Below are 115343 nucleotides of genomic sequence, written 5' to 3'. Positions count from 1 at the left end.
ATCCGCGTGAGGCGCTGGCTTATTATCGTGGTCAAGGCGTACAAACGATGGTAGCGGAGAAAAAGCATATGGGTAGCCGGGCAATTTTGCTATTATTCAAAAACGAACAGGCTGCTGTCGAATATGTAGGATACCCGACATTAGGCACGATCTACAGCCGCAGCGGCCGCCCTTTCTTTGGACCAGGCCTTGCGAAGCAGGTCTTGGAAAAGCTGAATGCCGATCTACAGACTGCCGGGTATTTTGAGCGGAATCAGACGGATTTCGTGTTGCTGGATGCAGAAATAGTACCGTGGAATCTCAAGGCTCGGGAACTGATTGCCGCACAGTATGCGCATGTGGGTGAAGCAGCTCTGCTGGATCGCAGTAAGCTGGTAGACAAGCTGAAGCAAGCGAAGGGTGCAGGCCGGGAGGTTGGAGACTGGCTGGAGGAAATGGAACGGAAATATGGCAATGCCGTAACGTTCCAAGAAGCTTTTCAAAAATATTGCTGGGATGTAGACGGGCTGGATGAAATTCGTATTGCACCGTTTCATACACTGGCCCACAGCGGCCGGACGTTTTTTGACCAATCTCATCTTTGGCATATGGAGCACAACCGGGAGCTAGCAGGACTGTCCTCGCTGTTTATGGAGACAGAGTATCGGGTCATCACGGACGAAGCAAGCGAGGAAGAGGTTATCCGCTGGTGGAACGAGATGACAGAGGATGGTCATGAGGGCATTGTGATCAAGCCAGAACGCTTTTTGATGAAAAATCGGGACAAGATGATTCAGCCTGCAATCAAGGTGAGAGGCCGGAAGTATTTGCATATCATTTACGGTATGGATTATCTTGCCCCTGAGAATTTAAAGCGTCTGAAGCAGCGCCGAACGAACAAAAAGGAGCGTCATGCCCTGATGGAAGGAGCGCTTGGTATGGAGGGCGTAGAACGTTTTGTCCGCAAGGATACGGTGGATCGTATTCATGAATGCGTCCTTGCCGCGCTATCTCTGGAATCGGAGCCGATTGATCCGAGATTGTAGTTTGCGAAGGAGGGATTGAGATGGATAGGAGTACACCGTTAATTGATATTGGTGTGAACTTGATGCACCGTTCGTTTCATGGAGATCGGGAACAGGTGGTAGAGAGAGCAGCGGCTGCAGGAATTACACCGTTAATTATTACCGGAACCAGTGTCCGGAGCAGTCGGGAGGCTGCTCAGTATGCGGCTCGTTATCCGGGTAAACTGTACACGACGGCTGGCGTGCATCCCCATGATGCCAAAAGTTGCAGCACAGATACGATTCAGCAGCTCCGCCAACTTGTGGCTCAGCCGCAGGTCGTATCCATAGGGGAATGCGGGTTGGACTATAACCGTGATTTTTCTCCGCGTGATGTACAGCGCCGATGGTTCGGAGAGCAGATTCAACTGGCGGGGGAGTTGCATATGCCTTTATTCCTGCATGAACGAGATGCGCATGAGGACTTTGTTGCTATGTTGCGAGAGCATCAGGGGCTTGTTGATAAAGCGGTGGTGCATTGTTTTACCGGCACTGCACAGGAATTGCATTCGTATGTGGAGATGGGACTTTATATCGGTATTACGGGCTGGATCTGTGATGAACGGCGCGGCAAGCATCTGCGGGAGCTGGTCAGGGATATTCCATTGGACCGGTTGATGATTGAAACGGACGCTCCATTTTTGACCCCGCGTAATTTGCCTGTGAAGCCCAAAGAAGGGCGTAATGAGCCGGTGTATCTCGCTCACATCGCCGCTACGATTGCCGAGTGCACAGGCCGCAGCATGATGGAGATCGAAATTGCGACGACGGAAACGGCCAAACGTTTCTTCGGATTATAGGATTGTCAAAGCCATGGATGTGGTATATATTATAGTGAATTAAAAAGCATTGTCGGGAGCTTGAGATAGTCAGGCTGAGAGGGTGGCCCTTGCCGCCGACCGTGAAATCTGATCTGGGTAATGCCAGCGTAGAGAAACCTAGAACACCTTACAAGAAACAGGAATACCGCCGATTAGCGGCGGCTAGTCGATGGATACGTTTCATATCCTATATCAAGTTAATGAGCTACAGTCTGTAAAAAGTTGCAGACGGACAAGCGTGTCTTGTTCTGTACCTGACTTTGGCTTGGTTTTAGTGCAGTAGACTGCTGTGCTATATGAGATATGTCGACAACTGATAATGTATGGTGATCATTTTATGACTGCGCATAAAGCTTGCCTGGAGATTCAGCTCCGGACAGGCTTTTTTTTATGGCCAAATGGCCTATTTTAAAGAAAAAGGGGAGCGTATCAACAATGAATACGAATGTAAGAGCGTCCAAAGGGCTGAAGCTGACTGATATTTTGGTCACGATTGTAATCTCCGTGGTGTTTGGGCTGGTCTACAAAATATGGGGACCTGCCTATGATTTGATGAAACCATTCGGTCTGCACGCCGAACAACTAATGTATGGCATGTGGTTTATGGCTGGCACGTTCGCTTATCTCATCATTCGCAAACCGGGTGTTGCGATTTTGGCAGAGGTGGCCGCGGCAACCGTCAGTGCTTTTTTGGGAAGTGAATGGGGCATGTCCACCTTGTACTACGGTTTGCTGCAAGGCTTGGGAGCGGAGCTGTTCTTTGCGATTTTTCTGTATCGGAACGCCAACCTGTGGGTTGCTTCACTAGCTGCGGCAGGAGCGGCTGTCACTTCTCTGATTTTAGACTTCAGCTATGGGTATATTGATCAGCTATCGACCTGGAACTATGTTTTGTATATTGGATTTCGGATGATTGGCAGTATTATGATTGCTGGAATATTCGCTTTCTATCTGGCTAAGGCATTGGAAGTAACCGGCGTTACACGCAGTTTGAGACCGGCAACGGAACAAGATTATAAGGGGCTGGATTGATGAGTCCGACCAACGAAGATGTGGTGGCTTCGATCACCCGTCTTCGGTTGAAATTCCCCGGTGAACAAGGGCTGCTTTTTCACAATATGTCCTTATCTGTTCGCAAAGGGGAAAAGCTGCTGCTACTGGGGCCGAGCGGATGCGGCAAATCAACGCTGCTTCAGGTGCTGAGCGGTCTGATTCCACGCACGATAGAAGTGCCTATGAAATGCGATGCTGCCGTGATCCCGAGTCTCTCTGGTATTGTATTTCAAGATCCCGACACACAGTTTTGTATGTCATATGCAGACGAGGAACTGGCTTTTGTATTGGAAAATAAGCAGGTTCCAAGGGAGCAGATGCCATCCCGTATTCGCGAGCTGCTAATGCAGGTTGGTCTTCCAACGGATGATATACATCTGCCCATTGCCAGCATGTCACAAGGAATGAAACAGCGGCTGGCGATTGCATCGGTGCTGGCTATGGAGCCGGAAGTGCTTTTTCTGGATGAGCCGACAGCCTTGTTGGACGAGGAAGGTACTACACAGGTGTGGGATACCATTCGCAACATTTCGGCAGACCAGACGCTGGTGATTGTAGAGCATAAAATTAATGAAATTGTCCAGGATGTGGATCGGATTGTGGTGCTTTCTGCTCAAGGGGAGATTATTGCGGACGGAAGGGCGGAAGAAGTATTTCATATACACCGGCAGGCATTATCCGAGTATGGCGTATGGTATCCGGGAGTATGGGATGAATCGTCTTCACCACGTTGGAATGATTCTATGACGCAGCAGAATGATGCGTTGCTTGCGGATAATCCGTCCACTTCAGCATGTACAACAAATTTGCTGGAGTTGGAACATTTTAGCGGACTTCGGGGAGGGAGCTCAGTCATTTATGTGGAGCAAGCGCAGGTGAAGCCTGGCGACTGGATTGGTGTGGTCGGTGAAAACGGGGCTGGCAAAAGCTCGCTTCTGCTCTCTATGATGCGCTTACTTCACACGCAGGGGCGTTATCGCGTGTACGGAGCTGAGGCAGGCAATACGGAGCAACTGGCTGAGCGCATTGGGTTCGCGTTTCAAAATCCAGAGCTGCAATTTGTAGCGAACACCGTGCGAAGTGAACTGGAGTATTCGTTACCCAAGAGTTTGTTTACCGCTAAACAGTGCAGAGAACGAGTGGATCGAATGCTTATGCAGTTCGGATTGGAGCGACTGGATGAACGCCATCCGTATCAGCTCTCGCTGGGCCAAAAAAGGCGGCTGAGTATTGCTACGGCAATGATCCGGGAGCCGGAAGTGCTGCTGCTGGACGAACCGACCTTTGGGCAGGATGCGCGTAATACCTTTGTCATGCTGGATATGTTGGAACAGCTAAGAGCGGCAGGCACGGCCATTGTGATGGTTACGCATGACCCGGAAATTGTCCGTCGATATTGTACTGATATATGGCGGATTCAGAAAGGGGAACTACAGTATGAGTCTGTCCTTTCCTCATCATGAAACATGGCTGCATCGTGTGAATCCGGGCCTAAAGCTCGTAATGTTTTCTCTGCTGTTTGTGATCGTTATAGTCATCCATGATCCGAACGTTATGTTTAATGTTACATGTGCTATGCTGCTGTTGCTTGTCTGGTCAGGCCATCCATGGAAGCGGCTGCTGCTGTACGGATCTCCCTTTATATTGGTGTTTATTTCAACCTCAACAGGCATGATGATGTTTGGCAAAGGAGTGACGACCTGGTGGACATGGGGCCTGATCCATATTACGCAGGAAAGCTTTTTCCGAGGGATGCATCTGGGTTTTCGTGCACTGAGTATGGCCGCAGCAGGGTTGCTGTTTGGTTTAACGACTCGTCCGGTGAGCCTTTTTTATTCACTGATGCAGCAATGGAAGCTCCCTCCCAAGTATGCGTACAGCTTTTTGGCAGCTATGCGATTGATGCCGATGATGCTGGAGGAATTTCAGGCTTTGAGACATGCCCACCGTATTCGAGGTTTGCACCAGCATGTGTCCAAATGGAATATGTATGCCACGCTGCGCAGGTACGCAATTCCGCTGCTCGCTCAAAGTATCCGGCGTGCGCAGCGCATTGCTATAGCCATGGAAGCCAAGGGCTTTGCTAATGAAACCAAGCGTACGTATTATTATGCGATCGGCTATTCGGCTGTAGATATTATATTTATTTTTTATTTTGTGGTGTTGCTGATGCTGGCTTGGGGACTTGGTATCTGCTTTCCTTATGTGGGGGTATGGGATGTACGTTAATTGTTGTCAAAAGGCTTTGCCCGATTTCTGCTCTGTGGTATATTAATGCAATGGGAATTGACGGCTCGTACAGACCCGCCTGGGCTGGCGGGCTTATTACATTTTCCCGCAGTAATGGATCATCAGGAGGCCAAGTTTCATGATTACGCTGCATCAGGTAAACAAGCATTATACCACCTCAAGCGGCCCATTTCATGCGGTTCAATCCGTGTCTCTTCAAGTGGAGGAAGGGGAAATTCACGGTATCATAGGTGCCAGCGGTGCCGGCAAGTCTACGTTGCTCCGGCTGATGAATGTATTGGAAAGGCCGGATGAGGGAAACGTGGTTGTGAACGGGGAAGATCTGACTCGCATGCCGGAAAAACGTCTCCGTGAAGCGCGGCGATCCATAGGGATGATTTTTCAGCATTATCATCTTGTTCATAATCGGACGGTAAGTGGAAATGTAGCAATGCCGTTGGAGCTGGCAGGTGTCGCGAAAAAAGAGAGAGCGGAACGCGTGCGCGAATGCCTGCAATTCGTTGGTTTAGCGGATAAGGCAGAACAGTATCCGGCACAGCTGAGCGGAGGCCAAAAGCAACGTGTGGCGATTGCCAGAGCACTGGCGAATCGTCCTGCGGTGCTGCTTTGTGATGAGCCGACCTCAGCCCTTGACCCGCAGACGACCGCTGATATTCTGGGCGTGTTAAGGGAGATCAACCGTGAACTGGGAGTTACCATTGTAATCGTCACACACGATATGGACGTGGTACGCAATATTTGTACCCGTGTATCCGAAATGCGGGACGGGCATTTACTTTCAACGAAACATGTAGCTGACCCTATGGTAGGTTCAACCTTGGAAGCAGGTGAAGCTGATGAATGACATGTTGAACATCATTGCACAGTATCAGTCAGAGATATGGAAAGCCATCGGGGAGACGTTTATCATGGTGGGGATTTCTATCGCAGCAGCTGTACTGTTAGGGCTTCCGGCAGGAACGATTTTATATTTGTGTGGTAAAGGGCAAAAATATGAAAATCGACTGCTCTTCACCATACTGAACAGTCTGGTCAATGTCATCCGCTCGTTTCCGTTTTTGCTGCTCGTGGTGTTTATGATTCCATTTACACGTTTGGTGGTAGGCACGGCGCTGGGCACGATGGCAGCTACGGTTCCCTTGTCAGTGGTAGCCATCGCCTATTATTCGAGGCTGGTGGAACAATCGTTGCTTGAGGTGCCCAAGGGTGTGATTGAAGCCGCTACGTCTATGGGAGCATCCACCCTCCAGCTTATTTTAAAATTTCTATACGTGGAAGCCCGTTCCGGACTTGTACTGGGTTTGACCACGTCCACTATTAGCTTCATCTCCTACTCCACGGTGATGGGCATAGTGGGCGGCGGCGGGGTAGGCGATTTTGCCATTCGCTATGGTTACCAGCGGTTTGAAACAGGCTTGATGGCGTTCACCATCGTCGTTATGATTATTTTCGTACAAACGATCCAGTTCACCGGAAGCACCATATCCCGCCGGATCGACAAGCGGTAAGAGGTTTATGAATCTCTTTATTAACACTTGCACAACTCACTATGGGAAATAAAAATAACTTTACAGTACCTCAAAAGCGGAGAGAAGGATTTGAATCTGGAGAAGCGTTAGCGTTCGCCTTTGAAATGGGATTCTAACCTATCATCACTTTAAATGAGAGAATCCCATTTCAACAGCGATCGGAAGAACAATCTGCACGCGAAGCGGCTCGACCTCCCACTGTAACTCATTTTTTATCTTCCCAATCACAACTAATTTGGAGGTTCATCATCGAATGAGTCGGAAAAACAACATGAAAACGAACTTGAAATTACTTACACTATTTGCAGTGGTTATGCTGCTGGTTGCCGGATGCGGTGGTCAGAAGCAGGCTACACAAGAAACAACAACTAAAGAAGCAACATCCCAAAAAGAAGTGACCTTGAAAGTAGCCACGCTGATCCCACCGATGACAGATGTGCTGGATATCGTGAAGCCACTGCTTAAACAGGACGGAGTCAATCTGGAAATTGTTGTGCTGTCAGACAATATCCAACCGAACAACGCATTGGCAAGCCGTGAAGTGGATGCTAACTTCTTTCAGCATGCTCCGTTTATGCAACAATATAATGAAAGCAACAAATCTGATTTGGTAGCGGTAAAACCGATTTACAACGCCATTTATGGCGCGTACTCCAAAAAATACAAGAACATTAAAGACCTGCCCGAAGGTGCGACGATTGCCATTGCCAATGATCCGGCCAATACCGGACGTTCTTTGGTAATGATGGAGCAAAACGGTCTAATCAAGCTTAAAGAAGGTGTAGGCTATAATGCTACACAGGCTGATATTATTGAGAATAAGAAAAAGTTTGTGTTTAAAGAAGTGGATTTGTTGATGCTGGCGCGGTCGCTGGATGATGTGGACATGGCTGCCATGTATCCCGCATATGCCAAGCCGCTCGGTCTGACACCGAAGAAGGACGCGCTGATTACCGAAAAAGATGATACGCACTTTGCCATTAATTTGGTAGCGCGTAAGGATAATGCAGATTCCGATGCCATTCAAAAGCTGGCAAAACGAATGACCGGACCGGAAGTACGCAAATTTTTTGAGGACAATTACAAGGATAGCGTTGTTCCAGCATTTTAAATAAATAAGTATTGAAACATTATTTTTGATGATATTTGACCTGTATAATGGAGTGCAGTCTGTGAAGAGCAGATGGTCTCCCTTGTGCAGGTCTTTTTCTTTTTCATCCTTAATATGGGTAAAGTTCATCGAAATCAGGGTACAAAGTCTTATTTTTTAAGATTTTAGTGTATTACAGCACTGTGAATTTTGGTCATAAAGGGTGATAGAGTAATGATAAGGAACCTATTAAAATAAATATACGAACAAACATTCGTTTCATGTTTTGTTAACGATGTTTGTAGGAGGGTCGAGAAATTCAGCTGACAACGGTTCAAAAGCGTCAATAAAAAGGAAGGGAAACAATATGAAGCTGTTTGTAACTGTAAAAAGTTTGGGAAAGCGTAAACCCGCACTCGCACAACAGGAAATAGAGCTGAGCCCTACTCCAGAAACATTGCGAGATTTGATTACAGCAACCGTTGCCCTGAATGTTCAAAAGCTACGGGAAAAGCAGGAGAGTGTCGCGCTGATTCCGTTCCTCACGGGAGAGGAAATTCAGGCACAAGGCGAGACAGGCAAAGTTGGATTCGGTTCCATATATAATGATGGTGTTCCTAATATTGAGGCTGCCGTGAACACGGCGATGCAGGCCTTTGAGGATGGTTTATACAGGGTTTTTGTATGTGATGAGGAAGCGATTGAACTGGACGCTCCTTTGTCACTTCATGCAGGGGATGAGATTGTATTTATACGCTTCACAATGTTGGCTGGAGGCCTATGGTAGAGGAGGAGACGAAATATGCATCAGGAGAACAATGAGCAAGAATATTTCGCCACACTGAAAGAGCGCACGACGCAACTGGGTGGACAACAGCAGGAGTTGGCTCAGTATGTTGTGGAACTGGGTAAGCTTCATTACATACAAGAGGTTGAGGAGCCATTTATCAAATGTCAGCAAATACTGAAAGAACGGGCGGCAGAAAGCGGAGAACCGCTGTTCAAGCCACTGGCAGAAGTGTTGCGTTCTCTAATTGGACAAACAGCTGGCGATGTGTTTGCACATCTAACCGAGCATGTGACCGAATATCCTTACAGCACTGGGTATGAGCGCAGACCGTTTCGCACTTCGGAAATTACCGCTCATACTTCCCGGGTTTATAAAAAAATGGTGCAGTTGATCCGAATGGACTGTATCGGATTCTCTATAATGGATTATTTAACGAAAAAGGATTACGAACCAGGCAGGGATTACCGGATTCAGGAAACGATTGGGGATTGGATTGCTTACGAGCTAGACAACGGCAATTCACAGGTGCTAGAGGCGCTAAAAGCTATTATTTATGGGGATAATCAGGCGGCGCTACTTACGCGCAATATGATTAAAGGCATGCTGCTAAGCCATCAAGATGAGAATTATCACATGATTGGCGAGCTGCTGGCAGCGGCCAGGCTTCAAGAGGGATTGCGCCAAAGCATTGTGGAGCAAATGGATGAAGGAACTCCTCAGGCTCTCATTTATCTGTTAAAGGTGATCATCGACCAAGGCTTCATTCGATACAGTTCGGTAGTGCGGGCGCTTGCAGTGTGGACGGGCATGGGCCTGGAATCTGCCAATCAGCGGGTCGTTCGCCAGCTGATTGAGCAGGCATATGAAGCATTGACTCGCAGTGAACTGCGCCAGGAATGGCTGATCAGCTCAAATGCTAACGAACTATATATGAGTTTGTGGGCTACGGCAGTACATGAGGAACGTGATTTATATGGACAGGTTCGCCAACTTATGGAGCAGGGAGCAGCATACCAGAAGATTGTAGCACAGTATGTACTGTCTAATACTAAAAACAAGGATCTGCGCCTCGGAATTGCGAGAGAATATCTGGATGAGACGGACCCGGAGCTTCGCTATTGGATACTGACGAACTATACAACTGATTATTTTTATGAATGGGTAGAAGGCGGGACGGTCGCGGATCGAATCGTTAAAGTGGCGCGCACTCCTTTGCTGGAGAGCAAAGAGGAGCGTCGTAAGGATTTTGAACGACTTCATAATCTATTTGTACATATGAAAAAGGGTGAGTCTACCGAGCCTTCCAAGGTGCTGGATTATGTAAACCTGTATCACCGCTCGGATGCACCTATTCAAAAAATGCTGTATCTCGCTGGTTATGATATGGATGCTTCCTGGATTGGGGAAATTATAGCCTTAAAGGATCAGATTAGCCCTAATCTGCGCGGCGAGATATTGAACCATTTTGTGCAGAACCCTGAGGATGCGGTACAGCGTGATTTTATTTTTTCCAGCTTGTCTGACAAAAGTATGAGTATCCGTGAGTTCGCTGTGGCCAAGGCGCGCAAGCTGACGCTGTCGGAACCAGAAATGCAGCAAATGGAAGCTTTATTAAAGCTCAAGACAGGCTCGTTGCGACAAAGTGTCATTGGTGTGTTGCTTTCACAATCGGAAGATCCGCTCGCTGGCTCATTGGAACGCTTGCTTCGTGCGAAGGCGGAACTGCAACGATTGGGTGGACTGGAAATATTGACAAAGATATATGCAGACCCGGATCGTGCCCAGCAGTATGAAAATGTGCGGGCTTTAGCGGATATCATTCAGCAACCCACTGCCAAAGAGGAGCAACTGCTGTCCAAGCTGGGACAGGAGGATGCTTATACAGGGACAAACGGCTTTGGCTTGTACGATCCGAATGTCAAGGAAGCTTGGTTGGAAGAGAAGGTTGATCTGGGTGATTTCCGAATGGCCGATGTTTTTGCTAGTCCATTGGAGAAGCTCAAGCAGTTCTTGAGTGGACTGGATGAGCTTGTTCATCATCATCGTGATGTGGAATATACTGCGGAGTATTATTCAGGCTACAAAGATACATTGCTTATTGGGACGAATCTTCGCCCTCTACGACTGGTTCAGGTCGATGAAGAAGTAGATTCCAGGCTGTCTTTATATCCTCTTTATGAGGAATGGGAACGTTATTTGCAGGAGAGCGGCATAGAAGCGCGTGATCTGCTGGAGCTTGTTTTTTATGATCGATTGGAGCCAATGGACCGAACGTTGGATCGCTACTATCGATATTTCTCATTTAACTTTGGCTATTCAGAACAAAGCAAGCAAAAGCTGCTAGAAGGATGGCGTAAAGACTTCGCCGAACAAATGTATCCTTTAGAGCGGATTAACGAGGTTCAAAAGTGGATGGCAGAGCTGACCTATTCCGATCAGGTAAGCACATTAATTAATGCTTATTTTATGGACACAGCCGGTTCCGAAACATTTGACGTAATCGACCTTGCCTTCAATTCACTAATGCAAAGTATGCCTAAGGATAGACCTGTAGAGGATATGGGAATGTTTCATTTATTGTCCGGCCCGTGGTTGGCATTGGAGAAAGGGCGAGTCCATGATAATGAGTCCTTTAAACGTTTTTTCCATACCCTTGTGAACTACGCAGAATGGCCAGGCATGGAAAATCGTTTTTATTCTCCGCTGGATCTGGAGGATCACTTCAAAGCCTATGAAAAAGGACTGATCAGTGTAGGTGAAGTGTATCGGGAGCTGCTGGCCGGTAGTGAAAGCAGAAGGCATATGAGCACCTTAACCAATGCTCGTAATACATGGATTTCCAGCAAGCCAGAGTTTTTGGAGATACGTCGTACGGTTATTGATCGACTGCTGGAGGTTGAATTGGTTCGAGGCGATTTGCCTACCGAAGCCACGTCAAAGGTGATGGGTCTGAGCCGGATTGAAGGCATGAATTATTTTATCCGTATTCTGGAGGGGCTCGACAAGGAAACGTTCGTGCGTGGTTATGTGTATGGCTACGGTGATCGTATTACCAAAAAAGAATCGTTCAGCCACTTGCTCAAGGCATGTTATCCAAGTGATGGCGAGGATGCTGCATTACTCAAGGAGAAGCTGAAGAAAACTAAAATTACAGATAAACGTTTGTTGGAGGCGGCAATGTATGCCCCACAATGGATTGAGATTGTAGCAGGCTATCTCGGGTGGGAAGGACTTCGCAGTGCAGCATGGTACTTCCATGCGCATATCAATGAAGGCTTTTCGGCTGAGAAGGAAACGATTGTAGCTCATTATTCGCCGATAGCTCCGCAGGATTTTAATGATGGTGCCTTTGATATTCACTGGTTTCATGAGGCCTATGAGACGCTGGGCGAGGAACGATTTGATCTGCTGTACGACTGTGCCAAGTATATTTCGGCTGGAGCCAATCATCGTCGATCCCAATTGTTTGCGGATGCGACGTTGGGTAAGCTGAAACGAAGTGAAATGGAAAAATCAGTGGAAGACAAGCGAAACAAAGACCATTTGTTGACCTACAGTTTGATTCCACTTGCCGAGCCGCCTGAACCAGATGTCCGCGAACGTTATGATTTTATCCAGAAGTTTCTGGAACAAAGCAAGAAATTCGGGGCACAGCGGAAGGCTAGTGAGGCACTGGTTTCACGGATTGCGCTCGGGAATTTGGCACGTAATGCAGGTTATGATGACGTAACCCGTCTCGTCTGGGACATGGAAGCTCGCAAGCTGGATGATCTCCGCTCTTATTTTGAGCCCCATGCCTTAGATGAGGCTACAACGATACAACTGGTCATTGATGATGAAGGAACGGCAGATATTGAAATTGTCAGCAAAGGGAAGACGCTTAAATCCATTCCGGCTCGTTTCAAGAAGGATGAGTATGTTACGGCGTTGAAAGAGCTTAAAGGAGATCTGGTAGACCAATATCGCAGAGCTCGCAAAGAATTGGAACGCTCTATGGAGTCTGGTACGACCTTTATGGTGAAGGAATTAAGAGGATTGTTAGGCAATCCTGTGCTTGCTCCGCTGGTGAGAACACTGGTTTTCAAAGCTGGTGATCACCTCGGTTATTTTAATGAGGATACGTTGGTGTTGACTGCTCCTTCTGCTGAACAGCATACTATTGGAGAAGAGGATAAGTTGGTTATTGCACATCCACTTCATTTGTACGAAAGTGGTCGTTGGAGCGAATTCCAGAAGGACTTATTCGACCGCCAGATACGCCAGCCATTTAAGCAGGTTTTCCGTGAGCTGTATCTGCTGAATGCTGATGAACGTGCCAACGCGACAGTTTCCCGTCGGTATGCGGGACATCAGGTACAGCCGAATAAAACGGTATCCTTACTAAAAAGTCGACAATGGACAGTCAGCTATGAAGACGGACTCCAGAAGGTGTACTATGCCGAGAATCTGATTGCGAACCTGTATGCCATGGCCGATTGGTTCTCACCAGCGGATACTGAGGCTCCTACACTGGAGACCGTGCAGTTCTTTGATCGGACAACATATAAGAGCGTGCCTTTGGAGGAGGTTCCACCTGTTCTGTTCTCTGAAGTTATGCGGGACGTGGATCTGGTTGTCAGTGTTGCTCATGTAGGCGGCGTTGATCCAGAGGCTAGTCTGACAACCGTTGAAATGCGTAAGGTCATTGTACAGGAATCCCTTCGTCTGCTGAAAATTAGCAATGTACGCTTAGATGGGAATTACGCACGTATAGATGGGAATCTTGGCGAGTATGCGGTGCACCTCGGAAGCGGTGGGGTCTACAAGCAAGCCAAGGGAGCACTGCACATTATTCCGGTGCATTCGCAGCATCGTGGTCGCATCTTCCTGCCGTTTCTGGATGAGGATCCCAGAACAGCCGAGATTCTATCCAAAATAGCGTTGCTGGCTGATGATCAGAAAATCAAGGACCCACAAATTCTTGAACAGCTTCAAGCGTAGGATAGAAATTGTAATATAGAGAAATTCATAATTAACTCAACGTTCGCATCTAGACAAGGTTTCAAATCATCGACTGTGCAAGTGGAAGCTAAGTTTAGCTGCGGAGGTTGAGTTATTTAATATCAGGTATGAATCGAGCTCGAATAAGGAGATATGCGTAAAAGTTGTTCCTGGTTTTGAAGGGAAGCTTACGACATCACAATTGACGATAATAGGAGAATACAGCGATGATAAATAGTATCCTTTTACAAGAGTACACAACTGAGTATCAATCGCAAGTAGTCGATTTAATTCTACATATTCAACAGAACGAATATAATATCGCCATCACTAAAGAAGATCAGCCTGATCTGCTTGATATTGAAAACTTTTATCAGCATGGTAACGGCAACTTCTGGGTGGCTCTTCACGAAGGAATCTTAGTAGGGACGGTTGCCTTACTAGATATCGGAAACCATAAGACGGCGCTCAGAAAGATGTTTGTCAAACAAAACTATAGAGGCAAAGCCTTTAATGTTTCAAATCAATTACTTCAGCATGCCATAGGATGGGCCAAGGAACGGTCTGTTGAGGGAATCTATCTTGGAACAACACCGCAATTCATAGCAGCTCATCGTTTTTATGAGAAGAATAGATTTGTTAGTATAGCTCTTGATGAATTGCCAATGGGCTTTCCAGTTATGAAAGTAGATAAAAAGTTTTACAAATACACCATTCAATAAATGGCCTGAACCAAGACGATCCTAAAGGAAATTCCTGCTCAAAACTGACTTCGTGCTCGCCTCGCTGCCTTCCTGCCGAGCTGCAATACAAACTGCCACCGAGCAGGAATTTCTTTTGTTTAGGACAGGTGTTTGCTAGAATGAAGAAGACCGTGTAAGCCAATGTTAACTATACAACTGGGAGGGATACAAGTATGAGCAAAAAGATTAAATGGGGAATTGTCGGTACGGGATGGATCTCAGATCAGTTTGTTGCCGATCTGCAACATGTTACGAATGGAGAAGGATATGCCGTTGGATCACGCAATATTGAAAGCGCTACCGAATTTGCAGCCAAGCATCAAATGGCACAGGCTTACGGTAGCTATGAGGAATTAGTGCAAGATTCCGAGGTCGATGCTATTTACATAGGGACTCCTCATCCTTTTCATAAAGAAAATGTTCTAGCAGCTCTACGAGCGGGCAAAGCCGTCTTGTGTGAGAAGCCCTTCACCGTCAACAGCAAAGAGTTGGAGGAACTAATCCGTTACGCCCGTGAACATAAGCTATTCCTGATGGAAGCCATGTGGACGCGTTTTTTGCCTCCGATACGCCAAGTGCAGGAGTGGCTACATGCGGGACGTATTGGTGAAGTGAAGTTGGTGAAGGCGGAATTCGGTTTTCGCATAGATTGGAACCCAGAGGGAAGATTATTGAATCCCGAGCTGGGCGGAGGGGCATTATTAGATGCGGGAATTTACCCCGTTTCTTTTGCTTCGATGGTGTTTGGCCCTGAACCAGAGTATGTATGGAGTACTGCTTATATCGGGGAAACGGGCGTTGATGAGACATTTTCAATCATGTTGGATTATGGAAAAGGACGTACAGCTATGCTTAATGGGGCAGTTCGTCTCGGACTGACGAATGAAGCTTATATCCATGGAACCAAGGGCTATATTCACATTCCGTCGTTCCTGAATGGTACATCGGCTACTTTAGTTGTGGACGGTGAAGAGGCGCAAAACTTTCAGGATGATCGTTCCTCTACAGGCTATGCTTTTGAGGCAGAAGAAGTTGGGCGCTGCTTGAACGAAGGTTTGCTCGAAAGCTCTACTATTTCTTTGGATGAATCATTAGGAATTATGAAATTGATGGATCAGATTCGTTCACAGTGGGGACTTCGGTATCCGTTTGAATAATCACATTGAATCCACAGTGCTTCCAGGGACCGTTCAGGTTCCTGGATTTTTTTGTTATATGAACTTTTTTATACATAAGTATTCCCAACTTCCTAAAATAGAGGCTTTGGTCGCACGCTAAAAAAGACCATAGAAGCATGTCAAAGTGTGGGACATATGAATCATTTTTTATGATTATAAATAGTTAAAAATACGTCATTAAAAAGTTACAAAAGTGTAATCTTATGATCGGTTAACTGAATTGTTAGCGTTCTCTTTTTATGAGAAAGAATGAAGGTCCTAGTGTTCTTCTTCCAAAAACTTTCAATGAAATTTCCGAAAATGTGCGGTAGGGTGGTAAACGTGTCACTTGAGCCATTGCGGCTTTTGCTGATTTGCTTGCTTACCCCGTGGCTCTGGATTTTTGTTGGAGCTCGCAGGGTCGAGAGCCTTTGCAAGCCTGTGGGCGTTGAATAAGCATTCACCTCATGACCAAACATCAAGGAGGAATTACAAACGTGAAAGTAAAATCAACATGGGTGTTCCGTATGGTGATGATGACAGTCATTGCGGCTGTTGTGATCGGACCTGTGCATATTGCAGGAGCGGCAGGAAGCCGGACAGATCGGCCTTGGATGAACACGTCCCTGTCGGCTGAGAAACGGACAGCATTGCTGTTACAAGAAATGACGTTGGAAGAAAAAATAGATCTGGTGACTGGTAAGGTCAACAATTATTATGGATTTTATAATAATTCGATGGAACGGTTGGGTATTCCAGCGTTAAAGATGGCAGATGGACCTGCGGGTGTGCGGATCGCCAATCCGGATGTGCAGGACAAGCAATCAACTGCGTTGCCGGCCCCTATTGCACTGGCTGCAACGTGGGATACTCAGGCTGCCAAACAGTATGGAGATTTGCTTGGAGACGAGGCTTTTAATACAACTCATAATGTGGTGCTTGGACCGGGGATGGATATTGCCCGTATTCCATGGGGATCGAGAAACTTTGAATCTATGGGCGAGGACCCGCTACTGCAATCGCAAATGGTGACCGCTTATGTCAAAGGTGTACAAAGCCATCCTGTTTTGGCGACTGCGAAACATTACCTTATGAATAATCAGGAGACGGAGCGTTTCACGACAAATGTCAAAGTCAGTGACCGTGCGCTGCATGAAATTTACATACGCCCGTTTGAGGAGGCTATTGCCAAGGCAGATTTGGGCGGAGCTATGTGCTCCTTTAACAAGGTCAACGGCGAATCGGCATGTGAGAACAAGACCATCCTGACAGACCTTTTGAAAAAGGAAATACAATTCAAGGGCTTCGTGATGAGTGATTATGGCGCGAATCTGAGTACAGTCGAATCGGCAAATAGCGGCTTGGACCTGGAAACACCGGGAACACCTTATGGTAAATGGGGAGATCAGCTGCTGGATGCGGTCAAGACTGGTAAAGTAAGTGAACAAACGATTGATGATAAGGCTAAGCGTATTCTTGTGCAGATGTTCAGTAAAGGTTTGTTTGATCACCCGGCTCAAAATAATCAAATTGATGCCCGGGACCATGGTAAAACAGCCCGTCAATTGGCTGAGGAAAGTATGGTGCTGCTTCAAAATAAAAACAACGTATTACCGTTGTCTCAAGATAAACTCAAATCCATTGCTGTTATTGGTCCAGATGCAGATAACGGCACCGTGGCAGGCGGAGGCAGTTCGTTGGTGAATCCGACGTACACGGTGAGTCCGCTGGAGGGCATTCGTAATCGTGTAGGCAAAGGAGTTACCGTCCAGTATGCACCGGGCACGGATCCTATTTCTGCGGGAGACATTATGCCAGGTCCATCAGCTGTTCCGTCTTCGTTGCTGACCACATCCGATCAGAAAGAGAATATCAGTGTTGGATATGCGACTTATGGCGATGCTGAGCAGGGACTGCGAGGCGAATACTGGAAGAATAACAAGATGGAAGGCAATCCGATTCTTGTGCGCAATGATGATCAAGTCAATATGAATCTTGGCTTTTATAATTATCAGGGTTTCAATGCGAAGTCTCCTAAAGTTCCCAATACACCCACGACCCTGAATGGTTTGATATCTGCACGCTGGACAGGGGCTATTGCAGCTCCCAAGGATGGTGACTATGCATTGTCATTAACCAGTTTGGGATCAAGCAAGCTGTATCTTGATGATAAGCTATTTGTAGACAACCAAGGTACGAAGCTGGGAACAACGAAGAAAAACATTTCGTTCAAAGCGGGGGAAAAACATAAGATTCGTATTGAATATCGTGCCGATTATCCAACAAATGGTCGCGATTCTGGCGGTATGGTTCGTCTGGGCTGGGAGCCTCCAGCAGATACGACAGACAAGCTGATTGACAATGCTGTAAAGCTGGCCAAAAAATCGGATGTTGCGATTGTGGTCACGCGTACGTATGAGAGTGAAGGCTATGTGGAGCGTTCCGATATGGAGCTGCCAAACAATCAGGATCGGCTGATCCGTGCGGTTGCCGCTGCCAATCCGAAAACCATTGTGGTACAAATGAGCGGCAGAGCTGTGCAAATGGACACCTGGCAGGACAAAGTTCCTGCGATCGTACAGGCATGGTTTGCTGGTCAAGAGCAAGGGCATGCCATAGCGCGCGTCTTGTTTGGGGATGTAAATCCTTCTGGCAAGCTACCGGTAACCTTCCCGGTTAACGAGCAGTCTACACCTGTATCCTCACCGGAGAAATTTCCGGGTGTCAATGGAGTGGGTGACTATTCAGATGGTATTTTTGTAGGCTACCGTGGATATGAAAAATCGGGTATCCAACCTGCGTTCTCCTTTGGACACGGTTTATCCTACACGACTTTCGGATACAGTGATTTGAAGGTAAAACAGCATGCGAGTGGAAAAAAATCCGTTCGTACAAGTTCAGTCGAGGTTTCGCTTAAATTGAAAAACACTGGGAAAAAGGCTGGAGCTGAGGTTGTACAGGTATACAGCAGTAAGCTTCCGACCAATGTAGAGACCCCATCCCGTCAACTGGCAGGTTGGGCCAAGGTGGAATTAAAGCCGGGCCAAGAGAAGAAAGTCCGCATTGAGCTTGACCCGAAAGCTCTCTCTTATTGGGATGAAAAATCCAAAGCATGGGTTATGCCATCTGGTGAAGTTCCGATTTATGTAGGCAGCTCCTCTCAGGATACAAGACTGACAGGAAGTGTTACGATTCCGGCAACCTCTACAGAAAAGGCAAAAAAGTAATCCCGTTATATTCCTTTTAAAGTGGTTAAATTTCAAGAGAGCACGGGCACTAGCACCGGCTCTCTTTTTGCTATAAGTAGGTAACCATTCTAATAGAACATAATAGGTATGCAAAGGGACAACCGAGTGAAAGCTGTAATAGAGGAACGATGGGGACAATCTGATTATATGAGAGAGGAGGACATTAGATGAAGAAACTCCGCAAACAACGACGTTCTGACTTCTTGCTGCTTATAGTTGCAGCTATCATCTTGATTGGTGCTATTCTGGTCAGTCTGGCTATGCAGAATGGTATGAACACGGCAGGCGAAAAGAATGTCAGTATGTGGCTAACCACACCGGACCCCGCGAATCGTCTAACACAGCAAGCCCCAATTCCATGGAGAATAGACGACAGTAACGAAGCTGCAGCGAGTGCGGATACACTGACGGTTGAGATTAGACCCAATATTCGTTACCAGACGATGGAAGGGTTTGGTGCAGCCGTGTCCGGTTCGTCCGCATATCTGATGAATCATGGCATGTCTGCCAATCAGCGTGACCAGTTGCTCAATGATTTGTTTACAGCTGGCGGCATTCAATTAAGCTATATTCGCCATACCATAGGAGCATCAGATTATTCAGTGGATGAACAGGGACAACCTAGCAGCTATACTTACGATGATGTGGCAACGGGCAAGGACTATGAGCTAAATCATTTTTCCATTGCCAAGGATCGGGATGTGATCGATGTGCTGAAGCAAATTCTGAGAAGAAACCAGGATTTACGGATTATGGGGACTCCATGGACGGCCCCGCCCTGGATGAAATATGGTGAGCAGATATATAACGGCTGGTATTTGGACTATACCGATCCGCGTGTCTATCAGGCGTATGCTGACTATTTTGTTCGTTATATACAAGCCTTTGCGAATGAGGGAGTCCCAATTCAGGCGATTTCCATTCAAAATGAACCGGGATTCACCACGTCCAAGTATCCCAGCATGAGTATGGGAGCAGTGGAGCAGGCGAAATTTATCAAGCAATACTTAGGCCCTGCTTTAAGTCGAAACGATTTGTCTACCCACATTATTGCCTTTGACCATAACTGGGATACAGGGAGTGAATATGCCAAGACCGTGCTGGGAGACGAACAGGCTCGAAGCTATACGCACGGAACAGCCTTTCATTGCTACCAAGGAGAGCCGACAGCGATGACAGACGTGCACGATGCTTTTCCGGATAAGCCTGTTTATATGACAGAATGCAGCGGAGGAGCATGGAGCCCGGGCTTTGGAGATGATTTAAGCTGGGATATGTCCAAGCTGATTATTGGTGCACCTCGAAACTGGTCGCAAAACGTCCTCTTTTGGAGTATTGCACTTGATCCATCCGGCGGTCCGGCCAATGGTGGATGTACCAACTGCAGAGGTGTAGTGACCATCGACCCGTTAAGCGGTGCCGTTACAAAAAATGTAGAATACTATGCGATTGGACATGCCAGCAAATTTGTTCGTCCAGGTGCGGTACGTATTGATTCTACCCATTATAGTGGAAGTATCGAAACAGTCGCTTATCGTAACCCCGACGGTACGCTGGTCCTGATTGCCGCCAATACGGGAGAGAATACCAAGACATTTAAGGTTCGGCAGGGAAATCAAGTTTTCAAATCAACCCTTCCATCCAAGTCAGCAGCTACCTATCAATGGGAGCCTACAACTTCCTGATATGGTCTCTACATCAATGTTTATAAAAATTTTAGAGTGCTTAGCCCTAACTGGCTAAGTGCTCTTTTTTTTTCTACCAAGTTCCAATTGTGAATAAATAAAATTTTAATATTGTTCAGAATCGGTTCAGAAGCGGATGATAAGATCTTTTCACTAACAAAAGAATGAACCGTGTACGAGGAAAAACTGGTGATCAAGAACCAATAAAAAATGGCAGAAGGCGCTAATTGTGACGTTGCTGGCAGGTATGGCATGAAGACCACAGCTTTGTTCATGTGGAAAAGAAAGGGGACACGTCAGTAATTGTGAGTAAAGCGAATACAGTATCTTTTACCGATCAATCCAATATGTCATCCCAAGCGTTGCAGGTGGTACAGGAGGCTGTGAAGCAAGGGCTGATCACCGGTTATCCAGATGGCTCATTTCAGCCAGATCAACCACTGACGGGTAAGGAAATGGCCGCTTTGCTGGCTAATGCACTTAAGCTTGCCGTAACGGCGAAAGCAGTAACTTTTAATGACACACAGGGGAGTTGGGCCCTTCCTTATATAGAGGCCGTGCGTGCGGCAGGTCTAATGACTGAGGACCCAATGGGAGCTTTCCACCCGGGTGCTCCGGTGAGTCATGAGGAATGTGGCAGTTCTATAACGAATCCAACACCCACACCTAACCATGTGCCTGTTACAGCCACAGTTCCTCCCGATCAATATGGCATTGTAGGTTCTGGAGATACACTAGTAGATTTAAAAAATGTATTTTTTGGTGCTGATCAGGATGAGCTATCGTATCATGCGATCACTTCAGATGTAAACGTAGTAAAAGCAGAAGTAGCAAGTCAACAGCTTACGTTAAAGCCCAAATCAGCAGGAAGCACACAAGTGTTTGTGACAGCAAAGGATGGAAAAGGTGGTAGAGCGAGCGTGTTTTTCACCTATACGGTCACTGGCTCTACTTATAGCTCAACTTTGATCTAATTAGATGTTACAAAGCTGGACGTTCACGTTGTATTTACTGGTACCGCCTGGCAGAGCGACTATATTTCAGGTTCATTAGGAACCACAGGAGGCATTTTTTTGTACTTTTCACAATATGTCGATGGTGGAGACGGTCGCATCGTGCTGCAATTGTTTTACAACCGAGAATGTGACTTCTCTCATAAAATAGAAGGATATGAGCTGGAGGTTCACCAATTCATGAAAAATACGAACCGCATGAACGTGTCCAGCATAGCGCTATATCCGGTTAACCCATTAATACCGTATCTGATCATAAACAGCATCTTTTACGATTTTATGGATGTGACAAATGTTTCCTATTTTAATCAAGAGGGTCATTTTTATGACCCAAGCGAATTTAATACGGTCGCATATGTACTAAAATATCATGGAACTGTGGTAGATGTGCTTGGAGAGCCTCATTCGCAGGATCAATTGTTTCCTCAAGGTGGGACATTTGTTCGTAAACAAGGTATAACATGCGGATCGCCCGTTTTTAATCAGCAGAATGAGTGGATTGCATACCCGAAAGGTACTTATCAATATGTGGGAAGGCATACACCTTAATTGTGTATATTGGGGGGAGGCAAAAAAACTTCGAACAGAAAAACTGAAGGTTTTCACTGCATTTATCTTACAATATTTGGTAAACCCACTTTTGCGAAATTAGTTTATAAGGATTGCTTGGTAAAAAATTAGAGATTTCCATACAGATTTGGTTGGATGCTTCTAATGGAGAAAGATGTGTAGTTATGCATGAGTTATGCTTGGCAGTAGCTTGCTTTTCAACGTTTCCCATCAATCTACCGGGTCATATTCTCCGGCTAACACAAGAATGGAAGAATTGTAACAAAAGATTAAGACTTCAATGAGCCAGAATTATAGTATCCTGGAATGAAAGTTCAACACTCCAAGGAGTAGTTTTCCTTCGCGGTCTCTACTCCTTTTGGCATTAAGCTAAAGGGAAACGTTTGTTTAATCAAACAGCGGTAGTCTAGGACTTTATTTCTCGTCCAAGGCTGCTGCTGTCTTTTTTTTGGGGACAATCGGATACTTATTTTATCGAGTTTGCCGATTTTGAAAATTGAAAAGACGCTTGGAACTGTATATCTAGTCTAATATTTTACTTACTTATGCTTATGCCAGGTATTTTTTTATGATGTAGTTTTCCTATATTTGTAACCAAATCGGTTTTGCCTCTGTTAACTTCCCTCGTGTCCTCAATGCAATTGAAGTAGCGATCCGTTATCAATTTTGATTGATTTGTCTTCTGTTATTAGTACAAGCATTTTTCATCCTCTTAGCATGTAATAGAGCATGAGGGGAGGTGAATCCAATTGGCTAATACACGTCGTCCAGTAAAAAAGAAAATAACGCAATATAACTCTCCAGAACACAGATGTCACAGAAGATGTCGCAGAGCTTGCTGGTATGGTGACCACTGGGATCTTTGCGAGGAATGCAGAGTAGACCATAACGGAAACAACAACAGCTCGCGCAAAAATAGTGGTAAAAGCAGCGTTGTGAAGAAAGTGAAAAAAATCAAGAAAACTTGCAAATGTGGAAAACGATAAGTAATCAAAAACATCTGTTAGCGCTTAAAAGCCTTCTCTGTTGATACAAGAGGGGGCTTTTAAGGTTATAAAACCACAATAAAAAACATATCGGGGGATATATCATGGGATGGTTAGCAGAGGGCGTAAAGAAGAAAACAATGACCATTCGAGAGTCTACGACATTATGGAGGCATGCAATACATATGAAAAATGTATCTATATCACTAAAGCGATGAAAATAGTAAACACCTGGATTAAAAACTGTGGTACTAAGATTAAAAATTCCATTTTTATTTCCTCCTTATTAAGACCCTAAACGATGTATAACTGTTTTCTTAAATTTCTAAAGATCAAAAAAATAATGGGAAGAGGGAATTTTGAATGAAGAAAAATGGTTTACGGTACTTGCTACACTTACAATGGTGGCTGCATTAGGTACTTCTGTATCCGCTGCACCTGTTGTTCCGTCGGCTGATACTTCAGTTTCGGTTTCTGCTTCTGAAGCTTTAACAAAAGATCAAGCTACATCCGAAGCTGCTGTCGATCAATCCGAGCAAGAGGCTCAAAAAGTTGTCACAAAATACTTAACTGCTATGCACGAAAAGAATTTTTCGGATGCAATAATAGAACTGATTTTGACAAAATTGAAGTTGTTGGTGCCCAAAAAGAGTCCAATTCGAGTGTAGCAGTTACAGTCAAAGAGGATGGGGAAAAACAAAATTTGAAAGTAATCAAAGATGGTGAAGAGTGGAAGTTAGTTCTTGGTGATGGCAATCCTGCAACCGTTAAAGCACTGAATCCATCTGAAATTTCTACAAATGCGGCTGTAGACTATTATAGACTTAGTGGGGTTCAATATGGAACTGTACTAATTGGGGGCGACGCATTTTCTGTTGGTTCATCCCATTCGGCGACAATCAAAGGATGGCAAGACACAGGTATTAGTGACGTAAAAGCTGTTAATAGATATGAGATTGTGCAAGATGTATGGAATGGATGGAAAGAATGGAGTGTTCCACAGAAGGTATCTGGAAACAGTTCTGAAAAAGATTCTAGTACCTGGTACAGTAGATCTTTTGATGGTATCCCGGCAGGTAGTGGATATCATATCAGAATTTTGAATTGTTTTCATTCAAAAAAACGAACGCTACATTTGAAGCTGCAATGCTGATTGGTTGAGAAGTAGGGGGTTTCTGGAGAAATTCAGGAGAGCCCTTTTTAATACATGGTTGAAACTAAAGGCTGGTTTTAACCAGCCGGGGTATCTGTAGCAAGTAGACTGACTGATCGACAAGTAAGGGAGCGACTCCCTCTGTTTCATATTTAATAAATAAAAATTTGACATCAATCAAATCATATTTCCCTCGGTTGTCCTCCAAAAAGTCTTGAAGATATCCCATCTCCCACTAACCATTAATAATGCTACTTTTGAGAGCTTCTTTTTCACTAGGAACCATACCTAACAGGAGAGAGGCAATACCTGCTGCCAAGCTAGGTGCAGTGTATCCTTTTGTAAATGCGATCATTAATGATCTCCTTGTACTTAAAGTTTTTAGATGATTATAATGAAAATATAGTTTATATTTAGACTTTTTGAAGTTGTTGAGTCCAAATATATCCAAACACTTCAATTACAAAGGAGAGAATTCATTTCATGAGTATACATTTAGAGTTGGATTCCTTGTCGGTTGAAAGGCTAGCAATGGTCCTTTCAGGACGGCCAGGCATGTTCAAGTTGTTTTATGATACAGAGGATTGTGGATGCAACGGCGTACTTGTCATCTTGGTGATCGATGCACCAAACGCAACCGATACAGCAGTTCAGTCCAATTCTTATTCTTTTTGGGTAGATCGGCAGCAGGAGCAGCAGTTCGACAGCAAAATGCGGCTTGAGGCAGATCCAAGTTACCCGTCGTTCAAGCTAAGTAGCGATGCTGGTATATTGAGCAGCAATGTTAGAATCCAAGATCGGCGTGTAAACTCGTCCAAGGCGTGATATGCGGACGTAATAAAAATATTAAGCACCAAAAAGCAATGCTGAATTAACACCAGCTTCCCAAAAACGAACCTTATTAAGCCCCTAGGGCAGAGGTTCGTTTTTACAATAATCTTTATGATAATTTCAGAAGGACGATGAGATGATGAAAAACTTGCTCGTTTCTGGCTATCGTGCCCATGAGCTGAATATTTTCAGTCAAAAGCACGAAGGCATTCCATACATTAAAAAGGCGATTGCAGGCAGACTGATTCCCCTGATCGAAGAAGGGCTGGAATGGGTGATTACCCCTGGTCAATACGGGGTGGACTTGTGGGCTTGCGAGGTCGTCATTGCATTAAAGGAGCAATATCCTCACTTAAAATGCTCTATTATGATGGCTTATCAAAATATGGAGGAAAAATGGAAAGAGGATAAAAAGGAATATTTCCAGCAGATTTGTGCCGAAGTTGACTATGTGGGAGTGGTTAGCCGCCAGTCGTATCAGGGAATATGGCAACTCAAGGCACGGGATGAACTCCTTTTCCGCAAAACAGACGGTTTATTGCTTGTGTACGATGAGGATGCCGGAGAGGGCAGCCCACGTTTTATGAAGGAACTGGCATTGAAAAAGCAACAGGCAGAAGGCTATCAATATATCAGTATTAGCTCAGAGGATATCCAAAGCATAGCTGACGAAGAACGATTATTCATGGACCTCTGATTTTTAAAGCATTAGCCCGGATTTTTGAACAAAAAGGACGGAATCGTCCCTTTACATTTATGTAAGCGCTATCATAAGATTTAAACAACCATAACTTATCAGTCATATAAAATAAATTTATTGAAAATACAAACCATGAAAGGAGCTAATGATCAGATGAACAAAAGATTTCGGCATACTGTGTTGCTCTGTCTCGGTGTCATGTTGTGTGGAGTGGTCACTCCAATGGATAGCCCAATCTCAGCTGCGTCTACGAGGCAAATGGAGAAGCTGAACAGGGGAACTGTCGCAGTGAAGGTACCAGAGGGTATACTGGTGAGCTGGCGTTTATTGGGTACGGAAGCGGATTCGGTTGGCTTCAATCTGTACAGAGGGTCAAGCAAGGTGAATGATGCGCCGATTACATCGAGAACCAACTTTCTGGACAAGGCAGGTACGACATCATCTTCGTATACCGTTCGTGCCGTGGTCAATGGAGCAGAGCAGGCCGCTTCTCCAGCGGTAAAGGTATGGAACAACAACTATCTGGACGTTCCCATCCAGCAGCCTGCAGGAGGCACAACCCCGGATCATGTGAACTACACGTACAATGCCAATGATGCCAGTGTGGGGGATCTCGATGGGGATGGCGAGTATGAGATTGTGTTGAAATGGGACCCTTCCAATTCTAAGGATAATTCGCAATCCGGTTATACGGGAAATGTATTTTTGGACGGATATGAGCTGGATGGAACACGCAAATGGCGAATTGATCTGGGACGGAATATTCGGGCTGGTGCACACTATACGCAATTTCTCGTCTATGATTTTGATGGAGATGGTAAAGCAGAGGTTGTATGCAAGACAGCAGACGGCACGGTAGATGGTACAGGAGTAAAGATTGGCGACGCTTCGGCTGATCATCGCAACACGAGTGGATATATTTTGAAAGGTCCCGAGTTTCTAACTGTGTTCTCAGGTGATACAGGCAAGGCTCTTAGCACGATTGACTATGTACCTCCGCGCGGAACGGTGTCCAGCTGGGGAGATAACTATGGTAACCGTGTGGATCGTTTTCTCGCCGGGGTTGCTTATCTGGATGGCGTAAGACCCAGCATAGTGATGGCACGTGGTTACTACACGCGCACCGTTCTAGTCGCATATGATTGGCGGAACGGCAATCTAAGCCGCCGCTGGACCTTTGACAGCAATAGCTCCACCAATGCCGGGACGGCTGGACAGGGGAATCACAGTTTGAGCGTGGCAGATGTGGATGGAGATGATAAGGATGAGATCGTGTATGGCTCGCTGGTTGTAGACGATAACGGGGCGAAGCTGGCTAACACGGGGATGGGGCACGGCGATGCACTTCATGTAGGCGATTTGGACCCGGATCGTTCAGGTTATGAAGTGTTCAAGGTGAACGAGGACAAAAATGCCACTTACGGAGCCGCCATGTATGATCCGCGTAATGGCAACATTTTATGGGGCGTAAAAACAGGCAAGGATACCGGACGAGGCATGTCGGCAGACATTGATCCGCGTACCAAAGGAAACGAGCATTGGGCACCGGGCATTGGGTTACGTTCAGCCAAGGGAGAGCTCATTACCAACACGATGCCGTCCTCCATTAACTTCGGAATTTGGTGGGATGGGGATCTCCTCCGTGAACTGCTGGATCATACCTCCTCAAGCGCTGGTAAAATCGACAAGTGGAACTATACGAACTCGACGACTTCCAACTTGCTTACGGCCACAGGGACGAGTTCCAATAACGGGACCAAAGGAACGCCGTCGCTGCAGGCTGATCTGTTCGGTGACTGGCGGGAGGAAGTCATTTGGCGCAAAAGTGATAATTCGGCGCTTCGTATCTATACAACAACTTATGAGTCAGAACACCGATTTTACACGCTTATGCATGATCCGGTGTACCGCCTGAGTGTGGCCTGGCAGAACGTAGCCTATAATCAGCCACCGCACACCGGATTTTATTTGGGAGAAGGGATGTCCAAGCCCCAGCAGCCGAACATATACACTCCTTGATGTGCAGCAGCTCGATAGTGGGGTGAGTGCAGGTTAAATGAATAGTATCAGATAGGGCTCCAGGCTAATCGGGGCTCTTTTTGTTATGGGCATAGAAGAGTACGTATGATTTCCATAATAATGGGAACATTAGTTCTTATCGAGGTAATTTATGTATGGAAAAGGAGGCGGAATCTGTGAGTTCTTTAACGACAGAAAGCATGATCGAGCTCGTAACTAATGTCGGATTCCCTGCAGCATTAAGCCTGATTCTGTTAAAATACATTCTCGTCACCCTTAACCGTAGATTGGAGCAGCTGGACCAATCTATGAAGCAAATGTCACGATCCCTGGAAGAGATCGAGGAAAAGCAGGAGAAGCGGTCAGAACCTACGCTCCCGGTAAATACGGACAAACTTCGCGCAGAATGAACAAAAAAAGGCAAATAGAAACAATTTAGCAACCCAATCGAGAAACAAAATTCTTATAATAGAGACGTGTGCAGTTTATGCAGACATATGATTATGGAGGTGTACAGAAGTATGAAAATAAATACGAAACTATCCGCACTATGTGTTGCGGCCACACTTTTGAGCGCGGCACAGGTTGCCGCTGCTGCGCCCGCTGTGTCCGCTCCAGCGAACGCAGCGCAACCAAGCGTCGCCGTTCCGTCAGCTACCGTACCGGCCCAGGTGCCAGCACCAGCAGCATCTGCGTCTGTTACGACGCCGGCTCCTGCGCAAGCGCCGTCAGTTCCAGCAACAACAGCCCCAGCCGCAGGTTCCGTCCAAACGGCTAAACCAGCAGCTCCGTCTGCACCAGCACCGCGCCCATCTACGTCGGTAGCGCCAGCGGCTGTCCCGTCCGTACCATCGACTGCCAAGCCGTCCAAGCCGCAGCAGCCGTCCACTTCGGCGCCAGCTGCAGCTACGGCTACCAGCGTGAAACCAACCCAGCTGGACAAGCTGAACCACGAGAGTGCGATTCCGCTTGTGCTGGAGGCACATTCTCGTTATCAGTATGCCATCAGCGGTGGCAACTCGGTGGGTGAAGCGTTCCAGTTGAACGGTAAAAGCTACCGCTATTTGTCCGAGGACATCGGTACGAAGACCAAATTGATCAACTATCTAACGCAGGCATATACCAAACAGGCCAGCGAGCAATTTGTCAGTAAATTTTTTGTTGAGGTCAATGGTAGACTCGCTCAATTGAACGCAGACGGAGGCAATCTGCTAGAGTTCAGCCGAGCTACGGCGAAAATGGTAACTATGACTCCGGTGAAGCGCAGCTACCTGCTGACCGTGCCTTATCCGGCAGAAGCCAAACAGCCAAACGAGAAAATCACCGTGAATTTTGAAAAGGTCGGCAGCTACTGGAAGGTTAGCTCCGCGCCGCATGTTATTTTCTAAATTAAGTTTGTGCAACGTTCTTAATAAATAGGGTATAGTGATGTTAAGGCTTGTTTCGTAAGCCCCAATTCAACGCAGGGGAGAGCTGTGCAATGATGACACCCATCAAGGTAAAAAACGTTAAGGATATTGAGAAGATCAATCAAATCGTATCCAATTATACGTATGACATCTGGATTCATGGCAAAAGCGGCATGGCAGATGCCAAATCCATTTTAGGCATGTATGTGCTCAAGCTGGATGAGCCGCTAACTCTGGTTGTACCTGACAACGTCAATCCCAAAAAGCTGTTCAAGGAGTTGGAGGAATTTATTCATTTTCCTGCTCAAGCAGAATAAACAGCAAAGAAGCACCTGCAGACACTGCATACGCTATTTTCAAAATGAATGCAAAGAAGCCATGGAACTCAGGTTCCACGGCTTCTTTTTTAATGTTCCTCCTCGTCCAAAAACGGGAGATTCACCGAATAGTACATAACCCCCATAAGCAGCACGCCACCCACCAGATTCCCAAGCGTAACCGGAACGAGATTATGGATGACGCCAGCGACAGAGACCGTACCCGGATGGTCCAGCACGAGCGCAATGGCGAAAGTACACATGTTAGCTACACTATGCTCATATCCCGAAATGAAAAAGCAGAATACAAACAGCATCATAGCGAACATCTTTGCGCCATTTTCCTTCATAAACATCGGCACAAAAAAGGCGAGGCAGACCAGCCAATTACACAAAATAGCGCGGAAGAATAGCTGCATTGCAGGCGCTTCCATTTTATGCTCAACTACGTTCAGCAGAAAGCTGTTCACGCTGGAGGAGTCAAACAGCCCTGTCAGGTATATAAGGAGTGCGAATACCCCCGCACCTAACAAGTTACCTCCATAGCTGGCAGTCCACAATCGAAGCACCTGACCCCAGCGCAGCTTTTTACGGAGCGCAGCATAGGTGTAATAGAAGGTGTTGCCAGTAAACAAATCACCGCCGCCGTACGCGATCAGAATGATGGCTGCCCCAAAGGTGAGCGCCGCCATGGGATAAGTGAATGGAGAATGCTCCATGTAAAAAAAGTTACCCGTCTTGAAGGCGACAATAACGCCGAATCCGATAAACATACTCGCCAGCATGGAACGCGCCAAATACCGGAGCAGGCTTTGCTTGTAAATTTTGTACTTCTTCAGGGCTAGCTGTTCGACATTGCGTAAGCCTTCCGTTTCCATACCAACGACAACCTCCTATTTTCTCATATCTAAGTCATTAAACCGACTTGATTTTTCCCGAAACATGCTCAGCGTGTCAAACAATTCTGTTAGCTTAACAAACCAAGCTTTTGCAGTCCGTATAAAATACCGTCTTCATCTGCGCGTTTTGTGACCATTTTAGCAGCGGCTTTGGCTTCATCACAACCGTTCCCCATCGCGACACTGTTATGTATAGTTGTCAGCATCTCCACATCGTTTAATCCATCGCCAAAAGCGTATTGATTCTCATCGGCAATGCCCAGTCTGGATGTAATTTCGCGGATTCCCTTTGCTTTAGAGCCAGCGTGAGGAACAACGTCCACTGAACTTGGATGCCAGCGTACAAAGTCAAATGCTTTGAATACCGCTTCATAGTAAGGCTCTTCTTCGGCTGTACACATCAACAGCGTCTGATAAATATCTCTCCCTTGGAAATAGAGCGGATCGTACCCAACCGAAATCTTGGCCTTAAGCGTTTGGACCGATTTCTCCACAAGCTCATCGTTAGGAATATTAGCCTTCATGTCCATATGATCCATATATACGAGAGCATGATTATGTGTGAGTGCCAGATCAGTCATCGCTTGCAAGGCTTCTCGATTCAGCGGATTGGTAGCGACGACTTCCCCACGAAGCACGACATATTGCCCGTTAAAGCTAACGTAGGAATCAATTTCTAACTGCTCGCGGATATCCTTGAACATAAAAGGCGCACGTCCTGTTGCGATGGCTACCTCATGTCCTTGCTCTTTCAAAGCAAAGACTGCTTTTTCTGCCGTTAACGGCATCTTCTTTTCATCGTCCAGTAATGTACCGTCGATATCAAAAAAAATAATTTTTTTGTCTGACATGTCCTTACACCTGACTTTCAATAATATATTGTCGAAATAAACTCATATGGATTCATTATATCAAAGGAACTGCTTCTGGATACACAAATACGTATAAATCCTCATGAATGTCCGACCTCTATAGCTTACAATATGAAATAAGGATTACTGTAAACTTTAATGTCTATCTCCTATTTTCGAAGATGGGATGTGATCACCATGACAAAAATCCAAGTCACACCGGAGCAGCTGGATAACGTGGCCTCCCAATTTGCCAATGCCCACGGCATACTGTATAACCAACTGAACGGTCTGGATAGCACAATGAACCGCCTTCACAGCCAGTGGGATGGTATGGAGAGAAATCGTTTTTATAATGACTATCGTACAGCTAAATATACGCTTTCTTCTATATTAAATAAGGTTCAATCCATTGAAATTGAGCTGAAAAGCATTGCATTGAAGTTTAGAAATGCGGATGCTGGGAGCACACGTGGCTTCTGGTCAGCCTTGGCAGCAGCGATGAACGCTAGTGCAGCGCTGGCGGGCAGCGGAGAGGCTGGAAATCATGCTGAAGATATCGTGAATTCACCCAAAAATATAGACGAGTGGGAGCAGGCAGACGCGGATAAATATCATCAATATGAGGAACTATTGAAAAACGCGGAGACCATCGGCGACAAGCAAGTCATGCAGAAAATCCACGACCAGATGAATGTCCTGCGGCTGCAATACGAGGACTCGGTTACTCGCACAGATTACAATACAGGAGAGACTTCCAAGATCACATCCGATTCGCTTGTTGCCGTCACTGAACTGACAGGTAAAGACGGAAGCAAAACAGATATATCTATAGATAAAAAAGGAAATATTATAAGTTATGAGCAAAATACGGACAAATACGATTACTGGGTCCAAAAGCATACTCAATCAGCCGGAGAACACGCTCTAGGTAAAACGGCCCAGACTGTTACCGGATATGGAATGGGTCTTATTTTGTCGCGCGGGACTGGCGTCAGTGGAGCAGGTTCGGGCGCAGCCTCCGGCTGGGGGGAACACGTTGTCGGCGTTGGTGGCGGTATGATCAGTGACAAGGTGCTGTTCTCTGTTCCCGTCGAGGGAGAAACCCGTACCATGATCTACCGGACAAATAAAGAAACTGGGCATGTCGAGAACATGATCATCGTCACCAAAGGTGAGAATGAAATGAAGTATCGCTATTGGGAGGATTATAACTAGGTCTTGAGCAGTGAGAGATCATAACGTGAATACGAGTATCTATAAAATCTACAGACTTTTTCAAGACTAAGCGAGCGGCAGTGGAAGACTGCGAAACTCATCAGTTGGTAAAATCTGTAGATTTTTTTCGTGCGCATATTTCTAATCTAAAATTCTATTAGAGTTATTTAATTGTTACATAGTATTTATGATTTAAGCAGCAATTTCATGGAGTAAAGGACATCTGACTCATGTAGTGTCTTTAATTTATGTTTTCAAACATAGAGCAATCTGAGCTTAAGAGCAAGGTTCAAAAAAGAGTATAATATCATAATTTGGATAAATACAATAATATAATAAGTGTGTATATTTGTTTATCTTTTAAAAATATTTAACAATTGCATAATTTAATTTTATTTATTTTTATGTAGTGAAAATAATGAAAAAAGCTATTCTTTCAAGAAAACGACTTTATCTAATGATAATCAACAAATTTCTACATTTTGCGACCTTTTATTTACAAAAATGTAACATTCGAAGGTTGACTTATTCATTGACTTTGTTGAAATAAATCGTTATTTTAATTCGTAAAAGGAGTAAAACATGGGTTGGAATAACGATTGATAAATTATTAATACAAGCTTATTAAATGCTAGTGCACGGTGATTACATATGATTTAATTTGTTTTTAAAATGATTCTTTTTTTCATTAATTATGTCGATCATAAATTTCTGCTTTAATACTATAAAGGTTATAACTTGCAACAGAAGTTAAATTTGAAAAGTACACATATTCAGGAAGCTCACTGGAGAAGAGGTTTTCAGATGAATAAAGTATCTTTTATTTTTCCTGGGCAGGGTTCGCAATATGTAGGAATGAGTAAAGAACTATGGGATAATTTTACTGTGGTAAAGCGTTTATTCGATGAAGCGGATGATATCTTAGGTGTAAAACTCTCAAAACTTTGCTTTGAAGGAGATTCCCAAGAGCTTCTTCAGACCATGAATGCCCAACCAGCCTTACTTACTGCCAGTCTTGCTGCATACTATGCTAGCAGAGAAATACTGGAACTGGAACCTCAACTGTTGGCCGGTCATAGTTTAGGAGAATACTCAGCATTGGTGTGCAGCGGTTTTTTCTCCCTTCAAGATGGTCTTCAAATCGTGAGAAAACGAGGAATGTTCATGCAGCAGGCTACAGCCAACGGGGTAGGGACTATGGTTGCTGTTGCGAATGTTTCTGCTTCTATTCTGGAGAGCTTATGTCAAGAGATATCTACGGATCGTGATGTTATATCTATTGCCTGTCACAATTCAAACAATCAGTACGTGCTATCGGGACATACAGAACCTATGGCTCGAATAGTGGAGAAAATCAAACGTCTAGAACATAGTAAGGTTAACTATTTAACAGTAAGCGGGCCTTTTCACAGTATTCTGATGAAGCCTGCAGCAGATAAGCTTGCCGCAGAACTAAAAAAAATCCCGCTACGCAAGGGAAGGTGGCCGGTTGTTTCCAATGTAACAGCCTTACCACATGATGAATTCTCAATTTATGACTTGTTGTACAAGCAAATGATAAGCCCTGTACGTTGGACAGATACGATGGATTATTTATACCAGAACGGTATTACTGTTGCGCTAGAATTAGGTCCGAGAAAAGTACTTGGACAGCTAATGAAAGAAAGATATCCTAGTATCTCTACTTTTTCTATTAATACCAGTTCTTCTTTAACAGAAGCGGACAAGTGGCTAAGTAAGCAGCAAACTACACGCAAATTTACACTTGAGCGTCTGGAGGAAGGCTTTGCAGCAGCGCTTATTGCACGAAATCGAAACGGGGATTACAAACAACATATGGAGGGAGTTGTTTACCCTAGTCAGCAGATCCGAAATAGGATCAATCAACTTCAAAATCATAAAAATGACACCGTTTATAATGCGGTTAATACAGAGGTGTTAGAGCTCATTCGTACTATTCTCACTACCAAGCAAGTGCCCGAGCAAGAACAACAGACGATTCTTAATATGATCTAAATAAGATTCATCAATGATGTTGGAAATTGTAAATTTATTAACTGGAAGCTAATAAATCTTACGATATACGGGGGGAATAGCATGTATACAAAAAGGTTCAAAACCCTGGTTGATGTTATTACAGAACGGGGAAAGAGTGACCATAAATTTATAACCTTTATTGAGTCGGATCACAACGAAACAACACTTACTTATAAAGATTTATATTGGGAAGCTCTAGCGTTTCTGGAGAATCTTCAGAATGCAGGAGTGAAGCAGGGACAGGAAATCGTATTTCAAATAGAAAATAATCGTCATTTTGTGAAAGCGTTTTGGGCTTGCATTCTTGGTGGTATGATCCCGGTACCTGTCAGCATCGGTAACAATGATGAGCATAGAATGAAGCTTTTTAAAATCTGGGATGTTCTTAACGATCCTTTTTTACTCATCGAGCCCAAAATATTAAAAGACCTTGAGAAATATACCTTGAAAACCAATCAGAATAACCTATTCGAAAATATCCGCCATCGTCATCAATTACTTCTTCAAGACCATGAACAACCTAAGCAATCCTTTGCAAAGATACACACCCCTCAATTGGAGGATATAGCATTTATTCAGTTTTCCTCCGGTTCCACAGGTGATCCTAAGGGAGTCATCCTTACACATCATAATCTCATTCATAACACAAGTGGAATTATAAATAGGACGGTCGTCACAGAGCAAGATTCGTTCTTGCAGTGGATGCCTCTAACCCATGATATGGGTTTAATTTACAATCATATTACCCCATTAGTTGCTGGAGTGAATCAGTACATTATGCCGACTTCGCTGTTCATTCGTCAGCCAGTACTTTGGATAAAAAAAGCTAGTGAACATCAAGTAAGCATTATATCTTCGCCAAACTTCGGATATAAGTATTTCATGCAATTTTTCAAACCCGAAAAAGCAATGAACTGGAATCTGTCCAAGATCCGTACCATCATCAATGGTGCTGAACCTATCTCTACTGAATTATGTGACGCATTTCTTGAGACATTAGCTCCTTTTGGATTAAAAAGAACGAGTATGCGAGCATCATATGGTTTAGCAGAAGCATCGGTTGGAGTTGCTATCCCGCCAATTGATGCTGACTATATAACCGTTTATGTTGATCGTAAGCACTTAAACATTGGAGAGTCTGTCTTGGAGGTAGACAAGACTTTTCATAATGCTCTGCCATTTGTTGTAGTCGGTCAGTCGTTAGATTATTGTGAAATCAGAATATGCAATGACGAGGATGAGGAAGTCGCAGATCGCGTTATTGGGCATATACAAATCAAAGGTGAAAATGTTACAAAGGGATACTATAACAACGAGAATTCGACATCCAAACTTTTGACGCTAGACGGATGGGTGAGAACTGGCGATCTGGGGTTCTTCCGTGAAGGTCAATTAGTCGTCACAGGGAGAGCAAAGGATATCATATTTGTAAATGGACAGAATGTTTACCCTCATGACATCGAGCGTATCGCTGAGGAAGTAGAAGGAGTCGAACTTAATCGTGTGGCGGCGTGTGGAGTTCGTGTTAATGAGATGGAATCAGAGGAAATTGTGGTATTTGTCGTATCCAAAAAGACGATAGAAAAATTTTCTCCAATTGCAACTCAATTAAAAAAACATTTGTATCGTCATGGAGGATGGGCGGTTCACGATATTATACCTATTAAGCAAATGCCCAAAACGACCAGTGGGAAGTTGCAGAGGTATAAGCTTGCGGCTCAGTATGAAGCGGGACATTATCAGGAGACTTCATTAGTTTTAAAAGGGATTATGGAGCAAGAAAACAAAAATCAAAAATTGCCTACACTTTCGTTTGAGATCGAAAAAGTACTTCACGATATTTGCTGCGAGGTATTACTTAGGGAAGAGGTTGATACGAGAGACAGCTATTTTGATTTAGGAGCCAATTCCCTACAACTGGTTCAGATTACAGACAAAATTGAAAATCAGCTGGGGATTAAGCTTGCAGTTACCGATTTGTTTGATCATCCCTCAATAGCTCACTTGGCAGAATTTTTAGCGAGCCCTACTGATTCTGAACAACAGCATATTCCTACGGATGATACGGATCACAATCATAGCAAGGACGTGGCTATTATTGGGCTCTCTTTGGACTTACCTGGTTCTTCATCTGTGTCACAGTATTGGGATCATATTGTCCAAGGCGATGACTGTATCGGGAACTTAAGCTCTCAACGTAAGCAAGACGCCATCGATTATTTATCAGTTGTGGATCAAAGGAAGGGAGCAGAAGAGTTTATAGAAGGCGGCTTCTTAGAAGAAATTGATAAATTTGATTATGCGTTCTTCAAGCTGAGTCCTGTGGAAGCTAGCTATATGGACCCTAATCAGAGATTGTTCCTTCAGACCGCATGGCATGCACTTGAAGATGGGGGTTATGCAGGAGATCGGATTCATGGACAAAAGGTAGGAGTTTACGTCGGCTTCTCAAAAGTGGGCTACGATTATGAGCGGATGCTCTCTAAAGGAGAACCGGACAAATTTCATCAGTATATTGTTGGAAATTTACCGTCAGTACTAGCAAGTCGAATTTCTTACTTTCTTAATTTAAAAGGTCCAGCAGTAACAGTGGATACGGCGTGCTCCTCTTCACTTGTCGCGATTCATATGGCTTGTAAGGCGTTAGCGACGGGGGATTGCAAGATGGCGATTGCCGGAGGAATCCGAACGATGCTATTACCAGTGAAGCTGGGACTAGATATGGAATCGCCAAATTACAGAGCTCGTACCTTTGATGCAGAAGCGGATGGGACAGGTGTAGGAGAAGGGGTTGCAGCGGTTCTGTTGAAGCCTCTCGATCAAGCTTTGCAAGACGGAGACCGTATTTATGCAGTGATTAAAGGAAGTGCGGTGAATCAGGATGGTACAACGGTAGGAATTACTGCGCCTAGTCCTTCCGCACAGGCAGAAGTGGTGGAGGCGGCTTGGAATGATGCGGCTATTCACCCGGAAACTCTGTCATTTATCGAAGCTCATGGAACGGGAACTAAACTGGGGGACCCTATTGAGATCGCGGGATTGACACAAGCTTTTGAAAAATATACGGACAAAAAACAATTTTGTGCAATCGGTTCCGTCAAACCCAATATTGGTCACTTATTTGAAGCAGCAGGAGTATCCAGTCTTATTAAAGCAGTTCTGATGCTGCAAACGAGGAAGAATCCTCCGTTGGTTCATTTTAAGAAACCTAGCGCCCGTATTAATTTTGAATTGTCGCCGTTTTATTTGACGACAGAAGTAGCAGATTTAAGTTCAAATGATGCCCCACTTCGCTGCGGAGTAAGTTCTTTTGGTTTCAGTGGAACCAATGCTCATGTTGTTATGGAGGAGTTTATAGAAACGCGAACACATGAGGAATCTGTAAACACGCCGGATGGTGTTCATCTTTTTACGGTTTCTGCAAAAAATGAGCGAAGCCTGCATCATTTGGTTGAGGAATATGTGGACTATTTACGCCTAAATCCAGCGGTTTCCTTGGAGCAGATGTGCTATACCACACATATCGGCAGAGCTCATATGGAACATAAATTAGCAGTTATCACTTCCAGCCTAGAAGATTTATTACACAAGTTGGAGCGATGGACTTCCGGGAACCAACAAGAGAATGTACCTGATATGTATATAGGTTCTCAGAAACAGAGCGTTGATCATAAACGGGAAAAAGATGATACGGTAGGTCGATTGATTACAGCTATTAGAGCAAGTGCACATACAGATATTCACGCTCTACGCCAATTGGGTGAACTGTATGTCAAAGGTATGGCTATTCCGTGGAAAGCGCTTTATACGGATGAGATCAAAATAATCCAGTCGCTGCCTTTGTACCCTTTTGAACGAAATCGTTGCTGGTTTACTCCAAAAGTAGTGCAGATAAGTAACGTAGGCAGGGAGGAGAGACGTATGGAGTCCGCGTATCCAAAAGAGCTGCAAGCTACAGATCAGATCGACTACACAGCGAATATTTCCAAAGTATTAAAAGATGTAATCAGTAAAGTTTCTGGTTTTACGGTGGAACAACTGGATGAGCAGATGCATTTTCTAGAAATGGGCTTGGATTCAATTATGCTAGTTCAAGTTCAAAAAGAAATTAGAGAACAATTTAATGTGGATGTTCCCATGAACCACTTTTTTGAAAGTGTCACAAACCTGGATCGTCTAACAACGTTTATTTCAGATTTGACATATACCACCCAATCAGTTGCGGCTACGGATGCTCTAAATACGGTCGATGATCGTACAGAAGTCAATCCGGAAAATACGGTTGCTGCAAAGTTTTCGTCCGAGTTGGGTGGCCTGGAAAAGTTACTCTCTCAACAAATTGAATTACTGAACAACCAACAGCTGGGACTTACTCAAGTGTTGACCAAACAACTGGAGATGCTTAGTAGCGGTCAAGGAGGAACTATTCAGGCAGCACCGTTAACCACAAACAAAGACACAGTCAGTGTTCAACCTACATCTCTGCATGTTGTGGCAACTGACGTGCCCATCACTTCTACAATTAAAGTGAATCCAACTACTGAATCCAAACCCTTTGTACCCTATCAACCTCTACTGATCGGTGAGGAAAGTGGATACAGTACGCGGCAAAATGATTTCTTACAGCGTTTTATTAAACGATATACTCAACGAACCCTTGGGTCCAAGAAATACACACAGGAAAGTCGACTGGTTCATGCTAATAATCGTCATGTGTCTGGGTTTCGATCCTATTGGAAAGAAATTGTATATCCTATCATTTCAGAGAGCGCTTCGGGTTCAAGGATATGGGATGTGGATGGGAACGAGTACATTGATCTAACTATGGGCTTCGGGGTTCATTTATTGGGTCATAATCCAGCTTGGCTAACCGATACTTTACGGAGCAATGTGCACGACCGTACGCCTTCGATCGGCCCTATGTCGAATACAGCAGGTGAGGTTGCTGCCTTGATTAGCGAGCTGACAGGTGTGGAGCGGGTTGCCTTTTACAATTCGGGGTCAGAAGCTGTTATGGTCGCTTTACGTTTGGCTAGAGCAGCTACAGGACGCTCCAAAATAGTACTATTTGCTGGTTCTTATCATGGAACATTCGATGGTGTACTTGCCGTGTCTGATCCGAACTCAAGCGGGGGAGAGGCTTTGCCCATGGCACCGGGAATCCCTTCGAGCATGATGGAGGATGTAATTGTACTCCCTTATAATCACCCGGATTCTATAAAAGCTATCAAACATTATGCACATGAACTTGCCGCCGTATTGGTGGAGCCTGTACAGAGTCGAAGACCGGATTTGCAACCAAAGGAGTTCTTGGAGCAAATTCGCGAAATAACAGCACATTCGGGAACGGCACTTATTTTTGATGAAGTAATCACAGGATTTAGAATTCATCCAGGAGGTGCTCAAGCCTGGTTTGGAATTAAAGCTGATTTAGTTACTTACGGAAAAGTGGCGGGCGGAGGTATGCCTGTTGGCATAGTCGCCGGAAGCTCAGAATTTATGGACACCGTAGATGGAGGTGTGTGGTCGTTCGGAGATAACTCCTATCCAGAAAACACGAATATTAAAACGTTCGTAGGTGGTACTTTCTGTACACATCCGCTGACCATGCATACGGCTCTAGCCACTTTGAAATATTTGAAGTCTGAAGGGCCGAATCTTCAGGAACAACTGAACCGAAGAACCAACGAATGGGTAGCAGAGCTGAATACTTATTTTAAGCAAAATAGTGTGCCTATCCACATGGTGAACTATGGCTCATTATTCCGGTTTGTTTCGTTTGGCGACATTGAGCTCTTTTTCCATCTGCTGATTGACAAGGGAATTTACATATGGGAAGGTCGCAATTGCTTTTTATCGACTTCTCATACAGATGGAGACCTTCAACAAATTACACAGGCTGTAAAGGAAAGTGTGGAGGAATTGAGAAAAGGGGGATTCCTACCTGACCATACGCCATCACCAGATGGAAATGGAAGCCGAAAAAATGATGTGGTTCCCCTCGAATCCTCATCGTTCCCTTTAACAAAGGAGCAGCAGCAAATTTGGTTTGCTACGCAATCCAGAAGTGATTCATCTACTGCATTCAACGAAATAGCAGCATTGCGAATGCAGGGTCAACTGCAGCTTGATACTGTAAAACGTTCAGTACAGACAATTGTGAATCGGCATGAGTCGCTACGGACGGTTGTTGACCCCGATGGTGAAGAACAGCATGTTCTTGAGAATGTGAATGTGGTCATCTCACTGAATGATTTCTCAGAATTTCCTCCATCAGAGCATGAAGAAAAGGTCAAGCAATGGTTTGAGGAAGAGGGGAAAAGAACGTTTGATCTGACGTCCAAAGAACCATTGTTCCGAACTTACATTTTACGTTTAAAACCGGATGAACATATTGTAGTATTCACGTTTCATCATATTATTGCGGATGGTTGGTCAATGGCAGTGTTTATCCGTGAATGGGAGCAAGTCTACACTTCTTTCTGCAAAGGAGAAAATATAGTCAAGCTGCCTGTACCGCCAAAATTCAGGGAATTTCAAGCTTGGCAACAGTTGGAACTAGAGCGTGCAGGAGTGAGTGAGGCAGTTTCTTACTGGACACAGACATTGGATTCCGTCTCTGTCGCCATGGACATTCCGTCAGAGGACGGTGGTATGAAGAAACCAGCGTATAGTGGAAGAAGAATAAATATTCGGGCAGACAGTACGCTGACGAGAAAATTGAAAAAACTTAGTATTAAAGCGGGTAACAGTCTGTTTGTCACACTTTTGACAGCATATAAAGTATTTCTGCACCGCTTAACGGGAAACACCACGATAGTAGTAGGCATTCCTACCTCTGGTCAGTCTAGAATGGAACAAGTTAATTTGATCGGAAACTGTGTTAATATGCTGCCGATTGTGAGCCATATTACCAGCAAAGAATCATTATTTAAGTATATGACACAAGTTAAGCGAGTCATGCAGGAAGTCGAACCGCTTCAAAACTACTCTTTTGCTGATCTGATTGAGCGTATTGAAAACATACTGATACCTGAAATGAATGTCATCTTCAACATGGATCGACCGATGCAGAATTTTCATTTTCATGGATTGGATGTTGAATTGATACCGACACCGATCCTGTACTCCAAATATGACATGTTTCTCAATGTGATGGAGGTTGAAGGAGAGCTTTGGTTTGATTTTGATATTAAAGCTAGCTTGGCCGCATCAGAAACAATGCAGATTTGGGCAGAGTACTTTTTACACATCCTTAACACGATTGCTGATGGGCAGGAACGGGATTCTGTAGATATCTCACTCTTAAATCAGGATGAACTGAAATATGGGGCTAGAAACTACAGGGACTATGTGGAACTCGAATCCAGCGACATTACGGACAATGATTCACCAAGAGCCATCTATTTACTGGATCATTATCTGCAACCTGCGCCTGTCGGGACGATCGGGGAATTGCATGTAGTACAGGAAAACGAATCGCCTTCCGAAAATTTAGAATATTTACCGACAGGAATCCTGGCTTTGCGAACCGCAAACGGTGAATTGCGATTGTTGGGACCTGTTCAGAAGCGAGCCTATATAAAAGGACATGCCATATATACTGAACAGCTTGAACGATTTATTACCTCTATTCCACAGATTAGTGAATGCCAAGTGATAGCCCAGAGCACAGACGGCAGAGCAGACACACATTTGGTTGCCTATGTTACGAGTCCTGATGATGGAATAGAGGAAGTCCTACGCAAGCAATTGCGAAATCATTTGCAAGACCAATGGGTACCTCAACAGATCGTTCAGCTTAAAAACATGCCCTTAAATTCGCAAGGGTATGTAGACTTGTCGCAGCTTTCTACTATGAAACAAGTTGTTAGCAAAGAACCTGTTGAGGCAGTTAGTAGCACGGAGAGAAAAGTAGGAGAAATTTGGGAAACGGTACTGGGATTGAATCGTGTTAGATCTGATGACAATTTCTTTGATCTAGGAGGAGATTCGTTGAAGGCGACTCTCTTGCTTACCAGAGTTCATCAAGAGTTTGGCAAACGAATCCCTTTGAATGTACTTTTCCATTCACCGACAGTTTCGACCTTGGCCAAGGTGATCGAAGGAGCCAAACAAGGAACACCCGTTTCTATTAAAAAGCTCGAAGAATGTACGCATTATGCAGTATCAGATGCCCAAAGGCGTATGTTTGTCTTACAGGATATGGGGATAGGTACAGCCTACAATATTACGGGTCAGGTGCGTATTGATGGGGATCTAGATATCCCTCGTCTTCAGAAGGCTTGCCTGGATTTGATCCGGCGTCATGAATCATTTCGTACTTCTTTTAATATCGTGGATGGCGAAATTGTACAAGTTATTCATGATGAGCCGACTTTTGAAATCAAAGTCACAGAAATATTGGAGAAAGATGCAGACGAGATGAGTCGCTTGTTTGTCCGTCCGTTTGATCTGCGCCAATGGCCACTTTTCAGAGCAGAATTGTTTCGCTTTGAGGCTAATAAACATATGTTGGTCATGGATATGCATCATAGTATTGCAGATGGGCTTTCGTTATCCATTTTCCTTAATGAACTCGTACAACTGTACCGGAGTGAAATTTTAGCTCCGATCCAAATTCAATATAAAGATTTTGTTGCATGGCAAAAGGAACAGTATACCAGTAATCGTTTGTTTGAACAGGAACATTATTGGAAAAATGTTTTGAACGGAGAATTACCTATACTGGCAATGCCTACGGACTTCCCTAGACCATTACATCAAAGTTACGAAGGGGCTGTATTGTCGTATAACATCACTTCAGCGATGACAGAAGAATTAAAGAAGCTTGCCAAAAATACGGGGACTACAGCTTTTATGATCCTGCTTGCGGCTTATAATATACTGCTCGCAAAGTATACGGGTCAGGAAGATATTATTGTAGGAACAGCGGTGGCAGGGCGTCAGCATCCGGACACGGAAACGATGATGGGGATGTTTGTCAACACGTTAGCTTTGCGGAACCGTCCGTCTCCTCAGCGTAGTTTTCATTCATTTTTGCAAGAGGTCAAAGAAACGACTCTACGAGCTATGGATTATCAAGACTATCCTTTTGAAGCATTGATTGAGAGACTGGATATCCGTCGTGACCAAGGACGCAATCCTTTGTTTGATACGATGTTTGTCATGCAGAATTTTGAAATGAGTTCGCTTGAAGCCAATGGAGTAAAATTTCATCCAAGTGAATTCAATCCAGGAATTTCCCAATTCGATTTGGTACTAAGTGCTGACGAATGGCAGGAGGGGCTAGCCTTACGCTTCAATTATTGTACCCAATTGTTCCGATCAGAAACGATTGATCGCCTTGCTAGTCTCTATATACAAATACTACGCTCCATTTTGGAACAACCTTGGAGCGAGATTGGGAAGTTGGAATGGTTACCTGAGGAAGAGAAGTTACAGCTAATACACGGCTTTAACACTTTTGATCCGCCCTCTTCATTGATAGTGAAGAAACAAGAAACGCTGCACTTGCAATTCGAAGAGCAAGCCCTCAAAAGTCCCAATCATGTAGCTGTAGTTCATCAGGGACATGTGATTACTTATAAAGAGCTGAACGAGAAATCAAATCAGCTGGCGAGGGCATTAATGAAGCGGGGAGTAGGGGCAGAAACTGTAGTCGGATTAATGGCGGGCCGTTCATTAGATTTGGCCGTGGGTATGTTGGCTATTTTAAAAGCTGGTGGTGCCTATCTTCCAATCGACAGTTCTTATCCAGAAGAACGAATTCACTTTATGCTTGAGGATAGCGGGGCTCCGCTCTTGTTGTTGAATGACTCATCTAATTACAATGCTACTACTTATGAAGGCTTAGTCCTAAATATGGACGATGATGAGTGGTATAAAACAGAAAGCAAGTTGTCTTCCAAGTGGGAATCGGATTCAAGTCATTTGGCATATGTGATCTATACATCGGGATCAACCGGTACTCCTAAAGGAGTTTGTATTGAGCATCGAGCGATATTAAATACGTTATCTTGGAGAATAAATGAATACGCACTAGAAGCAACAGACCGTATCCTGCCATTGCTGTCTAGCTCATTTGATGCTTTTGTGGGTGCCTTTTTTACTCCGCTGTTGTCTGGAAGTACGGTGGTGCTGCCTACGAATGAGGAATTGAGTGAATTATCGGCTCTGAAGACCTTAATTTTATCAAGTCATATTACACATCTCGTGTGTACTCCTTCCATGTACATGTCTGTTATAGAGGGTCTGACCCCAGATGAAGCCATGTCTCTCAAGGTTGTAACGTTAGGCGGTGAGAAAGCAACGAAACGGTTGGTAGAAGCCAGCCAAGCCAAACATCCCGGCATTCAATTGTTCAATGAATATGGCCCAACAGAAAATAGCGTAGTTACAACGATGTTACGAGATATGGGGCCTGAAGAAGTAGGGTGTATTGGAAAGCCGATTCCAAATACGGGTGTTCTCATTCTGGATCAATACTTGCAGTTGCGACCAATAGGACTTCCAGGAGAATTGTGTATTTGGAGTAAAGGAATTGCGCGAGAATATCGTAATCGTCCTGAGCTTACGGCGCAGAAATTTATCCCGCATCCTTATTTGGACAATATGAAGCTCTACAGAACAGGAGATTTGGCGAGATGGTTACCTGACGGAACGCTAGAGTATCTTGGCCGAGCAGATCAACAAGTTAAAATCAGAGGCTACCGGATTGAGCCAGGTGAAATTGAAAGCACATTGTTGGCTCACAGAGCGGTAAAAGAGGCAGCAGTAGTGATTAAAGGAACAGATGACAATCCGTATTTATGCGCTTATGCCGTTTTGCGGGAATCAGTTACAGTAGATATTTTGAAAGACTATTTGTCGTCAAGCCTGCCTCACTATATGGTACCAGCCCATGTAATTTTGTTGGATGCGATGCCGCTGACAGCAAATGGTAAAGTTAGTAAAAGTGCATTGCCTGAACCAGGTGGTCATCTCAACAAAGAATTACAACACGTTGGGCCCAATAATGAAACGGAGCAGCTATTGATCGAAATGTGGCAGGATCTGCTGGAGATTTCGCCGATTGGTATACACGATCATTTTTTTGAAATAGGTGGGCACTCGATGAAAGCTACCCTGTTGACTGCGAAAATCAACGAGGTCTTTCATATCGAAATTTCGACTCAAGATATATTTGGGGCACCAACAATCGAAGCACTCTCCAAGAAAATACTTGCTGCCAAGCCAACAGATTATCGACGAATTGAGGCAGTGACTGAGGAAGCTTATTATGAGGTTTCTCCAGCACAATCCAGATTGTTGGCCGTGCTACCGCTGGATGAGACGGGTGTGGCTTACAACATGTCGGCAGCATTGATGATCGAAGGTCATGTAGATCGAAGAAGAGTGGAGCATACCTTTGAGCAATTATTAGCTCGGCACGAAGCATTTCGGACCTCGTTCGGATATGTGGATGATAGAGCGGTGCAATTTGTACAACCAGAGGTAAGCTTTGAACTTGGCTTTGCCCGGGCTGCTGGTGATATTACGACAAAGGGTATAGATACATTGATTCGTAATTTCATACGGCCTTTTGATGTTGGTAAAGCCCCACTATTGCGGGCGGAGCTTCTTCAAATGGATCGGGATAAATGTATGCTTCTTATTGATATGCACCATTTGATAGCCGACGGTACTTCTATCGACACCATTATTAACGAATGGAACAAGCTGTACAAGGGAGAAGAACTGCCCGTTTTACCGCTTCAATACAAAGATTACTCTGCTTGGCTCAGATCGAATACAGAAATTCATGCAAAGCAGGAACAATATTGGCTTGAGCAATATAAGGGAGAACTGCCCGTTCTAGATCTACCTACAGACTATCAGCGCCCACAATTGCAGAGTTTTGTTGGAGATATGGTGAAAATTGAGCTGTCCGAAAAGCTTGTAGAACAGTTGAACCTCACTTGTCTTCAAACAGATAGCACTCTCTTTATGCTCTTATTTGCTGCCTATAATGTGCTGTTGGGGAAATATGCGGGACAAGAAGATGTCGTAATTGGTATTCCAACGTCTGGACGAACGCATGCAGATACTAATGGGATCGTAGGGTTATTCGTTAATACACTGGCCATTCGGAACCATCCGGCTAGTCATAAGAGCTTCAAAACCTTTTTGAACGAAGTAAAAGAAAACACGCTACAAGCTCTGCAAAATCAATCGTATTCATTTGCCGAACTGGTTGATAAGCTGTCCATCAAGAGAGACTTGAGTCGAAATCCGTTATTTGACACGATGTTCTCCTTTATGAACACGGATGCACAGCAGTGGCAAGCTGATAACCTTTACTTTGAGTTATATCCGTTCAAAACGGGGATTTCCAAATTCGATCTTGTACTGAATGCCGAACAAAAGGCTGGGAGAGTTCATCTAGAATTTGAGTACAGTACAAAACTGTATAAAAAAGAAACCATTGAGCTTCTCGTCGAGCATTACCTAAATGTATTAGAGGAAATAGTCCAAAACGCTGATATGGCATTGACTGATATTAATCTCCTAAGCGCAACAGAAGCGGCTGCTATAGAGGAGCGTTATAACAGCACTGATATAGCTTATCCACAGCCGAGACCTATACATCATTATATTGAGGAGCAGGCTGGCAAAAAACCTGATGCTAGAGCCGTTATCTATCAAGATCAGGTGCTGACCTATAAGGAATTAAATGATCAGGCGAATGCGATAGCAGGCGATTTGTTGGCTAAAGGAATTGGACTTGGAAGTTATGTACCTATACTCATGGAACGGAGCCTGGAACTGGTAGTATCCATACTGGCTGTTATGAAAACAGGGGCTGCTTTTTCGCCTCTTGATACAGAGTGGCCTATTGATCGCTTACAGAGCGCCCTGCAGGATTTGGGAAGTTCTATCCTATTGGTCAATTCAAGTACTCCTATCAGTTCAGAAATAAATGCTGGAGAGTATCTAGCTATAGACTGCTCTGTAGTCGAAAAGAGGAGTAACGCTATCAGTAACCCGGTAGTAGATGTAGATATGGAATCACCAATCTATGTCATCTTCACTTCGGGTTCAACCGGCAAACCAAAAGGAGTTATTGCTGCCCATAAAGGAATCACCAATCGTTTTCTATGGATGAATGACTATTTTGGAACATCGGCTGCACAAAGTGTTCTCCAGACGACTCATCATGTATACGACAGCGCGGTCTGGCAATTGTTCTGGCCATTAATGAACGGTGGCACAACTGTTTTGCCGGAAACAGGCATGACAGTGGATGCTACGTACATGACAAATATTATTGAACAGGAGCGTATTTCTTTTACAGACTTCGTTCCATCCGTATTTAATGCTATTGTCAACCAGTTAGATCAAAATTCAACTCGAACTAAGCAATTGGATTCTCTTCAACAAGTTATTCTTGGTGGTGAGGAAATTACGCCATCGACAGTTCATACGTTTTTAACCATTTTTCCTCATGTTCAAATCACGAACCTGTATGGTCCAACGGAGGCAAGTATTGGCTGTGTTGCTTATCGAGTGACAGGAGATGAAGACAGAATTCCGATCGGAAAGCCAATTGCCAATACCAAGATTTATATATTGGACTCTGGACTAAAGAGGGTTCCCGTAGGAATCACAGGAGAAATGTATATTGCAGGTACACCACTTGGGATTGGATATTTGAATGATCCGATCAAAACGAAGGCCAGCTTTATAGATAATCCTTATTCAATGCCTGGCTATGAAAAGCTCTATAAAACGGGGGATTTAGCTAAATACTTGCCTGACGGTAATATTGCATTCCTGGGTAGATCCGATTTTCAGGTCAAAATTCGTGGGTACAGGATTGAACTTAGTGAAATTGAATATCATCTTTTAGGCATAGCTGATATTCAGGAAACTGTCGTGATGGTCAAAGAAAATAAGGGAAGTTCTTATTTATGCGCTTATGTGGTATCAGCTAATCCAGTAGATACGGATCGTATCAAAATACAGTTGGCTAAGGAGCTTCCTGATTACATGATACCTTCGGTGTATGTTCCGCTTGACATGATTCCCATAACACCAGGCGGAAAGATTAACCGTAAAGCATTACCTGAACCTGACTGGAGCGGTGCCTTAGAAGTAGAGTATGTGGAACCAACAGGTGAGACTGAAGTATTGCTGGCCCACATATGGGAGGAAGTGCTTGCCGTAACAGGCGTAAGTGCGACTCACAACTTCTTTGATTTGGGAGGAGACTCTATTAAGGGTCTGCAAATCGTCTCACGTTTGAACACGCATGGCTACAAGCTAAGCATTAAAGAATTATTTTTGTACCCTCAGATTAGACAATTGAGCCCATTCGTTAAGGTGATCCGTCGGAAGATTAGTCAGGAAGCCATTGAGGGAGAGCTGCCTTTAACGCCAATACAGCAGCGATTCTTCCATCTACAGAAGGTAAGTCCTCAGCATTTTAATCAGTCCGTCATGCTATTTTCTGAAGACGGTTTTGATGAGCAAGGGATTATGGCTGCATTTGACTGCATTGTTAAACATCATGATGCCTTAAGGATGACATTCTGTCAGAGAGAAGATCGCATCGTTCAATACAATGAAGGACTAAACAATCAACCACTATCCTTGACGATAAAATCACTGCCTGAAGGTCTACCAGCAGAAGCATGGATTGAGCAAGAAGCGACGGCTATTCAAAGTAGTTTCGATCTCACCACCGGTCCTTTAATGAAGCTTGGATTATTCCGGACTGCTGAAGGGGATCACCTGCTCATTGCGGTTCATCACCTGGTAGTTGATGGGGTTTCGTGGAGAATTATTTTACAAGATTTTACGTCCCTTTATCAGCAATATCAGCAGGGGACAGCACTACACTTGCCAGACAAAACGGATTCTTACCGCTCATGGGCACAAGAAATAAGCCAATATGCAACAAGCGAGGAGCTGGCGCAGGAACTGGAATACTGGACACAGCTGGAGCAAACGCAGTCTGGAGCGTTGCCTAAAGACAGCTCCTATGAAACCAACATGTTGCGTGATAGTGAAAATGTAAGTGTATCACTTGATAATGAGAACACTAGCAAATTGTTAAGACAGGTGCACCAGGCCTACAATACTGAAATTAATGACATTTTGCTCACTGCTCTTGGATTAAGTATCAAAGAATGGACTCAGCAGTCTCGTGTGTTGATCTATCTTGAAGGGCATGGGCGAGAAGAAGTGTTTCAGGAAATGAACATTTCCAGAACTGTTGGCTGGTTCACAACAATGTATCCATTTTTACTGGAAGTGGACAATGCGCATGATCTCTCATATCAGATTAAGAACATTAAAGACAGCCTTAGAAGGATACCGAACAAGGGCTTTGGGTATGGGGTATTAAACTATGCTCAAGTGAATGAGTCTGGTGTGACTGCATTTCAGGCCGCTCCTGAAATTGCCTTTAATTATATGGGGCGTTTTGATACGGAACTAGATACAGATGTATTTACACTTTCTAAATTTTCCTCTGGAGAAGAGGCTAGTCCCTTCACGGAAAGATCTGTAGCGTTAGATATCAACTGCATTATTAATGAAAGCGAACAATTAATTATTACATGCAACTATAACAAGCAAGAATACCAGCAACAAACCATTGAACAACTATTATTTTTATTCCAAAAACATTTGACGAATCTAATCGACCATTGCTGCAGCAAACAAGTAACGGAACAAAGTCCAACTGATTTTCTCTATGACAAGTTGTCAATCGATGAGTTTCAGAACCTGTCCCAACTCTTAAGTAACAAACTAAACTTGTAGCAAAGTGGTGAGCCGTATGAGAAACGCACTCATTCAAAACATTTATCCATTGACACCCATGCAGGAGGGGCTTCTATATCACTCCATTTTAGACGAGCACTCAGAAGCATATTTTGATCAAACGGTCATTACCTTAAATGAACGGTTGAATGCAGAAACGCTGAAGGAAAGCTTCCAAACCCTGATTGACCGTTATGATGTGTTACGGACTGTGTTTGTTTATAAAGAAACAGACCAACCGTTACAAGTCGTGCTGGCTAATAAAGAAGCAACGATTGATTATAGAGACATTACTGAATTAAATGAAGCAGAACAACGTTTATATGTTGATAATTTTACGATTAATGATCGGAAAATGCGTTTTGATCTTGAAAAAGATCTCCTTATTCGGATAAGTGTTCTTGCATTAAGTGACACAAGCTGCAAAATGGTTCTGAGCTTTCATCACATCATTATGGATGGCTGGTGTATTGGTACCATTGCGAAGGATCTATTCCAAATTTACAGAGCTTATTCCATCAAGCAGAAGCCAGAATTGGACGCAGTATTTCCGTATAGCCGATATATCAGTTGGTTAGGGCAGCAAAATAAGAAGACAGCTCTTGCTTATTGGGAACAACAATTATCAGGTGTGGAAGAGCAAAGTGGCTTACCTCTTAGCAGCAAGTCAACTGAGGATGGAAGCTACAAGCTGAACAACCATATTTTTACCTTGGATGAGCAGTTAACCCGTGGTTTGGAAATGATAGCACAGCAAAATCAGGTAACCTTAAGTTCTGTATTTCACGGGATATGGGGTCTGTTGCTGCAAAGATACAATGACACCAAGGATGTGGTATTTGGTTCCGTTGTTTCCGGCCGTCCAGCTGAGTTGGAAGGGTCGGAGAAAATGGTTGGATTATTTATTAATACGATTCCTGTACGTATTTGTCATAAAGAAGCACAAACATTTTCCCAGATAATCAAACAATTTCAGCAGAACATGATGGAATCGGGGAAGTACCATTTTCTATCCTTGGCTGATATCCAGATGCTAACCCCACTGGGTAAGAGCTTGATCCACCATATCATAGCGTTCGAGAACTACCCAATTACTGAAGAGCTTGCGGGTGGAGAAGGAGAACAGCTTGTTTCAATTGTGGAAACCGAAGGTTTTGAGCAAACGAATTATGATTTTAATATTGGAGTCATTCCTGGTAAAGAATTGAAAGTAAAGTTCGGCTATAACAGTATTGCTTATCAAGCTTCAGATATTCAAAGAATTGAACTGCACCTAAAACAAATAGCTGAACAGGTAGTCTCTAATCCGCACATGGATGTGGACAATATTGATTTGCTTTCTGGCGAGGAAAAACACAGAATCCTGCGAGATTTTAATGATACAAATGCCTTGTATCCTCAAAGTCAAACGATTCAACAGCTTTTCGAAGAGCAGGCGGCACTGACGCCGAATCGTTTGGCAGCAGCATTCGCTGATGGGCGGTTAACTTATCTGGAATTGAACGAACGGGCTAATCGATTGGCTCGCGTCTTGAGGATGAAAGGGGTGCAAACTGGCCAGATTGTTGGGATTGCAGCCTATCGTTCACCGGAGATGCTAGTCGGGATCATGGCTATTCTTAAGGCAGGGGGGGCTTACTTGCCAATCAATCCAGAGGATCCTCTGGAACGAATTCAATATATAGCGGGTAACAGCGGAGCTTCCATCCTGCTGGTGCAGCAGGAAATCCAATCTACATTGAAGGATCTTTCACAGAATATCAGCGTGCTTGCGATCGGAGCAGACTGGGCAACTGAAAAAACTAATCTTGAACCTTACAGTGGGCCGGAGGATGTAGCTTACGTAATTTATACTTCCGGTTCTACAGGTAAGCCTAAAGGGGTTATGATTCGTCACACCTCTATAGTGAATCGACTTCATTGGATGCAAAAAAAGTATCCGATTGGTGTGGACGATACCATTTTACAGAAAACACCTTACACCTTTGATGTTTCTGTATGGGAACTATTTTGGTGGGCTATAGCCGGAGCTTCAGTCTACTTTCTTCCACCTGATGGGGAGAAGGATCCCAAGCTACTGGTGAACACGGTGGCAGAGCAGAAAATTACAACCCTTCATTTTGTACCTTCCATGTTGTCTGTTTTTTTGGAGTATGTTGAGCAGCACCAAGCAGAGGGAAAACTCAGCAGTATTAAACGAGTTTTCGCTAGCGGGGAGGCACTAACAGTAAAGCAAGCCAGACGGTTTAATACTCTGCTTCGAAAGCCGAATGGCACAACTCTGCATAATTTATACGGACCAACAGAGGCAACAGTGGATGCAACATGGTTTGATTGCCCGGATGGAGATGATTTGCAGAGTATTCCAATCGGTAAGCCGATTGACAATAACCGGTTGTACATTTTGGATCAGGAGGGGAGACTGCTTCCTGTCGGTATTCCGGGGGAACTTTATATTGCTGGTACAGGAGTAGCCCTAGGCTACATTAATCAACCTGATCTAACGGACGAAAGATTCACAGATAGTCCCTTCGTTATCGGAGAGCGCATGTATAAAACAGGGGACTTGGCAAAGTGGCTTCCTGACGGCAATGTGGAGTATCTCGGAAGAACAGACCATCAGGTGAAAATTCGTGGATATCGTATTGAGACTGGAGAAATCGAAAAGGTCCTGCTCTCTCATCATGACATCAGAGAGGCCGTTGTTCTATCTAGAAAAGACCAAGAGGACGAAACGTATTTATGCGCTTATATTGTGTCTGACCGTGAACTCTTAACACAGGAAATACGATCCTATTTGAAAGCGTCTCTACCCTTGTATATGGTACCTGCTCATCTAATACAGATTGCTGCGATACCTCTTACGACTAATGGAAAGGTGAACCGAGGAGCGCTTCCTGAGCCCCATCATGTGATTCGGGAGCAGGGGTTTGTAGCTCCTCGTACAGATACAGAAACTCGTCTAGTACGTTTGTGGGAGGATATTCTGCATGTGAGCCCAATAGGTGTACACAGCCATTTTTTTGAACTGGGTGGACATTCGCTGAAGGCTACAATACTGATCGGGAAAATTATTCGAGAATTCCAGGTCGAGTTGCCTATGCGTGAAATATTTGAGTATCCAACTGTGGAAAGCATGAGCAAACTCATTGAACGTACCATCGGGAGAGGGGCAGGTACATTTACCGAAATTGCTCTACTTTCTGGTCAAACCTATTATCCGGTTTCCTCCTCGCAAAGACGTCAGATGATACTGCATCAACTTGAAGGAGCGGAACTGGTTTACAATATGCCTTCTGTCATGCTTGTTCAAGGCCATCTGGATCAGGAGCGGTTGAAAATGGCATTCACCACTCTGATTCACAGGCATGAAGCATTGCGCACTTCATTTTCATGGATCAACGGAGAGCCGGTTCAAAGCGTACATGACGAAGTAGAATTTGAGTTGAAGATTCATAGTCTGACCAGCAAAGAGGATTTAGAGGAACAGCAAATAGAAACGGTGCTAAGTGAATTCGTCCAACCGTTTGACCTGAGCCGTGCCCCTTTATTAAGAGGCGAGCTGATTCCGTTGACAGAGAACCAAAATATGCTGCTGGTTGATTTGCACCATATTATTTCGGATGGCGTTTCTATGTCTATTATTATGGATGAATTTGTAAAATCGTATGATGGACAAGCACTTCCGCCTCTATCCGTTCAGTACAAAGATTATGCTAGCTGGCATAATGAGCAAGTAAATCATGGATTTATTAAAGATCAGGAATCCTACTGGCTGGACATCTTTAAAAATGAGCCACCTGTACTGGAGCTACCAACGGATTTTCCAAGACCGTCTATTCAAAGCTATGAAGGTAACACGGTATCTCGAATTCTGGGCGATGATATAACAGAGCCACTTCATAAACTCGCAGCTGAAACTCAAAGTACATTATTCATGATTTTACTGGCTGTATATAACGTTGTTTTGTCCAAGCATGCACGACAAGATGACATTGTCATCGGTACGCCGGTTGCTGGGAGGAGACATCCAGATACGGAAAAGATCGTCGGCATGTTTGTCAATACGTTGGCACTGCGTACTAGCCCTTCATCGGAGAAGAGTCTTTCTGCTTTTTTGGATGAAGTTAAGGAAGCGGTTTTATCTGCTTTTGAGCATCAGGAATATCCCTTTGAGCAATTGGCCGAAAAGCTTGCGCTGCGGAGAGATGTGAGCCGAAGCCCGATCTTCGACACCATGTTTGTTATGCAAAATACAAAAGGACAACCCCTACAATCTAGTGGGTTGGAATTCAAACCGTTTCCGTTCAATCCAGGTGTTTCCCGATTTGATTTAACCTTGAGCGCGGAAGAAACAGGCAGCTATCTTCATTTAAATTTGGAGTACAACAGTGCTTTGTTCCAAAAGGACACTGTCGAACGCTTCTTGGATCATATGGTGGTGGTGCTAAGGTCTTTTGTAGCTCATAGCACACAAACGATAGGTGATACAGATTTATTAACAACGGTAGAAAAAGAAGTGATTTTGAAGAAATTCAACGGGACGGCTGCGCCTTATCCAAGGGAGAAGACGATTCATCAATTGTTTGAGGAGCAGGTGGAGCGAACACCGGAACATCCGGCAGCCCTATACCAAGATCGGCAATTGACGTACCGGGAGCTCAATGCCCAAGCGAATCGGGTGGCTCACGTCCTGCGGAAGAAAGGGATCGGGCCCGACCAGATGGTGGGCATCGCAGTTCATCGATCGCTGGAGATGATCGTCGGCCTGCTGGGGATTTTGAAGGCAGGCGGGGCGTATCTGCCGTTACATCCAGAGGACCCAGAAGAACGGCTGGGATTCATGCTGGAGGATAGCGGGGCATCTATCCTGCTGACCCAGCGGGATCAGTTGGACCGCCTTCGTCCGCACGGAGCCGACCGCGAGCTGATCGCTATCGAAGATTTGCTGGTGGAGGGGATGGAGCTTACAGGAGAAGAATGCGAGAAGAACCCAGAACCTGTTAACCGCTCGAGCGATTTGGTGTACGTGATCTATACGTCAGGCTCCACTGGCAAGCCGAAGGGGGTCATGATTGAGCACGCTTCACTGATCAACCGGCTGCACTGGATGGAACAACGAATTCCGTTTGGAGCGGAGGATGTGATCCTGCAAAAAACGCCTTACACCTTTGACGTATCGTTGTGGGAGCTGTTCTCGTGGGCGATTCAGGGAGCGACAGTATGCTTTTTGGAGCCGGGAGGCGAGAAAGACCCGGCAACGATAGCCGAAACGGTGGAGGCCAACGGGGTAACGGCAATCCATTTTGTGCCATCCATGCTGGGAGCGTTCCTGGAGTATATCGAGCACAGCGGAGGCGCCGGGAAAATGCGGAGTGTACGGCGAGTATTTGCCAGCGGGGAAGCGTTGATGACAGAGCATGTCCGCCGATTTAACCGTTTGCTTGGGACCGAAGGAGCTACGCTGCACAACCTGTATGGACCGACGGAAGCAACGGTAGAGGTGGCGTATTACGACTGTCCTGCGGACCAGGAACCGGAGAGTATTCCGATTGGGAAGCCGATTGACAACGTGAAATTGTATATTTTGGACCATAAAGACCGATTGCAGCCAATAGGCGTACCAGGCGAACTGCATATTGGAGGGGACTGCGTAGCCCGAGGATATGTGAATCGGAAAGAACTGACGGAGGAGAAGTTCGTAGAAGACCCCTATGCGGCAGAGGGACGGATGTACCGGACGGGAGATTTGGCGAGATGGCTACCGGATGGAAACATTGAATATATGGGTCGGATTGACCATCAGGTGAAAATTCGGGGCTACCGGATCGAACTGGGTGAGATTGAAGCGGCAATACTGGCCTACGAAGGGGTACAGACAGCAGTAGTGCTTGCTCGTGATGACCGTTCTGGGGGAAGTTATTTATGCGCCTATGTTGAACATGCCCAGGAGTTCAATATACAAGCATTAAAGGCTCGTATTAAAGAAGTTCTACCCGAGTACATGGTGCCTGCTTATATCGTATCTATGGAAGCTATGCCTTATCTATCGAGCGGTAAGATCGACAGAAAAGCCTTGCCTGAGCCTGATCACAGTCTGTCGATTGAGGTAGATTATATTTCTCCTTCCAATGAGGTTGAAGCGTTGATGGCCGAAATCTGGCAAGAGGTTCTTGGCTATGCTCCTATCGGAACGAATCATAACTTTTTTGAATTGGGCGGAGATTCAATTAAAGCTATTCAAATTTCCACACGTCTAAGTAAGCACGGATATCGTATGGAAATTAAGGACCTTTTCCGTCATCAAACGATAGGTAGCCTGACTCCGGATCTAAGAGCAGTCAGTGTTCAAGCCGAACAAGGGATTATTGAAGGAGAGGCTGAGTTATCGCCTATCCAACGATGGTTTTTTGAGCAAAAGTTCACGGAATCGAACTATTGGAACCAGGCTGTTATGTTGTATAGCCAAAAGGGATGGAAGGAAGAACTGGTCGATCAGGTGTTGTGTAAGCTGACAGAGCATCATGATGCCTTACGAATGACATATACAGCGAGTCCGGACAGAATCACTCCCGTCATTCATGGTACGAATCGAAAGGCATATGCTCTTACTGTTCTGGATGTAAGCCATGAGGCATCCATTGAAGAAGCAATCCAAACCCTTAGCGAAGCGATTCAGCGGCGTATGAATTTGGAAGAGGGTCCACTTGTGCAAGCAGGGTTGTTTCACACGGCTCAAGGTGATCACTTATTACTCGCGATTCATCATTTGGTGGTAGATGGAGTTTCTTGGAGAATTCTATTGGAAGATTTGGAGCAAGGGTATATGCAGGCGCTTAATAATGAAGAAATTCTCTTCCAGGCGAAGACCCATTCATGGAAGGACTGGACCCATCGCCTGGGTGATGATGCAAAGGGTGCGCGTCCAGCTCGTTACAAGCGTTATTGGGAGAATGTGATCCGTCATGCCAGTAAACCGCTTCATAAAGACTACCCGGTCGCTGACAGAAGAGGGAAAGACCTGAAAATCTGCAGCGTAAGGCTTTCCAAGCAACAAACAGATCGTCTGCAGAAGGATGTACACAAGGTTTATAGTACGAATGTAAACGATCTACTGTTGACAGCCTTTGGACTGGCATTGAGAGACTGGACTGATAATGATGGATTTACCATTTTGCTGGAAGGACACGGACGGGAACAGATCTTTGATGATATAGATATAACCAGAACGGTCGGCTGGTTTACTACGATGTATCCTATTCATCTGGATATGAAGCATAATGCAGATTTAGCTTACCAAATTAAGCTGACCAAGGAAGCGTTGCGACGTGTTCCTAATAAGGGCATTGACTTCGGAATTCTGGATTATATGACCCTACACGATTTGAAAAGTACTAATCAGGGACATTTTGCACCTGAAATCCGGTTTAATTATCACGGCCAGATTGATTCAGGCTCCGTTGCGCCTTTATTTGTCGAATCAAAGTATTCTCCGGGCCGGACAGTAAGTGAGGAGACCGAGACACCATTTGTGCTTGATATTAATGGCAGTATCGAACAGGGGATATTAACCCTCGGGATCGAGTATAGCAGTCGTGAATATGCTGAATCGAGTATTCAAAAATTGGGAAATTTCTTGCAAAGTCGTTTGCTAGAAATTATTGAGCATTGCTCTGAAAAGAAGGAGAAGGAATGGACTCCCGCAGATGTGAGCGATGAGAATCTTTCAATTAACGATTTGGATGAGATTATGGCCTACTATAAAAATAATACATCTTCCTAGGCGGTGGATTATGAGTAAAGATCTGCAAATTCAAAGTATATTCCGGTTAACCCCGATGCAACAAGGAATCTTGTTCCATAGCCTGCTAGATCAAACTTCGTACGCCTATTTTGAACAGGTGAGTCTTACCTTGAACGGCTTACTCGAGGTAGAGCTTCTGGATCGAAGTCTTTCTGTTCTGTTTGAGCGCCATGAGATATTGCGCAGCAATGTTTTTCACGTCAATATTGAAGAGCCTAAATTGATCGTATTTCGGCAGAAGCATCCAGCAATTCACTTTGAGGACATTTCTTCACTAACGCAATCTGACCAGGTGGCCTATATAGAACAGTTTGTTCAACGTGATAAGGCCAACGGATTTGATATTACCCGGGATGAGTTATTCCGGGTCTCCATATTGCAGTGTGCGTCTGATGTATACAAGCTGATCGTTAGCTTCCACCACATCATTATGGATGGATGGTGCTTAGAAATCGTTTTGAAAGAATGGTTCCAGATCTACACATCATTGCAAAAGAATGAGCCAGTTCAACTGGGGGAAGCTCCTTCTTATGAAAAATACCTCAAGTGGTTGGACAAGCAGGATACAGATATAGCGCTTACGTTTTGGGAGCGATATTTGGATGGTTTTGAACAGCAGAGCATCTTGCCTGCGAATGGTAAAGGGAGCCAAATTGATTACGATCCACAGCAGCAAATCTTTAGCTTTGATTCGCAATTAACGGGTCAGTTGGAATCACTGGCCAAAGAACTCAAGGTTACTTTGAGTACATTGTTTCACTCTATCTGGGGTTTGCTATTGATGAAATACAACAACACCCGCGACGTGGTATTTGGCTCTGTCGTTTCCGGTCGTCCGTCAGATATTCCGGGAGCAGAAAACATGGTAGGCCTATTTATCAATACTATTCCAGTGCGTATATCGAGTGAAGAGGATCATCTTGCTTTTTCGGATTTCGTCCAGCATGTACAACATTCGGTTATGGAGGCGGGGCAGCATCATTATGTGCCCCTTGCTGATATTCAGGCGGGTAGTTTGTTGAAGAGTAATCTGATACACCATATTTTGGCCTTTGAAAATTTCCCGGGTATGGAGGAAGCTTCCGATCACGAGAACGAAAACAGTTTAGCGGTTTCGGAGATGGCTGGCTTTGAACAGACTAATTATTCTTTCAACCTTAACGTTGTCCCCGGTGAGAAACTGCGGATGAAATTCAGCTATAACGGTCTATTATACGAACCAGAATATATAGATCGATTAGGTCGACATGTTGAGGAAATCGCCCGCACTATAGTTTCGTCTGCTGATGTAGTTTTGCACGAAATAGATATCATTCTGCCAGAAGAAAAAGAAGTGATTTTGAAGAAATTCAACGGGACGGCTGTGCCTTATCCGAGGGAGAAGACGATTCATCAATTGTTTGAGGAGCAGGTGGAGCGAACACCGGAACATCCGGCAGCCCTATACCAAGATCGGCAATTGACGTACCGGGAGCTGAATGCCCAAGCGAATCGGGTGGCTCACGTCCTGCGGAAGAAAGGGATCGGGCCCGACCAGATGGTGGGCATCGCAGTTCATCGATCGCTGGAGATGATCGTCGGCCTGCTAGGGATTTTGAAGGCAGGCGGGGCGTATCTGCCGTTACATCCAGAGGACCCGGAAGAACGGCTGGGATTCATGCTGGAGGATAGCGGGGCATCTATCCTGCTGACCCAGCGGGATCAGTTGGACCGCCTTCGTCCGCACGGAGCCGACCGCGAGCTGATCGCTATCGAAGATTTGCTGGTGGAGGGGATGGAGCTTACAGGAGAAGAATGCGAGAAGAACCCGGAACCTGTTAACCGCTCGAGCGATTTGGTGTACGTGATCTATACGTCAGGCTCCACCGGCAAGCCGAAGGGGGTCATGATTGAGCACGCTTCACTGATCAACCGGCTGCACTGGATGGAACAACGAATTCCGTTTGGAGCGGAGGATGTGATCCTGCAAAAAACGCCTTATACCTTTGACGTATCGTTGTGGGAACTGTTCTCGTGGGCGATTCAGGGAGCGACAGTATGCTTTTTGGAGCCGGGAGGCGAGAAAGACCCGGCAACGATAGCCGAAACGGTGGAGGCCAACGGGGTAACGGCAATCCATTTTGTGCCATCCATGCTGGGAGCGTTCCTGGAGTATATCGAGCACAGCGGAGGCGCCGGGAAAATGCGGAGTGTACGGCGAGTATTTGCCAGCGGGGAAGCGTTGATGACAGAGCATGTCCGCCGATTTAACCGTTTGCTTGGGACCGAAGGAGCTACGCTGCACAACCTGTATGGACCGACGGAAGCAACGGTAGAGGTGGCGTATTACGACTGTCCTGCGGAACAGGAACCGGAGAGCATTCCAATCGGGAAGCCGATTGACAACGTGAAATTGTATATTTTGGACTATAAAGACCGATTGCAGCCAATAGGCGTACCAGGCGAACTGCATATTGGAGGGGACTGCGTAGCCCGAGGATATGTGAATCGGAAAGAACTGACGGAGGAGAAGTTCGTAGAAGATCCATATACGTCAGAGGGACGGATGTACCGAACGGGAGACTTGGCGAGATGGCTGCCGGATGGAAACATTGAATATATGGGTCGGATTGACCATCAGGTGAAAATTCGGGGCTACCGGATCGAACTGGGTGAGATTGAAGCGGCCTTGCTTGCATATGAAGGTGTGCGGGCGGCGACGGTACTTGCCCTTGATGATCGAGATGGTGGCAAATATTTATGCGCATATTTCGAAAGCGGAGAAAGTTTGAACACATCTATTTTAAGGGCACATTTGAAGGCACTTATACCGGATTACATGGTGCCAAGTCATTTCGTCCGGCTAGATGTTATGCCGCACCTGTCCAGTGGCAAGGTTAACCGTAAAGCGCTACCCGAACCGGATCATGGGATGCGAGCCACCAGCTATGTTGCACCAAGAAACGAAACGGAAAGAAAACTAGCCGAGATTTGGGAGAAGTTGCTGGACATATCCTCCATCGGTATACATGACAACTTTTTTGAACTGGGTGGACATTCACTAACGGCGACTCGACTTATGTCTCGAATCAATAAGTTGCTGCAAGTTGAAATTCCACTCCGTGATATTTTTGCACATCCGACCATCGAAGAAATGAGTGTTTTGATCTGCGGACCAGAGGTTGCAACTGGGACGATGATGGATATTGCTCCTGCCGAGCTACGCGATTCTTATCCAGTGACATCCGTTCAAAAGAGACAAATGATTTTACATCAGTTTGAAGGAGCAGAAACAGCATACAACATGCCCTTTGCCTTACTGATGGAGGGAGAACTGGACATCCAGCGGCTGGAGCAAGTGTTCAGGGATCTAATAGATAGGCATGAGGCATTGCGGACATCATTTGAGTGGGGCACAGAGGAGCCAGTACAAAAAATTCATAGTGAGGTTCTATTTCAACTGAGTCTCCAACAGGCTGATGATATCGGAATAGAAGCACAGGACAAACAGATTCAAGCGATATTCAAAACGTTCGTAAGACCGTTTAACTTAGGTCAGGCTCCATTATTGCGGGCGAAGCTGGTACGTATTTCGGACAATAGGCATATTTTAATGGTAGATATGCACCATATTGTTGCAGATGGTGTTTCCATGAGCGTTTTGGCTAGTGATTTCACGACATTGTATCACGGGAACTCACTGCCACCATTGCGTATTCAATATAAAGATTACGCCGTTTGGAATAGTGAGTGGATCAAAGAAGGACACTTGATTAAGCAGGAACAATACTGGCTAGATTTGTTTTCGGATGAGCTTCCTGTCCTTAATCTACCAACTGATTTCACGAGACCTCAAGTACAAAGCTTTGAAGGTGACCGGTATTCTTTTCAAGCTGATAAGACACTTCGTGAAGGTCTACAACAATTTGTTACAGAAAATCGGACCACTTTATTTATGGTACTGCTATCGGCTTACAACGTATTGCTGCATAAGTATTCAAGCCAGGAAGATATCGTGGTAGGGTCTCCAATAGCAGGTCGTAATCATACGGATTTAGAAAATATTATGGGGATGTTCGTTAACACACTTGTGCTGCGCAACCGCCCAGCTGCTGACAAAACGCTCAAGCAATTTTTACTGGAGGTGCAAAGAAGTAGCCTGGAAGCATTCGAACATCAGGATTATCCAATAGAAGATCTTGTGGATAAGCTCGATCTTCACAGGGATTTAAGCCGAAATCCTCTGTTTGATACGATGTTCTCTCTAGAAAATACCGATTCGGTAAGCTTACAAGCTGACGGGATATCCATATCGCCCTATTCTGTTGAAGCTGGCATAGCCAAAGTTGACTTAACGTTAACAGCAGAAGCGGATCAAGAGGGACTCTCTTTTCGAATTGATTATTGTAATAAGCTGTTTTACAAAGAAAGTATTGAGAGAATGTCGAAGCATTATTTGCAGATTTTACAGACTATTGTGGACTCTGCGGATGCACGGATTGGCGACGTAAACATGGTAACTGCATCCGAAGAAGAGATTTTGTTAACGAAATTTAATACGGTACCCGCTTCTAACGAGAAAGATAACCGAAAATTGCTGCATCAGCTCTTTGAAGAGCAGGTAGCGAAGACGCCGGAGCGTGTCGCAGTATCGTTCGAGGAACAACAATGGACTTACAGCGAGTTAAACGATAAAGCGAATCAGCTTGCCAGAGTGCTTAGAGAAAAAGGAGTACAGGCCAATACGCTTGTAGGCATGATGGTAGAGCGATCTTTTGAAATGATAGTCGGAATCCTAGGGATTTTAAAGGCTGGGGGTGCGTATGTACCTCTGGCACCAGATTATCCTGCGGAGCGAATTAGTCTGATGCTATACGATTGCAAGATAACACTATTATTGGCTTCCCATCATGTCCTGACTGAATCAACTTTCATAAAAGAGGCAGGAGCAGATGGGTTTGCAGGGGAAATCCTTGATTTGGATCAGCTCGATACTATCGTTAAGAATTCGGATTCTAGTAACTTACCTTATGTGAATGAACCGGATGATTTGGCATATGTGCTATATACCTCTGGCTCAACAGGTAAACCAAAAGGGAATCTGACCATGCATTATAACGTGGAGAGATTGATTAAAAACTCCAATTATATCAATCTTACGGAACAGGATATTCTCTTGCAGTTATCCAACTATGCCTTTGATGGGTCAGTCTTCGATATATTCGGCGCTCTGGTCAATGGTTCTAAGCTGATTCTCTTACGTAAAGAGAATATGCTGAATCCAGAAAAACTGTCTTCCTTAATTCGAAATGAAAGTGTCTCGGTATTTTTTATTACTACCGCCTTGTTTAACACGTTGATAGAAACCAATATTGAATGCTTTACTACAATTCGCAAAGTACTTTTTGGTGGAGAGCGGGTTTCGCTACCGCATGTGAGCAAGTTGTTTGAACATATCGGACCCCATAAAATGCTGCACATGTACGGTCCTACCGAAAGCACGGTCTTTGCTACTTGTTATGGTGTAGATCAGATTCATGAACGGAAAGGTACAATTCCGATTGGAGCCCCGATTACAGGTACTACTGTGTACATTCTGGATAAAAATCTTAAATTGCAGCCTATTGGTATACCGGGAGAGCTTTGTATAGCAGGGGATGCACTATCCCAGGGCTACTTGAACCTACCTGATTTTACAAACGAAAAGTTTATAGACAATCCATTTAATCCAGGCGAGAAAATGTACAAAACAGGTGATATTGCAAAATGGCTTCCAGATGGAAATATTGAATTTGTAGGCCGCCAAGATCATCTGGTGAAAATTAGGGGTTTTCGTATAGAGCTTGGTGAAATTGAAAATCAACTACTATCCCATGAACGTATTAAAGAGGCAATAGTTGTAGCTAAATCGGATCCATCCGGCCAAAACCGTATTTCTGCATATATGGTGACAGATGGGGAATTAAATACTTCAGCTATTCGCCGTTACTTGGCGAAGTATTTACCAGATTACATGTTGCCATCCAGCTTAATCCTGCTGGACAGTTTGCCGCTGAACGCTAATGGCAAGGTGGATCAGAAGAAACTGCCAGAGCCTCATATTAACTTAGACTTGAGCACGCTGTATGAACCACCAACAAGCCCTACGGAAGAGAAGTTGGTTAAAATTTGGGAAGGCGTGCTGGGACAAGAGGGAATTGGAATTAGTCACAGTTTTTTTGACCTTGGAGGAGACTCTATTAAGGCCATTCAAGTGATCGCAAGGTTGAGCCAAGAGGGATTAAAGCTGGATATGAAGGACATATTTCAGCACCCTACTGTTCAGCAAGTAGCACCATATGTCCAACGTCGTTCCAGAATCATTGACCAGAAGGCGGTAACAGGTGAGGTACAGCTAACTCCAATCCAAAGATGGTTCTTCGAAAATGTACAGGATGATCGGAACCATTTTAATCAAGCAGTTATGTTGTTTACTAGTGGTGTATTCGATGAAGAAGCCCTAAAGACTGCTTTGGAGAATATTATTATTCACCATGATGCCCTACGAATGGCGTATGAGATTGGTCAGAGTTCTGTTTGCCAATACCATACGGAAACGCAGTTAAGGCCTTTTCATTTAAATATTTATAATCTACAAGGAAATAACGATGCTGAAAGCAAGATTGAGGAAGAGGCGAGTCGGCTACAGGCTACCATGGACTTAAGAGCAGGTGAGATGATCCGGGTTGGCTTGTTCCAAACAGATCAAGGCCAGCATTTGCTGATTGCTATTCACCATTTAGTTATTGATGGGGTCTCCTGGCGAATCTTATTGGAAGACTTGGAGAGCGCATATACCCAGGCATTACAGGGTGAAGATATCGCTTTGCCGGATAAAACGGACTCTTTTCAGTATTGGTCCGACCGGCTTGCAGAGTATTCGAACAGTCGGACTTTACTGAAGGAGAAGGCATATTGGCAGCAAATTGAAGGTGTTCAATGTGAGTCTCCATTTCCTCAGAAGAGCACAGTTACTGATGAGGGTGGAGTGAAAAAAGAAAGAACGAGCATAGCTGTCCGGTTGGACAAGCAAGATACACAGCTACTGCTTGGAACTGCTCATCAGGCCTATAATACCGAAATTAATGACTTATTGTTATCAGCACTTGGATTGGCTATTAAACAATGGGCGGGTAGTAAAATCTTCGCTATTAATCTTGAAGGACATGGCAGGGAAGAGATTATGGAGGAGATAGATGTTACTCGAACCATAGGTTGGTTTACTTCGATGTTTCCTATTGTTCTGGATATGAGGGATAGTGCAGATATTTCATCTGTTATTCGGCGAACTAAGGAAATGATTCGGCATATCCCTAATCGAGGGATTGGCTACGGAGTTCTAAAGTATTTGACCGATGTGGAACATACTCAAGATTTAGATTTTAACATACAGCCACAAATCAGTTTTAATTATCTGGGACAATTTATGGATGGTACGCAAGAGGGAAGCTTTGAATCGTCACCGCTATCTCCGGGACGTTCTGTTGGTGAAGGGGCAGAAAGTCATTTTACACTGGACATTAATAGTATTGTTTCCCAAGACCAACTGTTACTTGAATTTGGATATATTCGTGGCGAGCATGCAGACCATACTATTGAACAATTATCCCTTATGTATATTGAGCATTTAAAAATGTTAATTAATCACTGTACAAGCATTACACAGAAGGTTCTCACACCATCAGATTACCAAGACCATACTCTCTCTATTTCTGAGTTAGATCAAATTCTCGAACAGTTTGGTGGGACTGAACAGGTAGAGCATATTTACCCGTTAACACCTATGCAGCAGGGAATGCTGTTCCATTACATGATGGAGCCAGAAACTACAGCTTATGTGGAACAAGTCGCGATAGAAATGGAAGGAGAACTACAGCAGGAACTTCTGGAACAGAGTTTTCAAGAATTGTTGGCAAAATATGGAGTATTACGTACGAATTTTGTGTTTACCAGTATACGTGAACCTCGGCAAGTAGTGCGTAAACATCAACATGCAGAGTTTCAGTTTTATGACCTTACCGGGATGGGTGAGCAAGAAATTACCGCTTATCTTGAGGATCACAAAAAACAAGATCTTCTGCGTGGATTTGATTTATCCAATGAAGCACTAATACGTATAAATGTATTAAAAACAACTCCTGATAAGTTTCTTATGATGTGGACCTTCCATCATATGATTATGGATGGATGGTGCGTAGGGATTGTCTACCACGATTTTATGAGCATGTATCTAGATTTGAAAAATGGTAGACCGCTTAAGTCTGAGACAGCCCCTGCTTATTCAACTTATATTCGTTGGCTGGAAAAGCAGGACAAAGAGGAGTCCATGCAATATTGGAAACAGGCTTTGGATGGATATACGCAATGCGCAGTTATACCGAAGACGTTCAAATTGCAGGATAAAGAAGGTGGTTACCGCACGAGTCAGCTAGAATTTTCGTTAGACCAAACAATGACACGACGATTAACAGAGATTGCATCTCATAATCGGATTACAGTCAACACGTTGTTCCAATCCATATGGGGGGCATTGCTTCAAAGATATAACAATACCAACGATGTAGTATTTGGAGCCGTAGTTTCAGGGCGACCGCCAGTAATCCCAGACATTGAGAGCATGGTAGGTATTTTCATTAATACTATTCCCGTGCGAATTTATGGCGAGGAGAATGAAAGCTTCATTGAAATGGCCAAGAGAGCTCAACAAAGCTCCATCGAATCTGTTAAGTATGAGTACACATCATTAGCTGACATTCAGTCCATAACCACACTGAAGCAAAGCCTGTTAGATCATATTATTGTGTTTGAAAATTACCCGGAGTATGGAGAAGAAGAGGCGCTACAGAAGCACAATCTGAAAATTCATGTGCGAGACATGGCCTTTTATGAACAGACAAACTATGACTTTAATCTTATTGTTTCCCTGAAAGACGAACTGAACATTAAATTTCTGTACAACGCTGATACCTTAAGTAGAGAATTTGTGGAACGTATAAAAAATCATCTAAATGGCGTAGTCCGACAAATCGTGGATAATCCAGAGATAAGTATATCCTCGATTGAAGTAACTTCTTTACCGGAGAAAGAAGTGATTTTGAATGAATTTAACAATACGACAGCGATCTATCCGCGAGCGAAGACAATCCATCAATTGTTTGAGGAGCAGGTGGAGCGAACACCGGAACATCCGGCAGCCCTTTACAAAGGACGGCAGTTAACGTATCGGGAGCTGAATGCCCAAGCGAATCGGTTGGCTCATGTGCTGCGGGAAAAAGGAGTAGGACCTGATCGTGTGGTGGGGATCGCGGTTCACCGATCGTTGGAGATGATTATCGGACTACTAGGAATCTTGAAAGCAGGTGGAGCCTATCTGCCGCTGAATCCAGAGGACCCTGAAGAACGACTGGCGTTCATGCTGGAGGACAGTGGAGCATCCATTTTATTGACCCAGCAGGAGTTAGTGGAGCAGCTTCGCTGTCATGGAACAACCAGGGAACTGATCGCTATCGAAGATTTGCTGGTACAGGAAAAGGAGCAAACAGAAAGAGAAAAGAATCCGGAGTCGATCAATCGCTCGACGGATTTGGTGTATGTTATTTACACCTCGGGATCTACGGGTAAGCCTAAAGGAGTCATGATTGAGCACGCCTCGCTGATCAATCGTCTGCACTGGATGCAAAAGCGGATTCCATTTGGAGCGGAGGATGTAATCCTGCAAAAGACACCATATACCTTTGATGTATCGTTGTGGGAATTGTTCTCGTGGGCCATCCAAGGGGCAACGGTATGCTTTTTGGAGCCAGGAGGAGAGAAGGACCCGGCCACAATAGCTGAAACGGTTGAGTCTAACCGGGTAACGGCATTGCACTTTGTGCCGTCAATGCTAGGAGCGTTTCTGGAATACATGGAACACAGCGGAGCTACGGGGAAAATGCGCAGTGTACGACGGGTATTTGCCAGCGGGGAAGCGCTGATGACAGAGCATGTGCGTCGGTTTAACCGCCTGATAGGAGGCGGCGGTGCCACGCTGCACAATCTGTATGGGCCAACGGAAGCGACCGTGGAGGTGGCGTATTATGACTGTCCTGCCGAGCATGAACCGGAGAGCATTCCGATCGGAAAGCCGATTGATAACGTAAAATTGTACATTTTGGATAAGAAGGACCGTTTGCAACCGATAGGGATACCTGGCGAACTGCATATTGGAGGCGACTGTGTAGCGCGAGGATATGTGAATCGGGAGGAATTGACGGAAGAGAAGTTCGTAGAAGATCCATACGAGCCGGGAGGACGGATGTACCGAACAGGGGATCTGGCCAGATGGTTGCCGGATGGAAATATCGAATATATGGGCAGAATCGATCATCAGGTGAAAATCCGCGGATATCGGATCGAACTGGGTGAGATTGAGGCGGCTTTGCTTGCGCATGATGGAGTTCGGGCAGCGGCAGTACTTGCCCGTGCTGATGACCGAACGGGGATGCCTAGTTTGGGGGCGTATGTTGTTGCCGAACCTCACGTGACAACGGCAATGTTGCGACAAAATTTATCTGTCTCAGTTCCAGAGTATATGATTCCAGCCTATTTTGTATTCTTGGATCAGATGCCGCTCACGTCGAGTGGTAAGATTAATCGTCGTATGCTATTAGAGATTGAGCTGGAATTTGGTACCGGAACGGAATATGTGGAGCCAAGCAGTGAGCTGGAAAAGGAATTAGTTGAGATCTGGATGAGTGTACTTGGTATTGAACATGTGGGTATCGACGATAATTTCTTTGAACTGGGAGGACATTCTTTAACGGCTATTCAGCTTGCATCCAGGTTACAGGGGATTTGGAGTAGTGAATTACGGTTGAGCAGTATCTATCAATACCCTACGGTCAGAGAGTTGGCACTACATGTGGAAGGGATGGAAGAAAACCATTCTGCACTTGCCCAACAATTTGATCAAATTATAGCGTTGCTGCATCAAAAGCTGAACGTCAAGGGATGGTTACAACAAGAGCAATTCAATGGAAAATCTTATATCGTTCTGCATCTAGAAGATGGAGCCATTTCTTTTGAAAAAGAGATTATGGAACTGTTGGACATGAAATGCGATGAATCGATTCAGCCTCATTACATCACTTGGCATGGAGAAGAAAACCTGAGACTGGAAAAGGCCAATCTTGAAGACATTAAGAGCATATGGACAGAAAGAATTGACAATGATTTGGACGTTTTCTCCAAAGCTATTTTAAGCCTAGGAATGATAGAGAGACTGCCTGTTTCTCCAACACAACGTTACCATCTCCAACATAGTGATATTTCTGGCACGATTATTCCGCTAGAAAAACATATGAACATGGAATATGTGGAAGAAGCGATTCGGCAGATTATTCGAGAGCAAGATTTGATGAGAAGTACGCTGTGTGAAGAAAACGGAGAATTGCAGTGGCAAGTAAGGGAAGCACCAGATCATCTTCCTGTACCACTGGTTGATATCTCTATGTACGATGAAGATACACAGCAAGTGATTCTGAATAATATCGTCTGGCCTTATTTTTACAGGCAGCATGAACTGAGCAATTCACTCTTATATCGGATATTGATTGTGAAAAAGAATCTGAAAGACTACATGCTTATATTACCTTTTTCGCACTCGATCTTTGACTTTATGAGCAGTGAGATTATTAAGCACCAGTTCAACACTTATTATGAATGTGTACGAGCTGGAAAGGAAACGCCTAAAGGGAGCAGAAATCGTTACTCTGATTTTACAGCTCATATTATGGAAGGACCTCAGGGTGTTGATGATCTGGAACTAGCTACTACCTATAATCTAGATAAGTTTGATCGTGCAATTGGTCGTATAACCGATTTTGTAAGTCAAAAAGCAGTACTTGAAGGGCATACAACTGTCATTTGGGATTTGAAATCTTCCGAGAGAGCAGTTCACTTGGACAACACTAGTCATTGGGAGATTGCATTCTTTACGTTCACTGCTTTTTGTAAAATGTATTTCGGGCTTAGTCAGGTACCCATTTGGGTAACGCAGTATGGCCGAAGCTTTGGAGAGAAGCGTTACTATGATGTTATTGGTGAATTTGTAGATCATATCCCGATACTAACAAATTTAGACCAAAATCTGGTATCTCTAGAACAGCAGGTTCGCCAAAGTGTTCAATGGGCAGCTGAACATAATATCAGCTTTGCTAACTTAATGTATAACCCGGATGTACAGAATGATTATCCTTTATCTGGAGGATACTTGCAGCAGGCTTTGGATAGAATGCCAATTGTATTTAATTTCCTTGGTGAGCTGAGAAGTGAGCATCAACTCCTACAAACGGTAGATCTGGGTAATGTCAATGTTGAAGGAAGAACACGAATCTTATGCGAAGTTTGGCATGATAGCGAGTCTAATCTGTTTGTGGCACTAACTCTACCTTTTTCAGAAGACGAAAGTATAGTACGGAATCATCTACAAAGTGCCTTGGAGCAATTGGAAAGACGCTGGGCAACCGTTCTGTAACTCTTGCCCTAACCGAATAGGGGGATCTCATGAATCAGCCAAAGGAATTCTCGTTTTATGCTCGCCGGAATCTATTTATTTTTTCAGTAACCAGGCTTATATCGGAGCTAGGAAGTTCGATTTTTAAGTTTGCTTTAAGTCTATATATTTTGGATATCACCGGATCGGCCACTGTATTTTCAATGGTGTTAGGCTTGTCCATTCTGCCCGGAGTATTTGTCAATATTTTTGCAGGTGTAGTTATAGACCGGAGCAATAAGAAGAAAGTGCTTGTCATAACCGAAATATTAAGCGGAATAGCGCTACTAAACTTTTTACCCATTTTCTTGTTGGATTCAACCAATGTCATGTTGCTTGCCGTGTTCTCCGTTATATTAAGCCTTATTCAATCATTTACGTTCTTAACGCTGAACGCCTCAATTCCTAACTTAGTGGAAAGAGACAACGTTCATAGCGTAAACTCTTCCTATCAAAGTATAGGAGCAATCATAAATGTACTGGGCCCGATCCTGGGTGCAATTACTTATCGTGCTTGGGGCTTGGAAACGATTGTGATGATTAACGGAATAACATTTATTTCGGCTGGATTAATGCAACTATGGTTACAATTCAGGAAGTCTGATGAACAAACGGTATCCTCAAGTTATTTAGACAGCGTAAAAGACGTGTTTGCGTATATAAACAAGCAAAAAGCCATAATGTATTTACTTGTCATCTTTGTCGGTATCAATTTTATGCTCGCCCCATTAGTCCAGGTGGTACTGCCGTATGTGACTTATCAGGAACTTCAACTTTCAGCTCAGCAACTATCTGTTATTCAAGGAGCCTGGTTCGTAGGAGTCATTGCGGGAGCCATTGTGGTTTCACGTCGGAAAGTACATCAATTTGTTATTACCAAAATATTTATCCTGTTTCAGCTTCAAGCCATCTTATTCCTAACATGGTGTTTCCCATTATTGTTTCCCTCAACATCAGGAAGCCTGATACAGATGACGTTCATCTTCATTATGATTTTGGCAGTAACCGGATTTTTTAATTCAATGAGCAATGTTCCCATGATATCTTATGTGCAGCTGTATACTCCAGAACATATCAGAGCCGGGGTGTTTGGTGTAATCAGCTCGATCACTATGCTAGCAACTCCGCTCGGAATCGGGTTGTACGGAATACTATTGGATAGAATCCATTGGGTATACCTTCCTCTGGCATCGGGAATAGTTGCTCTGGTGATGGGGATCATGGCTCATAAGAACAAAGCATTACGTAACTTTTTCAGTCAAAATGCCGAACCAGTCCTTAATAGCGTAGGTGAAAAAGAACGAGTATCAGCATTATAAACTGAATTTCTGCTCATGATGATGTGATTGAAGGACCTGATGTTAATGGAAAGGCCAACTTAAGTTGGCCTTTTGGTCTTTCAGTTATTTTTTGCTTTGAGTCACTTTCCCCTTCACATCACCGATGCTTACTTTTCCATTGCCGCTCTGAATAATGACAACATCTTTTGCAACTTGATCAATATCCAGAGAGCCGTCACCTAACTCAATATATGCAGTACCCCCTATTTTATCTGCTTGAATATGTCCGTTTACATTTTCAATATTGACATCAGATGAGCTATTTTGAATAGTAATCCCACCATCTCTGTTGGTTAAATCAATGGCTCCACCGATTTCTTTAAGCGTGATATTACCATTTACATTTTCAATGCTTACATCCGAGGCTAAATTCGTTACTTGAATATCTCCATCTCTATGCGGATGTTTAATTTCTAGTTTCATTTTTTCCGGAATGGTTAGCTTGACATCAACTGTTTGGGGACCTGTTGACATGAATTGTCCCTCGAAAAAAGTATTAAGAGTAGCTATACCATCTTCTCCCTCCAGACTTAATTTTAGCTTATCCATGTTGCTGCCATTAGCAACGACACTGGCTTGTATTTTATCTGTATTCTTTTTTCCGACAACTTCAATTTGACCGTTGCTATTATCTAGAACTAAGCTGGAAATACCGGCAGATGATAATTCAAGTTCCTTGTTTAAAGATGTTGCAGGTTTGGATGAACAGGCTGCAATTAACAGTAACATTGAGATCATCACTAAAGTAGTGAGCCATTTCATTACAATCACTCCGTTTCAGAATAGTTAGTATAGATTTAGATTACATCCCGTTTTGTAAAAATAGGATATGAAACGAGATGCATAGCGACCAGATGAAGTAGAAGGAGGAACAGTGAGAAGCCCAAGGTCATTCCTTCCACTGGCGTCGTTCCAAAAAAATAAGGATTGAGATCTGTACTGGAAAACACAAAGTATTTTGTCCAAGGCCATCCATTCATGGTGATACTCAGGACGAATCCTGCTATAGCTGCCAGCATAGAGAACACAATAGAAAATGTAACACTGCGAAATGCTGCAGAAATCATAAATGCAAATGTCAACACGATAACCATAAAAGGTATATTAAATAAAAACCCTCCTAACAAGGCTTGAATCATATCTGCCTGCTGAATGGTTTGATCCTTGACGAAGAAGTAGGGATCGCCGATCCCCTTAAAGCCAAACATTAATCCACCGAAAAATATGGCAGCCAGAAAAGTAAGCAAAACCAAAAATATTCCAAACAAGAGAGTTGCAATATATTTAGAAAAATAAATTTTTGAGCGTGTAGCTGAACGTGTCAGTAAAAATTTGATTGTACCGGCAGAAAACTCAGAGGCTACAATATCGCCAGCCACGATAAGAGCTAAAAGAGAGATACCTACAATTAAATTTCTGGATTGGCTCACTGTAAAACTCCAAGCATTGGATTGAGGAGCGATGTTATGGTCCAAATAATACTGATTCATCAAAATTTTTTCTGCTGCCATTTTTTTCTCAATGGGTAGAGCGTCTGACTTTGCTGCATCTCTCGTTAGCTTTGAATTTTCATGCTGTAAGAGTGTTTTCCAGCCTTCATTGTACTCAGTCATACCAGAACTTTTTAAATTAGCCATCTGGATTAATACATACAAAATAAGCAGTATGATGATAAGCCAGGTACGTTTACGCTTATAAATCTTCATGTTTTCATTGCGAATTAACTGAATCACTTTTCAATTCCCCCTGTGATTTCAATGAATTTATCCTCTAGTGTCTGTTTCGTAATCTGAACGCTGTATATGTTCACCCCCGTATCCATAAGTTTCTTTGTAATACCCGGAATTTGATCCTTTGTAATGTCAACTTGTAGAGTTTGTTGATCTGCAATAATTTCTTTCCCCGCCAGCATGGACTGGAATACAGGAAGAGCCAATTCGGGTCTGTCTACTTCAAACCGAACAGGAGCAAGCCGATTATCCATCATCTCAGCTACATTATGGATACCAATCAGTTTTCCCTTATTTAAAATCGCTACCTGATCACACATCAGTTCCATTTCAGCCATAAGATGGCTAGAAATAAGAACACCAACGCCTTCTTTTTGAGACAGATTGATTAAATGTTCCCGAAGCTCTCTTATTCCTGCTGGGTCTAAACCATTGGTAGGCTCATCAAGCACAAGCAAGGAAGGTTTATGGGCCAGTACAACGGCTAATCCCAGTCGCTGCTTCATTCCTAGAGAGTAAGTTCCCACTTTCTTATCAATGCTGTCCTCAAGTCCGACGAGCGAGATTACTTCCTGAATACGTTCCGAAGAAACCCCTGGAGACATTCTTGAGAAATGAATCAGATTGTCATAGCCGGATAAATATTTGTACAGATCTGGATTTTCGACGATAACTCCAACATGTCTCATTGCCTTTTCGAAGGAGCGATCAATATCTTGGCCGTGGATAAATACCTGGCCTCCCGATTTTGAACTTAACCCCACGATCATCCGAATAGTGGTCGTCTTGCCCGCTCCATTTGGGCCAACAAGACCCATGATTTCCCCCGCCTTTACATCCAAGGACAATCCTTCAACAATGGTTTTCTTTCCAATCTTTTTACTTAAATTACGAATCTGTAATAGTGACAACAACGATTCCCTCCCCGCCAACAGTTTGATTGTCTATAAAGTATCAGGAGTGCAGTCATACTCCCTAGTGACAAAATGTCATGACCTTGTTATGATGTGAAAAGATTGAAAAAATTACCTTAATTTAAGAAGAATGGGGTACTTACATGCTTGGATGCAATATGCGCTGGTCTTGGCAGGAATGGATTGTTGCTGTATTCCGAATCTTGTGGTTGATTTGCTTTGTTTTGCTATCGTATCAAGACCGCCCATCTTTCCCTTTCACTGTTGTATTTATCTCTGTTCTCGTTTGCTATTCAATACCTTTGTTCATTGATCGAATTCATTACCGCTGGTATTTGTTGGCGGAAGTATTTCTAGTGGGTGGAATTTCTTTGCTATTTGCTCATCAATATGAGCTTGTCCGACTATTTCTGCCAGCTGTTTTTACGATTTCGTTTTATAGCCGTGGCCGTTCACATGCGGTAACTTTACCTCTTGCGTTGGTGATGTTTTGCCTGGGAGGAAGAGGGGCGTTTCATTGGACGATAGAAGACGTATTCCAGAACCTAGTGGATGCTTCGTTTGTATACGGTATTGGTTTCGGATTACAAATGGCATTTCGTTCTATAGATCGGATCAAACAAAAACTCGAATTAATAAAAAAGCAGTATCAAACCCTGGAGCAGTATTCAACTCAGGTCGAACAAATGACACTATTGGAAGAAAGATACCGCATGGCTCGCGAGCTGCATGACTCGATTGGCCATACATTCACTTCCATTATCTTAGGTATGGAAACATTACGTCCTTATATCTCTTCTGAAGAGGGGACTGAAAGATTGCAGTCTGTTCTTCAACTTGGTCGCACAGGGCTCGAAGATATCCGAAAGCAAGTTCATCAGATGGACCCTATGGAGGAAGATCCCTCATTGGATCTATCCTTGCTAAATATCATTAATGAATTCAAAAAGAATACTGCCATTCGTGTTGTGTTCAGAACGATGGGGGAGCCGCTTCCTGTCATAAAACAGTCAAAACTGACCTTGTACCGCTGTTTACAAGAATTATTGACTAATGCCAGCCGACATGGGCATGCCAATTCTATTCAGGTGCTTCTTCACTACGACCGTAACCAGATCATTTTGCAGGTGCAGGACAATGGGAAGGGAAGTGACGAAATTAAGTTCGGGTTTGGTCTTTCAGGAATGAAAGAGCGGCTTTCGTCTCTTCAAGGCAAGCTATACCTTCATTCCAAAGAAGGCGAAGGAACGATTGTGACCTGTTCTATACCATTGCTTCAGGATACAGATGTTAGTAATCCAGAGATCAAGGTATTGTTGGTGGATGATCAATTACTCATTCGGGACAGTTTAGGCCTGTTGCTCAAAAACGAACCTGACTTTCGAATTCAAACGGCGGAAGACGGAAACGTTGCTGTAGATCAATGTGCCAGCGACCCGCCAGACGTTGTATTAATGGATGTACATATGCCCCAGATGGACGGTATTACTGCGACGAAGCTAATTAAAGAAAGCTGGCCTAACATACGTGTAATTATGATCACCACCTTTGATGACATTTCGTATGCTACGAAATCACTTGCTTTGGGTGCTGAAGGTTATGTACTAAAATCAATTGATCCAAGAGAGCTGGCTAATACGATACGGCTAGTGCATCACGGAGGAACGATGATAACCCAAGAAGTAGCAAGTACATTGTTTCAGCAAATGACAGGGACGATGAAGAATCCTTATGGACTGACAGAGCGGGAGTTGGAAATTCTACATTGTTTAACTGAAGGACACCGTTATAAAGCAATTGCAAGCAAGGTTCACTTGTCTGAAGGAACGGTTCGAAACTATATTTCGACCATATACTCAAAAATGCAAGTGCAAAGCCGTGACGAAGCAATTGAAAAAGCTAAAACAGAGTTGCTTACAGACTATTAATAAAATGCAAGATGGGTAGACTGCGTGTGTCACTTGTTTAAACAACGTGAAAGAGATATCCTACATTAGACAGAGGTTTTCAGCTTCGGAATTAAAAGAGTAGCTATATACGACCGAACCTAATAGATTGAAGTGAAAATAGCGTCGTCCTAAATTTGGTCGACGCTATTTTTGTATGCTGTGATCCGCAAGTATGTGCAACGTTTACCTTAGCAAAACCGTATATGTAAAATAGCAACTGTATTTTGTTGCATATCCATAGAAGTCTACCATTCTACAAACTTGCATTTGCGCTATCAAATGGGTGATAATGGAAGAGATACTTTCGACAGAAAATAGGGCTAAAGATAGAGAGGATACCTACAAAAGGTAGATCGGATTTACCGCATTTTTGTATATTATTGTAGAATAAGATCGTAATTCAGGTTATAGTAAAGGAAGAAATTAACTAGGATAGATTATACCCAAATACGTAATTGTGGAGGGAAATATGAGTACATTTAAAAATTGGTTGAATACAACTAAAAAAGGACTGGGCGACCAGGTTAAGAAATTTAAGAACAAAGATTTTATGGAAGCTGTTGTTGCAGGTTGTGCATTAGTGGCATTTGCCGACGGTACTATTAGTCCGGAAGAAAAAACAAAAATGGCCGGATACATAAATATCAGTGAGGAATTGAAAGTGTTTGATATGGGTGAGGTCATCAACCGTTTCAATCACTATGTAGCAAACTTTGAATTTTCACCTGAAATCGGCAAACAGGAAGCATTGAAAGCGATTAGTAAATTGAAAGGCAAGCCTGAAGTAGGTCGACTTGTCGTCGGCGTATGCAGTGCGATTGGTGCAGCTGACGGTGACTTTGATGCCAATGAGCAACGGATTGTTGCTGAGATTTGTGGTGCGCTTGGTTTGAATCCGTCTGAATTTAGTCTGTAAATTTTATGGAAGGGAGGTGTGTTAATCAGTGGCTGTAATTAATCTGGTCAAGGGCCAGAAAATTGATTTGACCAAGGGAAACACAGGACTAACCAAGGTTATAGCCGGATTGGGATGGGATCCCGTGCAGTCCAAAGGATTTTTTGGTTTCAAGAAGCAACCCAATATTGATTGTGATGCTTCTGCCATTTTGCTGGATGCCAACGGGAAACTAACTCAATCTGACAATGTAGTATGCTTCCATAATAAAAAAAGCCCGTGCGGCTCAGTCGTGCATTCCGGTGATAATCTGACCGGAGAAGGTGACGGCGATGATGAACAAATTATGATTGACCTGGCACGGATTCCGGCCAATGTCGATAAAGTGCTTGTTGTTGTGAATATATATGATTGCGTAAACCGGAAACAGGATTTCGGCATGATCGAGAAAGCGTATATCCGCATTCTGGACGGTGCTAATTCTAAGGAACTGGTGACGTTTAATTTATCTGATAATTTTGAGGGAATGACTGCACTGATCTGCGGAGAGCTCTATCGCCATAACGACGAATGGAAGTTTGCTGCAATCGGTGCAGGCACCCATGCCGTACATATTGATGTGCTGGCTCAGCGTTATATGTAATTTTAGATTGCTCATACAAAAACTAATGAGAAACGGGGTACTTACTCATGGCAATTAACTTATCTAAAGGTCAAAAAATCGATTTGACGAAAACAAACCCAGGCTTGTCCAAAATCACGGTTGGTCTCGGCTGGGACACCAATAAGTACGATGGCGGTAAAGATTTTGACTTGGACGTATCCGTATTTTTGGCGAATGCGGACGGCAAAGTGGAAACGGAAAAGAACTTCGTCTTCTTTAATAATCCACAAAACGAGAACGGTTCTGTCGTTCATACCGGAGATAACCGCACAGGTGAAGGTGACGGAGATGACGAGCAAATTAAAGTTGATCTGAGCAATGTACCTGCTAACGTAGAAAAAATCGCTTTTACGATTACGATCTATGATGCACAAGAACGCAGCCAAAACTTTGGACAAGTGTCCCGTGCCTACGCACGTATCGTAAATGAGGCAAACAATGAAGAATTGGTTCGCTTTGATCTGGGAGAAGATTTTTCGATCGAAACAGGCGTCGTGGTAGGCGAGCTGTATCGCCATAGCGGTGAGTGGAAGTTCAATGCCATTGGCAGCGGTTACCAGGATGGTCTTGCAGGCTTGACACGTGATTACGGCTTAGCTTAAAAAATCTACACAAAGAAGGCAGGTATGCAGTATGACGATTAGTCTTTCCAAAGGACAACGCATTGATCTGACCAAAACGAATCCAGGCTTGACTCGTGTTGTCGTAGGTCTTGGCTGGGATACCAATAAATATAGTGGCGGCGCAGAATTTGACTTGGATGCTTCGGCTTTCCTGCTATATGAGGACGGTAAAGCGAAGGCAGCTGACGATTTTGTATTCTACAATAACCCAACAGGTGGAGCGGGTGCTGTTACTCATACAGGCGATAACCGCACAGGTGAGGGCGACGGGGATGACGAGCAAATTATTATTGATTTTGCAAAGATTCCTGCAAATATCCATCGTATCGGAATTACAGTTACGATTTATGACTATGAGGCACGTGCGCAAAACTTTGGACAAGTGTCCAATGCCTTTGTACGTGTGGTAGATGCGGCAACGGATCGTGAAGTGTTGCGCTACGATTTGGGAGAGGATTTCTCCACCGAAACAGCTGTGGTATTCTGTGAATTTTACCGTCACAATGCAGACTGGAAATTCCAGGCTATCGGTAGTGGTTTTGCTGGTGGATTGGGTGCGCTTGCTAAAAACTATGGCTTGGACGCTCAATAATATCCACATGGGGGTGGTGTCCAAAGGGCGCTACCCCTTTCTTTTTAAGCCATTGAAGAACGTACGCTGAACACGACAAACGGACAGAAAGGTGACACAATCATGGCTGTTATCGTAGTAAAGGGGCAGAAGGTGGATTTGACCAAAACGAATCCGGGCCTGAGCCATGTCAACATAGGGATCGGTTGGGAGTCCTCAGCGGCTCTGGAACTTGATACTTCTGCATTTTTGCTGGGCCCTGGAGGGAAAGTATCAGGCGATGAGGATCTGATCTTTTACAATAATCCGACTACACCTTTTATCACCTATTCAGATGGACAACAGTTTGGTGACAAGAAACAATTTTCCCTGGACCTAACCAGAATACCTTCACATATCGAGAAGATTGCGTTTACGCTGACCATTTATGATGCGGATCAGAAACGGCAAAATTTTGGACAGGTTCAAGGCGGATTTATACGTTTTGCTCATCCGATAAGTGGAGAGGTTTTACGATTTAATTTGGATAGTGGCTTTACAGTCGAGACGGCCATTGTAATAGGCGAGCTGTACCGCCATAACGGTGAATGGAAATTTAATGCGATAGGCGCAGGTTTTTCTGGTGGATTGGATGCGTTGTGTGAAAATTTCGGCATTGAAGTGGAAAATAATCCGGCTCCTCCGGTGCCAGTGCCTACACCACCTCCAGCGCCTCGGCCAGCACCCACACCGCCACCTGCACCCCCTGTTCCAAAACCAGAGCCATCAGCAACTCCGGTGAATCTGAATCTGCGGAAAATTGAGCTGAAGAAAAAGGGCGATACCATTAACCTGAAAAAGGGCTCAGGCGGATTAGGTGAAATCCTAATCAATCTGAACTGGAATCAGGTACAGCAGAGCAAGGGCTTTTTCAGTCGTGGCTCCAAGGGTGTTGATCTGGACCTGGGCTGCTTGTATGAGATGAAGAACGGGGATAAAGGTGTCGTTCAGGCGCTTGGGGAAGTTTTCGGTTCTCTAAATCGCTTCCCGTACATTGCTCTGGATGGTGACGACCGTACGGGCTCTGTGAAAACAGGGGAAAATCTCCGTATTAATGGGGCTAAAATTTCTGAAATTAAGCGAATTTTGGTGTTTACCTTCATTTATGAAGGAGTCACGAACTGGTCACAAGCAGACGGGGTAGTCACGCTGTACCAGAAGGACGGGCCAGACATTATCGTTCATATGAATGAACATGACAATCGCAAAGGGATGTGTGCGATTGCAATGATCCAAAATGTGAACGATGAAACGTTTAGTATTGAGAGACTCGTACAGTTTTATGGCGGTCATCGTGAAATGGATCAGGCATATAACTGGGGCATGCGCTGGACGCAGGGTAGTAAATAAATTGAATTATCGGAGGCACTCTTTTCATGTTGAATGATTTATTTAAAAATATCAGCGAGAACTACGGGCATTTCTTTTCATGGAGTGATGTGGTAGGTACGCTTACTGACCCGGTGAGTTGGGGGATTATTGGAACTCTCATTTTGCTGGAAGGTCTTTTGTCGGCGGATAACGCCTTGGTTCTCGCAGTTATGGTTAAGCATTTACCAAAAGAGCAGCAGAAGAGAGCCTTATTTTACGGGATTTTAGGTGCGTATATATTCAGGTTTCTGGCCATCGGCTTGGGTACCTTCCTGATTAAGTTCACGCTGATTAAGGTACTGGGTGCGGCTTATCTGCTCTACATCGCTTACAAGGGCTTATTCAAGTCCGAGGGTGATGGAGAAGTGAAAAACAAACCTACTTCTTTCTGGAAAACCGTATTAATGGTCGAACTGATGGATATTGCCTTCAGTATTGACAGTGTCATTGCCGCTTTTGGTGTGAGCGAGAAAGTATGGGTTCTGTTCCTGGGTGGTATACTCGGCGTTCTGATGATGCGTGGTGTTGCACAAGTGTTCCTCAAGCTCATTGATAAATTTCCGGAACTGGAACAGACAGCCTTTATTATGATCGCCATTATTGGGGGTAAAATGTTGGCTGCTGCTTTTGGCTTTCACATGTCGCAAGTATTATTCTTCGGCATTTTGATTGCCGTCTTTGTAGGCACAATGATTCTTAGCTCGGCGAAAAGAAAGAAAAAGGCCGACAAAGAGGCTTAATGTACAAAGTATAGCGAAATCCCTCCTGAAACTAAGGGGGGATTTCTTTTATACCCGAGGCACAGGGCTTCAGTCAGGCGAGATAGAGCAAGAGGAGGGGAAGGGCCCTGAAATATTTTAATGATTTAACCTCTGAGGAAGTAGAAGCGATCTTCTGTACTCCACCGATGGAGTTTCATAACCGTTCACCCAAAAATATATTGGCTTATGCCATAGGAGCGGCTTTGTACATGCCGGCAACCCGCTCGGAGGTAGCGGAAGAGATCAAAAATGGAAAGCATGAAGGACTAACCACAGTCATTCTGGATTTGGAGGATGCTATAGGGGATCAGCAGGTCGGACAGGCCGAAGAATCGCTGGCACAGCAACTGCTTCAACTATTGTCCTATGTACGAACAGGGATGATGAGTGAACAGCAATTACCTTTGCTGTTTGTACGTGTGCGCTCTGTGGAGCAGCTGGAACGACTGCTGAACAGTTTGGGAGAAACCCTGGCGCTGCTCACGGGCTTTGTCCTCCCCAAGTTCTCTTCTGATAATGGACGGGCGTATTTTGCACTCATTGCTGAATATAACCGGACTATGCATACAGGGGCAGGAGACGCAAGCCGTACGCCTGTGTTGTATGGATTGCCGATTCTCGAAAGCTCTAAAATTATTTATCGGGAAACTCGTTGGAAAGAACTGCTGGCGATTAAAGAAATTTTGGATGAGGTTCAGGAATATGTGCTGAATGTACGAATTGGGGCCACCGATTTCTCCAGTCTGTATGGGCTGAGACGCAGCCCGGATATTACGATTTATGAAATTGCCGTCATTCGGGATTGCATCGCAGATATTATTAACTTGTTCGGACGCGTGGACTCGGACTATGTCGTTTCCGGTCCTGTATGGGAGTATTTCTCTCACCGAGAACGTATCTTTAAACCTCAATTAAGAGTATCGCCCTTCGAAGACGCATTTGGGAAGCCGGGACGCTACTTGCGAATGGACTTCATCTCAGATGCAGTGGACGGACTGATTCGCGAAGTCATGATGGATAAAGAGAATGGGATTATTGGCAAAACGATCATTCATCCGTCCCACATTAAGCCGGTACAGGCCATGTATGCGGTGACCCATGAAGAGTATATGGATGCACTTGAAATTGTTGAACGTAACGACGGTAGCCTAGGTGTATTCAAGAGCACCTATGCCAACAAAATGAATGAAATTAAGCCTCATTTGAATTGGGCTTATCGTATTATAAATAGATCTAAAGTATACGGGGTGTTACATGAACAACAACATTTTGTCAGTCTCTTACCCAACCACGAAAACACATCTGCTGCCAATTCTGGAGCAGTTCAGCGTTAAAATTACGGAGACTCATAACTCATTCCGTCTTCCTGTGGACAAGCTGTTTGCAATGGCGGCACGGGTCAACAAAAAGCGTTCGTTTTTGTTTGTCAGCAAGGTGCTGGGCAAGCATATTCCGGTAAATCCATACACCTCTCTGTTAAGTGGGGCGGCCCTGGCGATCCTGCTATATAAAGAGCTTGTCCCACAGTCAGGACAACAGATGGATAAGCTGATTGGAGAGGCCGTGAGAGGACTCCTTGACCCGAATTATGCAAAAGAGGCCTATCAAAAGCTGATGGATGAGCGATTGGCTTTTTCTTTTCCAGAACCGATTAAATTTGTTGGTTTTGCCGAGACGGCTACAGCACTGGGGCACAGCATGTATCGGTTGTTTGATGGCGGTGCCACGTATATTCATACGACACGCGAGGATATTCCGGGCCTTCGGCCTATTATTCGGTTTGAAGAAGAGCATTCTCATGCTGTTGATCATCGTTGTTATGCACTGAATGAGGATGCTTTTGCCGGAGATGGACCCATTGTGCTGGTAGATGATGAGATTACGACGGGAAAAACAACGCTTAATATTATACGGGATATTCAGGAACATTTTCCGCGCAAACAGTATGTGATAGCTTCGTTATTGGACTGGCGGACAGACAGCGACGAGCGAGCTTTTGCCGATCTGGAAGCAGAGCTAGATATTAGGATTACGCCTCTAAGTTTGCTCAAAGGAAAGATAGAAATACAGGGAACACCGATACTGGATCACGCAGAATATGCCGGACAGACCGGGAACGTAGAGCATGCAGCCACTAGCACCGCAGAGGTTAATAAAGATTTGTCTGGAACAATTGCCCGCTGTTTTGAAGAGGATGCTTCCGCTTTTGAGCGGATATCACATACCTCCATATCTACCGACGGATACGCCAATACAGCTCCTTATCTTAAATATACTGGCCGTTTTGGTCTACAATCCGCCGACAATCCAGCGCTGGATGCAGAAATCGCGTACACAGCTGAACGACTGAACCAACTTCGTTCAGGACAACGAACACTGGTAATGGGTACGGGGGAATTCATGTACATTCCAATGCGGATTGCAGCGGAGTTAGGCCCGAACGTATATTATCAGTCCACCACACGCAGCCCGGTGTATCCCCATAGAGAAGAAGGGTATGGCGTCGCAAGTGGCGTGACCTATCCCTCACCTGAGGACAGTGCGGTACGCAATTTTATTTATAATGTAGAGCCAGGTCAGTATGACGAAATATTCGTTTTGCTGGAAAGAGAGTCGGACCCAGAGCGAATGAAGCCCATGTTGGAGGCATTGAGCCGTCTGGGCTGTGATAAAGTGCATGTCGTTTATTTTAATGGTTTAACTAGGCAGGAGAGTAAAGGAGCGCGGATATGAAGCAAGCACTTATGGAGCAAATACAGCAGAAGAACATTCATCCGCCCGTACCGCTAGGCAGTTATCCTGCCTCGGATGTCACCTTTTTATTAAAGGATTTGAGCCGGGTTGCGTTGGAAAAAGGGACGGAGGATCGGGAAGAAGCGATACAGTCGGGTGTCCATTATTCAGAAATGCTGCCAGTGGAATATCAGCCCACAGCAGAGTATATTGGATTGTTTCACGACACGCTTGCCCAATCTGCCGAAAAGGTTGCATTAGCGGCAGCTTCTGTGGCTGAGATGATTGTGAGAAAAAGAGGCCTAAACACGGCGATTGTTTCTCTTGCCAGAGCAGGGACGCCTATTGGTATCCTGATCAAGCGTTATATTGACTGGAAATATGGCGTATCCTTGCCGCATTACAGTATTTCTATTATTCGTGGCAAAGGCATTGACCGGAATGCTATTTTGTACATTCTACAGCAGCATGGGCTGGGGATTGAACTTCAGTTTGTCGATGGCTGGACGGGGAAAGGCGCCATTCGTCAGGTGTTGATCGAGGCCTGCCGTGAGATGAATGCAGATTACGGGCTGCGCCTAAATGATGATCTGGCGGTGCTGGCCGATCCGGGCAGCTGCTCGGAGACCTTTGGTACACGAGAAGATTATTTAATCCCGAGCGCTTGTCTGAATTCAACCGTATCAGGTCTGATGAGCCGGACGGTATTACGCGATGATCTGATAGGTCCGGACGATTTTCATGGGGCTAAATTTTATGAATCCTGGCGGTCGGTGGATCAATCCAATACGTTTGTGGATACGGTGTCCGGTTATTTTCAAGCCGTGGCTAAAACGGCGGCTGCCTATGCGGAACAGATGACATTGAATCCGCCTGCCGTGACGTGGCAGGGCTTACGGGATATTGAGGCGATTCAGCAGGCATTTGGGATTCGGGATATTAATCTGGTCAAGCCGGGAGTGGGGGAGACGACTCGCGTACTGCTCCGCAGGGTGCCATGGAAAATTCTGATTGACCGTGAAGATAATCCGAATCTTCAGCATATTATGCTGCTGGCCAAGGATCGTGGAGTGCCTGTTGAGGTATTTGAAGGATTGACCTATTCCTGTTGCGGAATCATCAAACCGCTCAAGGGGGGACAGGAATGATCTACGCCAGTGACCTGGATCAGACGCTGATTTACTCCAAACGCTCGCTTGGCGTGCCGCTGGAGTCCCCTGGTCTGTTGCCTGCGGAACAGATCGATGGGGCGACGTCGGCCTTTATTTCTGCACAAGCTTTGCAATGGCTCAAGACACTACCGGCAGATGTCATGTTTATGCCTGTGACGACCCGGACCATGGAACAGTATAGACGAATCACCGTGTTTCAGACGGAGCTGGTTCCCGCATATGCCGTGACGAGTAATGGCGGAAACATCATCGTCGGAGGCGAGGTGGACCGAGAGTGGAATCGACGTATTCACGAACAAGTACGCCGCGATGGTGCTCATGCGGAAGAGGCACGCCAGGTGTTCGGACAGGTTCTTCATGAAGACTGGGTCGTAAACGAGCGTTTTTGCGATGAACTATTTTATGCTTTTGTAATTGAACGGGATCGGATGCCGCTGGAACAGGTGCTGGAGAAGGCGCGGATGATGCATGAAATGGGCTGGGAGGTATCCATTCAAGGGCGCAAAGTATATCTGGTGCCTGCGGCCGTGAATAAACAGGCAGCCGTGGCGCATATCCGTAACCTCACCAATGGGGGAGCTGTGGTTGCATCCGGTGACTCTTTACTGGACCGTTGTCTGCTGGATTATGCCGACTATGCGATTGCCCCGCGTCATGGTGAATTGTACCGGGAACAGCTGCGGGATAAGCTAGAGGTCAATTACCGATTTACGGAAGTGTCGGGGGTTTATGCAGCAAATGAAATTATGGAATATGTCTATGAGGTACACGGGAGCATGTCAGCGTCTCGTACTTCATGACTAAAATAATAGGGGACGTGGCGTTGTGAAGAAGGTCAAAGTGTATTTTAACCGCTGGTTTTCGGTGGTGTATCATTATATGAATGCTATACGCAACAATGAGGACGGTATTCCGTTCGAGATCTATGCCACACACTCTGATCCGCAGCACATGGCACTGCAGGCCAGTGATGTAGCTGAAGTAGAGCCGCGCACGAGCGGTGTGGAGTATGCACAGTTTTGTGCTGATTTTTGCAGACGCCATGAAATTGATATCTTTATTCCACGGTGGAATATGCTCGATATTAGCAAGCATCTTTATTTGTTCGACGATATTGGTACAGAAGTAATGGTGTGCCGGGATACCGAACTGCTGGAGCAATTGATGGAGAAGGATCTTTTTTATGAATCTATTCGTCAAAAGGATATTGTCACCATTCCCGATTATGCCATTGCCAGTAATGCCGAGCAGTTTAAACAGGCTTACGAGTCATTAATGGCGCTTGGGCATAAGGTGTGTTTCAAGCCATGTAATGCGGAAGGGGGGATGGGCTTTCGTATCATTGATAATGAACGTGATCCGCTGGAGGAACTGTTCGGCCATGCGCTGAATCATATTTCGTTCGCAGAAGCATATCGCGTATTGTCTTCCACAGAGACGTTTCCCAATTTGATGGTGATGGAACTGCTGGAGGGATACGAATACAGTATCGACTGCTTGGCTGACCGAAACGGAAAATTGTTAGCAGCTGTTCCGCGTAGGAAGGCAGGAGGACGATTACGGCTGCTGGAGCAGCATCCTGAGCTGTTGAAGGTGGCAGAGAAGGTCGCTGAGGCGTATCACATTCCGTACAATTATAACATTCAAGTGAAATATAACGGCGAGCAGGCCAAGTTGCTAGAGATCAATCCGCGGATGTCTGGAGGACTTCATGTATCGTGCTTGTCTGGTATCAATTTTCCTTACCTGGCGGTGAAATCGGCTTTGGGTTATGAAATCGGTTCACTACACCCGCAATACGACATTCTAGCCAGTCACATCGAGCAGCCAATCACGATACGCAAATCCTTACATTGACATAGGCAAATATTGTTTTCTACAATATGGTAAGGGTTTACGTCAGGAGGTATAAGCTATGACTTCTAAAATGTGGGGTGCCACGATTGCTGTGGTCAGCTACCTGATTGCGCTTTTACTAAGTTATTGGTTGCCGTTGTTTGTGTGTCTGGCAATCCCGATCATTTGTATCGGAGGATACAGTGCTGTCATGGCTGTTCGCCATCCTCGTCCTAATCTGACCGGTTCCGTGATTCCGGTGATGCAGGAGCAGGCTGATCAGGCACAGCAACATGAAAAGGAAACTACCGCTCTGCGAGAGTCTATCACAGGACAAGCACGTTTGCCGGATCAGGTGAGCAGTGAATTTGCTCAGGTCATGGAGTATTTGGAAGTACTGGAGGATATGGTGATCTCCGAGGGACAGAAAGATGCGCTTGATAACGAGATTGTCGAGAAGGCGCTGGCTCTATTTGCACGTTTGCAGCGGGTCATCCCGCTTTTGCATGAATTGAACAATAGTGAAGTGAATCACACGGTTCGGAGATTGATTTTGAAGGACTTGAATGGACTGATTAACCCGTTTCTTCGTCTCAGTGGCGACGCGAAACGGACCAACCGCAGGACGCTACTAAACGGATTGCGAGATGTAGATAGCAAAATATCTGTAATTGTATCCACGGTGGAGCATAAGGACCTAATGGAATTACAGAGCAAAGCAGAGCTTATTCACCAGCGGTACAGCAGCTCCGAATTGTAGGTTATTTTAATAGAATACAAAATCAGCAGCATAGCTGCTCTGAAAAACACTATTAGCCTTGGGCAACAGTTGTTTTCAGAATAGGAGGTTAGCATCATGGCGACCCCATGGGCTGAATTGAAAAAAGAAGATGAACAAAAGGTGACTGAGGAGGCTTCACAGCTGATTCAAAAGGTATCGCAAAGCGATGTTATGAGTCTGGATACCTTAATGAATGACATTGGCAAGCTGGGGGTTAAAACGCAGGAACGGGCGGGACAAACCCTTAAAATGTTGGATCGTCCGGTAAACGACCTCATGTCCGGTGATCGGGCTGAGGTTTCAAATATGATCTTAAAACTCCGGGATGAATGCGAAACGCTCCAGCAGAGTAAAGATGTAGGTTTTTTTGGCAAGCTCCTGCGTAAAAGCCCGTTGAAAAACTATATCTACAAGTATCAGTCGGTGAAGACGAACATCGAGAAAATCATTACTGCCTTGAGAGATGGCAAGGATAATCTGGAAGAGAATATCGTCAGCATGAGACAGTTGAAGAAGGCTTCCATTGAAGAAATCTACAATTTACAGACGAAAATTGCCTTTGGTAATCGCTTGAAAGAGCTGTTCGAAACCGAGATTGCCAAGCCGGAAAATGAAAATCGTAAGCCTCATCTGGAGCGGGGATTGCGCAAAGTGGTTACTCGCACACAGTCGATGACTGAAATGATTTTGTTATACAATCAGGCGATTGCAGCAACGGATATTATTAATGATAACAATGATAAACTGATTGATTCTGTTAATAATGCGATTGATAAAACATCGAATCTGATCACCGTATCGGCTATGATCGCGATGGCACTGGCGGACCAAGATAAAATTATTTCAGCCGTTGATGCGACTAACCGTACGATTGAGGATCAATTCAAGGAAAATGCGAAGCTTCTCAAAACGACGACCGAGAGAACTACGGATTTGCTTAGCAAGCCTTCTATGTCATTGGAGGCTGTGAATCAGGCGATTGGTGATTTGGTATCTGCTTTGGATCTGTCTGAAAAATCGAACCGTCGAATTATTGAAAGTTGCCACGATTATACAAGTAAAATGACAGCAATCAATGCCAATCTTAGCCAGCGTTTGGGCATCGAAGGGAAAGAACAATCCAAACCACTGAAGGATAACCATTCTTCTGAGGGACTAAGTTCGTTTTTGAACTGATAACTAATATTCAATAACACAATAATCTATGAAAAAAGACGCCAGGGTGATTCCAAAAGGCGTCTTTCTTTGGTTTGGCAGCGGAGCATAAAGGACATGATGAACATATATAGCATTCTCGTGCATAAACTCTTACAAAAGTGAAATGACAAAGGAGAGAATGAGCGTATGATGTCCTTTATTTTGGGGTGTGTGATTGTCTTTTTACTCGTGGCTGCCAGTAGCGAAAAAGCAGACTCTATTGTGGAGTTAAATGAAACTGTGAAATAAAATTTTTTATTGAAAATCATGCATTTTCTGATAGGATAGAGTTAAATATTGGAATCCCAAAGGAGAATGCATGCTGGAATTTTCATTTGAAATCATCGATGAATCGAAAATCAACATTGTATATCAGTATGGGAGCAGCAGCTTCAATTTTAATTTATTTTTTAACTACGGTGTGTGGACGCTACATCCCTTTGATGGGATTCTGCTGCAAAACAAGGAAATGTGCCGTCTGATCGTTACGGATTTGTTTAAGAATAAAGATTTTCATGTCATGCTGGCACGTGAAAATATTTTATTGTCAACCCTGCGTACCTCTATTGATCTCAATCCCGAAACTCGGGGAGAGCGATATCAGGAACAGGATTTTGATGAGCTGTCTGAATTTTCTGAGACACACAGCTTTGAAGATGTGCTGCAAATCGAACAGGATTCCATCCGCGAGCGTATGGATTTTTTCCAAAACATTATCCAAAGGATGTATATGGAAGGATTCGGTCCGGAAGACAATGATTTTAACAAGGTGCAAGCGATTCTCCGCATTTATAAGGCTGCACATGACCAACTCGGAGAATTGAGCGACTTTCCTCTAAGTGGCGACGAGCGACGACGCAGATGGTAGATTAAATGGACTAGTGAAAACAGCATAGAGGAGCGTGGGGAACATGAGCGGTATTTCTTTACTTAAAAAGAATGCTCAATTGGTACTGACTAAAAAGAATCTAACGAATGTGACCGCGAGAGTTGGATTAGTGCTCGATATTTCAGGATCTATGAGAAGTTTGTACAAAAATGGGATCGTTCAAAAAGTGTTGGAGCGAATTGTTGCTGTAGCGAGTTCTTTGGATGATGATGGTGTACTGGATGTGTGGGTCTATGATCACCGTTTTTCACGGTTGCCATCCGTTACCGAAAATGACGTTGACAACTATGTGGAAAAACATATTTTGTCCAATGATTATTTACCCAAGTTTGGTCGAAATGATGAGCCTCCAGTGATGCGCGATGTCATCACCAAGTACACCAAGGAAGAACCCTCTTCCGATCCGGCTTTTGTTATTTTTATTAATGATGGCGGTGTGAAGCGTGGTAAAGGAGACAATATTGACAACGCGGTCATTGATTCATCAGGAGAGCCAATTTTCTGGCAATTTATCGGTGTGGGTGAATCTGATTTTGGTGTGTTAAAGAAGCTCGACAACATAGAAGGTCGTGTGGTAGATAATGCCAATTTCTTTCAAATACAAGATATCGAATCTATGGAAGACAATCAATTGTACGAATTATTGCTTAACGAGTTCCCGTCATGGCTGCAAGAAGCGAAGGAAAAGCATATTTATTAAAATAAAAAAGAGAGAGTCCCATGAATAAAATCCACGGAACTCTCTCTTTTTTTGTAGATCAGTTACAAAGCGGCAGGACAAGTGATTTACTCTTGGTCTAATTCACTCCTACACCTACTCTAAAACATGTAGAAGCTCTATTGGCGGTTGCCAGCGGAGCGGGCAGAATTGTTCTGGAGAAGCGAAGCGTTCGCTTTTGTCCCCGGATTTTAACCTTTACAGGTTCTATTTAATAGAAATCCGGGGGCGGTGGCGATCGGAAGAACAATCTGCACGCGCAGTGCCCACTAACCGCCAATCGCAAGAAAGCTTCTCATACCACCTAACTCATCCCCATTAATACTATCGAGCAAAATATAAGTCCCGCTCCGCACCCCGAAGTATATACCTTGAGGTGGCGGAACATGGATGTTTTCCAGGCTGACAGAGATTCATCGGAACGCAAACGTTCATTTTCCTCCTGCAATGCCTTGGATTGACGAATGAACAACTGCCCGATGTCGGCAAATCCCCGCAGAAAGAGGGTGAGAAAGCCACTTTGCAGGACATGGAAGATTGCACCGATTACCAAGCCTAGCAATCCTAACAGAAATAGTAGATTTGCAGTAGCCAGGTTTTCACGACCGTACACGAGATGGGGGGCGGCGTATAGAAATCCTAAGGTACCGATAATCAGGGCAGTGATCCCAAAACGTAAAATCATTATTTTACGACCCGTTTTGCAAAACGGAGATCTGGATTCGAACGAGCATCGAATACGATGCCTTGAATTTTAGGACTAATTAATGCAGTGTCCGCAGAGAACTGGATCGGTATAATCGGCAAATCTTCCATCAATACATCTTCCGCCTGGTGAAGCTGTTCAAAGCGTTTAGCCGGATCAAGCTCAAAGGTTGAGGATTCGATCAGTTTGTCATACTCCGGGTTGCTCCAGTTGGTAAAGTTGTTCGAATTTTTGGAAGTATAGTGTCCCAATACACCAAGCGGATCAAGGAAGTTTCCTTCCCAACCCATACGGGCAATCTGGAAGTTCTTTTGTTTAAAGGTATCAATGTATGTTTTCCATTCCTGATTCTCCAGCGTCACTTCAACGCCCAGATTCGTTTTCAGCATTTCCTGAATAGCTTCAGCTACTTTTTTATGCTTGTCCGACGTGTTGTACTTGAAGGTGATCGGAGGCAGCTTGGTCAAACCTTCTTCTTTCAGTCCTTCAGCCAGCAATTGTTTTGCTTTTGTTGCATCAAACTCATAGTATTTTTTCGGCGCTTCATCACGGAAGTCCTTACCAGATGGTGTTGTTGTTCCGTATGGAACATAACCGTATGCCGGAGTTTCGCCACCTTTGGTTACGTTGGTAGCCAGTGCTTCACGGTCAATGGCGTAGGCAATGGCCTGTCTGATTTTTTTATTGTCAAACGGCTTTTGTTTTACGTTGAAAGAATATGTGTACACACTGAAAGATGGGTGCGACAGGAATTCCTTGCTGCTCTTTTCCTGATCCAATGTATCCACTGGAAGGCTCAGGATCAGATCCAAATCACCTGTTTTGTACATTTGATAATAGGTTGTGGAGTCCTGAACCATTTTAAAGTTAATTGTTGCCATTGTAATAGCATCTTTGTTCCAGTATTGATCGTTTTTCGTCAGCGTAATTTGCTCATTATGCTTCCATTCCTTGGCTACATAAGCGCCATTGCCAACAATCGTGTTAGCTTCTGCTGCCCATTTGTCGCTTTTCTCCACAACAGCTTGGTTCACAGGTAAATAGGCGTGACCGACAGCAATCGTAGGGAAGAAGCTCAGCGGTGATTTTAGCTCAACGACAAGCGTTTTATCATCTTTAGCTGTAACACCTACATCTTCAATTTTACCTTTGCCTGTGTTGTACGCTTCGGCACCTTTGATGTAGTAGAGGGCAGAAGGATCATAAGCAGCCGTTTTCGGATTCAGTACCCGTTTCCAGGAGTATTCAAAATCCTTAGCTGTCAGCGGGTCACCATTCGACCATTTTGCGCCGTCACGAATGGTAAAGGTGTATGTTTTGCCGTCAGGAGACACATCTACTTTGCTGGCAGCGCCTTCTACGATTTTACCGGCTTTGTCGTATGTATACAGTCCTTCGTACAAGTTATCAATGACAAAATAGGACGTTGTATCTGATGCGAAAGCAGGGTCAAGTGTGTAAGGCTCGCCACCAGCCAGATTGGCTGTAATTTCTTGCGGGACATCTGCTTGAGACGCAGCGGACGAGTCATTGCTTGCTGTCTTGTCCGCATTGCCAGAGCATCCTGCCAAAGCCGTTACGGCCAAAAGTAAGATGATTGTCATCCAATGCATTTTTTTCATCATGGTTTTCCTCCATTATTATGGTTAGTTATTTGAACGTTGTGTATAAATCCCAAAACGATTTCAAATCAGCAATATTATAGAGAGCGAAACGATCAGACGGGATTTATTCATCCTCCTTTCCGGCAGGTATGCCGCGTGTGCGCATTTCCATAAAGGAACTGCCGTTTTTTCTACAGTTAGGCAAGAAGCTGCGGATCATGATGACACCCCTCCTTGTCCAATTTAAATATTTGCGTTGTTAATGCTGTGAACGCGGATCAAGTGCATCCTGAAGCCCGTCTCCAAGGGTGTTGAACGCCAGCATGGTGAGCGATATCATCAGACCGGGGAAGAATAGGCGCCACCATTGACCGCTTAAAATAACGCCGAGCGAATCGTTAGCCATCGTTCCCCAGCTGGCCGAAGGAGACTGAATTCCCAGACCGAGAAAGCTCAGGAACGATTCGGCAAAGATAGCTGACGGAATAGTGAACGTCAGGTTCACGATAATGATAGCCGCTGCATTCGGCAGCAGATGCCTGAAAATGATGCGTGAATGAGATGTCCCCAAGCTGCGGGCGGCCAGTACGTATTCCTGCTGCTTGAGCTGTAGGATTTGCCCACGTACTACCCTCGCCATGCCGACCCATCCCGTAATAGATAAAGCAATAATCATCGTGAGCAGGCCGGGCTTCATAATGACGAGCAGCAGAATGATGACCAGCAGATAAGGAATGCTGTACAAAATCTCAATAATTCGCATCAGGACATTGTCGATTCGGTCGCCCATTTTACCATGGCCTGCACAATAACCAGCTACACAGCCGACGAGAATGCCAAGTACCAAATCAATGGCAGCAGCAGCAAAACCGATCATGAGTGAAATTCTAGCCCCGGCCCATGTTCGTGCCCATACGTCCCTGCCCAGATCATCCGTGCCAAACCAATGCTCTTTCGAAGGAGAAAGATTTGTCTTCAAAAGGGACTGGTCACTGGGAGCATAAGGAACCATGGAAGGTCCGACAATCGCCAGCACAATAATAATGATAAGTAGGGAAAGCCCCAACAGAGCAAGCTTGTTGTTAAAAAGTCTGCGAAGCCGATCCCGCCATGGTGACTCTTGGGGTCTGGTCAACGTGGGGGTGGGCATCTGACTGCGGTCTACAAGACTAAAAAGGCTGTCCTTTTCGACAGTAGGTGCTGCTTTCATGTTAATCTCCTTTGCTGACTAATTTGATTCGCGGATCGACAAGGCGATAGGAAATATCAATTAAAAATAAGGTGACGACCAGAATGGCACTGTAGAAAATGGTCGTCCCCATAATGACTGGATAATCCCGGTTAAAGATACTGTCTACAAAATATTTACCGATGCCGGGAATGGCGAATATTTTTTCGACGACAAAGGTACCTGTAATCACGGAAGCGAATAGCGGTCCGATAAAGGACAGCACCGGAATCATTGCATTACGTAGTCCGTGACGAATGACTACTGCCCAAGAGGACAACCCTTTCGCTTTGGCGGTGCGTATGTATTCCTCATGCATGACCTCCAGCATACTTGTCCGCATAAAACGGGCGATAACAGCAAGAGGGGAAACAGCGAGAGCTAGCGATGGAAGCACCGTATGCTGCCAGGTTCCCCATGAGGCGACCGGAAGCAAATGCCATTTGACGGCAACATACTTGATTAACAGTGGTGCCAATATGAAGCTGGGTACGGAAATACCTACAATGGCGATAAACATCGAAATATAATCCAGTGGTCGATTATGGTGTAAAGCAGCCAATGTTCCAAGTGAAATGCCAGCTATAATCGCAACCACGATGGATTGAATACCCAGCAGTGCAGAAGGTGGAAAGCCTCTGGCGATAAGCATATTTACGTCAGTCGTTTTCGATTGAATAGACGGCCCCATATCCAGCACGAGCAGATTTTTGAGATACAACACATACTGCACCGCGAGCGGCTTGTCCAGATTGTACCTAGCACGCATGTTTTGCAATACGGCCTCCGGAATCGTCTTGGAATCGTTCGAGAACGGATCTCCCGGAATGATGTGCATGATAATAAACGTTAAAGTGACGATAATCCATAACGTAATGAGCATCGTGAAAAGACGTTTTAAAATGTACATGGGACTTTATTTCTCCTGTCTATCAAGCTGATTTACATTCTATTGCTGCTGAATCTTCGAAATTAATAAAAGTATATAAGAATACTAGGAAATGATAAAACGGATAAGGTAACATGTCAAGGTAAGGTTTTACATTATAGAACACAGGTCAAATTTCCGTCACAAGTTTTCCATGTTTATAAGGTTAAGATTCCGCTGATTCCTCTCGACGAGTATCCTGCGGTATGTTATGATGATACTCTGATAACGTGTTAACGAACTAAAGCGTTTGCCGCCTGTTTTTGAATACGGGGGTCACCATTGTTGGAGGGGAATAAGATGAGAAAAGCAGCCATGTTTACGATGATGATTGGGTTGATTATGATCGTGTTGGCCGGATGTTCCGGCGCTAAGGATAACAGCAAGTTGATTATTGGAATTGATGATAAATTCGCGCCGATGGGCTTTAGAGATGAAAATAATGAGCTGACCGGTTTTGATATTGATTATGCGAAGGCGGCAGGGGAACAAATGGGCAAGCAAGTGGAATTCCAGCCGATTGACTGGTCTGCCAAAGAATCCGAGCTGAACAGTGGACGTATTGATCTCATTTGGAATGGATACACCATTACAGATGAGCGTAAGGAAAAGGTGCTGTTCACGAAGCCATATTTGAAAAATAGTCAGGTGATTGTCGTTCCGGCCACTTCCAGTCTTTCCAAGCTGGCTGATCTGGCGGGCAAAACGGTGGGACTCCAAACGCTATCCTCAGCAGCCGATGCATTGGATGCGAATCCGATTAAAAGTAAATTGAAGTCAGTGTCCGAGTACCCGGACAACGTTCTCGCTTTGACAGACTTGAAAACTGGTCGCCTGGATGCAGTTGTCATTGATGAGGTTGTTGCCAAGTATTATATGTCCAAGGAACAAGGGACGTATAAGCTGCTTGATGAATCACTGGCCCCTGAGGAATACGGCATCGGCGTGAAAAAAGGGAATGAAGAGCTGTTGACGCAGCTACAATCTGCTTTGGATGAGCTACACAAGAACGGAAAAGCAGCTGAGATTTCAAAAAAATGGTTCGGTGAAGATAAAGTATTAAATTAATACGTAATGTAATGAACTAAGGGTTTAGGAGTCGAAGGTTATGAGTATGGAATATATTTTACGAATTATGAAGCCTATGCTTGAAGGGGCACAGATGACGGTTATTTTATTTTTCATTACGCTCATCTTGTCTATTCCGCTGGGATTTATCGTTACGCTGCTGGCTAAAAGTCGGTTTAAGCCTATTGCCTGGCTGATGCACACGTACATTTATGTTATAAGAGGCACGCCGCTTCTGCTGCAATTATTGTTCTTTTGTTTTGGTTTGCCGATGTTACCTGTCATTGGGGAGTACCTGGTACTGGACCGGACAACGGCTGCGGTACTGGCGTTTGTACTGAATTATGCGGCTTATTTTGCAGAAATTTTTAGAGGCGGGATGTTGTCGATTGATAGAGGGCAATACGAAGCTTCGCAAGTGCTGGGCTTAAGCAAGTCGCAAACGCTGATTAGAGTCATTGTGCCGCAAATGGTACGGATTGCTTTGCCTGCGGTAACCAATGAGGCGACGACCCTGGTGAAGGATACAGCTCTGCTGTATGCGGTAGCGGTACCGGAACTTCTGCATTTTGCTAATACAGCTGTAAACCGCGATTTTACGATTGTGCCTTATGTTGTAGCGGCCGTTATTTATTTGTTGATGGCTTTGGTGCTTACCATATTCTTCAGAGCGCTGGAAAAACGCTTTAAATTTGAGTAAAAGGAATGTCGGATATGAACACAAACGCAATAGAAGTAACCGATTTGAAAAAATCGTTCGGCCAACTCGACGTTCTGAAAAGAGTGAGCTTTAACGTGAAGTCGGGCGAGGTTGTAGCTGTCATCGGTCCTTCAGGCTCAGGGAAAAGTACCATGCTCCGTAGTTTGGTACACCTGGAAGATGTGACGGGTGGGACGATTCGTATCCATGATAAAGCCCTGGTGGAAAATGGTCACTATGCTCCGGCAGGCGACATTAGGAGCATTACTACCGGAATGGGCATGGTGTTTCAGCATTTTAATCTGTTCCCTCATTTGACGGTGCAGGATAATCTGGAACTGGCTCCAAAGCTGGTGAAAAAGGTGAGCAAGGCTGAGCTGCGACGCCAGAGCGCCGAGTTGCTGGCTAAAGTCGGCTTGGCGGATAAAGCGGATGCGTATCCGTCCCGATTATCGGGGGGACAGAAGCAGCGTGTAGCGATTGCCCGGGCAATGATGATGAACCCTGATATTTTGCTGTTTGACGAGCCAACCTCGGCCCTTGATCCCGAGCTGACAGGCGAGGTGCTGCGAGTGATCAAAAAGCTGGCTGAGGAGCACATGACGATGGTCATCGTGACGCACGAAATGAATTTCGCGAGGGATGTGGCGGATCGCGTCATTTTTATGGACAACGGAGAAATTGCGGAATCTGGTACACCAGAGCAGATTTTTGGCAATCCGCAGCTGGAACGGACGAAGGTGTTTTTGAATCGGGTGGAGGCTTAAAAATATAGTTCTTTCCAGGGGAGGCGCTGCGCGTGCAGATTGTTCTTCCGATCGCTGTTGCAACGGGATTTTTTCATTAATATGACACCTGGTAAGGTTAAAACCCCGTTGCAAAGGCGAACGCTCCGCTTCTTCAGAACAATTCTGCCCGCTCCGCTCACCAACCACCTGGTATGTAATATGTTTTTAAGCAGGAAGTGTGAGTAGGAATAAGAGAAAGGGAGATGGCAAAGCGCCATCTCCCTTTTTTGTAGTTGCAGGGCGTACTGCAAACTGGGCTTGTTTAAGCTGATAAAGCACTCTTTTCTCAATCATTTTCCTTATCGTTTATGACCAGCAGCTCATTCTTTCTCACTGCTGAATACTTCAATCATCGTTAATGCCCCCGTCCGATAACCGTGGATGAACGCTGCTGCGGAGTGCAGGGAAGTTGACTCGCTTAATAAATCAAACATGACTTCAATTTGCTCAAAATCGACTGCTGGTAACTCATTTTTTAACATTTCCATAAGGTCGCTAATTTTTTGATTCACTTTTTGAGATTCAGGGTCGGTTGACTTTACTTGTTCACTGGGACGCCATTTTCCATAATACATATCCTCCAAAATCATCTTCATCATGCCTCCTATGAATACTGATTATTTATTAAGTTGAGCTTAAGATGTACATACAGCGCCACTACGCGGTCGGATGTGCTTCCCATCACTGTTGTGCCCGGATTTCTTAATCAAGCTAAGAAGGTTGAAACCCGAGCACAAAGGCGAACGCTATCGCTTGTACAGCACCATTCCACCCACTTCGTTTTTATTCAACTTGTTGTACTCTTCAAATAAACTTTATGCGAAAAACGCATAAAAATCAATATGCAGTTTTCGCATGAAGTAAACTTTGCTTGGGTGATGAGCAATGTATAAGAGAATTCGCGATTTACGTGAGGACAAAGACTTAACACAACAGAGCATGGCAGACTTTTTACATATCTCACAAACGACCTACTCTCGATATGAAAATGGGACCTTGGACGTTCCAAGTGTTGTCTTAATCAAATTGGCGGATTTCCACAAGGTGAGTATCGATTTTATTCTTGGTCAGACAGATAATCCTGAACGTTATGCAGGAAAAAAAGAATAGCATGCAAAATAAAGCTCTATGATGATCACAGAGCCTTATTTCAATATTCTCTTATATGCTTTGGTGAGGAATAATAAATTTAATAAAACGAATCCTTATGGATACTGATAGCTTATATAAGTTGAAGACAAGTGATTTTAATGCGAAAAATGCATAAAAATCAATATGCAGTTCTCGCATGTCGTAAACTTTGCTTGGGTGATGAGCAATGTATAAGAGAATTCGCGATTTACGTGAGGACAAAGACTTAACACAACAGAGTATGGCCGACTTCTTACAAATCTCACAAACAACGTATTCCCGATATGAAAATGGGAATCTGGACGTCCCAAGTGTTGTCTTGATCAAATTGGCGGATTTCCACAAGGTGAGTATCGACTTTATTCTTGGTCAGACAGATAATCCTAAACGTTACAGGTAAAAAGGTATTACATGCACAATAAAGCTCCCGTGATGATTCACAGGGGCTTTGTCGATTGCGGATCTAACGGTATAATGTAGCCCATTCACATAAAATTCTCTCTTTTTGCAGTTGCAGGGTATACCAATAGATCTAATATCGGCTACTTCATTTCTTAATTCATGAATTCATTTCTAAATTTGCGGAATTCTTTAGGTGTTTTATTATAATGTTTTTTAAACGACTGAATGAAGTGATTTACGTGATTGAAGCCCGCTCTGTGGGCTATTTCAGTGATGGTATATTGGGTTGAGGTTAGTAATTCACTGCTTTTCTTGATGCGGTATTTAATCAAGTAGTCGTAAGGTGTCATATGAATGGTCCTCTTAAAACTACGAGTGCACTCTGAAACACTTAAATGTGCTACAGCAGCAATTTCTTGCAGGGTTATGTTGTTGGAGTAGTTTTGATGAATAAAGCTAAGCATCAGTTGAAGTCTTTCCTGTTGCAGCTTCATGTATTTAGGTGCTTCCTCAGAAGAAAGCGAAATATTAGATATTAAGATGAACCATAATTGTGCTGTTTTGATGGCTACTTCATATTCCCACCCCCAACTTTTTTTCATATCAAACTTCTGTTTCATATCCCACAGCATTTGTAGTATTTGAATTTGCCATTCAGCATCTCCTTTAATTACAAGTGACAGTAAGGAAGAGTTTGTATAAGGCAGTACATAATTTTTTTCCATCGCACTATCTGCATAAAAGGCAAGCAGCTTCTCCGGAAAATTAAAGCTGACATATTGACCGTGATGTGAAAGCTGTGTAGATACGTGAAGAACACCCTTATTAATTAAAATGGCTTGACCTGTGTCTAATTCATGATCAATCCCGTTCACTTGTATCACTAGCTTTCCCCTTGTAACCAAAGTGATCTGTAGTTCTTCATGCCAATGTAGATCGTTAAATCCTCTACCTTTAGGAATACTTTCATGAACCGAATGGGTGTACATGATGTATGGAAATGAAACATCGGGATAGAGAATGGTCTCGTGCAGTTGTTTTTCCATTGAAGAAAGATTCCTTTCTTATGACGATATTCCTATATAAATGAAAGATATACTTACACAAAATAAATAAAAGCGGTGATATTATTATACTCAGTTCAGTTTATTATTCAATTTTTCTGTGCACAGAGAATTGGTCAAACACATCTGAGAGGATCATTATGAAAATAAATAAAACGTCTCTACCCTTACATCCATATTTATTGCTGTTCATCAGTATTTTGTCGGTTTCCATCTCTTCCATCATGATAAAATCCTCAGATACTCCAACCTCCGTGGCTGGAATGTATAGATTGTATATGTCAGTCATAATAATGCTTCCTTTTGTACCCTGGAAAATGCTCCGTACCTCAGATATGACCAAAAAAGATTGGGGTACCGTTTTCTTGGCTGGTCTTTTTCTCGGGTTACATTTCTTATTCTGGATGGAATCTTTGGTATATACCTCAGTTGCGAGCTCCATGGTCATCTTATCCTTGCAGCCTTTATTCGTAATGATTGGTTCATACTTTATGTTCAGAGAACGAGTAAACCTATTCACTATTTTTTGCTTGATCGCTGCTCTTATCGGTTCAATCATTATAGCTTGGGGAGACATAGGGACTTCGAAAGGGGCATTAATCGGAGATGGGTTATCCCTATTAGGAACAATCTTGGTTTCGGCTTATATGATAGCAGGACAGAAGGTAAGCCACAAAATAAGTGCAAATTTTTATAGTGTGATTGTCTTTTTTCTTGGCGGCAGTGTCCTGCTAGTCTACAATTTGGTGAATCATTATTCCTTGATCGAATATGACTCGTCGGATTGGACGTATTTCTTATTACTTGCAGTAATTCCAACTATTTTTGGTCAATATATTTTTAATCTGCTGTTGAAGTCAATGGGGGCAACTACGGTGTCAGTGGGTATTATTGGAGAGCCTGTTCTCGCCATCCTTCTCGCCTACTTATTCTTGGGAGAAATCATGTCTGCATTTCAATTCATAGGTGGAATCATGACTTTGTTTGGTATGGGGATGTATTTTTGGGCAAAATCGCTAAAGTTTGCGGTTGTAAAATATTAAAATTGTCTGTGGTTTATCGTGAAATTTAAGAAAATAATGGATGAGGAGAATACTTACATGGCAACGATTGATGATTTTTTGAAACTCGATGTTCGGGTTGGAACCATAATTAACGCTGAGTTTTTTGCAGAAGCCAAAGTACCTGCTATTAAACTTGAAATCGATTTTGGACAAGATATTGGAATGAAAAAATCGAGTGCACAAATTACAAAAAGATATGTGGCGGAAGAGATTATAGGAGAACAAATCATAGCTGTAGTCAACTTTCCTCCTCGGCGGATAGCAGGCTTTAATTCAGAGGTATTAGTCCTTGGAGGTATTCCCGAGAGTGGGGACGTGGTTTTATTGAAACCAGATATTAAACTACCTGATGGAACGCCTATTGGATGACAAATCGTTCCTTTTTCATCTGTATCCTTTTCATAAAAGAAGGTAATTGGTTGCAAGTATAGAATTATTACCTTAGAAAACTACTAAATTTTGGAGGCTGGTAGCATGTCTGTAGTAGCTCAATATCTTCAGGAATGGCTAAGGCACAGATTGGTGTTGCAAGAATTGGTTGAAGTGATACCTGATGAACATATTGACTTTAAACCCTGGGACAATGCGATGCCTATGGGTTCCCTAATCGTTCATATAGCCAGTTCTATGAAAATGTTCGTGGATACCGTAAAAAATGGTACCTTCACTCCACCGACAAAAATAGATCAATATCACACAATAGCCGATGTACGCAACATCGTCGATCAATTGACGGAGGAAACAATCCGAGAATTGAAGGAATTAAATGCTCAACAGCTAGAAAAGGAGATTGAATTTAGGAACTTTCTCGGCACTGGGAGCTTCTGGCTATCCATGGCGAAAGACCATGAGATTCACCATAAAGGTCAATTATTTACGTATGTACGAATGGTTGGAGTAGAAAATGTGCCTTTTATGATTAAGCAACCACCTCAAAATAATAATTAACGTTCGATGTATTATCTAACGAGCTCAACACCTCAAACAGTAGATTCATAAATATAATGAAACGGCAGCCATAAAAACGGCTGCCGTTTTCTCCATTAAGGAGCAGCTTTATCCTAATGCCTCTCCATAAGCTTAGCTTACTCTGAGAGCGGGATATCTTCTTTTGATTGGTTATTTGAAGAAGGTTTTTTATTGAATGCCAATAACAATATCAGTCCGATGATACATATTACACCTACCCATTGAAAAAAACCAAAAGGCTCTTTTAACCAAAACACAGTTGTTAGAACAGCAGCTAGAGGTTCCAGACTACTTAGAAAGCTTGTTTCTTTTGGTGAAAGACTCTGTAAGCTTTCTATATAGAACCAAAATGCGATCATTGTGCCGAATATGATCACGAACGCTAGATATAAAATGGTTTCTAGTGACAAGCTTTGAAAGTCTATCTGCCAAGGTGGATGAATCAAGCTTAATCCAAAACCGCCGATAACCATCGCCCAACCCACAATAACTAGGGAATCGTATTGCTTTAGAAGAGGTATTGCGTATAGGGTATAAAAAGCTAGGGCTATTGCTGATAAGATCCCCCAAACGATTGCGATCGTCGGAACGGATAGCTGAGAAATGGAGCCGTTTGTTAACAAGAAGAAACAACCCACTAAAGCCAGCAAAATCGCTGATAAATCCTTTCGTGTGAAGACAGTGTGCTTTCGCAGAATTAAATAAATGATAATCATTATAGGCGCTAAATACTGCAATAGTGTCGCAACAGCAGCATTACCTCGTTGGATCGATGCCATATACGTATATTGAACTGACAGCATACCAACCAAACCGTAGACAACGAGTTGGAAAGCAGTCCTTCTATTTTTCCACACACCCCATATTTGTGTACGGTCTTTTATTAAAAATTGAAGGGCCAAGAGTAAAACACCAGCAATGAGCAAACGTGTTGTTACAAGCCAATTTACATCGATTTGTTGAAAAAGTTTTTTTGCAACGGTCCCACTGATCCCCCAAAATATAGCTCCTGTGATAACAAGAAATAATCCTGTTTTTCTAGCTGATTTATCCATGAATGCTCTCCACCTTGAAATATAATAATAGTGTTATAATAGGTGAAAAAAATTTTAAATTATACCTGAATTTGATGTTAAAATATAAATATATTGAGGTCGTGATGATTTGCAAATAAAAGATTTCATAATTGGCCAAAACCTAAAAGAACTAACCGAGCATCGGACGGTCGTACTACCGGTTGCATGTTATGAAACAACGATTAACCAAAATATACATGGATATATACCACTGCATTGGCATGATGAAATTCAATTTGTTCTGGTTGTAAAAGGGGAGGCGATCTTCCAAATAAATGAGGATAAACGAATCGTACGACAAGGTGATGGGTTATTTATAAATAGTGGCTGCCTACATATGGCGGAAGATCAGAATCAATCGGGTTGCGTCTATGTCTGTTTAAATGTTTCTCCTCATTTCATTTTATCCCAAGAGCTTTACACACCCTATGTAGCCCCTTATATTCAAGCGACTAATTTACCTTATGTACATATAAATTCGGACGAGCTTTGGGGGAAAAACATCGTAGATGCCATGTTGAAGATTAATCAATGTATTCAACAAAAATCTCCATACTATGAAATCGATATTACGATGTATTTAACATTAATTTGGAAAAACCTAGTCATGAATGGCTTTCCATTAGAATACGACCAGGTGGAAATGGTAAAGAGTCAGCGGATCAAACAAATGCTAAATTGGATCTATATACATTATTCTGAAAAAGTCACATTAGATGATATTGCAAAAGCTGGTCAATTGAGTCGTTCGGAGTGTTGCCGATATTTCAAACGAATTTTAAAGGTAACTCCGTTGAATTATGTAATGGATTATCGGATTCAAAAAAGCTTAGTCTTATTGCAACAAGCAGAATCTAACGTTACAGAAGTTGCCTATAAGGTTGGATTTAACAGTACCAGCTATTTTATAGAAAGATTCAGAAAAGCGATGAACATGACACCATTAGCCTACAAAAAATTAAAAATGGATGATTGATATTCAGGGCTTTTTTATCTACCACGCTAAGTAGCGGCGGAATCTAAAAAGACAGGATCGGTTAATGTCCTTATCCTGCCTTCTTGCATGTTATATGTTTTCTACTGTACTAAATGATCCAGCTCTGGCTGCAATCTGTTCCGCAGCACATACAGCATAATAGCTCCAACAAGGAACGCGACGGCATCCGCAATGACGAGCGACCAGACCACCCCGTGGAAGCCACTCATTCGATTGGCAATGTATAGCACGGGGATCAGAGTAATTCCCTGTATGATGGACATAATAAACGCAGCGGTTCCCTGCGCCGTTGCTTGGAAAATCCCCGTAAACAACGTGGTCATCCCCGTAATGAACAAGGATAAGAAGGTCACATGCAGAATGTAGCTACCCATTACAATTAATTGCGGGTCATTGGTAAATAAACCAATTAAATGGTCGGAAATCAGATAGACGATGATGCCAAACACGACTGCCAAGGCCAAAATCGCTTTGATTGTAAATCCAATGGTTTGTTTCATTCGTAATTTATTCGCTGTAAAACTAAAGGCAATCAATGGTACAACACCCTCGCATAAGCCCATCAAAATAAACTCAGGAAATTGTAATAAACGGGAGGAAATTCCGTAAGCCGCTATGGCCTGATCCCCATACTCGACAAGAAAATGGTTAAAGACGAGTGACATTGCACCCATAAAGAGACTCATAATAAACACGGGAACTCCGATTTTGAATACATTGCTCAGAATATCCTTGGTAGCCTTGAACCATTTTATGGAGATGGTTAAAAATTGACTCTTATATCCCATATGGAAGGCGTAGAATATACTCGCAACCACATTAGAAATAACCGTAGCTGACGCAACGCCGATCACGCCCCAATGGAAAACGAAGATGACCAGCGCATCGAGAATAATATTCACGACAACACTGAGTATCATACCGATCATCGACGTAATTGCAGCACCCTCCGAGCGCACGATATTCTCCAGTGTGAAGAATAATACGACGAATGGCGAACCTATAAGCATAATCGTGACATAGTCCTTCGTGAAGCCGAAGGAGTCAGGTGTCGCCCCCAGACCCTGAACGAGTGAATCGATCAACGGGAGACCAAGGGCCATCAAGATAAGACCGAGAACTAAACTGCTGTAAAAGGCGAATGAAGACACATTCTTTACATCAGCATACTTTTTCTCTCCCAGCAATCGGGAGATAAATGCACCGCTGCCGATGCCAACCAGGTTTCCTATCGCCATAATGGCCGCGAATAACGGCAAGGTTAGTGCGAGTGCGGTTAACATGGCGGTATTGTGGAGAGTGCCAAGGAAATAGGCATTTAAGATGGAATAGATGACACTCATTGACGTACCTAGCATCATCGGTACAGCGAAGTGAGCTACGGCTTTAGCGATCGGTGCTTTTTCAAAGTAATGGAGGTTTTTTGCATCCATACGAGTCACTGCTTTCTTTATTTATTTGGCCTAATCTAACACCGTTAGATTGAACCTTACAGTGTTAGATGTTATCATGAATTAATAAATCTGTAAAGAATAAACTTACACTGTTAGATTAAAGGGCGGATAACCGATGAAAAAGCAGCAACCTCAGATTTCGGAAGATAAGATCTTAGAAGCTTCGTGGGAGCTTCTAGGGGAGGATGGTATCGAGAAATTCAGCTTGAGACGATTGGCCGATCGGCTGGGGATTCAGGCTCCCTCTCTATATTGGTACTTCAAAAGCAAGCAGAATCTCTATCAGCGTCTGGCCAACCAGGTATCGAAAACGATTCTGGAGGAGTTTCATTCCGAGGGGGACTGGAAGGAGCAACTGAGGGAGCTGGCGGTAACGATGCGGAGTGTACTGTATCGGTACCCCTGCTCCACGCAGCTCATGATGATGACGCTGCCCCACGAACCGGACATCATTCGGTTCACCAACCGTATGCTGCTTTGCGTGGAGTCTGCGCCGCTTGAGCAAGAGCAGAAAATGCAAGTGGTTACAACGCTTGTGAACTATGTCTCCTACTTCGTCCTGGACGATTATCAGCATGAACGTAATGTCTCCGCGCTCCTTAAGGATAAGGACAAGGGAGCACTTCCGGGTGAAGAGATGGTTCACCTTCTGGATTCCATGAGTGAGACAGAAGTAGGACTATTCCGGCGGATGTTCAAAAATGGGCTGTTCGAACTGATGGGAACCGATAGAGCATTTGAGTTCGGATTGAAGCTGATTTTGTTGGGGATTGAGCAGGTGATCAAGGAGCAGGAAAGTAGTATGTAAAAAAACCGCCCATCCATTATTGGATGGGCGGTTTTAATTAGGTTTGCGTTTACTCTAAATTGTTATTGAATATATAACTTTATTCCCCACTATAGCAGCTCAATATAAATTTCTTAAAAAAATTTCGTTGCAACAGCGAGCGGAAGCACAATCTGCACGCGCGCGCTCACTTCCTTCGTCGTAACTCATCCCACGACACAATTAGGTTGAAATCCTATATAAATCGGTTGAAAATGTTGATTTTACCAATGGACAAGGCTTTGTACAATAGAGTTGTAGCGCTTACATTTCCAAGGAGGTTGCGGCGAAATGAAGAGACTTCAGGTGATTGGCAAGCAAATCAGGACCCCGAGATCAAAAAGGAGGCCGTGTTGATGAAATTTAAGGGAATATTGGCGGCGTTTTTGTTTTTAACCACAGCGTCTGTGTTGTTTGGGGCGCATACGGCAGAGGCTCATGAGCTATCCAATGACAAGCTGACGATTCAGACAGGCGAGCATGGCGAGATTTCATCTATTCGTATTAAAGGAGATGCGTTTCCGACTGAATATGTCATGAACGCATCGGTGACACCTGAGCAGAACACGGGAGATCATCAGTGGCTAGGGGAGCTAATGTTCACGTACCGACTGGATGAAGGTAGCTGGACGAAGGCATGGACAAATAAGTCGGCAGACGCACGTAAGATTACGACCAGCGGCAACCGTGTTACGGTCACGTACGAGAACTCAAATAATGCAGAAGGCATACGTAATTTTAAGGTCATTGAAACCTATTCGGCGGAGTCGAATGGTTCGGTGCTGTGGAACATACAGGTACAGAATACGAGTGGCAAAAAATTAGAGATTGGCGATTTTGGATTGCCTTTACCTTTTAATGAGCAGTGGACCTATGGTGATGCGATTTACGAAACGAGAGTCGTGACGCATTCCTTTGTCGGCAATAACGGCTCCTATATTACAGCTGGGCGTCCGAGCGGCATTGGTTCTTCGCTGCTACTGATTCCTGATTCCACAACAGGAGCAGGCTTTGAATATCAAGATCATTGGCGAGATGAGGAGCATCCGGGCAGCAAGTGGGCCTGGAATCCGGCCAACGAAGGCAAATGGCTGGAGGGATTGAATGTATTTTATATTCATTCCAATGTCATCAAGTCCACCAACCGTGGATATTTACCCAACACAAGCCTGATCCTGAATCCCGGTCAAAGCAAAAACTATGGCTTCAAGTTTCTGGCGGTGAAGGACGAGCATGATGTAAAAGATACGTTGTATCAAGAAAACTTGGTGGATACTACGGTCGTACCAGGCATGATTGTGCCTACGAATCAAAAGGCGAAGGTGGATCTGCGTACCAAGCAAACGATCAACAAGGTGACCTATCCAGACGGAACCGTTATTCCGCAGACGGATAGCAAGGCCGGAGGACACCACATTTATGAACTGAAATTTACTAAGCTGGGCCCGAATTTCATTACGGTGGAATACGGCAATGGCAGCAAAACGGTTTTGCAATTCTATGCCATCGAGCCGATTGATCAGGCGCTACAACGGCACGCTACCTTTATGGTAGACAAAACCCAGTGGAACGTGCCAGGTGATTTGCGCGATAAGGTATTTGACGATTGGATGATGCATACCAAATCCAAACGCAACATTTTCAACGGCTATTGGGGCTGGGGGGACGATTGGGGTCTGACCCACGGACAGTTCCTGGCTGAGAAAAACACACTCTCTCCAGTCGCCAAAGAGGTGCGGGCTGTGGACGATTATTTGGAGACGGCAATCTGGACGAATCTGATGAATGGACATCATGAGGACTATTTAATTCATGATTTCCTGATGCCGGAGCCAAATGATACACCGACCTACCGGGGATATGCCTACCCGCATGTATACAACACGTATTTCAGTATGTATAAGATTGCCAAGGAATACCCGGATCTCGTCACTTACAAGCATCCGAAGGAAACCTATTTGCTGCGAGCCTATAACATTTTCAAAGCATTATATGAAGGACCCGTTGCGTACAACTGGGAAACAGGTTTGATGGGTGAGCTGACCACACCGGATATTATTCAGGCCCTTCATGATGAGGGCTACGATGATGAAGCGAATGATCTCAAGGAAAAAATGGATCGCAAATATAACAATTTTAAAAATACAAAGTATCCTTACGGTTCTGAATATAGCTACGACAATACAGGCGAAGAGGCTGTATATACGTTAGCCAAGCAGAATATAGATACAGAGGGCGAGCAAAGTAAAGCCCTGGAAATGATGGGGAAAATTAATGCCAAAACTCGTGCGTCACGCGGTCATATGCCTGTATGGTACTACTATACCGATCCGGTGACGATTACCGGGGAGAACTGGTTTAACTTCCAGTACACGACTTCACTTGCGGGATATGCGATGGATGACTGGATTCGTCATCATGAGGACAATCATCGCGAGGAGCAACAACGGCTGTCCTATGCTGCCAAAATTGCCAATGTCGGAGCGATTAACTCCGGGCAAATCAGCTCGGACCCTGAGAACATCGGGGCGGTCGCATGGACGTATCAAGCGGAAAAAGGCAATAACGGAACAAACGGCACCGGCGGCGGTAAAAACGTCCCGCTCTTTAACGGCTGGCGCGGCATGAGCGGTGAGGCTGACCTTGGATTGTTCGGTGCACTTAAAACCTTAAGCGCGGATATCGCGGTTGATCCGATATTCGGATTGACGGGCTACGGTGCAGAGGTGAGCAAAAGCGGTAACGTGTATACGATCAAGCCGCTGGACGGTTTGTTCAAACGGGTCAATTTGATCACGGAAAAGCTGTATATCGAGCTGGAAAAGGATCAGTATACTGAAGCCAAGCTGGCAACATCCAAGGATAATGTATGGCTTCAATTGAAAAATCAAACGCCGGGCCAAGCTCATTCTACGTACGTTACATTTGATGGTTTAAAGAAAGGAACGTACCTGGTTAAAGTGGGGGGACAATCGCAAGGCAAGTTTAATGCGTATGCACCAACCAATAAGCTTAAATTGGAAATTGGTACAGCATCCTCCTATACGGTAGAGCTGACACCAACCACACCAGATCCCAACAAAGCACCTGTCGTTGATGCAGGCAAAGATTCCAAGGTGAAGCTGCCAGATCAGATTATTCTGAAAGGTACAACTACAGATGATGGGCTTCCGCAAGGAAAAGTGACAAGCGAGTGGAGTCTGGTTGAAGGACCACAGAATGCGAAGGTCACATTCAGCAACAAGACATCAATACGTACGAAGGTGGATGTTTCCGAGCCAGGAACGTATATCTTCAAGCTGACAGCCAGCGATTCCCAGTTATCAGGAGAGGCTAAAGTAACTGTGATCGCTGAACCGGCGGCACCGCTACCTGAACGGCTTGCCGTTTACAAGTTTGACGAAACAAGCGGTGCTCTTGCTGTAGATTCATCAGATAGCGGCAATGATGCTAACGTTAAGGGGACCGTGGCATGGGTTGCGGGTAAAACAGGCAATGCTGTCAGCCTGAACGGCAAGGACAGCTATGTGCAGCTTCCGGCAGGAATTGTCAGTCGGGCACAGCAATTGACCGTATCCGGCTGGGTCAAAGCGAACAGCCTGAGCGATTATGTGCGGATTTTTGACTTCGGCTCCGGGACCAATGAATATATGTTCCTGACCCCTAAAGCCGGGAACCGGATGCTATTTGCCATTACGAATCAGGGTAACGGGCAAGGACAGGAACAGACGATTGATGCCCCTGTATTGCCGACAGGCGTATGGAAGCATGTTGCGGTCACGCTTTCGGGCTCCACAGGTATTTTGTACGTGGATGGGAAAGAAGTGGGACGCAATACCAACCTGACCTTGAATCCAACCAGTCTGGGACAGACGAAAAATAATTTTATCGGTAAGTCCCAGTACCCTGATCCATATTTCAATGGTCTGGTGGATGACTTCCGGATCTACAGCCGTGCTTTGAATGCAAACGAGGTGGCAGGTCTGGCCTCTGGTACAGCACAGAGTCTGGTGGCAACTGAGGACATCACTGCGTTAAAAGAGGTGAATGTAACCACTCATGTGGGTGAAAAACCTGAACTGCCAAGCGTAGTGGAAGCTACGTATGGAGAAGGCTCCACCAAATGGGTAGCTGTGGAATGGGAGGATATAGACCCTGCACAATATGCTGCTCCAGGTTCGTTTGAATTGAAGGGCAAAGTGGAAGGGACAGAGTTGAAGGCAATAGCCAAGGTAACCGTAATGGAGGCAGGAGCCGTGGCTTCACCGGCAACATCAGTTAGCCCGGAGACTTCAACAACTCCGCCAACTACGACATCTCCGGTAACATCTGTCTGGCCGCCTCGGCTTATCAGCCCAGCTAAATCAGTGGGAGGCAACAACGCATAGTCATGGCTAATCTTTCCCATCGTCACTTTCTTCCTGTAAAGGGGAGAGTGGCGATGGGTATCCTTTCATATGAGGTGCAAAGCCGCGAACAAAAAGCTGAATGGGGGACAAAGTATGAGCAAGATTACATTTCTGGGTGCAGGCAGTACGGTATTTGCTAAAAATGTACTTGGCGATTGTATGTTGACACCTGCTTTGCAGGGCTTTGAACTGGCATTGTTCGATATTGATCCCGTTAGGCTGAAGGATTCGGAGAATATTTTATCCAATTTGAAAAAAACGACGGGGAGTACCTGTGTGATCCGCTCTTACACTGATCGCAAGGAAGCGCTACGTGGAGCAGCCTATGTAGTAAATGCCATTCAGGTGGGCGGCTATGATCCGTGTACGATTACGGATTTTGAGATTCCCAAAAAATACGGTCTGCGCCAAACGATTGCCGATACGGTCGGCATTGGTGGCATTTTCCGCAATTTAAGAACGATCCCCGTGATGCTCGATTTTGCGGCAGACGTGCGCGAAGTATGCCCGGAAGCACTGTTCCTCAACTATACAAATCCGATGGCTGTGTTGACGAATGTAATGAACGTACACGGCGGTGTCCAGACAGTAGGGCTGTGTCATAGCGTACAGGCGTGTATACCGGAGTTGTTCAAAAGTCTTGGACTGGAGCAGGCAGGGGTAAAGGCGAAAATTGCAGGTATCAATCATATGGCATGGCTGCTCGAAGTGAGCAAGGAGGGGGTGGATTTGTATCCTGAGATTAAAAAGCGGGCTGCCGCCAAGCAGCAGGAAAAGCATCATGATATGGTGCGCTTTGAAATGATGCTGAAATTCGGCTATTACATTACGGAATCGTCCGAGCATAACGCAGAGTATCATCCGTATTTTATCAAACGGACATATCCGGAGCTGATTGAACGGTTCAATATTCCTTTGGATGAATATCCGCGCCGCTGTGTGAGCCAGATTGAACGCTGGGAGACGATGCGTGAAGAACTTTTGGGCAATCAGGATCTGCGCCATGAACGGTCGAACGAATATGCTTCTTATATATTTGAGGCAATTGAAACCAATCAGCCTTTTGCCATTGGCGGTAATGTGATGAATACAGGTTTGATTACCAATTTGCCGAAGGAAGCCTGTGTGGAGGTGCCCTGCCTGGTGAATCGTAATGGGGTTACGCCGACCTTTGTCGGGGATTTGCCACCCCAATGTGCTGCACTGAACCGAACGAATATCAACACCCAACTATTAACGATTGAAGCTGCGATTACGGGGAAAAAAGAACATATTTATCACGCCGCTATGCTGGACCCCCACACTTCAGCTGAGTTATCCATGGATGATATCGTTTCTCTGTGTGATGACCTGATTGCAGCGCACGGGACATGGCTTCCCGCTTATGTGTAAGGGAGGCCGATGAATGGGGGGCAGAGGGCGTCAAAAGTTTGCCGGGATTCCTACGATCCGTGGGAAATTTATCGTATTGACGCTGGTACTGACCGTCATTCCGATGGTAGTGCTGACCTTTACCTTTTACCGGATTGCGGCCCATTCTCTTGGTGAGAAGTCAGAAGCACTGGCAATGCAGTCCCGGCAAATGAGTGAAAATTACGTTAATGCGACACTCTCCGATTTGAATGATCTAACCAACGCCATTCTCAGCAATCCTGATGTGCAGTCCACACTGGAGACCAAGCCGGAAGATGATTATGAATACTTGCGGAACGACGAAACACTCAGCATGGTCGTTCGTACGCAAACCCAGACCAAGCCGTATATCACGTCCTCGCTCATCTATGCCGCCAATGGCGGACTCAAGCATTCTCTCTATCAAGGGAATGTTTCGGTCCGTTTTGGCGGCCTTCCTACATTAAAGGAAGCACGTGTGTACTACCGCCGTCTGCTCGCCGAGCAACCTATGATGTGGATGGCTCATCCGCCGTTTGAATCAGGGCGCGGGATGGCGGAGGATCGTATTTACGTTGGAAAGCTGCTGCGAAAAACGACTGGAGATTATGAGCCGCTTGGATTTTTGCTGTTGGAAATCAACAAGGCCAGTCTGTTTCGTGGGCTTGCTTTTCATGAAACAGACAGCAATACCCAGATGTGGGTGCTCGATCAGGAGGGCGAGCCTGTATACCGATTGCCGGAGCAGAGCATTGCGGACCCATCGCTATTGCGACAAATCGCCAAATCTGCTGTGGATAGACCCGTGCTTACGAAGGACTGGAGAACATGGAACGGCCGCCAGACGATGATTTCCTACGGACCGTTAAACGAGGGACAATGGACACTCCTACAAAAAGTCGATCAGTCCGTGTTATTCGAGGATGCGCGACAAATTGGGGCCTGGACCATCTGGACCTTTTTGATTGCACTGGTGTTGGGCTGGATGCTGTCTTATCGGCTAAGTGATACAATTCGTCGCCCCTTGCTTCAATTGAGCCGATTAATGGCAGTGGATGGGAGTGTGACCATCACGGCCTCAGCCCAAGCTCCTGAAGCTCCTGCTTCCGTTGTATTTAACCCTAAGGATGAGGTAGGGCAGATCGGGGAGCGATTTCTTCATATGATGCAAAAAAATCATGAGCTGTACGGGCAAGTATACGAAGCGTTGCTGTCGCGCAAACAGGCCGAGTTTCGCGCGCTTCAGGCGCAGATTAATCCGCATTTTCTGTACAACACACTGGAGTCACTGAAGGGAATGGCGCTGGCGAATGGGCAGCGGGATATGGCAGAGGTGATTGGTGCCTTCGGTAAATGCTTTCGCATTTCGCTAAGTTATGGTCGAGAGCAAATCAGTTTGGGACAGGAAGTCGAGCATGTAAGCGCCTATGTAAAGGTACAGCAGTTTAGGTTTCGGAATTCGTTCGAGTGGATATGCGAAGTCGATGAGGATATTTGCGGGTTTTACGTACCCAAGCTGATTCTCCAGCCACTCGTTGAAAATGCCATTTACCACGGTTTGAAAGGGCGTACTGACCGCGGCTATATTATGTTATCCGGTGCGAGGGAAGGCGATGCTTTGCGTTTAACGGTCAGTGATGATGGGGGCGGTATTGGAGCCGAGCGTCTGGACGATATTCGGAAATCGCTAGATGCCGAGCGGGGGAGTGCGATTGGCTTTGGACTCCGCAATGTACATGAACGTCTTCGGCATTATGGTCCCCAATATGGTCTGTCTGTGACAACCGAGCTGGGTCAGTACACCTCGGTTACCTTACTGGCACCCATTCGAACCGAATAAGAAAGGGGAGGATGGCATGTACCGGCTGCTGATTGTGGACGACGAATATCATATTCGGGAAGGACTGAGGCTGATGGTGGCGGAAAGTGGCCTGTCAGTGGAAGTCAGTGATATGGCGGAGGACGGCGCAACGGCATTACGGTTGTATATGGAGCGGCGACCGGACATGATTTTACTGGATATTAATTTACCGGATATGAGTGGGCTGGACATAGCCAAAACCATTCGGGAAAAGGATCAGCAGACCCCGCTGTTATTCCTGACAGGGTACGAATCCATGACGTATATTCGTCAGGCCGTTTCGCTTCAAGCGGTTGATTATTTACTCAAGCCAGTGACAAGCGAAGACTTTGAAGCGGCTCTGAGACGGGCTGAGGATCGCATTGCGCAATGGCGTAGAAGCGAGGAGGAAGCTATTCACCGTCATCGTTCATTGGAGCCATTGTACAGGGAGCACTTGCTGCTGGATCTGCTCCAGCAGCGGCGCCCCGCAGCCGAGGTCGTTCAGGAGATGGACGGGCTGGGATTTTTCGGCGAGACGAGCAGACCGCCTTATACTGTGCTGTGCTGTGAGCTGGAGGAGGCCTCGCAGCAGGTAGCATCCGCTCCTAGCGAGTCGCAGAGTTCCACCAATAAGAGCACGCATGTATTCGCCGAGTTGGCTTGGGAGGCTGCGGCAGCAGCCGGTACGAAGGCGCATGGTGCGGCGGTTTCCCGTGATCGGCGTGTTGTACTGCTGGCGGCGGCATCTTGCAGGGCAGCGGAGCAGACGGCCCGGCAGATTCGTCAGGCGGTGCAGGAACGATTGAGCCAGGGGATGTCCATCGGGATTAGCCGTCCCGTACAACAGATGGAGCAGCTTCCTGAAGCATATGAGGAAGCAGTACAGGCTGTGGAGCATCGGGGGTGGGTGGGCTATAGCCAGATCATCCCCTTCGAGAGCATTCAGGCGGCTGAG

General features: G+C 44.6%; 73 protein-coding genes (2 of these 73 only partly in view). 60 read left to right on the top strand and 13 right to left on the bottom strand.

What is annotated here, in order from left to right; genetic code table 11:
- The 24 genes from ACXHJ1_RS02005 to ACXHJ1_RS01890 form a co-directional block, all read left to right on the top strand.
- Nucleotides 1-1025, top strand: partial view of a polynucleotide kinase-phosphatase gene (locus ACXHJ1_RS02005; RefSeq protein WP_457905517.1) — the final stretch only. Its footprint begins 1585 nt before the window's first position; the window shows 1025 of its 2610 coding nt (coding positions 1586-2610); its start codon lies beyond the left edge, outside the window; the stop codon is at nt 1023-1025.
- 20 nt (nt 1026-1045) lie between these two features.
- Nucleotides 1046-1843, top strand: a complete 798-nt coding sequence (locus ACXHJ1_RS02000) for a TatD family hydrolase (RefSeq protein ID WP_457905516.1) — start codon at nt 1046-1048, stop codon at nt 1841-1843.
- Between the two features lie 456 nt (nt 1844-2299).
- Nucleotides 2300-2896 carry an ECF transporter S component gene (locus tag ACXHJ1_RS01995; protein WP_457905515.1) on the top strand — a complete coding sequence of 199 codons (597 nt, stop codon included), beginning with the start codon at nt 2300-2302 and terminating at the stop codon, nt 2894-2896.
- A complete protein-coding gene (locus ACXHJ1_RS01990; protein WP_457905514.1) occupies nt 2896-4380 on the top strand; it encodes an ABC transporter ATP-binding protein in 1485 nt (494 codons plus the stop codon). The genes ACXHJ1_RS01995 and ACXHJ1_RS01990 overlap by 1 nt, the downstream gene beginning before the upstream one ends.
- Nucleotides 4355-5146 carry an energy-coupling factor transporter transmembrane component T family protein gene (locus tag ACXHJ1_RS01985; RefSeq protein WP_457905513.1) on the top strand — a complete coding sequence of 264 codons (792 nt, stop codon included), beginning with the start codon at nt 4355-4357 and terminating at the stop codon, nt 5144-5146. Before ACXHJ1_RS01990 ends, ACXHJ1_RS01985 begins: the two co-directional genes overlap by 26 nt.
- Before the next feature lie 139 nt (nt 5147-5285).
- Complete coding sequence (locus tag ACXHJ1_RS01980; RefSeq protein WP_113050975.1) at nt 5286-6011, top strand: methionine ABC transporter ATP-binding protein; 726 nt, start codon at nt 5286-5288, stop codon at nt 6009-6011.
- On the top strand, nt 6004-6675 hold the full coding sequence (locus tag ACXHJ1_RS01975) for a methionine ABC transporter permease (RefSeq protein WP_457905512.1): 672 nt from the start codon (nt 6004-6006) through the stop codon (nt 6673-6675). The genes ACXHJ1_RS01980 and ACXHJ1_RS01975 overlap by 8 nt, the downstream gene beginning before the upstream one ends.
- A 274-nt stretch (nt 6676-6949) precedes the next feature.
- Nucleotides 6950-7807: a MetQ/NlpA family ABC transporter substrate-binding protein gene (locus ACXHJ1_RS01970; protein WP_016819898.1), complete on the top strand. Its 858-nt coding sequence runs from the start codon at nt 6950-6952 to the stop codon at nt 7805-7807.
- Between the two features lie 346 nt (nt 7808-8153).
- A complete protein-coding gene (locus ACXHJ1_RS01965) occupies nt 8154-8573 on the top strand; it encodes a hypothetical protein (RefSeq protein WP_016819899.1) in 420 nt (139 codons plus the stop codon).
- A gap of 15 nt (nt 8574-8588) precedes the next feature.
- The gene (locus ACXHJ1_RS01960) at nt 8589-13556 is read left to right on the top strand and encodes a DUF5724 domain-containing protein (protein WP_457905511.1); all 4968 of its coding nucleotides are present in this window, start codon (nt 8589-8591) and stop codon (nt 13554-13556) included.
- 227 nt (nt 13557-13783) lie between these two features.
- Nucleotides 13784-14278, top strand: coding sequence for a GNAT family N-acetyltransferase (locus tag ACXHJ1_RS01955; protein WP_457905510.1), 495 nt, complete (start codon nt 13784-13786; stop codon nt 14276-14278).
- A 194-nt stretch (nt 14279-14472) separates the two neighbouring features.
- Nucleotides 14473-15456 (top strand): Gfo/Idh/MocA family protein, encoded by a 984-nt coding sequence (locus ACXHJ1_RS01950; protein WP_457905509.1) that lies wholly within the window; start codon nt 14473-14475, stop codon nt 15454-15456.
- Nucleotides 15457-15953: 497 nt separating this feature from the next.
- Nucleotides 15954-18683, top strand: coding sequence for a glycoside hydrolase family 3 C-terminal domain-containing protein (locus tag ACXHJ1_RS01945; protein WP_457905508.1), 2730 nt, complete (start codon nt 15954-15956; stop codon nt 18681-18683).
- Between the two features lie 188 nt (nt 18684-18871).
- Nucleotides 18872-20389, top strand: coding sequence for a glycoside hydrolase family 30 protein (locus tag ACXHJ1_RS01940; RefSeq protein ID WP_457905507.1), 1518 nt, complete (start codon nt 18872-18874; stop codon nt 20387-20389).
- Between the two features lie 305 nt (nt 20390-20694).
- Nucleotides 20695-21363 (top strand): S-layer homology domain-containing protein, encoded by a 669-nt coding sequence (locus tag ACXHJ1_RS01935; protein WP_457905506.1) that lies wholly within the window; start codon nt 20695-20697, stop codon nt 21361-21363.
- Nucleotides 21364-21462: 99 nt separating this feature from the next.
- Entirely contained in the window at nt 21463-21951 is a 489-nt protein-coding gene (locus tag ACXHJ1_RS01930; protein WP_457905505.1) for an RTX toxin, read from the top strand.
- A 1366-nt stretch (nt 21952-23317) separates the two neighbouring features.
- On the top strand, nt 23318-23626 hold the full coding sequence (locus tag ACXHJ1_RS01925) for a hypothetical protein (RefSeq protein WP_228552484.1): 309 nt from the start codon (nt 23318-23320) through the stop codon (nt 23624-23626).
- A 35-nt stretch (nt 23627-23661) separates the two neighbouring features.
- The gene (locus ACXHJ1_RS01920; protein ID WP_025364123.1) at nt 23662-24111 is read left to right on the top strand and encodes a hypothetical protein; all 450 of its coding nucleotides are present in this window, start codon (nt 23662-23664) and stop codon (nt 24109-24111) included.
- Nucleotides 24112-24594: 483 nt separating this feature from the next.
- Nucleotides 24595-24936 (top strand): iron-sulfur cluster biosynthesis family protein, encoded by a 342-nt coding sequence (locus ACXHJ1_RS01915; protein ID WP_457905504.1) that lies wholly within the window; start codon nt 24595-24597, stop codon nt 24934-24936.
- Between the two features lie 145 nt (nt 24937-25081).
- A complete protein-coding gene (locus ACXHJ1_RS01910; RefSeq protein WP_457906154.1) occupies nt 25082-25639 on the top strand; it encodes an SLOG family protein in 558 nt (185 codons plus the stop codon).
- A gap of 156 nt (nt 25640-25795) precedes the next feature.
- Nucleotides 25796-27661, top strand: coding sequence for a rhamnogalacturonan lyase (locus ACXHJ1_RS01905; protein WP_446673953.1), 1866 nt, complete (start codon nt 25796-25798; stop codon nt 27659-27661).
- 176 nt (nt 27662-27837) lie between these two features.
- Nucleotides 27838-28071, top strand: coding sequence for a hypothetical protein (locus ACXHJ1_RS01900; protein WP_016819913.1), 234 nt, complete (start codon nt 27838-27840; stop codon nt 28069-28071).
- A gap of 111 nt (nt 28072-28182) precedes the next feature.
- On the top strand, nt 28183-29049 hold the full coding sequence (locus tag ACXHJ1_RS01895) for a DL-endopeptidase inhibitor IseA family protein (RefSeq protein WP_019686262.1): 867 nt from the start codon (nt 28183-28185) through the stop codon (nt 29047-29049).
- Between the two features lie 92 nt (nt 29050-29141).
- Nucleotides 29142-29387, top strand: a complete 246-nt coding sequence (locus tag ACXHJ1_RS01890) for an HPr family phosphocarrier protein (protein ID WP_016819915.1) — start codon at nt 29142-29144, stop codon at nt 29385-29387.
- 89 nt (nt 29388-29476) lie between these two features.
- Here the strand turns inward: ACXHJ1_RS01890 and ACXHJ1_RS01885 are convergent, their stop codons facing one another.
- Nucleotides 29477-30265 carry a formate/nitrite transporter family protein gene (locus ACXHJ1_RS01885; protein WP_016819917.1) on the bottom strand — a complete coding sequence of 263 codons (789 nt, stop codon included), beginning with the start codon at nt 30263-30265 and terminating at the stop codon, nt 29477-29479.
- Nucleotides 30266-30354: 89 nt separating this feature from the next.
- On the bottom strand, nt 30355-31137 hold the full coding sequence (locus tag ACXHJ1_RS01880; protein ID WP_039276815.1) for a Cof-type HAD-IIB family hydrolase: 783 nt from the start codon (nt 31135-31137) through the stop codon (nt 30355-30357).
- 198 nt (nt 31138-31335) lie between these two features.
- Between ACXHJ1_RS01880 and ACXHJ1_RS01875 the strand changes: the two genes are divergently transcribed.
- The 6 genes from ACXHJ1_RS01875 to ACXHJ1_RS01850 all read left to right on the top strand — a co-directional run bounded on the left by ACXHJ1_RS01875 (nt 31336) and on the right by ACXHJ1_RS01850 (nt 71875).
- A complete protein-coding gene (locus ACXHJ1_RS01875) occupies nt 31336-32355 on the top strand; it encodes a WXG100 family type VII secretion target (protein WP_457905503.1) in 1020 nt (339 codons plus the stop codon).
- A gap of 804 nt (nt 32356-33159) precedes the next feature.
- The gene (fabD, locus tag ACXHJ1_RS01870) at nt 33160-34371 is read left to right on the top strand and encodes an ACP S-malonyltransferase (RefSeq protein WP_457905502.1); all 1212 of its coding nucleotides are present in this window, start codon (nt 33160-33162) and stop codon (nt 34369-34371) included.
- A gap of 81 nt (nt 34372-34452) precedes the next feature.
- Nucleotides 34453-50202, top strand: coding sequence for an amino acid adenylation domain-containing protein (locus tag ACXHJ1_RS01865; RefSeq protein WP_457905501.1), 15750 nt, complete (start codon nt 34453-34455; stop codon nt 50200-50202).
- Nucleotides 50203-50218: 16 nt separating this feature from the next.
- Nucleotides 50219-57985, top strand: coding sequence for an amino acid adenylation domain-containing protein (locus ACXHJ1_RS01860; protein ID WP_457905500.1), 7767 nt, complete (start codon nt 50219-50221; stop codon nt 57983-57985).
- 10 nt (nt 57986-57995) lie between these two features.
- On the top strand, nt 57996-70538 hold the full coding sequence (locus ACXHJ1_RS01855; protein ID WP_457905499.1) for an amino acid adenylation domain-containing protein: 12543 nt from the start codon (nt 57996-57998) through the stop codon (nt 70536-70538).
- Between the two features lie 29 nt (nt 70539-70567).
- Nucleotides 70568-71875, top strand: coding sequence for an MFS transporter (locus ACXHJ1_RS01850; protein WP_457905498.1), 1308 nt, complete (start codon nt 70568-70570; stop codon nt 71873-71875).
- Between the two features lie 84 nt (nt 71876-71959).
- Here the strand turns inward: ACXHJ1_RS01850 and ACXHJ1_RS01845 are convergent, their stop codons facing one another.
- Genes ACXHJ1_RS01845 through ACXHJ1_RS01835 form a run of 3 tightly spaced genes read right to left on the bottom strand, consistent with a single transcriptional unit; the run spans nt 71960 to nt 74537 of the window.
- The gene (locus ACXHJ1_RS01845) at nt 71960-72658 is read right to left on the bottom strand and encodes a hypothetical protein (RefSeq protein ID WP_457905497.1); all 699 of its coding nucleotides are present in this window, start codon (nt 72656-72658) and stop codon (nt 71960-71962) included.
- Nucleotides 72659-72693: 35 nt separating this feature from the next.
- The gene (locus tag ACXHJ1_RS01840; RefSeq protein WP_017426299.1) at nt 72694-73629 is read right to left on the bottom strand and encodes an ABC transporter permease; all 936 of its coding nucleotides are present in this window, start codon (nt 73627-73629) and stop codon (nt 72694-72696) included.
- On the bottom strand, nt 73626-74537 hold the full coding sequence (locus ACXHJ1_RS01835) for an ABC transporter ATP-binding protein (protein ID WP_017426300.1): 912 nt from the start codon (nt 74535-74537) through the stop codon (nt 73626-73628). The genes ACXHJ1_RS01840 and ACXHJ1_RS01835 overlap by 4 nt, the downstream gene beginning before the upstream one ends.
- A 146-nt stretch (nt 74538-74683) precedes the next feature.
- Here ACXHJ1_RS01835 and ACXHJ1_RS01830 point away from each other — a divergent pair, with 146 nt between their 5' ends.
- From ACXHJ1_RS01830 to ACXHJ1_RS01755, 16 genes are all read left to right on the top strand, one after another.
- Nucleotides 74684-76468, top strand: coding sequence for a helix-turn-helix transcriptional regulator (locus ACXHJ1_RS01830; protein WP_044786355.1), 1785 nt, complete (start codon nt 74684-74686; stop codon nt 76466-76468).
- Nucleotides 76469-76958: 490 nt separating this feature from the next.
- On the top strand, nt 76959-77405 hold the full coding sequence (locus ACXHJ1_RS01825) for a tellurite resistance TerB family protein (protein ID WP_017426302.1): 447 nt from the start codon (nt 76959-76961) through the stop codon (nt 77403-77405).
- Nucleotides 77406-77433: 28 nt separating this feature from the next.
- Nucleotides 77434-78027, top strand: coding sequence for a TerD family protein (locus tag ACXHJ1_RS01820; protein WP_017426303.1), 594 nt, complete (start codon nt 77434-77436; stop codon nt 78025-78027).
- A gap of 47 nt (nt 78028-78074) precedes the next feature.
- Nucleotides 78075-78650, top strand: a complete 576-nt coding sequence (locus ACXHJ1_RS01815; protein WP_016821472.1) for a TerD family protein — start codon at nt 78075-78077, stop codon at nt 78648-78650.
- 31 nt (nt 78651-78681) lie between these two features.
- A complete protein-coding gene (locus ACXHJ1_RS01810) occupies nt 78682-79263 on the top strand; it encodes a TerD family protein (protein ID WP_013369619.1) in 582 nt (193 codons plus the stop codon).
- A 102-nt stretch (nt 79264-79365) separates the two neighbouring features.
- Nucleotides 79366-80631 (top strand): TerD family protein, encoded by a 1266-nt coding sequence (locus ACXHJ1_RS01805; protein WP_090888378.1) that lies wholly within the window; start codon nt 79366-79368, stop codon nt 80629-80631.
- Between the two features lie 26 nt (nt 80632-80657).
- Nucleotides 80658-81392, top strand: a complete 735-nt coding sequence (locus tag ACXHJ1_RS01800; RefSeq protein ID WP_013369621.1) for a TerC family protein — start codon at nt 80658-80660, stop codon at nt 81390-81392.
- A 167-nt stretch (nt 81393-81559) separates the two neighbouring features.
- On the top strand, nt 81560-82747 hold the full coding sequence (locus tag ACXHJ1_RS01795) for an HpcH/HpaI aldolase/citrate lyase family protein (protein ID WP_107734130.1): 1188 nt from the start codon (nt 81560-81562) through the stop codon (nt 82745-82747).
- Nucleotides 82748-82799: 52 nt separating this feature from the next.
- Nucleotides 82800-84146: a phosphoribosyltransferase family protein gene (locus ACXHJ1_RS01790; protein WP_457906153.1), complete on the top strand. Its 1347-nt coding sequence runs from the start codon at nt 82800-82802 to the stop codon at nt 84144-84146.
- Nucleotides 84143-85294 (top strand): cysteine protease StiP family protein, encoded by a 1152-nt coding sequence (locus tag ACXHJ1_RS01785; protein WP_457905496.1) that lies wholly within the window; start codon nt 84143-84145, stop codon nt 85292-85294. The genes ACXHJ1_RS01790 and ACXHJ1_RS01785 overlap by 4 nt, the downstream gene beginning before the upstream one ends.
- Nucleotides 85291-86118 (top strand): HAD family hydrolase, encoded by an 828-nt coding sequence (locus ACXHJ1_RS01780; protein ID WP_457905495.1) that lies wholly within the window; start codon nt 85291-85293, stop codon nt 86116-86118. The genes ACXHJ1_RS01785 and ACXHJ1_RS01780 overlap by 4 nt, the downstream gene beginning before the upstream one ends.
- Before the next feature lie 25 nt (nt 86119-86143).
- Nucleotides 86144-87175, top strand: a complete 1032-nt coding sequence (locus ACXHJ1_RS01775) for an ATP-grasp domain-containing protein (RefSeq protein WP_457905494.1) — start codon at nt 86144-86146, stop codon at nt 87173-87175.
- A 58-nt stretch (nt 87176-87233) separates the two neighbouring features.
- A complete protein-coding gene (locus ACXHJ1_RS01770) occupies nt 87234-87914 on the top strand; it encodes a hypothetical protein (RefSeq protein ID WP_290408820.1) in 681 nt (226 codons plus the stop codon).
- A gap of 96 nt (nt 87915-88010) precedes the next feature.
- Nucleotides 88011-89111, top strand: coding sequence for a toxic anion resistance protein (locus ACXHJ1_RS01765; RefSeq protein ID WP_457905493.1), 1101 nt, complete (start codon nt 88011-88013; stop codon nt 89109-89111).
- Between the two features lie 340 nt (nt 89112-89451).
- The gene (locus ACXHJ1_RS01760) at nt 89452-90000 is read left to right on the top strand and encodes a hypothetical protein (RefSeq protein WP_457905492.1); all 549 of its coding nucleotides are present in this window, start codon (nt 89452-89454) and stop codon (nt 89998-90000) included.
- Nucleotides 90001-90043: 43 nt separating this feature from the next.
- Nucleotides 90044-90721, top strand: coding sequence for a vWA domain-containing protein (locus tag ACXHJ1_RS01755; protein WP_457905491.1), 678 nt, complete (start codon nt 90044-90046; stop codon nt 90719-90721).
- A gap of 322 nt (nt 90722-91043) precedes the next feature.
- On the opposite strand, the gene ACXHJ1_RS01750 is transcribed toward ACXHJ1_RS01755, so the two are convergent.
- From ACXHJ1_RS01750 to ACXHJ1_RS01735, 4 genes are all read right to left on the bottom strand, one after another.
- Entirely contained in the window at nt 91044-91424 is a 381-nt protein-coding gene (locus ACXHJ1_RS01750; RefSeq protein WP_457905490.1) for a DUF3899 domain-containing protein, read from the bottom strand.
- Nucleotides 91424-93067 carry an ABC transporter substrate-binding protein gene (locus tag ACXHJ1_RS01745; protein WP_457906152.1) on the bottom strand — a complete coding sequence of 548 codons (1644 nt, stop codon included), beginning with the start codon at nt 93065-93067 and terminating at the stop codon, nt 91424-91426. The genes ACXHJ1_RS01750 and ACXHJ1_RS01745 overlap by 1 nt, the downstream gene beginning before the upstream one ends.
- 241 nt (nt 93068-93308) lie before the next feature.
- Entirely contained in the window at nt 93309-94259 is a 951-nt protein-coding gene (locus tag ACXHJ1_RS01740; RefSeq protein ID WP_019686282.1) for an ABC transporter permease, read from the bottom strand.
- 1 nt (nt 94260) lies between these two features.
- On the bottom strand, nt 94261-95187 hold the full coding sequence (locus tag ACXHJ1_RS01735; protein WP_045244151.1) for an ABC transporter permease: 927 nt from the start codon (nt 95185-95187) through the stop codon (nt 94261-94263).
- A 318-nt stretch (nt 95188-95505) separates the two neighbouring features.
- Here ACXHJ1_RS01735 and ACXHJ1_RS01730 point away from each other — a divergent pair, with 318 nt between their 5' ends.
- Genes ACXHJ1_RS01730 through ACXHJ1_RS01720 form a run of 3 tightly spaced genes read left to right on the top strand, consistent with a single transcriptional unit; the run spans nt 95506 to nt 97740 of the window.
- The gene (locus ACXHJ1_RS01730) at nt 95506-96273 is read left to right on the top strand and encodes an amino acid ABC transporter substrate-binding protein (protein WP_164964657.1); all 768 of its coding nucleotides are present in this window, start codon (nt 95506-95508) and stop codon (nt 96271-96273) included.
- 40 nt (nt 96274-96313) lie between these two features.
- Nucleotides 96314-96973, top strand: coding sequence for an amino acid ABC transporter permease (locus ACXHJ1_RS01725; protein WP_016821454.1), 660 nt, complete (start codon nt 96314-96316; stop codon nt 96971-96973).
- 14 nt (nt 96974-96987) lie between these two features.
- Nucleotides 96988-97740 (top strand): amino acid ABC transporter ATP-binding protein, encoded by a 753-nt coding sequence (locus ACXHJ1_RS01720; protein WP_457905489.1) that lies wholly within the window; start codon nt 96988-96990, stop codon nt 97738-97740.
- Nucleotides 97741-98081: 341 nt separating this feature from the next.
- Here ACXHJ1_RS01720 and ACXHJ1_RS01715 read toward each other — a convergent pair whose 3' ends face one another.
- The gene (locus tag ACXHJ1_RS01715) at nt 98082-98351 is read right to left on the bottom strand and encodes a DUF6809 family protein (protein ID WP_016821452.1); all 270 of its coding nucleotides are present in this window, start codon (nt 98349-98351) and stop codon (nt 98082-98084) included.
- A 295-nt stretch (nt 98352-98646) separates the two neighbouring features.
- On the opposite strand from ACXHJ1_RS01715, the gene ACXHJ1_RS01710 reads away from it, so the two are divergent.
- Both ACXHJ1_RS01710 and ACXHJ1_RS01705 read left to right on the top strand, forming a co-directional pair.
- Nucleotides 98647-98871 carry a helix-turn-helix domain-containing protein gene (locus ACXHJ1_RS01710; RefSeq protein WP_457905488.1) on the top strand — a complete coding sequence of 75 codons (225 nt, stop codon included), beginning with the start codon at nt 98647-98649 and terminating at the stop codon, nt 98869-98871.
- A 208-nt stretch (nt 98872-99079) separates the two neighbouring features.
- Complete coding sequence (locus tag ACXHJ1_RS01705; RefSeq protein WP_457905487.1) at nt 99080-99292, top strand: helix-turn-helix domain-containing protein; 213 nt, start codon at nt 99080-99082, stop codon at nt 99290-99292.
- 154 nt (nt 99293-99446) lie between these two features.
- On the opposite strand, the gene ACXHJ1_RS01700 is transcribed toward ACXHJ1_RS01705, so the two are convergent.
- The gene (locus ACXHJ1_RS01700; RefSeq protein ID WP_457905486.1) at nt 99447-100340 is read right to left on the bottom strand and encodes an AraC family transcriptional regulator; all 894 of its coding nucleotides are present in this window, start codon (nt 100338-100340) and stop codon (nt 99447-99449) included.
- A gap of 158 nt (nt 100341-100498) precedes the next feature.
- Between ACXHJ1_RS01700 and ACXHJ1_RS01695 the strand changes: the two genes are divergently transcribed.
- From ACXHJ1_RS01695 to ACXHJ1_RS01685, 3 genes are all read left to right on the top strand, one after another.
- Nucleotides 100499-101401 carry a DMT family transporter gene (locus ACXHJ1_RS01695; RefSeq protein WP_457905485.1) on the top strand — a complete coding sequence of 301 codons (903 nt, stop codon included), beginning with the start codon at nt 100499-100501 and terminating at the stop codon, nt 101399-101401.
- Between the two features lie 57 nt (nt 101402-101458).
- Nucleotides 101459-101791, top strand: a complete 333-nt coding sequence (gene csaA / locus ACXHJ1_RS01690) for a chaperone CsaA (RefSeq protein WP_457905484.1) — start codon at nt 101459-101461, stop codon at nt 101789-101791.
- A 105-nt stretch (nt 101792-101896) separates the two neighbouring features.
- On the top strand, nt 101897-102370 hold the full coding sequence (locus ACXHJ1_RS01685) for a DinB family protein (protein ID WP_126666064.1): 474 nt from the start codon (nt 101897-101899) through the stop codon (nt 102368-102370).
- A 137-nt stretch (nt 102371-102507) separates the two neighbouring features.
- Here the strand turns inward: ACXHJ1_RS01685 and ACXHJ1_RS01680 are convergent, their stop codons facing one another.
- The gene (locus ACXHJ1_RS01680) at nt 102508-103446 is read right to left on the bottom strand and encodes an EamA family transporter (RefSeq protein WP_126666065.1); all 939 of its coding nucleotides are present in this window, start codon (nt 103444-103446) and stop codon (nt 102508-102510) included.
- A 109-nt stretch (nt 103447-103555) separates the two neighbouring features.
- On the opposite strand from ACXHJ1_RS01680, the gene ACXHJ1_RS01675 reads away from it, so the two are divergent.
- Nucleotides 103556-104443: an AraC family transcriptional regulator gene (locus tag ACXHJ1_RS01675; RefSeq protein WP_457905483.1), complete on the top strand. Its 888-nt coding sequence runs from the start codon at nt 103556-103558 to the stop codon at nt 104441-104443.
- A gap of 101 nt (nt 104444-104544) precedes the next feature.
- Here the strand turns inward: ACXHJ1_RS01675 and ACXHJ1_RS01670 are convergent, their stop codons facing one another.
- Entirely contained in the window at nt 104545-105897 is a 1353-nt protein-coding gene (locus tag ACXHJ1_RS01670; RefSeq protein WP_457905482.1) for an MATE family efflux transporter, read from the bottom strand.
- A gap of 136 nt (nt 105898-106033) precedes the next feature.
- Between ACXHJ1_RS01670 and ACXHJ1_RS01665 the strand changes: the two genes are divergently transcribed.
- The 5 genes from ACXHJ1_RS01665 to ACXHJ1_RS01645 form a co-directional block, all read left to right on the top strand.
- Nucleotides 106034-106726, top strand: coding sequence for a TetR/AcrR family transcriptional regulator (locus tag ACXHJ1_RS01665; protein WP_016821438.1), 693 nt, complete (start codon nt 106034-106036; stop codon nt 106724-106726).
- A gap of 374 nt (nt 106727-107100) precedes the next feature.
- Nucleotides 107101-111132 carry a DUF5695 domain-containing protein gene (locus ACXHJ1_RS01660; protein ID WP_457905481.1) on the top strand — a complete coding sequence of 1344 codons (4032 nt, stop codon included), beginning with the start codon at nt 107101-107103 and terminating at the stop codon, nt 111130-111132.
- A gap of 114 nt (nt 111133-111246) precedes the next feature.
- Complete coding sequence (gene melA, locus ACXHJ1_RS01655) at nt 111247-112545, top strand: alpha-galactosidase (RefSeq protein WP_457905480.1); 1299 nt, start codon at nt 111247-111249, stop codon at nt 112543-112545.
- 13 nt (nt 112546-112558) lie between these two features.
- On the top strand, nt 112559-114385 hold the full coding sequence (locus tag ACXHJ1_RS01650; RefSeq protein ID WP_457905479.1) for a sensor histidine kinase: 1827 nt from the start codon (nt 112559-112561) through the stop codon (nt 114383-114385).
- Between the two features lie 16 nt (nt 114386-114401).
- On the top strand, nt 114402-115343 hold the 5' portion of the coding sequence (locus tag ACXHJ1_RS01645) for a response regulator (RefSeq protein ID WP_457905478.1). It continues 651 nt past the right edge of the window; the window shows 942 of its 1593 coding nt (coding positions 1-942); the start codon lies at nt 114402-114404; its stop codon lies beyond the right edge, outside the window.

The sequence above is a fragment of the Paenibacillus sp. ALE2 genome (assembly GCF_054113385.1).
The sequence above is the reverse complement of the archived record's forward strand: the minus strand, read 5'-3'. Positions and strand labels throughout refer to the sequence as shown.

What these genes read in the sequence shown, in the direction of transcription:
- ACXHJ1_RS02000 (WP_457905516.1), top strand. Translation starts at nt 1,046, where the DNA reads ATGGATAGGAGTACACCGTTAATTGATATTGGTGTGAACTTGATGCAC.
- ACXHJ1_RS01995 (WP_457905515.1), top strand. Translation starts at nt 2,300, where the DNA reads ATGAATACGAATGTAAGAGCGTCCAAAGGGCTGAAGCTGACTGATATT.
- ACXHJ1_RS01990 (WP_457905514.1), top strand. Translation starts at nt 2,896, where the DNA reads ATGAGTCCGACCAACGAAGATGTGGTGGCTTCGATCACCCGTCTTCGG.
- ACXHJ1_RS01985 (WP_457905513.1), top strand. Translation starts at nt 4,355, where the DNA reads ATGAGTCTGTCCTTTCCTCATCATGAAACATGGCTGCATCGTGTGAAT.
- ACXHJ1_RS01980 (WP_113050975.1), top strand. Translation starts at nt 5,286, where the DNA reads ATGATTACGCTGCATCAGGTAAACAAGCATTATACCACCTCAAGCGGC.
- ACXHJ1_RS01975 (WP_457905512.1), top strand. Translation starts at nt 6,004, where the DNA reads ATGAATGACATGTTGAACATCATTGCACAGTATCAGTCAGAGATATGG.
- ACXHJ1_RS01970 (WP_016819898.1), top strand. Translation starts at nt 6,950, where the DNA reads ATGAGTCGGAAAAACAACATGAAAACGAACTTGAAATTACTTACACTA.
- ACXHJ1_RS01965 (WP_016819899.1), top strand. Translation starts at nt 8,154, where the DNA reads ATGAAGCTGTTTGTAACTGTAAAAAGTTTGGGAAAGCGTAAACCCGCA.
- ACXHJ1_RS01960 (WP_457905511.1), top strand. Translation starts at nt 8,589, where the DNA reads ATGCATCAGGAGAACAATGAGCAAGAATATTTCGCCACACTGAAAGAG.
- ACXHJ1_RS01955 (WP_457905510.1), top strand. Translation starts at nt 13,784, where the DNA reads ATGATAAATAGTATCCTTTTACAAGAGTACACAACTGAGTATCAATCG.
- ACXHJ1_RS01950 (WP_457905509.1), top strand. Translation starts at nt 14,473, where the DNA reads ATGAGCAAAAAGATTAAATGGGGAATTGTCGGTACGGGATGGATCTCA.
- ACXHJ1_RS01940 (WP_457905507.1), top strand. Translation starts at nt 18,872, where the DNA reads ATGAAGAAACTCCGCAAACAACGACGTTCTGACTTCTTGCTGCTTATA.
- ACXHJ1_RS01915 (WP_457905504.1), top strand. Translation starts at nt 24,595, where the DNA reads ATGAGTATACATTTAGAGTTGGATTCCTTGTCGGTTGAAAGGCTAGCA.
- ACXHJ1_RS01910 (WP_457906154.1), top strand. Translation starts at nt 25,082, where the DNA reads ATGAAAAACTTGCTCGTTTCTGGCTATCGTGCCCATGAGCTGAATATT.
- ACXHJ1_RS01905 (WP_446673953.1), top strand. Translation starts at nt 25,796, where the DNA reads ATGAACAAAAGATTTCGGCATACTGTGTTGCTCTGTCTCGGTGTCATG.
- ACXHJ1_RS01895 (WP_019686262.1), top strand. Translation starts at nt 28,183, where the DNA reads ATGAAAATAAATACGAAACTATCCGCACTATGTGTTGCGGCCACACTT.
- ACXHJ1_RS01890 (WP_016819915.1), top strand. Translation starts at nt 29,142, where the DNA reads ATGATGACACCCATCAAGGTAAAAAACGTTAAGGATATTGAGAAGATC.
- ACXHJ1_RS01885 (WP_016819917.1), bottom strand. Translation starts at nt 30,265, where the DNA reads ATGGAAACGGAAGGCTTACGCAATGTCGAACAGCTAGCCCTGAAGAAG.
- ACXHJ1_RS01880 (WP_039276815.1), bottom strand. Translation starts at nt 31,137, where the DNA reads ATGTCAGACAAAAAAATTATTTTTTTTGATATCGACGGTACATTACTG.
- ACXHJ1_RS01875 (WP_457905503.1), top strand. Translation starts at nt 31,336, where the DNA reads ATGACAAAAATCCAAGTCACACCGGAGCAGCTGGATAACGTGGCCTCC.
- fabD (WP_457905502.1), top strand. Translation starts at nt 33,160, where the DNA reads ATGAATAAAGTATCTTTTATTTTTCCTGGGCAGGGTTCGCAATATGTA.
- ACXHJ1_RS01865 (WP_457905501.1), top strand. Translation starts at nt 34,453, where the DNA reads ATGTATACAAAAAGGTTCAAAACCCTGGTTGATGTTATTACAGAACGG.
- ACXHJ1_RS01860 (WP_457905500.1), top strand. Translation starts at nt 50,219, where the DNA reads ATGAGAAACGCACTCATTCAAAACATTTATCCATTGACACCCATGCAG.
- ACXHJ1_RS01855 (WP_457905499.1), top strand. Translation starts at nt 57,996, where the DNA reads ATGAGTAAAGATCTGCAAATTCAAAGTATATTCCGGTTAACCCCGATG.
- ACXHJ1_RS01850 (WP_457905498.1), top strand. Translation starts at nt 70,568, where the DNA reads ATGAATCAGCCAAAGGAATTCTCGTTTTATGCTCGCCGGAATCTATTT.
- ACXHJ1_RS01845 (WP_457905497.1), bottom strand. Translation starts at nt 72,658, where the DNA reads ATGAAATGGCTCACTACTTTAGTGATGATCTCAATGTTACTGTTAATT.
- ACXHJ1_RS01830 (WP_044786355.1), top strand. Translation starts at nt 74,684, where the DNA reads ATGCTTGGATGCAATATGCGCTGGTCTTGGCAGGAATGGATTGTTGCT.
- ACXHJ1_RS01825 (WP_017426302.1), top strand. Translation starts at nt 76,959, where the DNA reads ATGAGTACATTTAAAAATTGGTTGAATACAACTAAAAAAGGACTGGGC.
- ACXHJ1_RS01815 (WP_016821472.1), top strand. Translation starts at nt 78,075, where the DNA reads ATGGCAATTAACTTATCTAAAGGTCAAAAAATCGATTTGACGAAAACA.
- ACXHJ1_RS01810 (WP_013369619.1), top strand. Translation starts at nt 78,682, where the DNA reads ATGACGATTAGTCTTTCCAAAGGACAACGCATTGATCTGACCAAAACG.
- ACXHJ1_RS01805 (WP_090888378.1), top strand. Translation starts at nt 79,366, where the DNA reads ATGGCTGTTATCGTAGTAAAGGGGCAGAAGGTGGATTTGACCAAAACG.
- ACXHJ1_RS01800 (WP_013369621.1), top strand. Translation starts at nt 80,658, where the DNA reads ATGTTGAATGATTTATTTAAAAATATCAGCGAGAACTACGGGCATTTC.
- ACXHJ1_RS01795 (WP_107734130.1), top strand. Translation starts at nt 81,560, where the DNA reads ATGGAGTTTCATAACCGTTCACCCAAAAATATATTGGCTTATGCCATA.
- ACXHJ1_RS01790 (WP_457906153.1), top strand. Translation starts at nt 82,800, where the DNA reads ATGGCGGCACGGGTCAACAAAAAGCGTTCGTTTTTGTTTGTCAGCAAG.
- ACXHJ1_RS01785 (WP_457905496.1), top strand. Translation starts at nt 84,143, where the DNA reads ATGAAGCAAGCACTTATGGAGCAAATACAGCAGAAGAACATTCATCCG.
- ACXHJ1_RS01780 (WP_457905495.1), top strand. Translation starts at nt 85,291, where the DNA reads ATGATCTACGCCAGTGACCTGGATCAGACGCTGATTTACTCCAAACGC.
- ACXHJ1_RS01770 (WP_290408820.1), top strand. Translation starts at nt 87,234, where the DNA reads ATGACTTCTAAAATGTGGGGTGCCACGATTGCTGTGGTCAGCTACCTG.
- ACXHJ1_RS01765 (WP_457905493.1), top strand. Translation starts at nt 88,011, where the DNA reads ATGGCGACCCCATGGGCTGAATTGAAAAAAGAAGATGAACAAAAGGTG.
- ACXHJ1_RS01760 (WP_457905492.1), top strand. Translation starts at nt 89,452, where the DNA reads ATGCTGGAATTTTCATTTGAAATCATCGATGAATCGAAAATCAACATT.
- ACXHJ1_RS01755 (WP_457905491.1), top strand. Translation starts at nt 90,044, where the DNA reads ATGAGCGGTATTTCTTTACTTAAAAAGAATGCTCAATTGGTACTGACT.
- ACXHJ1_RS01750 (WP_457905490.1), bottom strand. Translation starts at nt 91,424, where the DNA reads ATGATTTTACGTTTTGGGATCACTGCCCTGATTATCGGTACCTTAGGA.
- ACXHJ1_RS01745 (WP_457906152.1), bottom strand. Translation starts at nt 93,067, where the DNA reads ATGAAAAAAATGCATTGGATGACAATCATCTTACTTTTGGCCGTAACG.
- ACXHJ1_RS01740 (WP_019686282.1), bottom strand. Translation starts at nt 94,259, where the DNA reads ATGAAAGCAGCACCTACTGTCGAAAAGGACAGCCTTTTTAGTCTTGTA.
- ACXHJ1_RS01735 (WP_045244151.1), bottom strand. Translation starts at nt 95,187, where the DNA reads ATGTACATTTTAAAACGTCTTTTCACGATGCTCATTACGTTATGGATT.
- ACXHJ1_RS01730 (WP_164964657.1), top strand. Translation starts at nt 95,506, where the DNA reads ATGAGAAAAGCAGCCATGTTTACGATGATGATTGGGTTGATTATGATC.
- ACXHJ1_RS01725 (WP_016821454.1), top strand. Translation starts at nt 96,314, where the DNA reads ATGAGTATGGAATATATTTTACGAATTATGAAGCCTATGCTTGAAGGG.
- ACXHJ1_RS01720 (WP_457905489.1), top strand. Translation starts at nt 96,988, where the DNA reads ATGAACACAAACGCAATAGAAGTAACCGATTTGAAAAAATCGTTCGGC.
- ACXHJ1_RS01715 (WP_016821452.1), bottom strand. Translation starts at nt 98,351, where the DNA reads ATGATTTTGGAGGATATGTATTATGGAAAATGGCGTCCCAGTGAACAA.
- ACXHJ1_RS01710 (WP_457905488.1), top strand. Translation starts at nt 98,647, where the DNA reads ATGTATAAGAGAATTCGCGATTTACGTGAGGACAAAGACTTAACACAA.
- ACXHJ1_RS01705 (WP_457905487.1), top strand. Translation starts at nt 99,080, where the DNA reads ATGTATAAGAGAATTCGCGATTTACGTGAGGACAAAGACTTAACACAA.
- ACXHJ1_RS01700 (WP_457905486.1), bottom strand. Translation starts at nt 100,340, where the DNA reads ATGGAAAAACAACTGCACGAGACCATTCTCTATCCCGATGTTTCATTT.
- ACXHJ1_RS01695 (WP_457905485.1), top strand. Translation starts at nt 100,499, where the DNA reads ATGAAAATAAATAAAACGTCTCTACCCTTACATCCATATTTATTGCTG.
- csaA (WP_457905484.1), top strand. Translation starts at nt 101,459, where the DNA reads ATGGCAACGATTGATGATTTTTTGAAACTCGATGTTCGGGTTGGAACC.
- ACXHJ1_RS01685 (WP_126666064.1), top strand. Translation starts at nt 101,897, where the DNA reads ATGTCTGTAGTAGCTCAATATCTTCAGGAATGGCTAAGGCACAGATTG.
- ACXHJ1_RS01680 (WP_126666065.1), bottom strand. Translation starts at nt 103,446, where the DNA reads ATGGATAAATCAGCTAGAAAAACAGGATTATTTCTTGTTATCACAGGA.
- ACXHJ1_RS01670 (WP_457905482.1), bottom strand. Translation starts at nt 105,897, where the DNA reads ATGGATGCAAAAAACCTCCATTACTTTGAAAAAGCACCGATCGCTAAA.
- ACXHJ1_RS01665 (WP_016821438.1), top strand. Translation starts at nt 106,034, where the DNA reads ATGAAAAAGCAGCAACCTCAGATTTCGGAAGATAAGATCTTAGAAGCT.
- ACXHJ1_RS01660 (WP_457905481.1), top strand. Translation starts at nt 107,101, where the DNA reads ATGAAATTTAAGGGAATATTGGCGGCGTTTTTGTTTTTAACCACAGCG.
- melA (WP_457905480.1), top strand. Translation starts at nt 111,247, where the DNA reads ATGAGCAAGATTACATTTCTGGGTGCAGGCAGTACGGTATTTGCTAAA.
- ACXHJ1_RS01650 (WP_457905479.1), top strand. Translation starts at nt 112,559, where the DNA reads ATGGGGGGCAGAGGGCGTCAAAAGTTTGCCGGGATTCCTACGATCCGT.